108 protein-coding genes, 4 tRNA genes and 1 pseudogene (2 of these 113 cut by a window edge) are annotated in these 115343 nt (G+C 35.8%); 14 read left to right on the top strand and 99 right to left on the bottom strand.

The genetic code is table 11. The features are described 5' to 3' along the window. The 11 genes and pseudogenes from IPN41_03540 to IPN41_03590 all read right to left on the bottom strand — a co-directional run. Window positions 1-340: the 5' portion of a hypothetical protein gene (locus tag IPN41_03540; GenBank protein QQS60170.1), read on the bottom strand. Its footprint begins 230 nt before the window's first position; 340 of the gene's 570 nt are visible here — the first part of the coding sequence; the start codon lies at window positions 338-340; the stop codon falls past the left edge of the window. 127 nt (window positions 341-467) lie between these two features. Next, entirely contained in the window at window positions 468-4391 is a 3924-nt protein-coding gene (rpoC, locus tag IPN41_03545; GenBank protein QQS60171.1) for a DNA-directed RNA polymerase subunit beta', read from the bottom strand. A gap of 21 nt (window positions 4392-4412) precedes the next feature. Beyond that, window positions 4413-7706 (bottom strand): DNA-directed RNA polymerase subunit beta, encoded by a 3294-nt coding sequence (gene rpoB, locus IPN41_03550; GenBank protein QQS60172.1) that lies wholly within the window; start codon window positions 7704-7706, stop codon window positions 4413-4415. Between the two features lie 460 nt (window positions 7707-8166). After that, window positions 8167-9594, bottom strand: a complete 1428-nt coding sequence (gene murE, locus IPN41_03555; protein ID QQS60173.1) for a UDP-N-acetylmuramyl-tripeptide synthetase — start codon at window positions 9592-9594, stop codon at window positions 8167-8169. Window positions 9595-9597: 3 nt separating this feature from the next. Then, window positions 9598-10554, bottom strand: a complete 957-nt coding sequence (locus tag IPN41_03560) for a peptidoglycan bridge formation glycyltransferase FemA/FemB family protein (protein QQS60174.1) — start codon at window positions 10552-10554, stop codon at window positions 9598-9600. Between the two features lie 8 nt (window positions 10555-10562). Further along, window positions 10563-11114, bottom strand: a complete 552-nt coding sequence (gene ruvA / locus IPN41_03565) for a Holliday junction branch migration protein RuvA (protein QQS60175.1) — start codon at window positions 11112-11114, stop codon at window positions 10563-10565. 188 nt (window positions 11115-11302) lie between these two features. Then, window positions 11303-12254: pseudogene (locus IPN41_03570) on the bottom strand (NGG1p interacting factor NIF3). A 3-nt stretch (window positions 12255-12257) separates the two neighbouring features. Continuing rightward, window positions 12258-13118, bottom strand: coding sequence for a M48 family metallopeptidase (locus tag IPN41_03575; protein ID QQS60807.1), 861 nt, complete (start codon window positions 13116-13118; stop codon window positions 12258-12260). A gap of 59 nt (window positions 13119-13177) precedes the next feature. Further along, window positions 13178-13846: a hypothetical protein gene (locus IPN41_03580; protein QQS60176.1), complete on the bottom strand. Its 669-nt coding sequence runs from the start codon at window positions 13844-13846 to the stop codon at window positions 13178-13180. Between the two features lie 17 nt (window positions 13847-13863). Continuing rightward, on the bottom strand, window positions 13864-14421 hold the full coding sequence (locus IPN41_03585) for a LemA family protein (protein QQS60177.1): 558 nt from the start codon (window positions 14419-14421) through the stop codon (window positions 13864-13866). 92 nt (window positions 14422-14513) lie between these two features. Then, on the bottom strand, window positions 14514-17453 hold the full coding sequence (locus IPN41_03590; GenBank protein QQS60178.1) for an isoleucine--tRNA ligase: 2940 nt from the start codon (window positions 17451-17453) through the stop codon (window positions 14514-14516). A 90-nt stretch (window positions 17454-17543) separates the two neighbouring features. Between IPN41_03590 and uvrB the strand changes: the two genes are divergently transcribed. After that, window positions 17544-19364, top strand: a complete 1821-nt coding sequence (gene uvrB, locus IPN41_03595) for an excinuclease ABC subunit UvrB (protein ID QQS60179.1) — start codon at window positions 17544-17546, stop codon at window positions 19362-19364. A 58-nt stretch (window positions 19365-19422) separates the two neighbouring features. Here uvrB and IPN41_03600 read toward each other — a convergent pair whose 3' ends face one another. From IPN41_03600 to IPN41_03610, 3 genes are all read right to left on the bottom strand, one after another. Continuing rightward, window positions 19423-19821 carry an NUDIX domain-containing protein gene (locus IPN41_03600; GenBank protein ID QQS60180.1) on the bottom strand — a complete coding sequence of 133 codons (399 nt, stop codon included), beginning with the start codon at window positions 19819-19821 and terminating at the stop codon, window positions 19423-19425. A gap of 2 nt (window positions 19822-19823) precedes the next feature. Continuing rightward, window positions 19824-20675 (bottom strand): ParB/RepB/Spo0J family partition protein, encoded by an 852-nt coding sequence (locus tag IPN41_03605; GenBank protein QQS60181.1) that lies wholly within the window; start codon window positions 20673-20675, stop codon window positions 19824-19826. 109 nt (window positions 20676-20784) lie between these two features. Then, on the bottom strand, window positions 20785-21561 hold the full coding sequence (locus IPN41_03610; GenBank protein QQS60182.1) for a ParA family protein: 777 nt from the start codon (window positions 21559-21561) through the stop codon (window positions 20785-20787). A gap of 142 nt (window positions 21562-21703) precedes the next feature. On the opposite strand from IPN41_03610, the gene IPN41_03615 reads away from it, so the two are divergent. The 4 genes from IPN41_03615 (at window position 21704) to prmC (ending at window position 24309) form a co-directional block, all read left to right on the top strand. Continuing rightward, window positions 21704-21785 (top strand) — tRNA-Leu (locus tag IPN41_03615). 120 nt (window positions 21786-21905) lie between these two features. Further along, complete coding sequence (rpmE, locus tag IPN41_03620) at window positions 21906-22193, top strand: 50S ribosomal protein L31 (GenBank protein QQS60183.1); 288 nt, start codon at window positions 21906-21908, stop codon at window positions 22191-22193. 111 nt (window positions 22194-22304) lie between these two features. After that, window positions 22305-23360, top strand: coding sequence for a peptide chain release factor 1 (prfA, locus tag IPN41_03625; GenBank protein QQS60184.1), 1056 nt, complete (start codon window positions 22305-22307; stop codon window positions 23358-23360). Further along, window positions 23332-24309 (top strand): peptide chain release factor N(5)-glutamine methyltransferase, encoded by a 978-nt coding sequence (gene prmC / locus IPN41_03630; GenBank protein ID QQS60185.1) that lies wholly within the window; start codon window positions 23332-23334, stop codon window positions 24307-24309. The genes prfA and prmC overlap by 29 nt, the downstream gene beginning before the upstream one ends. On the opposite strand, the gene IPN41_03635 is transcribed toward prmC, so the two are convergent. The 4 genes from IPN41_03635 to IPN41_03650 all read right to left on the bottom strand — a co-directional run bounded on the left by IPN41_03635 (window position 24233) and on the right by IPN41_03650 (window position 29416). Then, entirely contained in the window at window positions 24233-24892 is a 660-nt protein-coding gene (locus IPN41_03635; protein QQS60186.1) for a 50S ribosomal protein L25, read from the bottom strand. The genes prmC and IPN41_03635 overlap by 77 nt on opposite strands. Window positions 24893-25014: 122 nt before the next feature. Then, window positions 25015-26115, bottom strand: coding sequence for a rod shape-determining protein RodA (locus IPN41_03640; GenBank protein ID QQS60187.1), 1101 nt, complete (start codon window positions 26113-26115; stop codon window positions 25015-25017). Window positions 26116-26150: 35 nt separating this feature from the next. Further along, a complete protein-coding gene (locus tag IPN41_03645) occupies window positions 26151-27071 on the bottom strand; it encodes a hypothetical protein (protein ID QQS60188.1) in 921 nt (306 codons plus the stop codon). 8 nt (window positions 27072-27079) lie between these two features. Then, a complete protein-coding gene (locus tag IPN41_03650; protein QQS60189.1) occupies window positions 27080-29416 on the bottom strand; it encodes a DUF3160 domain-containing protein in 2337 nt (778 codons plus the stop codon). 154 nt (window positions 29417-29570) lie between these two features. Here IPN41_03650 and gyrB point away from each other — a divergent pair, with 154 nt between their 5' ends. Beyond that, entirely contained in the window at window positions 29571-31586 is a 2016-nt protein-coding gene (gene gyrB, locus IPN41_03655) for a DNA topoisomerase (ATP-hydrolyzing) subunit B (protein QQS60190.1), read from the top strand. A 64-nt stretch (window positions 31587-31650) separates the two neighbouring features. Here gyrB and IPN41_03660 read toward each other — a convergent pair whose 3' ends face one another. Together IPN41_03660 and eno are read right to left on the bottom strand one after the other, a co-directional pair. Continuing rightward, window positions 31651-32457, bottom strand: coding sequence for a prohibitin family protein (locus tag IPN41_03660; GenBank protein QQS60191.1), 807 nt, complete (start codon window positions 32455-32457; stop codon window positions 31651-31653). An 89-nt stretch (window positions 32458-32546) separates the two neighbouring features. Further along, window positions 32547-33791 carry a phosphopyruvate hydratase gene (gene eno, locus IPN41_03665; GenBank protein QQS60192.1) on the bottom strand — a complete coding sequence of 415 codons (1245 nt, stop codon included), beginning with the start codon at window positions 33789-33791 and terminating at the stop codon, window positions 32547-32549. Between the two features lie 161 nt (window positions 33792-33952). Between eno and IPN41_03670 the strand changes: the two genes are divergently transcribed. Further along, window positions 33953-35698, top strand: a complete 1746-nt coding sequence (locus IPN41_03670) for an ABC transporter ATP-binding protein (protein ID QQS60193.1) — start codon at window positions 33953-33955, stop codon at window positions 35696-35698. A 153-nt stretch (window positions 35699-35851) separates the two neighbouring features. Here IPN41_03670 and IPN41_03675 read toward each other — a convergent pair whose 3' ends face one another. After that, window positions 35852-37249, bottom strand: a complete 1398-nt coding sequence (locus tag IPN41_03675; protein QQS60194.1) for an FAD-binding oxidoreductase — start codon at window positions 37247-37249, stop codon at window positions 35852-35854. A gap of 88 nt (window positions 37250-37337) precedes the next feature. On the opposite strand from IPN41_03675, the gene metG reads away from it, so the two are divergent. Continuing rightward, complete coding sequence (gene metG / locus IPN41_03680) at window positions 37338-39017, top strand: methionine--tRNA ligase (GenBank protein QQS60195.1); 1680 nt, start codon at window positions 37338-37340, stop codon at window positions 39015-39017. A 505-nt stretch (window positions 39018-39522) separates the two neighbouring features. Here the strand turns inward: metG and IPN41_03685 are convergent. The 24 genes from IPN41_03685 to IPN41_03800 all read right to left on the bottom strand — a co-directional run bounded on the left by IPN41_03685 (window position 39523) and on the right by IPN41_03800 (window position 58278). Continuing rightward, complete coding sequence (locus IPN41_03685; protein ID QQS60196.1) at window positions 39523-39672, bottom strand: hypothetical protein; 150 nt, start codon at window positions 39670-39672, stop codon at window positions 39523-39525. Window positions 39673-39683: 11 nt separating this feature from the next. Continuing rightward, window positions 39684-39992, bottom strand: a complete 309-nt coding sequence (locus IPN41_03690) for a hypothetical protein (protein QQS60197.1) — start codon at window positions 39990-39992, stop codon at window positions 39684-39686. 103 nt (window positions 39993-40095) lie between these two features. Next, complete coding sequence (locus IPN41_03695) at window positions 40096-40524, bottom strand: hypothetical protein (protein QQS60198.1); 429 nt, start codon at window positions 40522-40524, stop codon at window positions 40096-40098. Between the two features lie 94 nt (window positions 40525-40618). After that, window positions 40619-41182 (bottom strand): histidine phosphatase family protein, encoded by a 564-nt coding sequence (locus tag IPN41_03700; protein QQS60199.1) that lies wholly within the window; start codon window positions 41180-41182, stop codon window positions 40619-40621. A gap of 8 nt (window positions 41183-41190) precedes the next feature. Then, entirely contained in the window at window positions 41191-42393 is a 1203-nt protein-coding gene (locus tag IPN41_03705; protein QQS60808.1) for a prepilin-type N-terminal cleavage/methylation domain-containing protein, read from the bottom strand. A gap of 76 nt (window positions 42394-42469) precedes the next feature. Beyond that, window positions 42470-43726, bottom strand: a complete 1257-nt coding sequence (locus IPN41_03710; protein QQS60200.1) for an Nramp family divalent metal transporter — start codon at window positions 43724-43726, stop codon at window positions 42470-42472. 201 nt (window positions 43727-43927) lie between these two features. Further along, window positions 43928-45334, bottom strand: coding sequence for an MBL fold metallo-hydrolase (locus tag IPN41_03715; protein QQS60201.1), 1407 nt, complete (start codon window positions 45332-45334; stop codon window positions 43928-43930). A gap of 137 nt (window positions 45335-45471) precedes the next feature. Continuing rightward, entirely contained in the window at window positions 45472-46923 is a 1452-nt protein-coding gene (locus IPN41_03720; protein ID QQS60202.1) for an ABC-F family ATP-binding cassette domain-containing protein, read from the bottom strand. A 398-nt stretch (window positions 46924-47321) separates the two neighbouring features. After that, window positions 47322-48575, bottom strand: coding sequence for a T9SS type A sorting domain-containing protein (locus tag IPN41_03725; protein QQS60203.1), 1254 nt, complete (start codon window positions 48573-48575; stop codon window positions 47322-47324). A gap of 124 nt (window positions 48576-48699) precedes the next feature. Beyond that, window positions 48700-49071, bottom strand: coding sequence for a hypothetical protein (locus IPN41_03730; GenBank protein ID QQS60809.1), 372 nt, complete (start codon window positions 49069-49071; stop codon window positions 48700-48702). Then, on the bottom strand, window positions 49041-50009 hold the full coding sequence (locus IPN41_03735) for a prepilin-type N-terminal cleavage/methylation domain-containing protein (protein ID QQS60204.1): 969 nt from the start codon (window positions 50007-50009) through the stop codon (window positions 49041-49043). The genes IPN41_03730 and IPN41_03735 overlap by 31 nt, the downstream gene beginning before the upstream one ends. A 418-nt stretch (window positions 50010-50427) precedes the next feature. Continuing rightward, window positions 50428-50859 carry a hypothetical protein gene (locus IPN41_03740; protein QQS60205.1) on the bottom strand — a complete coding sequence of 144 codons (432 nt, stop codon included), beginning with the start codon at window positions 50857-50859 and terminating at the stop codon, window positions 50428-50430. A 9-nt stretch (window positions 50860-50868) separates the two neighbouring features. Next, window positions 50869-51423 (bottom strand): NUDIX domain-containing protein, encoded by a 555-nt coding sequence (locus IPN41_03745; GenBank protein ID QQS60206.1) that lies wholly within the window; start codon window positions 51421-51423, stop codon window positions 50869-50871. A gap of 112 nt (window positions 51424-51535) precedes the next feature. Beyond that, window positions 51536-51931 (bottom strand): hypothetical protein, encoded by a 396-nt coding sequence (locus tag IPN41_03750; protein QQS60207.1) that lies wholly within the window; start codon window positions 51929-51931, stop codon window positions 51536-51538. A gap of 164 nt (window positions 51932-52095) precedes the next feature. Beyond that, on the bottom strand, window positions 52096-52608 hold the full coding sequence (locus tag IPN41_03755) for a hypothetical protein (GenBank protein QQS60208.1): 513 nt from the start codon (window positions 52606-52608) through the stop codon (window positions 52096-52098). A 283-nt stretch (window positions 52609-52891) separates the two neighbouring features. Further along, window positions 52892-53272, bottom strand: coding sequence for a hypothetical protein (locus IPN41_03760; GenBank protein QQS60209.1), 381 nt, complete (start codon window positions 53270-53272; stop codon window positions 52892-52894). Window positions 53273-53351: 79 nt separating this feature from the next. Then, window positions 53352-53423, bottom strand: a tRNA-Asn gene (locus tag IPN41_03765). Between the two features lie 81 nt (window positions 53424-53504). Then, window positions 53505-54620, bottom strand: coding sequence for a sigma-70 family RNA polymerase sigma factor (locus IPN41_03770; protein ID QQS60810.1), 1116 nt, complete (start codon window positions 54618-54620; stop codon window positions 53505-53507). Next, the gene (locus IPN41_03775) at window positions 54577-54744 is read right to left on the bottom strand and encodes a hypothetical protein (GenBank protein QQS60210.1); all 168 of its coding nucleotides are present in this window, start codon (window positions 54742-54744) and stop codon (window positions 54577-54579) included. Before IPN41_03775 ends, IPN41_03770 begins: the two co-directional genes overlap by 44 nt. Window positions 54745-54756: 12 nt before the next feature. Next, on the bottom strand, window positions 54757-56148 hold the full coding sequence (locus IPN41_03780) for a toprim domain-containing protein (GenBank protein QQS60211.1): 1392 nt from the start codon (window positions 56146-56148) through the stop codon (window positions 54757-54759). Beyond that, window positions 56088-56612, bottom strand: a complete 525-nt coding sequence (locus IPN41_03785; GenBank protein ID QQS60212.1) for a hypothetical protein — start codon at window positions 56610-56612, stop codon at window positions 56088-56090. The genes IPN41_03780 and IPN41_03785 overlap by 61 nt, the downstream gene beginning before the upstream one ends. 46 nt (window positions 56613-56658) lie before the next feature. Further along, window positions 56659-57048 (bottom strand): hypothetical protein, encoded by a 390-nt coding sequence (locus IPN41_03790; protein QQS60213.1) that lies wholly within the window; start codon window positions 57046-57048, stop codon window positions 56659-56661. Between the two features lie 326 nt (window positions 57049-57374). Further along, a complete protein-coding gene (locus tag IPN41_03795; protein QQS60214.1) occupies window positions 57375-57524 on the bottom strand; it encodes a hypothetical protein in 150 nt (49 codons plus the stop codon). Further along, a complete protein-coding gene (locus IPN41_03800) occupies window positions 57514-58278 on the bottom strand; it encodes a DUF4065 domain-containing protein (GenBank protein ID QQS60811.1) in 765 nt (254 codons plus the stop codon). Before IPN41_03800 ends, IPN41_03795 begins: the two co-directional genes overlap by 11 nt. A gap of 341 nt (window positions 58279-58619) precedes the next feature. Here IPN41_03800 and IPN41_03805 point away from each other — a divergent pair, with 341 nt between their 5' ends. Next, window positions 58620-59321, top strand: coding sequence for a class I SAM-dependent methyltransferase (locus tag IPN41_03805; protein QQS60215.1), 702 nt, complete (start codon window positions 58620-58622; stop codon window positions 59319-59321). Between the two features lie 175 nt (window positions 59322-59496). On the opposite strand, the gene IPN41_03810 is transcribed toward IPN41_03805, so the two are convergent. The 15 genes from IPN41_03810 to IPN41_03880 all read right to left on the bottom strand — a co-directional run bounded on the left by IPN41_03810 (window position 59497) and on the right by IPN41_03880 (window position 71081). Then, window positions 59497-59583: transfer RNA gene (locus IPN41_03810), tRNA-Ser, on the bottom strand. A 91-nt stretch (window positions 59584-59674) separates the two neighbouring features. Next, window positions 59675-60472 (bottom strand): thioredoxin domain-containing protein, encoded by a 798-nt coding sequence (locus tag IPN41_03815; protein QQS60216.1) that lies wholly within the window; start codon window positions 60470-60472, stop codon window positions 59675-59677. Between the two features lie 4 nt (window positions 60473-60476). Then, entirely contained in the window at window positions 60477-61922 is a 1446-nt protein-coding gene (gene gatA, locus IPN41_03820; GenBank protein QQS60217.1) for an Asp-tRNA(Asn)/Glu-tRNA(Gln) amidotransferase subunit GatA, read from the bottom strand. Between the two features lie 7 nt (window positions 61923-61929). After that, window positions 61930-62220: an Asp-tRNA(Asn)/Glu-tRNA(Gln) amidotransferase subunit GatC gene (gene gatC / locus IPN41_03825; protein QQS60218.1), complete on the bottom strand. Its 291-nt coding sequence runs from the start codon at window positions 62218-62220 to the stop codon at window positions 61930-61932. Between the two features lie 81 nt (window positions 62221-62301). Next, complete coding sequence (locus IPN41_03830) at window positions 62302-62478, bottom strand: hypothetical protein (protein ID QQS60219.1); 177 nt, start codon at window positions 62476-62478, stop codon at window positions 62302-62304. Between the two features lie 5 nt (window positions 62479-62483). After that, entirely contained in the window at window positions 62484-63497 is a 1014-nt protein-coding gene (locus IPN41_03835; GenBank protein ID QQS60220.1) for a prepilin-type N-terminal cleavage/methylation domain-containing protein, read from the bottom strand. 1 nt (window position 63498) lies between these two features. After that, window positions 63499-65619 (bottom strand): NAD-dependent DNA ligase LigA, encoded by a 2121-nt coding sequence (gene ligA / locus IPN41_03840; protein QQS60221.1) that lies wholly within the window; start codon window positions 65617-65619, stop codon window positions 63499-63501. Between the two features lie 3 nt (window positions 65620-65622). Next, a complete protein-coding gene (locus IPN41_03845) occupies window positions 65623-66771 on the bottom strand; it encodes a fibrobacter succinogenes major paralogous domain-containing protein (protein QQS60222.1) in 1149 nt (382 codons plus the stop codon). Further along, complete coding sequence (locus tag IPN41_03850; protein ID QQS60223.1) at window positions 66759-67187, bottom strand: hypothetical protein; 429 nt, start codon at window positions 67185-67187, stop codon at window positions 66759-66761. The genes IPN41_03845 and IPN41_03850 overlap by 13 nt, the downstream gene beginning before the upstream one ends. 61 nt (window positions 67188-67248) lie before the next feature. After that, window positions 67249-67662 (bottom strand): hypothetical protein, encoded by a 414-nt coding sequence (locus tag IPN41_03855; GenBank protein ID QQS60224.1) that lies wholly within the window; start codon window positions 67660-67662, stop codon window positions 67249-67251. A gap of 160 nt (window positions 67663-67822) precedes the next feature. Then, window positions 67823-68056: a prepilin-type N-terminal cleavage/methylation domain-containing protein gene (locus IPN41_03860; protein ID QQS60225.1), complete on the bottom strand. Its 234-nt coding sequence runs from the start codon at window positions 68054-68056 to the stop codon at window positions 67823-67825. Between the two features lie 7 nt (window positions 68057-68063). Further along, the gene (locus IPN41_03865; protein ID QQS60226.1) at window positions 68064-68600 is read right to left on the bottom strand and encodes a type II secretion system protein; all 537 of its coding nucleotides are present in this window, start codon (window positions 68598-68600) and stop codon (window positions 68064-68066) included. 359 nt (window positions 68601-68959) lie between these two features. Further along, complete coding sequence (locus IPN41_03870; protein ID QQS60227.1) at window positions 68960-69319, bottom strand: hypothetical protein; 360 nt, start codon at window positions 69317-69319, stop codon at window positions 68960-68962. A 4-nt stretch (window positions 69320-69323) separates the two neighbouring features. Then, window positions 69324-69812 (bottom strand): prepilin-type N-terminal cleavage/methylation domain-containing protein, encoded by a 489-nt coding sequence (locus tag IPN41_03875; protein QQS60228.1) that lies wholly within the window; start codon window positions 69810-69812, stop codon window positions 69324-69326. Window positions 69813-69827: 15 nt separating this feature from the next. Then, a complete protein-coding gene (locus IPN41_03880) occupies window positions 69828-71081 on the bottom strand; it encodes a S41 family peptidase (protein ID QQS60229.1) in 1254 nt (417 codons plus the stop codon). A gap of 85 nt (window positions 71082-71166) precedes the next feature. Here IPN41_03880 and murA point away from each other — a divergent pair, with 85 nt between their 5' ends. Both murA and IPN41_03890 read left to right on the top strand, forming a co-directional pair. Further along, window positions 71167-72429 (top strand): UDP-N-acetylglucosamine 1-carboxyvinyltransferase, encoded by a 1263-nt coding sequence (gene murA, locus IPN41_03885; protein ID QQS60230.1) that lies wholly within the window; start codon window positions 71167-71169, stop codon window positions 72427-72429. A 10-nt stretch (window positions 72430-72439) separates the two neighbouring features. Further along, window positions 72440-73801: a PEGA domain-containing protein gene (locus tag IPN41_03890; protein ID QQS60231.1), complete on the top strand. Its 1362-nt coding sequence runs from the start codon at window positions 72440-72442 to the stop codon at window positions 73799-73801. Window positions 73802-73805: 4 nt separating this feature from the next. Here IPN41_03890 and IPN41_03895 read toward each other — a convergent pair whose 3' ends face one another. The 10 genes from IPN41_03895 to IPN41_03940 are packed head-to-tail and all read right to left on the bottom strand — an operon-like array spanning window position 73806 to window position 81951. After that, entirely contained in the window at window positions 73806-74597 is a 792-nt protein-coding gene (locus IPN41_03895; GenBank protein ID QQS60232.1) for a glycosyltransferase family 2 protein, read from the bottom strand. 48 nt (window positions 74598-74645) lie between these two features. Next, window positions 74646-75698 (bottom strand): glycosyltransferase family 2 protein, encoded by a 1053-nt coding sequence (locus IPN41_03900; protein ID QQS60233.1) that lies wholly within the window; start codon window positions 75696-75698, stop codon window positions 74646-74648. A gap of 14 nt (window positions 75699-75712) precedes the next feature. After that, a complete protein-coding gene (locus tag IPN41_03905; GenBank protein ID QQS60234.1) occupies window positions 75713-76573 on the bottom strand; it encodes a glycosyltransferase family 2 protein in 861 nt (286 codons plus the stop codon). Between the two features lie 8 nt (window positions 76574-76581). After that, complete coding sequence (locus IPN41_03910) at window positions 76582-77538, bottom strand: glycosyltransferase family 2 protein (GenBank protein QQS60235.1); 957 nt, start codon at window positions 77536-77538, stop codon at window positions 76582-76584. A gap of 5 nt (window positions 77539-77543) precedes the next feature. Continuing rightward, complete coding sequence (locus IPN41_03915) at window positions 77544-78269, bottom strand: NTP transferase domain-containing protein (protein QQS60812.1); 726 nt, start codon at window positions 78267-78269, stop codon at window positions 77544-77546. A gap of 37 nt (window positions 78270-78306) precedes the next feature. Beyond that, complete coding sequence (rfbD, locus tag IPN41_03920; GenBank protein ID QQS60236.1) at window positions 78307-79173, bottom strand: dTDP-4-dehydrorhamnose reductase; 867 nt, start codon at window positions 79171-79173, stop codon at window positions 78307-78309. Continuing rightward, entirely contained in the window at window positions 79170-79883 is a 714-nt protein-coding gene (locus IPN41_03925; GenBank protein ID QQS60237.1) for a hypothetical protein, read from the bottom strand. Before IPN41_03925 ends, rfbD begins: the two co-directional genes overlap by 4 nt. Window positions 79884-79890: 7 nt before the next feature. After that, window positions 79891-80310 (bottom strand): HIT family protein, encoded by a 420-nt coding sequence (locus IPN41_03930; GenBank protein QQS60238.1) that lies wholly within the window; start codon window positions 80308-80310, stop codon window positions 79891-79893. 40 nt (window positions 80311-80350) lie between these two features. Next, entirely contained in the window at window positions 80351-80536 is a 186-nt protein-coding gene (locus IPN41_03935) for a hypothetical protein (protein QQS60239.1), read from the bottom strand. Further along, window positions 80533-81951: a hypothetical protein gene (locus IPN41_03940; GenBank protein QQS60240.1), complete on the bottom strand. Its 1419-nt coding sequence runs from the start codon at window positions 81949-81951 to the stop codon at window positions 80533-80535. Before IPN41_03940 ends, IPN41_03935 begins: the two co-directional genes overlap by 4 nt. Before the next feature lie 147 nt (window positions 81952-82098). Here IPN41_03940 and asnS point away from each other — a divergent pair, with 147 nt between their 5' ends. After that, window positions 82099-83391 (top strand): asparagine--tRNA ligase, encoded by a 1293-nt coding sequence (gene asnS / locus IPN41_03945; protein QQS60241.1) that lies wholly within the window; start codon window positions 82099-82101, stop codon window positions 83389-83391. A gap of 138 nt (window positions 83392-83529) precedes the next feature. Here asnS and IPN41_03950 read toward each other — a convergent pair whose 3' ends face one another. From IPN41_03950 to IPN41_04060, 23 genes are all read right to left on the bottom strand, one after another. Beyond that, window positions 83530-83802 carry a DUF167 domain-containing protein gene (locus tag IPN41_03950; GenBank protein ID QQS60242.1) on the bottom strand — a complete coding sequence of 91 codons (273 nt, stop codon included), beginning with the start codon at window positions 83800-83802 and terminating at the stop codon, window positions 83530-83532. A 31-nt stretch (window positions 83803-83833) separates the two neighbouring features. Continuing rightward, window positions 83834-85054: a phosphodiester glycosidase family protein gene (locus IPN41_03955; protein ID QQS60243.1), complete on the bottom strand. Its 1221-nt coding sequence runs from the start codon at window positions 85052-85054 to the stop codon at window positions 83834-83836. A gap of 6 nt (window positions 85055-85060) precedes the next feature. Then, window positions 85061-85402 carry a phage holin family protein gene (locus tag IPN41_03960; GenBank protein ID QQS60244.1) on the bottom strand — a complete coding sequence of 114 codons (342 nt, stop codon included), beginning with the start codon at window positions 85400-85402 and terminating at the stop codon, window positions 85061-85063. Window positions 85403-85416: 14 nt separating this feature from the next. Next, complete coding sequence (locus IPN41_03965; GenBank protein ID QQS60245.1) at window positions 85417-85758, bottom strand: MscL family protein; 342 nt, start codon at window positions 85756-85758, stop codon at window positions 85417-85419. A gap of 168 nt (window positions 85759-85926) precedes the next feature. After that, a tRNA-Ala gene (locus IPN41_03970) sits at window positions 85927-85997 on the bottom strand. Between the two features lie 141 nt (window positions 85998-86138). Beyond that, a complete protein-coding gene (locus tag IPN41_03975; GenBank protein QQS60246.1) occupies window positions 86139-86798 on the bottom strand; it encodes a peptidylprolyl isomerase in 660 nt (219 codons plus the stop codon). A gap of 80 nt (window positions 86799-86878) precedes the next feature. Continuing rightward, entirely contained in the window at window positions 86879-89167 is a 2289-nt protein-coding gene (locus IPN41_03980) for a hypothetical protein (protein QQS60247.1), read from the bottom strand. Between the two features lie 61 nt (window positions 89168-89228). Beyond that, window positions 89229-90674 (bottom strand): HD domain-containing protein, encoded by a 1446-nt coding sequence (locus tag IPN41_03985; protein QQS60248.1) that lies wholly within the window; start codon window positions 90672-90674, stop codon window positions 89229-89231. Beyond that, entirely contained in the window at window positions 90671-90991 is a 321-nt protein-coding gene (locus IPN41_03990) for an MGMT family protein (GenBank protein QQS60249.1), read from the bottom strand. Before IPN41_03990 ends, IPN41_03985 begins: the two co-directional genes overlap by 4 nt. A gap of 2 nt (window positions 90992-90993) precedes the next feature. Further along, window positions 90994-91230, bottom strand: a complete 237-nt coding sequence (locus IPN41_03995) for a hypothetical protein (protein ID QQS60250.1) — start codon at window positions 91228-91230, stop codon at window positions 90994-90996. A 310-nt stretch (window positions 91231-91540) separates the two neighbouring features. Next, window positions 91541-92005: a transcriptional repressor NrdR gene (nrdR, locus tag IPN41_04000; GenBank protein QQS60251.1), complete on the bottom strand. Its 465-nt coding sequence runs from the start codon at window positions 92003-92005 to the stop codon at window positions 91541-91543. Window positions 92006-92323: 318 nt separating this feature from the next. Next, window positions 92324-93292, bottom strand: a complete 969-nt coding sequence (locus IPN41_04005) for an HTH domain-containing protein (protein QQS60252.1) — start codon at window positions 93290-93292, stop codon at window positions 92324-92326. Between the two features lie 171 nt (window positions 93293-93463). After that, on the bottom strand, window positions 93464-94642 hold the full coding sequence (ftsZ, locus tag IPN41_04010; protein QQS60253.1) for a cell division protein FtsZ: 1179 nt from the start codon (window positions 94640-94642) through the stop codon (window positions 93464-93466). A 139-nt stretch (window positions 94643-94781) separates the two neighbouring features. Next, the gene (gene ftsA, locus IPN41_04015) at window positions 94782-96041 is read right to left on the bottom strand and encodes a cell division protein FtsA (GenBank protein QQS60254.1); all 1260 of its coding nucleotides are present in this window, start codon (window positions 96039-96041) and stop codon (window positions 94782-94784) included. A gap of 48 nt (window positions 96042-96089) precedes the next feature. After that, window positions 96090-96467, bottom strand: a complete 378-nt coding sequence (locus IPN41_04020) for a diacylglycerol kinase (GenBank protein ID QQS60255.1) — start codon at window positions 96465-96467, stop codon at window positions 96090-96092. Then, the gene (gene ybeY / locus IPN41_04025; GenBank protein QQS60256.1) at window positions 96464-96883 is read right to left on the bottom strand and encodes an rRNA maturation RNase YbeY; all 420 of its coding nucleotides are present in this window, start codon (window positions 96881-96883) and stop codon (window positions 96464-96466) included. The genes IPN41_04020 and ybeY overlap by 4 nt, the downstream gene beginning before the upstream one ends. Window positions 96884-96887: 4 nt before the next feature. Continuing rightward, window positions 96888-98195 carry a hypothetical protein gene (locus tag IPN41_04030; GenBank protein QQS60257.1) on the bottom strand — a complete coding sequence of 436 codons (1308 nt, stop codon included), beginning with the start codon at window positions 98193-98195 and terminating at the stop codon, window positions 96888-96890. Window positions 98196-98209: 14 nt separating this feature from the next. Further along, window positions 98210-98674, bottom strand: a complete 465-nt coding sequence (locus tag IPN41_04035) for a hypothetical protein (protein ID QQS60258.1) — start codon at window positions 98672-98674, stop codon at window positions 98210-98212. Between the two features lie 26 nt (window positions 98675-98700). After that, window positions 98701-98913: a fibronectin type III domain-containing protein gene (locus IPN41_04040; protein QQS60259.1), complete on the bottom strand. Its 213-nt coding sequence runs from the start codon at window positions 98911-98913 to the stop codon at window positions 98701-98703. A 154-nt stretch (window positions 98914-99067) separates the two neighbouring features. Continuing rightward, window positions 99068-100630, bottom strand: a complete 1563-nt coding sequence (locus tag IPN41_04045) for a hypothetical protein (protein ID QQS60260.1) — start codon at window positions 100628-100630, stop codon at window positions 99068-99070. Next, a complete protein-coding gene (locus tag IPN41_04050; protein ID QQS60261.1) occupies window positions 100596-102086 on the bottom strand; it encodes a hypothetical protein in 1491 nt (496 codons plus the stop codon). Before IPN41_04050 ends, IPN41_04045 begins: the two co-directional genes overlap by 35 nt. A 126-nt stretch (window positions 102087-102212) precedes the next feature. Beyond that, window positions 102213-105200, bottom strand: coding sequence for an IPT/TIG domain-containing protein (locus tag IPN41_04055; GenBank protein QQS60262.1), 2988 nt, complete (start codon window positions 105198-105200; stop codon window positions 102213-102215). Continuing rightward, a complete protein-coding gene (locus IPN41_04060; GenBank protein ID QQS60263.1) occupies window positions 105187-107919 on the bottom strand; it encodes an Ig-like domain-containing protein in 2733 nt (910 codons plus the stop codon). The genes IPN41_04055 and IPN41_04060 overlap by 14 nt, the downstream gene beginning before the upstream one ends. A gap of 75 nt (window positions 107920-107994) precedes the next feature. On the opposite strand from IPN41_04060, the gene IPN41_04065 reads away from it, so the two are divergent. Beyond that, window positions 107995-109464 carry a bifunctional (p)ppGpp synthetase/guanosine-3',5'-bis(diphosphate) 3'-pyrophosphohydrolase gene (locus IPN41_04065; GenBank protein ID QQS60264.1) on the top strand — a complete coding sequence of 490 codons (1470 nt, stop codon included), beginning with the start codon at window positions 107995-107997 and terminating at the stop codon, window positions 109462-109464. A 33-nt stretch (window positions 109465-109497) separates the two neighbouring features. Here IPN41_04065 and IPN41_04070 read toward each other — a convergent pair whose 3' ends face one another. Beyond that, window positions 109498-109734 carry a hypothetical protein gene (locus IPN41_04070; protein ID QQS60265.1) on the bottom strand — a complete coding sequence of 79 codons (237 nt, stop codon included), beginning with the start codon at window positions 109732-109734 and terminating at the stop codon, window positions 109498-109500. A gap of 113 nt (window positions 109735-109847) precedes the next feature. Between IPN41_04070 and IPN41_04075 the strand changes: the two genes are divergently transcribed. Beyond that, complete coding sequence (locus IPN41_04075; protein ID QQS60266.1) at window positions 109848-110354, top strand: hypothetical protein; 507 nt, start codon at window positions 109848-109850, stop codon at window positions 110352-110354. On the opposite strand, the gene hisS is transcribed toward IPN41_04075, so the two are convergent. The 5 genes from hisS to IPN41_04100 all read right to left on the bottom strand — a co-directional run. Further along, window positions 110355-111689: a histidine--tRNA ligase gene (gene hisS, locus IPN41_04080; GenBank protein ID QQS60267.1), complete on the bottom strand. Its 1335-nt coding sequence runs from the start codon at window positions 111687-111689 to the stop codon at window positions 110355-110357. Window positions 111690-111694: 5 nt separating this feature from the next. Beyond that, the gene (gene lepB, locus IPN41_04085) at window positions 111695-112252 is read right to left on the bottom strand and encodes a signal peptidase I (GenBank protein QQS60268.1); all 558 of its coding nucleotides are present in this window, start codon (window positions 112250-112252) and stop codon (window positions 111695-111697) included. 73 nt (window positions 112253-112325) lie between these two features. After that, a complete protein-coding gene (gene ppsA, locus IPN41_04090) occupies window positions 112326-114701 on the bottom strand; it encodes a phosphoenolpyruvate synthase (protein QQS60269.1) in 2376 nt (791 codons plus the stop codon). Between the two features lie 80 nt (window positions 114702-114781). After that, entirely contained in the window at window positions 114782-115105 is a 324-nt protein-coding gene (locus IPN41_04095; GenBank protein ID QQS60270.1) for a hypothetical protein, read from the bottom strand. Window positions 115106-115251: 146 nt separating this feature from the next. Then, on the bottom strand, window positions 115252-115343 hold the 3' end of the coding sequence (locus tag IPN41_04100) for a hypothetical protein (GenBank protein ID QQS60271.1). It continues 1483 nt past the right edge of the window; only the last 92 of its 1575 coding nucleotides appear in the window; its start codon lies off the right edge, out of view; the stop codon is at window positions 115252-115254.

The following is a 115343-nucleotide window of genomic DNA, read 5'->3' on the forward strand; positions in this document are numbered from 1 at the left end:
TGAATTCAGCAAATTTCTCATGAATAGCCTGCATAACTTCGGCAATGGTATGCAGAATTTCATCAAAGCGGTTATCAGACTGAACAAACTTCGCATCAACCTCATTAAATCTTGTGTCAGCTTGCTCAAACCGTATATTTACTTGGTCAAATTTCTTATCAACTTCATCAAATCTTTTATCAATTTGAACAAATTTAGCATCAACTTGATCAAATCTTTCATTAATTTGCTCAAATCGTATATTAACTTGGTCAAATTTCGCATCAATACTATCAAATTTACCATTGATAATATTAAGCTGGTTATAAATATCAACTAACGTAATTTCTGGCAATTTCATATTCATTAAATTAATACCGGAGAGATTTTATTGCTCCATCATATCAGAATATATAGACCTCATCAATACTAAAAAACTGCTCTAATCTGAGCAGTTTTTTATTACTGTTGAAATTATGTGGAAAAAATTATTCCTCAATCGCTTTCTTAAAACCTGTTCCAGCTGGAATTGGTCGACCGATAATAACATTTTCTTTTAGACCCTCAAGATAATCAACTTTGCCCGTAATCGCAGCATCAATCAGAACCTTAGCTGTTTCCTGGAAAGAAGCCGCTGACAAGAAACTATTAGTTGTTAATGAGGCTTTGGTCATACCCATCAAAAGCTGACGGCCAATGGCAATATTCTTACCAGCCTTTGTCGCAATAGCATTTTGGCGGTCAAAGACTGACTTTTCAATAATTTCACCGACCAAAAAGTCTGTTTCAGCACCGTCCTGAATATATATACGAGAAAACATCTGTCGAGCGATTGTCTCAATATGTTTATCATTCAAAGGTTGACCTTGAGAAGAATAAACATACTGAATTTCTTTAACAATATAACGTTGAGTTTCAGAAATACCACGAAGCTCAAATAAATGTTGAAGATCAAGACTACCGTCACTTAATTGTTGACCAGCTTCAACTGTCTCACCATCCTTAACCCAGACATTAAAGGTACGAGGAATAATATATTCTTTGGATTTTTCAACTTGAGCCACTACTTTAACATATTTTTCCTCAGTCTTTACCACACCGGCTCGAGCTGCCTTAACAACTACTTCTCCAGCTCTAAACAAAGGTGCATCTTTTTTAACCTTATCACCATCAGCCACTAAGACTTCAACTTTAGCGCGTTTCTTTTTTGGAGCACCTTTTTCACCTTCAATATTTTTTTCAGCCAAAACCGCTTCAGCAAAATAATATTTATCAGTTTCTTCCCCATCATGCAAAATAGAAACCAGTCGGTTCTGATTATTACCTTCAGCTCGTAATTCTGTAACCTGTACCTTACCACCAACTTCAGCAATAAAAGCCTTACGCTTTGGAGAACGAGCTTCAAAGATTTCTTCAACACGAGGCAAACCTTGAGTGATATCATCTTGGTCAGCTACACCACCAGTGTGGAAGGTACGCATTGTTAACTGGGTTCCTGGCTCACCAATTGACTGAGCGGCAATAATTCCAACAGCAGTACCTACTTTAACTAATTTATTATAAGCCAAGTCATAACCATAACACTTTTGACAAACACCACGGTGAAGGTGACAATGCAAGACTGATCGAACGGTGGCGGTTAATATATCTTCTGAAGCAAGTTCATCACCAATATCTTCAGTAATTAATTCACCTTTTTTTACCAATACTTTACCAGCTGCATTCTTTAATTCATCAACCAAAAATCTACCAACAATTCTCTTAATTAATGGACGACCCATTTCATTACTTTCCTCTCTGGTCATTGTTAAACCTTCATCACTATTGCAATCTTCATCCATAATAACCACATCCTGAGCAACGTCAACCAAACGTCGGGTTAAGTAACCGGCATTCGAAGTTCGTAGCGCGGTATCAGACAAACCTTTACGCACACCGTGAGTAGCAATGAAGTATTCCAAAACATCAAAACCTTTCTTAAAGTTTCCCTTTACCGGCAATTCAATAATCTTACCAGAAGGTGAAGTAACTAAACCTTTCATTCCTAAAATCTGAGTTAACTGAGCCCAAGATCCACGAGCTCCAGACTCAATCATTGAATAAACTGGTCCATCTTTATCAAGTGAGGTTGTACAAATTGCTGTTACTTCTTCTTTCACCTTGGTCCATAGTTCAATTGTTTTACTATAACGTTCACTTTCAGTTAACAAACCTTCGTCATAGTAATTCATAATTTCTTCAGCCTTACCCTCGGCAGTTCTAACTAATTCATGAACATTTTCAAAGTCAGGTAAATCACCCATTCCCCAAGACAAACCACTTCGAGTGATATAGCCGAAACTAACATTTTTCATTTCATCAAGAAGTTGAACAGTTCGATCTTCGCCATATCGTCGGTAACAATCTTTTACCATATTCTTAACCTTGCCCTTACCAACAACTTCATTAACATAGCGCAAATCCTCAGGTAGCAAATCATTAAAAATAATTCTACCAACAGTTGTTTCAACTAAACCTTTTCCTTCCAGCAATACATTAATTGGTTGTCGTAAACGAACACCTCCAAGCTGATAGGCAGCTTTGGCTTCTAATGGAGAATGAAAATGTCGCGTTGCCTTAACACTTCCCTGCTCCAAACTTGTCATATAGAACGTTCCCCAAACAATATCTTTATCTGGAGCCACAACTGGATCTCCGGTCGCTGGTTTTAATAAGTTATGGGAAGCCAACATTAAATCTCTTGCTTCAGCAATTGCCTCTTCAGTTAGTGGAACGTGAACAGCCATTTGGTCTCCATCAAAGTCAGCGTTAAAAGCTGTACAAACTAATGGGTGAATCTGCAGAGCCAAACCTTCAATCAAAATTGGACGAAAAGCTTGGATACCTAAACGGTGTAAGGTTGGAGCTCGGTTGAGTAATACAAAAGCTCCCTTAATAATTTCTTCTAAAATATCCCAGACTTCATCATGTCCAGCTTCAATATATCGTGAAGCACTGCGAACGTTGTGAACAATTTCTCTCTCAATTAATTTTGAAATAATAAATGGCTTAAAGAGTTCAATAGCCATACGCTTTGGGACACCACATTGATCAAGACGCAAGTTTGGATTTACAACGATAACGCTTCGACCTGAATAGTCAATACGTTTTCCAAGTAGGTTTTGACGGAAACGACCTTGCTTACCTTTCAATGAATCAGCCAAAGACTTAAGCATGCGCTTTTGACCAGTTGAAGCCACCACAGTCTTTCCATGTCGAATTGAGTTATCAATCAAAGCATCAACTGCTTCTTGTAACATACGCTTTTCATTACGACAAATAACTTCTGGCGCATTTAATTCTAATAATTGTTTTAGACGATTATTTCGATTAATAATACGTCGATATAAATCGTTTAAGTCAGAAGTAGCAAAGCGACCACCATCCAAAGCAACCATTGGGCGTAAATCAGGAGGAATAACTGGAACAACTTTCATAACCATCCAGGCTGGATTCACATTATTAGCTTTTAAATTCTTAAAGAATTTCAAACGCTTAATAAGTTTTTCTTTCTTTGACTCAACGGCATCTACTAAGACTTTTTCTAATTGTTTTATTTCTTTGGTTAAATCTAAACGTTCTAGCAAAGCCCGAACTGCTTCAGCGCCAATACCGGCACTAAAAATATGTCCATATTTAAGACTTAAATTCTGGTAAATATTTTCGGAAATAATAGTCAAAGGCTTTAAGTCTTTTAATTCTTTTTGTGCTTGACTAAAAGCAGAGTCTAAACCAAGCATTTTTTCATCACGAATTTTTTCTAAACTGGCGATTTCTCGTTCTGCCGTATCTGTGGCTTCAAGTTGACTCTTTCCTTCTTTAGTCATTTTAGCTTTTGCAGATTTTATTTTACCAACTTGTTCTGAAAAATCAGCATCCAAAGATTTTTTCTTGGCTTTATACTCAGCTTTAATCTGATCAATTGTCGCTTGCTTCAATTCTTCATTAACATCAGTAATTACAAAACTGGCAAAGTAGACTACTTTTTCCAAAGATTGCATGGAAAGATCTAAAGCCAAACCAACCTTTGAAGACAAACCACGTAGAAACCAAATATGGGTAACTGGAGTTTCTAATTTAATATGTCCCATGCGTTCACGACGCACCAAACTACGTGTTACTTCCACGCCACATTTATCACAAATAATTCCTTTATAACGAATTTTTTTATACTTACCACAATAACATTCCCAGTCTTTTGATGGACCAAAAATTCTTTCACAGAACAAACCATCTTTTTCTGGCTTTTGTGTTCGATAGTTAATAGTTTCAGGACGTGTTACTTCGCCATGAGACCATTCAAAAATATTTTCAGGTGAAGCCAATTTCAACTTAATGGCCTCAAAATCATTGCTTCTAATCGGGTTGATCATATATGTGTATAAATAATGATTTTAAATAGCCTCAGTTTCTTCAGGCTTTGGCGCCGAGACGAAGGGCGGCCGTGGTGAAGGATCATATTCTTCATTACCTTTTTCAAGGGCAATAGGCTGATTATTTTTATCTAATAACTCAACATCTAGACCCAGACCTTTTAATTCACGGACTAAAACGTTGAATGATTCTGGCACATTTAATTTTCTAATTGTTTCTCCTTTGATAATTGATTCATAAGCTTTTGATCGACCAGAAACATCGTCAGATTTAATTGTTAATATTTCTTGTAAGCTGTGAGCTGCGCCATAGGCTTCCAAAGCCCAGACTTCCATTTCTCCAAAACGTTGTCCACCGAATTGAGCTTTTCCACCAAGCGGCTGCTGAGTAATCAATGAGTATGGACCAATTGAACGTTGGTGAATCTTATCTTCAACCATGTGGTTCAATTTCAACATGTATTTATAACCAACAGTCACTTTATTATCAAAACGTTGACCACTCTTTCCGTTAAAGAGAGTTACTTTTCCATCTTCAGGTAAACCAGCTTCAATCAACTGCTCACGAATTGTTTCTTCGTTAATACCATTTAATGGTGGGGTGGCAACCGTGTAATTTAATTTATGAGCCGCAAAACCTAAGTGAGTTTCTAACAACTGTCCAAGGTTCATACGAGAGACAACTCCCAATGGAGATAAAATAATATCAATTGGGGTTCCATCTTCTAGATAAGGCATATCTTCTGGCGGCACGATTTTTGAAACAACGCCCTTGTTTCCGTGACGACCAGCCATTTTATCACCAGCGCGAATTTTTCGAAGGTTAGCAACAGTAACTTGAATTGATTGAATAACACCGGCAGAAAGTTTATCACCTTGTTCACGGGAGAAAATTTTAACATCAACCACTTTTCCGTGTTCACCATGTTCAAGATATAATGATGAGTCACGAACATCTTTGGCTTTATCACCAAAAATAGCGCGAAGTAATTTTTCTTCAGCTGAAAGCTCTGTTTCACCTTTTGGAGTAATTTTACCAACCAAAATATCACCGCTGGAAACTTCAGCGCCAATTCTGATAATACCGCGTTCATCAAGGTTATTTAATTTTTCTTCTGAAATGTTTGGAATGTCGTTGGTCACAATTTCTGCACCAAGTTTTGTATCACGAACATCAATTGTATAGTGTTCAATATGAATAGAAGAATATAAATCTTCTTTCACTAAACGTTCCGAAATAATTACGGCGTCTTCATAGTTAAATCCTTCCCAAGTCATAAAGGCGACCAAGACGTTATTACCTAAAGCTAACTCTCCATTATCAACCGCTGAGGCATCTGTTAAAATTTGACCTTTCTTCACACTGTCACCACGACTAATAATTGGTCGTTGATTAATACAGGTTGAAGCATTTGAACGTAAAAATTTACTGAGCTTATATGTATAGTCTTTGCCTTTTTTATCACGAATCACAATCTGGGTTCCATCAGCGCGGATCACTTCACCGTCAGCTTCTGCTAAGACAACGTGACCTGAATCAGAAGCGGCACGACCTTCAACACCGGTTCCAACAATTGGAGCTCTGGCAGCAATCAAAGGAACAGCCTGACGTTGCATGTTTGTTCCCATTAAGGCACGAATACCATCATCATGTTCTAAGAAAGGAATTAATGAAGTAGCCACGGAAACAATCTGGTTAGCCGCTACACCCATTAAATTAATTTTTGAAACATCTTCAATGGCCGGTTCACCAAACTTTCTAACTTCAGCTTTTTCAACTGTAAAATGTCCTTCTTTATCAACTGGGGTTGTGAAAGCTGTGGAAATATATTTTTCTTCTTCAAAAGCATCTAAATAAATAATTTCTTCAGTAACATGAGACTTACCAGAAGCATCAACTTCAACTTTTCGGTATGGAGCTTCAATAAAACCATAATTATTTAATCGTGCATAACTAGCAAAGTGACCAACTAAACCAATGTTTGGACCTTCTGGTGTAGCAATCGGACAAATACGACTATAGTGAGTGGTGTGTACGTCTCGAACTTCGAAACCAGCGCGTTCACGAGTTAAGCCACCAGGTCCCATAGCTGACAAACGTCGCTTGTGTTCAAGCTCAGCTAGAGGATTTGTTTGGTCCATGAACTGTGAAAGCTGGGAAGACATAAAGAATTCCTTAACCACACTCATAACCGGACGAGCATTAATCAATTTATTTGGGCTCAATGAGTCAAGCTCCATAATACTCATCTTGTCTTTGATAATACGCTCCATACGAGCCAAACCAATACGAGTTTTATTTTGAATCAATTCACCAATAGCCCGAACACGACGATTGCCTAAGTGGTCAATATCATCTTCTCTTTCTTGAGTAATATTTAAACGAATAATTTCTGAAATAATAGCTACCAAATCTTCACGACGTAAAATACGAGTTGATTTATTGTTTGGAATATCAAAACCAAAACGCTTGTTTAATTTATAACGACCAACACGGTCAAAGTCATAGCGATCAAAACGAAAAAACATTGAGTGAATTAACTGCTTGGCATTATCAGCGGTCGCTAAGTCTCCTGGACGAATTCTCTTGTACACTTCAATCAAACCTTCAGCTTCATCTTTGGCTGTATCTTTACCCAAGGTCGCTTCAATATAATCCATCTCACCTTGGTTTACTTCTTTGAATAATTGACGAATTTCATCATCAGCACCAAAACCAAAAGCCCGTAACAAAGATGTCACTGCTACTTTTCGTTTGCGATCAATTCTGGCCCAAATTACTCCGCCTGCATCAGTTTCCAATTCAATCCAAGCTCCTCGGTTTGGAATAATTTTTGCACCATAATATTTTCGTCCTCGAATCTGTTCGGCTGAGAAAATAACACCCGCTGAACGAATGAGCTGAGAAACAATAGCTCTTTCAATACCGTTAATAATGAAAGTTCCATTTTTCGTCATCAATGGAAAATCACCCAAGAAAACTTCTTGAGTTATTTTTTCTCCAGTCTTTTTATTTAGCAAAGTTGTTTCAACACGCAACGAAGCTTCGTAGGTCACATTCTTAGCCTTACTTTCAGCTTCATCAAACTTTGCTTCATCAAGATAATACTTACCAAAATGCAATTCTAACTCCCGACCAATAAAATCTGTGATCGGAGAAATCTCATCAAATAAATCTGCTAAACCTTCTTTCAAAAACCAAGCATACGAATCCTTTTGAACTTCTATTAAGTCAGGCATTGGAATAACTGCATTCTGACTTGTGAAGTATTTTCGTGGTGTATGGACACGAACGGCGGAGGAAGACTTAGGCATAGATTGGGGGTAATAAGTATAAAGTAAAAAGTAGTAAGTAGAAAAAATATTGCATGGCTTTTCCTGACTCACTAGTTGTTACTTTACACTCGTTACTATTTAATACGACAAACGTCTCAATCAACTCAATTGAGGCGTTATCATGAATAAAATATTTAAATATTGATAGCCGAAGACTGCGTATGCGTAAAAATAAATTTCTGAAAAATGTCAAAAAAAACAAAAAAACGGCCTATATAGTAGAAATCAGTGATTGGCGGACTGAAAACTTCTGGCCGAAGCAAATTGTAAGGTTATAACACAATATAGTATAAAAACGTTTCACAAAATAGCTTCTTTAGATTAACAATTATTATCCAAACTGTCAACAGTTTTACAAAGCCAAAAATAATATTGTCAAGTATGCTATTTTTAATTTAAAATTAGCCATTTTATTAGAATGTATCCAAAAAATGATTTGCTAATTGTCTGACTTATCCACAGTTTGATATCCTAAATGCTCCAATTCCTCACGACAGACCTTTCTATCGTCCCAAGGCTCTTTAACCCCCCTAGATCGACAGATAGCCTGCTCACTTCCCTTCCCCGTAATAAGGACAACATCACCAGCTTGAGCGAGCTTCAACGCCTCATGGATTGCTTGCCGTCGGTCTAGATACGTAAATAAATCTACATTCATACGCTTATCAGTTGTCGCCGTACCGGCAACAACTTCAGCTATAATAGTTTCAGGATTTTCATCATATGGATCCTCGTCCGTTACAATCATAATGTCAGATCGCCTTCCGGCAATCTCTCCAAGAATTGGACGCCGTGATTTATCACGACCACCACCAGTTGAGCCCAATACATGAATAATTCTATTATGCGGTAAAGTTGCGACTGTTTCATACAACTTGCTAACGGCCTGAGGTTCAAAAGCATAATCAACTATAACTGTGAATGGTTGTCCAACGTTAATTCTTTCCAAGCGACCAGCAACGCCAGAAATTTTTTCAATACCAATTTTTAATCTATCTAGAGTCATTGATTGTGCAAGTCCAACACTCAGACTTGCTAAAATATTTTGACGATTAAAATCACCAAGTAAATTAACTGCGACTTTTGTAGTGCCAAAAACTAAGTATGACTGACCATTAGTTTTTGCTGTTGAGGCTACAATTTCTTTTACATCAGCATTGAAGACTGGTTTTGGCTTCCCAACTTCAGCAATTCGGAAAGCCCATTTTTCTTCTGCCCAAAAATCCAAAAAATATTCTGCATGTTCATCGTTACCATTAACTATTATAGTTTTCTTAATCCTCATTAATTCAGTTTTCTGCAAACCACTTTTTGGTTTTTTAATTTTAAAGGTTTCATCAGCATATTTTGTTTTGCCATTTTTCAAATGAGCAAATAACATCCCTTTGGCTTCTTTATAATTTTCAAAACTACCATGGGATTCAATATGCTCAGGGTATAAACACGTAAACAAGACAATATCATAATTAATAAAACGATGACGATATTGAATAATCCCTTCTGATGATGTTTCAATAATTGCGTAATGACAACCATTCTTCACCATTTTTCGTAACATCTGGTGAGTAAATAAACGACCAACCATTGTCATTTTTTTATTATTCAGCCATTCATTTTCTCCATCACCAAACATAGCTGTGGAAGTATAGCCAACTTTATATCCAGCCTCTTGTAACATCTTGGCAATTAAATAGGTGGTAGTAGTTTTTCCAGTCGTTCCCGTAACACCAATTACAATTAATTTTTCACTTGGCCAGCGATAAATAATATTTGCTGCCACGCCCAAAAAAAAGTGATACAAAGGCCACAGTAAGGTAAAAACTTTTTTGGGAATATAGCGTTTTATTGTCAGAAGAATCTTGTCCATAACTTAGAAAAAAAGACGCCTTATGCGACGAAATATAGTATAACCTGCATAGGCAGCGGAAACAAGTGCATAATCAAAAGTTCCCGGAAATAAATATGTTTCTCCGCCAAAGCCTTGTTTAAACCTGGTGACGCCTGGCCATTTTATCTCATCAATCCCCTGCCAGTCATACCAAGAAAACCCATCTACTTTGGCCTGACGAATTGTCTGCCAGTGCAAAAAATATGGAGCCATGAGCTCTCTTTTAAGGGAAGACGAAGCACCATGTACATAGGTAACAGTATCACCTTGTTTTGCAACTAAGCTGCCAGCTAACAAAGTTTCATTATCCCAAACTGTTACTAAATCTACTGTCTCGCTTTCAATCATTGTTTTATAGTATGAGCGAGAGTGAATCCGAAATTGATCTCGTTGTTTTGTTTCTTCAAGTAGATCTAAAAATTGATCACAAAATTCTGCACTAGTTTTTATAATTAAATTTTTCTTTTCAGCTAAGCGGATATTATAGCGAGTTTTTTGATGCATCTGCGCTAACATTTCTGCTTCTGATTGCCCTAGAGAGAGTAATAATGTTTTACTTGGCTGGATATCTATAGTCTTAATCAGATTTTTTGAAACAATAGATTGAAGTGGTTCCAGACGAATAAAAATTGCTTTGGGGTCACTCGTACGAATTGCTTCACATAAACCTTGTAAGAATTCTTGACTGGTTTCTATATTTACAAGATACGGACCTCGAGGAATATAATAATAACAAAAACCAAAAGGCAGTCTTTGTTTAATTGTTAACAAAACTATCTTTTTTTCTTCATCAGAAAAAAGCTTCACTGTTGCGTTTCGCATACTCTGAAAATTCCCCCATTTGGATGATTGGAGGAATTGACTATGAGGCAAGCTATCTTGATAGTGATCTAATAATTCAAGATGCTTTGGAGTACATTGTAATTCTCTAAATTGCATTATAGAAATTAAATATGTTGTAAGGCTTGGCGAATTCTCTCCGAGCTATCAGTAATCGAACTATCAATTCGATTCAAGGCTTCTCGGGCTTGCATACTTGAGTATCCCAAACTAACCAAAGCTTCAATTTCTTCACTTCGCCCACTTCCCTGACTACCAATATGATCAAGCTTTCCACGAAGTTCTAAAATAATTCTTTGTGCAGTTTTTCCACCAATGCCGGAAACTTTTGTCAGCATTCCATCATCACCCTGAGCAATGGCTTGTCGGATTGAATCGCTTGGTGCCAAACTTAGAATTGCTAATCCAGATTTTGGACCAACACCTGAAACTGAAATAAGTTTTTCAAATAATTCTAATTCATCTTCGTTTTTAAAACCATACAGGTCACTGGCATCTTCACGAATATGCTGGTATAAAAATAATTCTATCTTCCCATCTTTCTTAGTTTCAGAAATACACGTTTTTGTTACATAAATTCTATAGCCTAAATCATGCACATCAACCAAGATGTAGTCTTCCGTTTTTTGTAATATTGTTCCACGTAAAAATGAGAGCATATAATATTATCATCCCGGTCCCTGCCTTCGCAGGGATAAACTCCGGCGGGGACCTGCGTTTGTCATCCCGGCTGCTCAGCCTTTGACTGACGAAAGTCGGGACCCGTATTTGTCATCCCCGACAAACGAACGAAGTGAGTGAGTTCGGGGATCTTTTTTTACTAGACACACTTCGTGATAGTGATACCTTATTTTCTCTTTACTCTAATTAATCCTGAGATTGGCACAACTTTAATACCTTTAATCTCCAACTGATCCAAAAATAAATTCATACCAAGGGAATCAGAAGACATATGTCCAGCAATGACTACGCTAATATGATGCTTCTCAGCTTCTTTACGATGTTCTTCACTCATATGCATACCAATAATCGTACCAATTCCAGCTTGTGACATTTTTTCATAAATTTCTTTAGCACCGTTTGTTCCACCGGTAAATTCAGTGACAACCACTTTACCAGCACTAGCCTCTTCATGCCCAACAAATAATCGAGGCGCCATACCATTTTTACTAGCTTCTTTATATTCTGGAATAGTTTTTAATAGTTTTAAAATATCACCGACTCGTTCAATATTTTTTTTATTTTTTTCTAAAAACTTAACCATAAACATAGCCGCCATATTATCCTGAATTGTATGGCAACACATATAATCAATTCCAAGCAAGCGAGCCATATCAACATTGCGGTTATGGTTGATTGGAGCTACTCCTCGACTGACTTCACTAATTCGAGGTTTAATTACAGATTCAGCCACGTTAATTGGCACACCATATTGCGATAATACTTCTGCTTGTAAACTCATAACATCATGAAGATCAGATAAGGCACGGCCTTCAGGGTGATGAGCAATCACTAAATCAATATCTCCAAGCTGCTTGGCTAGCAATAATTCGGCACCACCCATATCAATACCAGCCAAAACTTTTTTGATTGTTTTTCGTCCCGTATCAACTAAAATCCGAGAGTCAGAATATGGATTTGTTAATTTTACAAGATCAAATTCTTCTTTTGCTTCTTTAGACAAAGAAGTATATTTTTCTTTAACACGAGCTAAATTTTTATACACCTTAGCCTCTCCCCGTAAATCATTTTTGATTCCGGAGTTGAATAGCTAATTGTTGAATTTGTTGTAGAGTCATACATTACATTTTAATCCCTCTCAAAGCTGCAATTCTTTCTTCTACTGGTGGGTGCGTCATAAAAGCTTTGGTAAAAAATCCAATCTTTTTTCCACCAACTTCCTTAAAAGGTGAAGCAAAATACAAATGAGCAGTAGCACGATTGGCAACTTCCAATGGTTCTTGATCACGAGAAATTTTTTCTAAAGCACTTGCTAAAGCTTCCGGATAACGAGTAAGCATTGCTCCATCTGCATCAGCTAAAAATTCTCGCTTACGAGAAATTGCCAATTGCAACATTGTAGCAAACAGAGGTGCTAAAATTGCCAGTACTATAGCAACGATAGTAATTATCAACTGCATTTGACCTGATTGATTACTATCACTACTTCGTCGATGTCCAAAAAAACTCCAGCGCATAAACCAATCAGCTAGCAAAACCACAATACCAACCATCACCGTGGCAATAGTGGCTACTAATATATCTCGATTACCAATATGAGAAAGTTCATGAGCAATTACTCCCTCAAGTTCACTTTGATCTAATTTTTGGATTAATCCAGTAGTCATAGCAATGGCAGCATGTTCAGGATTACGGCCAGTTGCAAAGGCATTAGGAGCTGTGTCGTCTATAATATAAATTTTTGGAACAGGCAGACCCGCAGTGATACAAAGATTTTCTACTAATCGATATATCTCTCTATTACTTTCTTGAGTAATGGCATGAGCACTACTCATGGCCAACACTATTTTGTCACTAAACCAATAACTAATAAAACTTGAAATAAAACTAAAACCAACTGCTATGTATAAGATACTTGATTCTTGCATGGCCTGACTAAATACCCAACCAATTAAAATAACCACAATAAAGAATACTGACATTAAGAGCCAGGTTTTTCTTTGGTTAGAATCTATGTGGGTGTAAAGGGTGGGCATATTAATTACACTGGTTCACTTTCTGATTTAAGCTTATCTTTCATATAGTAATGATAAACAGCTTCTAAAATCACACTCATTTCAATCTTTAAATCATCAGCCAATGGTTTAAGTTTTTCAATAGCAAATTGCCAGGCGGCCTCATCATCTTTCCTTAAAACTAAATTCTCAGAATTAGGAATAGTGTCTACAGAATTTTTATAATAACCCAATTCATAAAGCATTATTAATAAACCCTTTTGTGTTAAGGGATCTTCATTTAAGAATATGGCCTTTGTTTCTTGATCATCATCATCCACTAAAGCCGATTCTTTTTCTCTTGAAGTGGTTAAGAAGAAAATCTTTAAATCAGAATCAGTTAGATTTAAAGTAGTATCTGTTTTAATGCTAAATTTATCAACTTTTCTAATATATTTTCTAAGGTCTTCAGAGGAAGACGAGGGTAAAAATTTTTTAATTTCTTCTAATGAAGGACTAGAGTATGAAAAAATAATTTCGGCATTACCGCTTTTTGCTTTGAAATCTCCTCTTTCATCATACGAATGTTCAATAATATTATTATATGCTAAATAATTATTAGCAAATCTTTCTGCCCTGATGAGGTCTTTGTCTGAAATTGACTCTTCCTTAATCATTGCCTCTAAATCTGGGCTAGGAGTAAAATTTTCGATCATATATTTAAATAATAATCTTAAAATCCAACCTTAATATTTTCCTTCTCACCTTCAGTAGCTTCAAAGAATTCTCGTGATTTAAAGCCCAGCATATTGGCAATCATATTTGTTGGAAAAACTTCCAACTTAGTATTAAAGTCACGAACGTTGGTGTTATAAAAACGACGAGAAGCTTGAATTTTATTTTCAGTGTCAGAAAGTTCTCTTTGTAATTCAAGAAAGTTGGTATTTGCTTTTAGATCAGGGTAAGCTTCTGATAAAGCAAAAATTGATTTCAAGGTTGAAGACAACATATTCTCAGTCCTTTCAATTTCTGCACTATTGCCTGTTGACTGTGCTTGCATCGCAGCATTACGAGCATTAACTACTTTATCTAGCGTTTCTTTTTCATGAGAAGCATAACCTTTGACTGTTTCAATCAAATTTGGAATAAGGTCATAACGACGCTTTAATTGAACGTCAATATCAGCCCACGCCTCATCAACTCGATTCTTTAAGCGCACTAAGCTGTTATATAACCCAACAAGAACCAGGGCTAAAACAACCACTACTCCTAAAATTATCCATGTAGTCATATATTTTTTTACATGTCATCCCCGCGTAGGCGGGGACCTGGTTATTCCTAGCTACCAGTTTCCCTCACACTTCTATGGAATGACAATATTAGTTAATGTTTATTAATTAATAAATAAATTATTGAATTGTTAATTGTATATTCTTTGGCTTCATTTTTCTGTTCTCTCGTAACTTCCTCTGCCAAAGTATCAGCCTTGATATCCGCACCATACTCAGCAAAAACTTCCTCTAGCTTTTCTTCATCAGTCCACCAATATACCATAATAGTATCATAAATAGTCAAGCCTTGTTCTTTGCGTATTTGGTTAACTGTTCGAACAATTTCTCGTTTTAAACCTTCTTTTTCAAGAGCTGATGTTATGACTATATCAAGTTCAACCTTGTCTTCATCCCCTGCTTGAAAAACTACTTCTTTAATATTTAATTCATCTTTAATCAATTCTATTAAATCTTGATTTTCAATTAGTAGTGTTTTACTGGTCACTACTATTTTTTGCAAAGGTTGCCGGACTTTAATCTTTTTTATATCTCTTTCAGCTAATCCCATTTCCACAATTTTTCTAACAACGATCATTTCTGCAATTGCTATCTCCTTCACATCCGACATCTTTGGCCATAGCATTAAATGAACACTTTGATCTTCATTACTAAAATTATTACCACTAACTTTTTGCCAAAGTCCTTCTGCTACAAACGGTGTGAATGGTGCCATTACTTTTGATAACTCTAATAAAACATATTTCATTGTTTGCAAGAAGGCAATTTTATCATCATTAATTTCTTTAACACGATCACGGGAACGACGAAGATACCAGGTTGAAAGATCATCAATAAAATCTGTAATCGGACGCATAGCTTTTGGTAAATTATATTTTTCCATTGCCTCAGTCACGGAGCTGATTAATTGTTGTAAACGAGCCAAAATCCATTGGTCCAAAATATTTTTTGATTCATTGCGTGGGTCTTCTTCTCCGCCATACATTTCATAGAATGCATAGACATTCCATAAGATCATAATATTTTTTCGCAAAGCTTCCTGTACTCCTTTTTCAGAAAAATTCATGTTCTCTGCTTGCATAACAGGTGCAGCCAATAAATACGCGCGCAAAGCATCAGCGCCAAACTTATCCATTAACAAATTTGGATCAGGATAATTTTGCAAACGCTTACTCATCTTTTTTCCATCTTCAGCCAAGACTGTTCCATTAACAATCACATTCTGGAAAGCTGCTTTTTTAAATAAGCCTGTGGCAAGAACATGTAAATAATAAAACCAGGTGCGTGTCTGATCAATACCTTCAGCAATAAAGTTGGCTGGAAAATTGTTTTCAAATTTTTCTTTGTTTTCAAAATCATAATGCATCTGGGCATACGGCATTGAACCACTGTCAAACCAGGTATCAAGCACATCAGGTACACGACGCATTGTCTTTCCGCAGGTGCAATTAAAGGTAATTGTATCAACAATATGTTTATGCAGATCAGTAACTTTTTGACCACTTGCTTCTTCAAGTTCTTTTACTGAGCCAAAGACCCTAATTTCATTACATTCCGTGCAACGCCAAATTGGAATCACTGAAGCCCAAAAGCGCTGACGACTAATTGACCAATCGCGAGCCCCTTCAAGCCAATTTCCAAAACGACCTTCTTTAATATAATCCGGAGACCAATTAATAGTTTTAGCAGTATCTAATAATAGATTATCTTCTTTTAATTTTATCACTGAAACAAACCATGACGAAGTTGCATAGTTTATCAACGGAGTTTCACAACGCCAACAATGAGGATAGCTGTGTTCATATTTTTCTTTGAAAAATAAAAGTCCATTAGCAGCTAAATATTTGATGATTGCCACATCAGTAGCAGTTACATCTTCAATCGGCTTTACATGTAATCCTAAAAAATCCGTAACTTCTTTTTTCATTACTCCATCCATTCCAACATGCTGAACAAATGGAAGTTTATTATCTTTGCCTAAATTTAAATCATCTTCACCATATCCCGGAGCAATATGCACAATTCCGGTTCCTTCTTCTTCACTCACAAAATCAGCACTATATATTTTCCAACCGTTCTCATGATTTTCTAAAGTCTGATCTTCAGAGTAATAATTGAAAAGAGGTTTAAAACTTTTTCCAATTAAATCTGAGCCTTTAATTTCTTCTATAATTTCAAATTGTTTACCAATTTTTGTTAAAAATTCTTCGCATCTTTTCTTAGCCAAAATAAAATAATATTGTTTGTTAACTTTTATCTGATCACTAACTGATCCATCAGAAGACCATCCTTCACCGGGGATAAAAACTTTCACATATTCCATTTTCGGATTCACTGCCAACGCCACATTTCCCGGCAATGTCCACGGTGTTGTTGTCCAGGCTAATAAAAAAGTTCCGGGCTGATCAATTAATTCAAACTTCGCCACTACTGATAAATCTTTGATGTCTTTATAACCCTCACTAACCTCTGCTTGTGAAAGAGTTGTTTCACAACGTGGACAAACATACATTGACCGATAGCCTTCGTAAATTAAACCTTGATCATATAATTTTTTAAACACAAACCAGACAGATTCCATGAAAGAAATGTCCATTGTCTTGTAATCATTTTCCATATCAACCCAGCGACCAAGTTTTTCAACTGATTGTTTCCATTCTGGAACATAGCTCAAAACTTTTGAACGACAGAGTTCATTAAATTTATCTATGCCCATTTCGACAATCTGTTGTTTATTAGAAATGCCTAATTCCTTTTCCACTAAATTCTCAATTGGCAAACCATGACAATCCCATCCCCAGCGACGTTCAACGCGGTAGCCATTCATTGTCCAAAAACGTGGAACAACATCTTTCATCACACTGGCAACTATATGCCCATAGTGAGGAGTTCCAGTTGCAAAAGGCGGACCATCATAAAAACTATAGTCACCATCTGGCGCTTCTTTTTGCACAGATTTTTCAAAAGTTTCGGAATCTTTCCAAAATTGCCGAACTTTTTCTTCATTTTCTATATAGTGTGGTTTTTCTGCCATATAAGTCTCCTTATTTTAGGTTATTACAGTCATTCTGTCAAAGATATTTCCCTTGAAATATAAGCCTTTCTGTGCTAATATTAATAGATTATGCTAAATCTCTCCTCCCCCTTCAAACCGACTGGTGATCAACCAATAGCTATCAAAAAGCTCCTAGACGGCCTTAAAAAAGGCTTTGATCAGCAAACCCTACTTGGTGTCACTGGATCTGGTAAAACCTTTACAATGGCAAATATTATTCAAGAAGTGCAGCGACCTACCTTAGTTATTTCTCATAACAAAACCTTGGCTGCCCAATTGTATGGCGAGTTTAAAGCCTTTTTCCCAGAAGCAGCTGTTCACTACTTTGTCTCCTATTACGACTACTACCAACCAGAGGCTTATATTCCTCATAGTGATACCTATATTGAAAAAGAAGCTACTATCAACGAGGAAATAGATAGATTGCGTCACGCCGCCACTCAATCACTAATTAATCGTCGCGATGTTTTAATTGTGGCCTCGGTTTCTTGTATTTATGGTTTAGGTGAAAAGGTTGACTACTTGTCCTTAAGCCAAGCCTTTTCAGCTGGTGAAACAATCAAACGAAATGATATTCTGCGTCGTTTAATTAAAATTCAATATCAACGCAATGATGCTGAGTTACAACGTGGAGAATTTCGTGTCCGTGGTGACCGTATTGATATTCACTTGGCAACCGGTGAAGCGATTGTGCGCTTAAACTTATTTGGTGACACTATTGAAAAAATAATTATTTTTAATATTCGACCTGATAAATCTGCTGCTTGGTTAATGGAACTTGATGATCGCAAAGGACAATCTCTGCAACGTATTAGCATTCTACCGGCTAAACATTTTATGACTACTGAACCAAAGTTGTATGAAGCTGTAGCTTTAATTGAAAAAGAATTAGAAGAACGTTTAAAGCAATTGCGTGAACTTGGAAAAATTTCCGAAGCGGATCGCCTAGAACGAAAAACAAATTATGATTTAGAAATGATTCGTCAGGCTGGGTATTGTAATGGTATTGAAAATTATTCTCGCCATCTGTCTGGTCGCGTACCTGGTTCTCCAGCCGAAACCTTGATTGATTTTTTTCCTGATGATTATTTATTATTTGTTGATGAGTCACATGTTACCCTCCCCCAAATTCGTGGTATGCATGCTGGTGATGCCTCACGCAAAGATACCTTGATTGAGTTTGGTTTTCGCTTGCCTAGCGCTCGCGATAATCGTCCTTTAACTTTTGATGAATTTAAAACCAAAGTTAATCAAGTAATTTATGTCAGTGCTACTCCAGCTGAATACGAAATAAAAAATTCTAAGCAAGTAGTCGAACAGGTTATTCGCCCCACTGGTCTGTTAGATCCCCAAATTGAGATTAGACCAAGAGAAAATCAGATTAAAGATTTAGTTAAAGAAATTGAGATTAGAGTTAGAAAACATCAACGTGTTTTGGTCACTACTCTGACTAAACGTATGGCCGAAGAGTTAACTGAGTATTTAGCCCAAGAAGGAATTAAAGTAACTTATTTACATAGTGAAGTTGATACCCTTGATCGAGTAGAAATATTAAAAGAATTACGAAGTGGTGTTCATGATGTGTTAGTAGGAATTAATTTACTACGTGAAGGTCTTGATCTACCTGAAGTTTCTTTAGTGGCGATTCTAGATGCTGATATGGCCGGCTTTCTACGAACTGAGACTTCATTAATTCAAACGATCGGCCGAGCGGCCAGGCATCAAGAAGGACAGGTTATTTTATATGGAGATAAAATTACACCAGCTATGAAAGCTGCTTTGGACGTAACTAATAAACGAAGAAAAGTACAAGAAGATTACAATACAAAACATGGCGTCACTCCCACAACTGTGACTTCAAAAGAACATGAGAGCATGATTGTAACGTAAATAAAAAAATAGGCCAAAATTAACCTATTTCAAAGTTTCGTCTCTAACTCTATTTATCTTACTCCATATTCTCAAAAATAACCTCCCGATACCCCTCCCACATGGGTAAATTTTTTACATCCTCAACTGATGCCCATTTCCAATCAACATGTTCGTCACTAATCTTAAATTCATTATCAGGCATCATACATCTATAGATAATAAAAACCATATGCAATGGTTCACCAATATCATTGATCCTTGATTTAGCAGCAATAATTTCACCTATTGAAATAGTACCTACATTTAATTCTTCTTGTAACTCACGCCCCAAAGCTTCTTTTGGATCTTCTCCATATTCAATTTTTCCACCGGCTAACTCCCACCAACCTTTAACGCCGCCTTGTAATAATAAAACTTTATTATCTTTGACAATAAAAGCTTTGACAGCAATTTTTTGATATTTCTTTTCCATCAAAGTTAACTAATCTTCTTAATAATCCCCTCTAATTCTTCCTCGCTGGTAAAGTGAACAACCACTTCTCCCCCTTTACGAACTCGTTTTATTTCTGACTTAGCGCCAAAAAATTGTCGGAGTATCATTTCTTTATCTTTATCAGCATAGTTAATTTGAATGCGAGCTTGCTTAGTTCCACCCATCCGACGCGCTTCAAGCAATGTTGTGTCTACATTTAAGTGACGAGTTTTAATACGATTGAATAATTCAAATTGTTTTTGCTCTGAATCAAGACCAACTAATATTTTGGCATGACCTTCGGTAATTTCTCCGTTAATTAAAGCATCTTGAATGGCTTGTGGTAATTGTAAAATACGTAATGTATTTGTTACAACCGGTCGTGACTTACCAAGTTTTTTTGCTAACTGATCTTGGTTTAAATTAAATTCTTCAGCAAGCTTTTTATACCCCAAGGCCAACTCAACCGCATTCAAATCTTCACGTTGAATATTTTCAATCAAAGCGATTTCCAATTTTTCTTGATCATCCGCTTCCCGAATTACTATTGGCACTTCTTTCAAGCCAACAAGTCTCGCAGCCCGTAATCGACGCTCACCAGCAATTAATTCATATCCTCCGGCAGTTTTTGTGACAACGAGCGGTTGGATAATTCCATATTCACGAACTGATTGCACTAATTCATTAAGTTCAGCATCGCTAAAATTATTTCGTGGCTGACGAGGATTGGCAATAATTACATCAGGACTAACACGCATAACCTCACCCTCTATTGTGGAACTCGAAGGAGGCGTTGTTACTGGATCATTTTTTTGTGGAATCAGAGAACCAAGTCCCCGACCTAAACCATTGGACATAAAATTTAAATTTAAAGTTAAAAAGTTCATAAAGTTACATTGTGTATTGTATAACCTTATAAACTATATAACTTTCTACTTTATAACTTCCTCATTATATCATTTCCACTTATCTCTGTCTTTCTTTGGTGGCGTTAATAACTTCCAAAGCTAATTTTTCATAAGCACGTCCACCTTTTGAAGACGGATCATAATGTAAAATTGAGCGACCATAACTTGGTGATTCAGCTAACTTAACTGAACGAGGAATTACTGAACGAAAAATTCTATTAGGAAAATATTGATATAGTTCATTTAAAACCGAAGTTGACAGCCGATTACGTTTATCAAACATTGTAATAACCGCTCCCATAATTCCCAGGCTGGGCTTTAAATTATTCTGAACCAAACTAATGGTATGCAGTAACTGCCCTAATCCTTCCAGGGCATAATATTCACTTTGCACAGGAATTAATATTTCATCAGCAGCCACTAAACTATTAATAGTTAATAATCCCAAAGATGGTGGTCCATCAATAATTATATAATCATAATCATCTCGAACTTTTTCTAAAATCATAGACAACCGAGATTCACGATCAGGCACGCTCACTAATTCAATTCCTGCTCCTGCCAAAGCCATGGTTGATGGTGCAACGGTTAAACGATCTTGCAAGGTTCTTTTTAAAACAGACGATAATTCTTTTGCGCCAATAATTGCTTCATAGACTCCAGCTTCCAGTTGTTTATGGTCAATACCAAGACCTGAGGTAGCATTAGCTTGTGGGTCTATATCAACCAGTAAAACGTGTTTTCCACTTTGTGCTAAATAAGCAGCCAAATTAACAGCGGTAGTAGTTTTACCCACACCGCCCTTTTGATTTACAATAGAAATGATTAATGCCATATTATACTGTCATCCCCGCACAAGCGGGGATCTAGACTTTCAGTATATCGTTTTCTTTGACAATTTTCAATTTTCTAATTACAATTTTCTAATACTGTATAAGTGTCACACTGTCGGATATCAACCTGACACAATCAAATTAGCCTCGATGGCGGAACTGGTATACGCATACGACTCAAAATCGTACGGGGAAACCCATGAGAGTTCGATTCTCTCTCGAGGCACAAAGACCGCCCTTTCCACCAATCCAGTTAAAAATTTTAACACTTAAAGAATCGATTATTTTGTCCAGTTTGACACTATCTAGTTCTTATGTTAAGATTTTGAAACCTTATTTTTAATATATGAAAAAAGAAATTCACCCAACATACTACCCTACAGCCGAGATTAAATGCGCTTGCGGCAATGTTTTAGTTGTTGGCTCAACACTAGCTGAACTTACAACTGAACTTTGTTCAAATTGTCATCCTTTTTATACTGGTAAACAAAAATTGGTTGATACTGCTCGTCGTGTTGAGAAATTCCAAGCTAAAGCTGGTGCTAAAACAGCCCTTAAAGCTGTTCGTGGAAAAACTGCTAAGCGTGCCGCCAAAGCCACTGTAAAAGTTGCCAAGAAAGCTACGAAAAAATAACTACCATAAAACTCAATAAGACTGAGGTTGCTTATACCAACTTCAACCTTATTGGGTTTTTTGTTTTCTAAGAACCTTTATACTTTTAACATTCTACATTATACTGACTATATGTACGAAGAAACAAAACAACAATTTAACGAAGTTGAAGCCGAACTGATGAGTCCGGAGATTCAGGCTGACCGAACAAAATTAACAACCATAGCAAAAAAGCATGCAGAGCTAAAACGAGCAGTTGATTTAATTAATCGACTAGAAAAAGCTCAGGAAGGTTTTGCCAATAATGAAAAAATGATCAATGAAGAAAAAGATGAAGATCTGCGTAGCATGGCTATAGAAGAAAATAAATCTTTAGAAACCGAAATTACAGATATTCAAGCCTTAATTAAAGATGAGCTTTTTCCGGCCAACCCACTTGATAAAAAAAATGCTATTGTGGAAATTCGTGCTGGAACCGGCGGTGATGAATCAACACTATTTGCGGCTGAACTATTTCGTATGTATTCCCGCTATGCTGAAAAACAAGGCTGGAAAATTGAAATATTAGATTCAAGTCGTATTGGACTTGGTGGATATAAAGAAATAATTTTTACCATTGAAGGAAGTAATGTCTATGGCTTAATGAAATATGAAGGAGGAACACACCGCGTTCAACGGGTTCCAGAAACAGAAAAAGCGGGACGTATTCATACTTCAGCCGTCACTGTCGCCGTCTTTCCAGAAGCCGAAGAAGTTGATATTGAAATTAAACCAAGTGATATCAGAATCGATACATTCTGTTCCTCAGGACCTGGTGGTCAAAGTGTTAACACAACCTATTCGGCAATCCGTATACTTCATATTCCAACCGGCATCCTTGTTTCTTGTCAGGATCAAAAATCACAGCATCAAAATAAAGAAAAAGCCTTACAAGTTTTACGCTCTCGTTTGCTCCAAAAAGCCGAAGATGAAAAACGTGCCAAAGAATCAGCTGCCCGAAAAGAACAAGTTGGTTCTGGAGACCGCAGTGATAAAATACGAACCTATAATTTCCCCCAAGACCGTGTAACCGATCATCGCCTTAAAGAAAGTTGGCATTCAATTAACTTAATAATGGATGGTGACTTAGACGAAATAACTCATGCCCTCAAAAACTACTTTGCCGCTCAACGTGAAACAAGCGCTTGAGAAAGCAATTAATCTTTTTAAAAAAAATCATCTAACTTCAAGTTGGCTTGATGCTGAAGTTTTACTAGCATCGGTTTTAAAGACCGATCGGTCATTTATTATAAGTCACGGGGAACGAGAGCTCTCATTGTCTCAAAAAAAACAATTTAATAGATATATAAAACTACGGATTAATCATTACCCACTGGCCTATATTATTGGTCATAAAGAATTCTATAGTCTTGATTATATTGTAACGCCAGTTGTTTTAATCCCCCGCCCTGAAAGTGAATTATTAGTTGATTTAGCCCTTGATTTCTATAGAAAAAAACCTTCTTCAACCATTATTGATCTTGGTACTGGTTCTGGTTGTCTTATTATCGCTCTACAAAAAAACCTATCAAATAACCCAAATGCTTTTGCTTTGGATATTTCTACTTCAGCCCTGACGCTAGCTAAAAAAAATGCTAGCAGACATAATCTAAAAAATATTAATTTTTTAAAAAGTGACTTACTGACGATCTTTATACAAAAGCAAAAATATCTATCAAATTCAAAACATTTGATTATTCTTGCCAACCTTCCCTATGTTCCCCTGGATATTGTAAAGAAAGAGCCATCAATCAGTCGTGAGCCAAAACTAGCATTAGTTGGTGGCATAGATGGCTTAGATATATACCGCCGACTTTCAGAGCAGATCTATACACTCAGTGAATTAACGAAATTACCGATTACTCTTATTTGTGAAATTAATCCAGAACAAAAAAAATCTTTCCAAAAAATCTGGAAAGAAAAAGTTATTTTTAAAACCGACCTAGCAAAAAAAACCCGAGTTGGAATTGTTGAAATAAAAACCGTCCGGTCAAATGACAGGACGGATTTTTATAAAATAATTATTTCTTTTCCTCTGTTTTGGGTGCATCTTTCGTCGCTGGTTCAGAAGATCCAGCTGCATTGGCGTCAGCCGTAGCTTCAATAGCAGCATCAGCAGCTGCATCAGCAACGGATTTCTTTGGTTCAATAACATGAACTACCATTTCATCAAGATCGTGTGTGAATACTACGCCTTCTGGTAGCACAATATCTGCAAGAGTAATCGAGTCACCAATTTCTGCCAAGAGAGAAAGATCAACATTAATATGTTGGATTAAAGCGCTTGGTAAACATTCAATTTCCAGAGTATCAAAATTGTGAACCACAATACCACCAGCTGATTTCACGGCTGGAGATTCTCCAACAAATTCCAAGGCAACTTCGGCAACAACTTTCTCATCCATATTAACCTTAAAAAAATCAACATGAATAATACGTTGCTTGATTGGATCCATTTGAATATCTTTTACAATAACCGGATACTCTTGGCCATTATCAATCTTAAGAGAAATTAAACCTGATTCACCACTTTTAGAAAAAACTGTTTCAAATTCAGGTCGGGCTAGATTTAAAGACATATTTTCAACTCCAGAACCGTAAATTACAGCCGGAATAAAATCTTTTTTATCTGCTAGAATCCCTTGACGAAGAGCAGCTCCTAAATTAATTGCTTGTGTCATAAAAAGTTAAAAGTTAATAAAGCTATACTGTTATAAAGTAAATTCTTTGTTTATTATAAGTGCGGCATTTTATGCTCATCACTGTATAACTTTCTGAACTTTCTAGCTTTATAACTATATAGTTACCGTTTAGCAGCTGAGCGGCTAATAATATTTTGCATAATTCCGGCTAACCCCATATGAGCTAAGAGAGCACTACCTCCATAACTCACAAAGGGCAAAGGAATACCAACAACTGGCAAAATGCCTATATTCATACCAATATTAATAAACATTTCAATAAAAATCAAGCCCACCCCACCAATAATGATTAAAGAACCAAAATAATTACGTATATGAGGTAAATATAAAATTAAACGATACAAGATTAAAGCAAAACATCCAATCACCATCAAGACCCCAATTAAACCTAATTCTTCAGCGATAACAGCAAAAATGAAATCAGTATTTGCTTCTGGCAAAAACTTTAGCTGCGATTGAGAGCCAAAACCAAGTCCGCGACCATACAGCCCACCAGCTCCAACAGCAATAATCGCTTGTCGGACATTATAATGTGTTGAGGTAGCGGAGGGTTGTAAAAAGCTTAATAGGCGATCCCGTTGATAATCTTTAAAGACAAATTGCCAGGCAAGCGCAAAAACTATTACTAAACCAATCCCAATAAATAATAAATACTTTTTTTCAAAACCAACTCCAGCCACAAAAACCAGCCAAATTGCAAACAGCAAAGCAGCTGAACCAAAATCTGGTTGAAGTAAAACTAATACAGCACAAAAAGCCATTGTTGCCGCACTTATAATAAAATGTCGAAGGGGTCTAATAGTAACTGATTCTTTTGAAAAATATCGAGCCAAAGAAATAATTAAAATAATTTTAACTAACTCAACTGGTTGTAATCCAAAGCCAAATATATAAAACCAACCTCTGGTACCGTTTATAGTTTCTCCAAAAATTAAGACCAATACTAGCAGTAGTATTCCTCCGATATATAAATAATTTGAATAGCTAAAAAAATGATGGAAATCAAAAGCCGATAACACTAAGTATAAAATAATCCCCACAATTACAAAGGCAACTTGTTTTCGAAAAAAAACTAAATCAGCACCAGTTTGGCCAAGGCTAATACTATAAATTTCTACTAAACTAAAACAGACCAAGACAATAATTGGTCCCAAGAGGAACCAATCAATCTGTTTAAATAAAAAAAATAACTTTTTGAGCATTATCTATCAATCAATAATTAAAGCTACGTCCGTAGCTACTCTGAGGAATACTGCAAATAAACATTTTCGTCAAGAATATTAATATCAGGAATAATTTCAATCTTACTCATCCCCGCCCAGCTACCAGGCCAACTTATGTGGACTGACTTTTTTTCTCCGGAGCGGAAATTATCAATATAATAACGGGAAGCGGAAACAATCCTATCTCCCAATCGTAATACAATGGCCAGTGGTAGTTGTTTATAACTAAATCCTCCCTGATTAATTATTGTAAAACTCAATTCCCCAAGACTAATCTTTTCTGATAAACCACTGTCTTGTCCGGGTATATAAGTGGCATCTTGTACCTGTAATCGTAATCGATCGGCCCGATATTCTTGCCACAAAGGAATAACCTCTCGAGGCATTGGATTATAACTTATATCAGTAATAATCAATTCGGCGCCAGACGGTGTAGAGGTAAGCTTTTGATTCAAAGCCATTACATATTTTGTATCTCCTGGTAACACAAAAGTATTGCCAGCCCCAATTTGTTCACCATTCACATCAAAATAATAGGAAAAATTTATAACTGAACGATTATGAGCGCTAACTACCTTTCCAACAAAATCCGCTTGGTTATTTTGATTTAATAGTAAGGTTACTTCTGAGATAGATAAATAATTATCAACCACGGGCCTGCTCACTAATTGATTAGCACTTGAGCTAATATCTTTATACAACTGCTCATCCTGGTCACGACCAACAATTAAATAATGAGAAAAATTATAAATTGAATAACCAATTGTGCTTACGGAAATAAGACTCAAAAAAATAATTGCCCCAATAAAAAAATGCTTACGATGGCGAATAAACCATAAGCCAAACTCCAAGCGTCTAGTTGAGACTCCCGACTCATCCCGAAAATTACTAATCTCGGTTAAGGGTAATTCTTTTTTTGAATTTAATTCTGGCATAGAAATTTTTACTCTTCTTTATAACTCATCACCGGTCCAACAACGAGAATCTTTTGACCATTTTCTTCATAGATAACTAACAATAACTTCAAGGGGCCAACTGTTTGTCGTATACTGGTTGTTTCCTTTTTATCAGGACTTGTGAAACGGGTTGAAACTACCCGACTTCCCTGTTTACGTACTGAATACTGACTTACCAAATCAACAATAAACTGATGGTTATTAGTTGATAATTTTTCACCTTTTAATTCTTGACGTGTAATCTCACGAATCATTTTTAATTTATCAAGTAGATCCTTAAATTGAGCATCCGTATCTTGAATAACTCCTAATTCAGATAAGGCTTTCTGAAGCATTGAGGTATTTGCTACTAATTCATCATTAAGACTATTCTGTGCTTCTATGAAATGGAACTTTGAATCACCAGATGTAGTGACCAAATTTTTTCCTGGGCTGACACGATTAATTTCCCATTCATCTGAAGATAACTGTAGTGAACTTAACCCAGCCAGAGCTGAAGTAATCTGACGATCTTTCCAAGGTATAGTTTCTCGATAAGCTAATCTAGGAATTTTTTCATTGACATACTGTTTAATAATACTTAAGTTTGTCCAAAAGTTATTTACATACCACTCTCCTTGATTATACGCTGAAAATTCTTCTATAAGCTTGGCTCGTTGATCATCATATTGACTATAATCAATATTATCTTTTATAAAACCACTAACCGGCGTTTCATTTGTCACCGTTCCTAAAATATCAAAACCAATCCCCTGACATCGATAAAGCAAATTCTTTTTTCCATTATAACAGGATGTAAAATAGGAATTCTGCTTCCCCAGGCTATTTTTAGAACGATTATGCCCCCCAACCGGTTCATACGTAAGCTGTTTATAAATATACTGATCAGGCCAATAGGTTGTTTGTAATAACCGCATACCAATTAATGATCTTTCTTGGCTGTCCTCACTGTTATATGCACCCTCACTTAATTTAAAAGGAATACTTTTTAACTTTGTTTGTAAGGTTACAAGATTAGCAAAAGCTTCTGTAGTAAAAATATCCTCAATTGATTTGTCCTTGAAAGTTTCTTGACGGACCGCTTGATAGTGAAGATACGTTAGCCCACTTCGTAAACCCAAGAAATAACTCATTACTTTATATACTTTAGCCCATTCATTCTTAATACTCTGATTCATTGACATATCCTCACTCATTAAAAATGCAGCTGTCTGATTAATTGTCCAATCATCTTTGTCCAAAAGACAGTTGGGACAATTTTCGTCTTTATAATTCAAAGGGAATAAGGTGGATTGCCAACGGCTAGCTAAGTAAAAATTTCTTAATTTTGCACTGCTACTATATTCCTCTGGTACTTTAAAATCTGTGTAATCCTTAGAGTACAATAAGAGGGGTGATTTAATTGTTTTCTTGCCTTCTTGAATTAAGGCAACTTCACGAGCCACATCTTCAGCAAAATAAGACGGAACAACAAATTCATATTTTTGAGCTTCGCTTGGCTTAAATTTACGAGTATCAACTAAATCTTCATTACTATTAATTTGAATGGGCTTGGGACTTAATAAAACCAAAGAAGTAGCAAAGTAACTTGCCTCCAAACGCTCAGCCTCTAACAAAGAATCAGTCCCAGTACCAAGTTTGCGTTGTCGTTCTTGAAAACGATTATAAGCTACTTCAAACATCTGCTTATTAACTTTCCAGAGATTATCATAAAAATACGACGACTCAATCTCTTTATACATATGCTTAAGCGAGTTCTGATAATAATATAGTAGAAAATCTGAAGTCACGAGTATTGGTAACCCCTGTTGGTTAAGTTGATTATAGACTCCAAAAAAAGAATCGGCTTCTTTAGTATAAGGATTATCAATAATAGCAAAACCATTTTTATTTAAACTAGAAACAGCACTATCAATGTTTATTTTTCGAGCTACTACATAATAATTTGAAACATCAGATTTAACATTAAGGGGTAAATCTATCGTTTTAATTTTTTGATCAAATGGCTCATTAAAACTCTTATAAAAAGAGCCAAAAGCAACAGCTTCATTTTTTAAACTATTATTTCCATTTGGATCATCTTCAGAATTATTTGATGGCAACACTGGGTTTGTTGGCAAGACAACTGGTGGGTTTTCCCCGGAATTTATTTCTGAAGTTTTGCTTGATTCACGATTTGATTGAAACCACCACCAGGCTGCACCACCTATAACCAAAACAAAAATACTAATAATGAGTATTTTCTTAAAATTCTTTGGGGGCGGTGTTGACTCAACAGTTGGAGTTTCTTCAGCCGCTAATGATCTAGTATGATCAATAAACATATCCATTACTATACCATATTTCCACCACTTTTGGCTAAAAAAATACCTTGCCAGGAGACTAAATTTTTGCTATTCTAATAATAGGTTCTACAACCTTTTTTAAATTATTTTTTAAGCAATTTTCTTATATTTCTCTGCCCCTTATTCTTACAATATGACAAAATCTGTACCACCATCAAAATCAAATTACAGCGCTGATTCAATTACCGTCCTAGAAGGACTAGACCCAGTTCGAAAGCGACCGGGTATGTATATTGGTTCAACCTCATCGGCTGGACTACATCACCTTGTCTGGGAAGTGATCGATAACTCAATTGACGAAGCCATGGCGGGCTTTGCCACTGAAATCACCACAATCTTACTGGCTGATGGTATGGTCTCGGTAGCTGATAACGGTCGCGGTATTCCAGTAGATCTTCATAAAGGTACAAAAGTTTCCGCTCTAGAAACAGTCTTAACAAAACTACATGCTGGTGGAAAATTTGGCGGTGGTGGATATAAAGTTTCTGGTGGCTTACACGGAGTTGGTGTCAGCGTCGTCAATGCTTTAAGCTCATATTTACGAGCTGAGATTCATCGTGATGGAAAAATCTGGACCCAAGAATATAAACAAGGAATTCCTCAAAAAAAGGTCGCGGCCACGGGAACAAGTAAACGGACTGGAACAACTATTATTTTTAAAGCAGACGCCACAATTTTTGAAGATCTAGAATATAACTGGGGAAAAATTCTCGACAGACTTCGTCAACAAGCATATTTAACCAAAGCCATTACCCTTCATTTAATTGATCAACGAAACAATCATACACCAAAACATTTTACATTCTATTTTGAAGGCGGTATAAAAACCTATGTTAAATCTCTGCACCGAAATAGCACGGTAAAAAATGAAACGATTTTCTATATTGAGAAAGATATTAATGACTCAAAGGTTGAAATTGCTCTTCAGTATAATGATGGCTTTAATGAAAATGTCTTAGCCTTTGCTAATAACATTATTAACCCCGGAGGCGGAACACACTTAGTCGGCTTTCGAACCGCTTTGACTCGAACTTTAAACACTTATGCTCGCGGTCATAATATTCTAAAAGAAAAAGAAGAAAACCTAACTGGTGATGATGTTCGCGAAGGCTTAACAGGAATTATTAGTGTCAAACTTGCTGACCCTCAATTTGAAGGTCAAACCAAAGACAAACTTGGTAATGCCGAAATGAAAACCTATGTTGAGCAAGTTATGGGTGATGCTTTTACAACCTTCCTTGAGGAACATCCTCGAGAAGCTGAGGCCATTGTGGCTAAATGTGTCTTATCAGCTCAAGCTCGTATTGCTGCCAGAACTGCCCGCGCTACAATTTTACGCAAAGGCGCTTTGGAAGGCATGACCTTGCCAGGAAAATTAGCAGATTGTTCAAGTCGCAAACCAGAAGAATCCGAATTATATATTGTTGAGGGAGATTCAGCTGGTGGTTCTGCTAAGCAAGGCAGAGACCGTGGTTTTCAAGCAATCTTGCCACTTCGTGGAAAAATTCTTAACGTTGAACGAGCTCGTCTTGATAAAATGCTTGCCAATAACGAAATAAAAAATTTAGTTATTGCCCTTGGCACAAATATTGACGACCAATTTGATATTACAAAATTACGCTACCACCGCATTATTATTATGACCGATGCTGACGTTGACGGAGCTCATATCAGAACGTTGTTGTTAACACTCTTCTTCCGTCACTTTAACGAATTAGTTCGTGATGGCTATTTATATATTGCCCAACCACCATTGTATCAAGTTAAGAAAGGCACAACTATAAAATATGCTTTCTCTGATAAAGAGAAATTGGCAATTATTAAAGAGTTAGGTGGAGCTGATGTTGAAATTATTGAAAATCCAGAAGAAGGTAGTGATGCCACTGATACTGAAGAAGAAGCAGAAGTTAAAAAAGTAAAAGGCGCGACGAGAATTAATATTCAACGCTATAAGGGTCTTGGAGAAATGAACCCATCCCAACTTTGGGAAACAACCATGGATCCACAGACTCGCTTAATGAAACAAGTTACGGTTGATGATGCGGCTGCGGCTTCTGAAACTTTTGAAATGTTAATGGGTGGTGATGTTGCTCCACGAAAACACTTTATTCAAACTCATGCTCAGAAGGTAGAAAATTTGGATATATAATAAATTTTACTTTAAACAAAAAAGATGCGTAAGAGCATCTTTTTTATTAATCAATTTAACTTTTCTATTTATTCAAATTAATGAAAGGCAAAGAGGCATTTGGAATCATCTGACTTGGCAAAACTCCGTTCCATTTTTCCACCGCAGCTTTTTGAACTTCCAGAGCTTTTAAGTTTATATACTTATCATTATTAGCAGCTTCAGATTGAACTTTGATAGCTTCGGCTTCGGCTTTTGCTTGAGCAATTCGTTGTTCAGCTTCAGTTTTAATTCTTTGCAAATCATTCTCGGCTTTTAATGCTGATTGTTGGGCGACTTGTTTAGCTTCAACCGCTTTTTCATACTCATCACTAAATGAAAAATCAATGATTGAAAACTCATCAACTACAAAATATTTTCCTAAGCGATTAAATAATTCTGTCTTGATTTCATCTTTTACTCGTGCCCGCTGTTCAATTAACTCTTGAGCCGTGAACCTGGCTGTGGCTGCTTTAACGCTCTCTTGGATTGATGGATCAATTAAACGAGATTCATAGTCGTCACCAACTTCTTGCCAGAGTTTATTAACTTCATCAGCTTTTAAATGATAATTTAAGGCTAATTGACTCTCAACGGTTTGAATATCTTTAGAGTAGGCTAAGGCCTTCACTTCTAATTTTTGAGTTTGAATATCCATTTTTGCGACTTTTTGAACAATTGGTATCCTGAAATGAATACCCTCACCAAGTATTGAATCCTGAACCGCACCAAAATTCATAACAATTCCTCGTTTACCAGCCCCGATTAAAACAAAAGGATTGATTATTGAAAAAATAACAAAAACTGCAATTACAATTGTCGCCCACTTAAAAAACTTTTTATAGTTTTCCATATTTTTTCTATTTTAAATAGATATAAAATTCTAATAAGTTATATTCCACTATACCTAAAGTATAGCATAGGCCAAATTATTTTTGTTTTTTATCCAAGCTCCTTCTCAATTTCCATCAACCGATTATACTTTGCTACTCGCTCACCTCGGGCTGGTGCGCCAGCCTTAATTTGTCCAGAATTTGCTGCCACAGCCAAATCAGCGATAAAATCATCCATTGTTTCACCGCTACGATGAGAAATAATTGTTTTTTGACCATTATTATGAGCTAATTTAATTGCCGCAATTGTTTCCGATAACGTTCCAATCTGATTGGGTTTAATCAAAACAGCTGTTGTAGCTTTTTCCTGGATCCCTCTCTCAATACGATTAACATTAGTAACATATAAATCATCTCCCACAACTTGAATTTTGTTATCAACCTTAGCAGTAAAATCACGAAACGAGCTCCAGTCATCTTCACCAAATGGATCTTCTAAAGAAGTAAGTGGATATTTTTTTATTAAACTCTGGTACCACTCGACCAGTCGAAGACTATCCATATTCCCCTGTTTCTTTAAATGATATTGTCCATTGCGATACCATTCAGAGGCCGCCGCATCAATAGCCAAATAAACATCTTTACCAGCTTCATACCCAGCTGCTTCTATAGCTTCAAGAATTAATGCAAAAGGCTCTTCGTTGTCTTTAACTTCAGGAGCAAAGCCACCTTCATCACCAATGGCATCACTATATCCGGCTTTTTCTATAATTGTTTTTAAAGATTGATATATTTCTTCTCCCATTCTGACTCTCTCAGCCATTGTTTCCGACTGAGGCATAACCATGTATTCCTGTATATCAGTTGTCCAATTTGCATGAGCCCCACCATTCATTATATTCATTAAAGGAATTGGTAATATGTATTCATTTCCTGCCTCTGGAAAAAATTTTCTTAAATGTGTGTATAAAGGAACTTTTTCAGACACAGCTGCTGCCCGAGCTGAAGCCAAAGAAACAGCTAAAATAGCGTTGGCACCTAATTTACTTTTATTATCAGTACCATCAAGTTTTAACATCACAGCATCAAGGCCAGCTTGATCTTGCACATTAAAGCCAACTAAGGCATCAGAAATTGTTGTTTCAATGTTTTTTATAGCCCGCAGAACACCCTTACCATTATATCGATCCGAGCGAGCATCTCGTAATTCCAAGGCTTCATAAGTACCCGTGGAGGCTCCTGAAGGGACAGAGGCAATTCCTTCACTTCCATCAACCAAGCGAACTGTGGCTTCAATGGTTGGATTTCCTCGACTATCCAAAATCTCACGAGCTGTAATTGCAGAAATGTTCATAAAAAGTTATAAGGTTATAAAGTTCTTAAGGTTATAAAGTATGCATGCACACGATCTAAGTTCTTTATAACCTTTTAACCTTATCAACATTATAACCCATTGGCGTTCTTTTTCCTATAATCCTAGACAAAAACTCAATTTATCGCTATCCTATATAAACTATGAAATTAACTCTACAATATCTCAAAAAACATAAGCAAAAATTAGCGCTTATCCTTGGCCTGGCAACAATTAACCAGGTTTTTTCACTTCTTGATCCTCAGATCTTTAGAATGCTGATTGATAATTATATTAATAAGGTGAATGAACTTTCACCTGATGTTTTTATTCGCGGAGTGGGCTACTTGCTTCTTGGATCAATCTCAGTGGCACTTATTTCTCGTATTGCTAAAAACTTTCAGGATTACTATGTAAATTACGTTACTCAAAATATTGGCACAGCCTTATACGCTCGGGCAATTAGTCACTCATTACAGTTGCCATATTTTGTTTTTGAAGATCAAAAATCGGGGGAAATTTTACAAAAAATTCAAAAAGCTCGACTTGATAACCAAGCCATTATCACCAGTGGCGTCAATGTAGTATTTGTTTCATTAATTGGACTCTTATTTGTTTTAGTTTATTCGGCCACTGTTCACTGGCTAATTTTTGTTAGTTATTTCATGCTTTTGCCAACACTTGGAAGTTTAACATTTTTTATTAGCAAAAAAATTAAACAGGCACAGCAAGCGATTGTTAAAAAAATGAGCTCACTTGCTGGCTCAACCACCGAAACCCTTCGTAACGTTGAGTTGGTAAAAAGTCTTGGTCTAGAAAAACAAGAAACAGATCGCTTAAACCAAGTTAATAACGAAATTCTTAATTTAGAATTAACAAAAATAAAACTTGTACGAAAATTAAGTTTTATTCAAGGGACAATGATAAATCTTTGTCGCTCGGCCTTAATGATGTTAATGCTTTGGTTAATTTTTAAACAAGAAATTACCCTTGGACAATTTTTTAGTCTATTATTCTACTCCTTTGCTATTTTTAATCCTCTTAGTGAATTAAGCACTGTTGCAACTCAATATCAAGAAGCCAAAGCATCAAACGAAATATTGGATGGAATTTTAAATATGAAACCAGAAGAGTCTATAAATAGAGTCAATGTCATTGATAAAATTTCTTCATTACATTTTAAAGATGTTACTTTTTCCTATAGCGAAGAAAATCAACCAACCCTAAAAAATATTTCACTTGCTATCCATCCAGGAGAGACCATCGCCTTTGCCGGCCCCTCTGGTTCTGGAAAAACTAGCCTTATTAAATTATTGTTAGGTCTCTATCAACCAACCAGTGGCTCTATAGAAATCAATAACTTGGATTTACAAACAATTACCGCCGATAGCTTTAAACAAAAAATAAGTTATGTTTCTCAAGATACACAGCTATTTGCTGGAACTATCAGGGCAAACTTATTATTCGTAAATCCAAAAGCGACTGATGAGGAATGTCTTGAAGCCCTCAAGCATGCAGCAGCCTTAAGTTTATTAGAACGAAGTGGCGAAGGCTTAGAAACAAAAATTGGTGAAGGGGGCTTAAAAATTTCTGGTGGCGAAAAACAACGCCTTGCTATTGCTCGAGCTCTTTTGCGTAAACCAGATGTAATTATTTTTGATGAAGCAACTTCTAGCCTTGATAGTATTACTGAAAAAGCCATTACAGAAACTATAAAAAATATTACTGTCGTCAAACCAGAATTAATTACTATTCTAATTGCTCATCGTCTTTCAACAATTATGGATGCCAACCATATCTACGTTTTGGAAAAAGGACGTATCACCGAGCAAGGAACCCATGATACCCTCTTAACCAAGCCAGGCTTATATTCTGCTTTGTGGCGACAGCAGAACGGAGAAGAAATATAGCTATGTAGTTATAAAGTTATAAGGTTACAAGGTTGTAAAGTTAAAAAGTTATAAGGTTATAAAGTTTGTCTGTTCTCCGATAATAAACCGACATAAATTCTAATAAGAATCTTATACCTCTCTGCATATTAACATGGTTCTAATTTTATACCTTTAATTATTACCTCCATCATTAGGGATAACCTCACACCGCTTATCCAAAACATCAAACATTGAAGGACGCAACTGAGTCCCATTTAAAAGCTCAGCGATTCTCCATGCCCCATAGATTGATGGCAAGATGCCTATTCCGTTACAACCTAAATTATAATATAAATTTTTATTACAAGGTTCTTGGCCAATCAAGCGAACTCCATTACTCGTATATCCCATCAAACCATGCCATAAAAAATTATATTCTAGATTGTCGTTATCAAGCCGATGATTCTTTTGTAAAAAAGAAGAAATACTTTTTTGAGCTTCTTCTGGATAGACGTGCTCATGTCGATTATAGCTTAACTTATCATCAAGCTCACTTTCAGGCCCACCAATACAAGTTAAATTATGAGTTGAAGTTGTTCTCTGTTCACTAGGTCGACGTGTTAAATACATATATGGATCAAGTCGAGAATTATGCTCTTTCTCAAAATAACTTATAGCTATTGGAGATTTATCTTCAGGGCTAACATAACCAGCCATATAACCAATTGTTCCAGAAACTGTTTCATGAAAACGACCATTTATATCAACTCCCAACTCATTAATTAATGATATATTTTCAAATCCGTTTGTACATAATATTGCCTCATTAGCAACTATCTCCCCTTGATCATTTTCAGCAATAACCTGATTTGCCTGCAAGCGGAGGCAACGAACAGGGCTGTGTTCATATACTGTGAAGCGGTTAGAGTAATACTTTTCCATCCACTCAACTAGCTGTTCACAAAATAAGGCACTGTTAAGACATCCTTTAGTGCTACATTTCACAGCTATATATGAAGTATCCCCTGTTTCAAGTAAGTCCATAATCCTCTGCTCTGAAACAACTACATATAAATGACTAAATTCTTCCGGAATACGTAGAATCAACAAAGGATCATTAGCTACAAAAAAAGTATGAACCGGCAAACCAGATTGTTCTCGAAGTTTCTCTTCTTCCAAGCGAAATATTAATTGTTCTAACGTTGAAAACCCAGCGTAACCGGTAAATTTATATAGAGGCACAGAAATATTTGTAATAGAAATTATTTCATCTAAAAGTTCCCAGGCCCCCTCAATAGCTGCTTGACCAGCTGCGGCCATCTCCAAGCCAAAATCTTCCACCAACTCAACAAAGTGACGTTCAAAATAACTTGTTACTTGACCGGCATTATGTCCAGTTGCTCCATGAGCAATTATATCCGCCTCTAACAAGATAACCGACTGTGAGGTCTTTTGAAGAATATAAAAAGCCGTGGTAATACCAGCAATCCCGCCACCAATCACGAGTGAATTAGTTTTTATGTTTCCAGAAAATTGTCGAGTTGAACGTTCTAACCTCAATTGAGCAATCCAAGGAGAGTTATTTTTCATATATAGATTATATCATATAGATACTGAATTATATTTGAAATTTTAATAAAAACTGCTATAATCAAACCACTTTACTATAATCAACAATATGGAACATTCACCGAAAAAAATATTTATTGGTGTGGCCTGGCCATATGTTAACGGCAATATTCACTTTGGTCATTTAGCTGGTTATTTAATCCCGGCTGATATTTTTGCACGTTTTAACCGTTTTATTGGCAATGAAGTAATGATGGTTTCTGGGTCTGACTGCTTTGGAACTCCTGTAACAGTTGAAGCCGACAAAAGACAAACAACCCCACAAGCAATTGTTAGTGAATATTATCCTCAGCATGAGACTTTATTTAATAAACTCCAGCTGAGCTTTGATCTTTATACCAAGACTGATAATCCGGTTCATAAAGAAGTTGTCCAAGATTTATTTATTACCCTATTACAAAAAGGATTACTCTTTAAAAATCGTTCTGATCAATATTTTTCAGAAACAGAAAAACGTTTTTTACCCGATCGCTATGTTGAAGGAACTTGTCCTCATTGTGGTGACTCTGAAGCCAGAAGTGATCAATGTGATAATTGTGGCAAAGTATTAGCTCAAGGTGAATTAATTAATCCAATTAGTAAACTTACCAAAGCTTCAGTCACAATGAAAGAAACCGAACACTATTTTTTTGATTGGCCAAAACTTGAATCTTTTCTTAATACCTATGTTTCTCAGTATGGTCCAAACTGGCGTCCATGGATTTTTAATGAATCAAAAAATTGGCTGGAGAATGGCTTGAAACCTCGAGCCATTACCCGTGACCTTGACTGGGGGGTTGAAATCCCCGCTGACCGAATTCCGAAAGACCAACTAATTGAAGGCTATGAACATAAACGAATCTATGTTTGGTTTGAGGCCGTAATTGGTTATCTCTCAGCTTCAATAAAACTTTCTCGAGATAATAATAGTCCAGACTACTGGCAAGAATTTTGGCATAACACTGAAGCAAAGCACTATTATTTTATGGGCAAAGATAATTTAGTTTTCCATACAATTTTTTGGCCAGGTCAACTTCATGCTTATGATGAAAAACTTCATCTTCCAGATTTTCCAGCCGTTAATCAATTTTTAACTTTAAATAATCAAGCTTTTTCCAAGAGCTTTGGCGTAACACTTGATCCAAATAAAATTCTAGAAGATTTTGACCTTGATCTTATTAGAATATATCTTTGTTTAATTATGCCAGAAAACCATGACAGTGATTTTTCTTGGGATGATTTTATTACCAAGACCAATAATTTAGTTATTGCCAATCTTGGAAACTTTTTATTTAGAACAATTAAGCTTTCTGAAGGTCTTAATTTTAATTCTACAAAACCTGATGAAAAAGTTGTTGCTGAAGTGGCCGCAGCTGTTACGGAAGCAAAAGATTTATTAGCTGGATGTAACTTTAAAAAATACGCTGAGCGAATAATGGAGCTATCTGCTTTTGGTAATAAATATTTATCTGATACCACACCATGGATTGTCAAAAAAACTGACGAAAATCATTATATTTCTATTATGCATAGTTCTTTATTAATTAGCCTAGCATTAGGGGTATTGTTGACTCCAGTAGCCCCAAACTCTGCATCAAAACTATTTACTATGCTTTCTATAACAGTTGAAACGTGGCCTGAAATTAATACTCTAGAAGAATTGGTAAAGAACATCATTACCAACAACCCCGAACCTTTATTTAAAAAAATTGAAGTCGATCCAACTGACTTTAATGAGAAGTATAAATAGAAAAACACCCGGTCATTTGACTGGGTGTTTTTTCTGTCATCCCCGTTATTTTACTCTGTCATCCCCGACTTGATCGGGGATCAAGTCTTGATATTACAAAAGGATTATCCTTTTCTTTTTATTTAATCCTTCCTTTAATCAAACATTGCCACCTTTTGAAAAAAGGTGGCACCAAAATAACAAGCCTAGAGAAAATGTACTACAGGTATCGTTCATTCAAGAAGCCTCGCTTAAACTCCTCGTCCTCGCTCTACTCGGACTCGTCAAACAGTAAGCTCGGCCACATTCTTGAATTCATTCACCTGTTACGTACATTTTCTAAGACTTGTTACATACAATACAAGTACCCTCTGAAATCCCCGCCTCTCCACTGTCATCCCCGACTTGGTCGGGGATCTTGTGAATACTATGTGTAATATATTTTACCCAGATCCCTGCCTTCGCAGGGATGACAAGTAAGGAGTACAAGATGACAGAAAAAATAATGAGAATGAAAGACTAAAAACTACTCAGAAATCGTTTCATTAAAAGCACTCCTGATATCATTTTCATCTTCAAACAAAGTACCAAGAACCAAAGAAGCTATTAGATGATGTTTACCTTCAAAAAAATTAGTATCTTTGGCTTCAAAATCTGAAAATGATTCATTATTCATATAAAAAAATTTTAATTAGTTTCATTTTTAATTTCAACTAAACGTCGAAGAATCAAACGTCGTAAATCAGGGATTGAATCTCGCAAAAAAATAGATATACGATGCATATCTTCTTCATCAAGTAGATTCTCCATTTCTTCTAACTGACTTGAACTCAGATTATCAAAAATAACCTGACTTATTTCTCGATTAATCCGCTCAATTAAATCTTGCCGAATTGTTTCGTGCCCGGCTTCATCCAAACCAGAAACATATTTTGCTTCAATTAAGCAATCAGCAAAGTATCCAGATAGTTCTTGTTGATCTTCTAAAATATTCATTACTAAATTATAACAAATCTTACAAAGTGTCACAATATTTTCTGTGGATAAAAAAGCAGACTATTAGTTTCCTAATAGCCTGAAATTTTATCAAATCAGTTTTTTACGCCATACTAGCAGCCATGGCGAAACTTCCCCCGCTTTCTCTCTCATCTTGACATTCCTCGTCACGACGTTTCTTGTCGTAAAAAAGAATTTTCTCAAAAATTTTTTGCGATCCATAAGCCCTTGCTTCTTCTTCTTCCTTCGTAAGAATATACAATGAGTTGAGACGTCCCCTGAAATCATTAAAAACTTTGGGGCTGACAATTAATGGGTCAAAAACATTTTTGCTTGATATTGACCCAAACTCACAAAGCTGATCCTTACTTAAGGAAAAACCGTCTTCCTTAGTAATATGGAAGAAAAGTTTTTCTTTAGACTCTTTGTTAATTATTTGGATAGTGTACCGCTCACTAATCCCGACTGTTTTGCGACACAAAACACAAACTTGATCACTTTTCTCTGAGTTGGAGAGGGTTTTCTTTGCCATTTTGTTTTTATTTTTTTGATTTTAAATAAAAAAGAACAAAAATACTGAATTTCAGTATTTTCATAATAATACTCTTTTTTTAAATTTTGTCAAGTTATTTTCTTCTATTAACAGGAGTATTAAACTTCATAATCTTACAATTTGGTATTTCTTTCTCTGTCCAAAGACCGGTTTTTTCGTCTGAAAAACCTTTAAAATAGGCATAAGCAGCAGCTAAGACTGGCAAATGAGAAACAACCAAAACAGTTTTATAGGACTCTTTCTGTATATCTTTAAGAAAGCTAGCCAGCCGTTTTTTTAAATCAGCATACGACTCACCTCCACGAGGCGTTGCAGTCCAAGGGTTTTTTTGTTTTTCTCGCCACTCATAAAAGTAACTAACTGATTTATTCTCAAAGCCGGTACTACGGTCATTTAAGCGACCATCCTCAATAATCGGTTTATGATAAAAACGATTAACAATACGTGCTGTTTGTTTAGTCCGAAGCAGTTCTGAAATAATAATAATATCAATTTTTTCTTTTTTTAATAGTTGAGCAGCTACTTCAGCTTGCTTACGACCTAAAGCAGTCAGCCGAACCTTCGGGTTCGGCTTGCTATTGCATAAAGCTTTCACATTATAGTTTGTTTGTCCATGACGGAGGAAGATAAGCTTCATGTTAATTCTTAATTTTTAATACAACGAACTGAAAATTTAGTAAATTTTGAATAATTATTGTTTCTTACAATCTGCGTAGGAACAGAGGTATTAATATTTCTAAACCAAGCTTTATGAAAATCACTGGTACCCACTGATCCTGAAGTTGTTGATGTCCAAATATCTCCACCTGACCCAAAATGATCATCTGAATTTCCTGTGCAATATGGTAGTGGCCAATTAATTGGGCAGCTAACTCCAGATCTAGCAAAGGAACCACCATAATATCCAAAATCAAAGCCAGCTTCACTTTGTAAGGCGATTCCCTCTCCGTCACCTCTTGGACCTGTAGTCGTTAGATCATAAGGAAAATGAGTATCACAAAAAGCATCATCGCAAAGACTACGCTCTAGAATTGTGAATTCATCGTGCGAAGGAATATGCCAGCCATCAGGACATAGACCTTGAGATTTTTCGAGAGGCATTGTTATATCAAACGGGTCAACGTTCATTGCCGCATACCAGGTATAAACTGCATGTTCACTATAGGGAGGATTGCAATTATTGACCGTTTGCATACAGTATCGCTCAGAAGCGACATAGGTTGGGTCGGGATACGGGCAAGGAGAAGGATAGACACTACACCAGTGACCAACTCTAGTATCAAGTTGCGTGCCATCTGGCTTTGTTATAGTTCTTAAATTTTGTGCCATCCAACATTGCCCACCAATCTCAATTGTTCTATAAGAAAATCCATCCCTATCTGTAACATCTTCACCACAATCATCCTGCACTAAACAATTTCCATTTTTACAAATTACAATACCTTTAGGATAGTCACCATTATTTGAACCAATACAGAAAGTTAATTTATACCCAGTCGTAGTTGTTACATAGGTATAATCTGAACCAACACAACCCCCATCTGTCCGAGGCATAGGGTTTGAAGGAACAGCCTTTAAAAAGGTAATGCCATTTGAAGCGATCGGCTGACCTGGAAAAATCATTGTCGGATACGTCTTTGTAGAATCATAATATGCCTGTAAAGCATTAACGATTGAGCTAATATCAGAAAGACGTTTTGTATCTCTTGTTTTTAAGCGAACATTAGTTGAAGCAATAACACTGAGACTAACTAAAATCCCAATAATCGCTACAGAAACAAGAACCTCCACTAAGGTAAAACCTTTGATTTTTTTCTTTAATATGTTTGGCATTTTAGTAATTATCATAATTTTAGTATAGCATAGTGGCATTATTCCGACATCTTTGTTTTAATCTCATATATTCTTAAAATCTCCGATAAAATTATATAGTAATAATTAAAGCAATAGCTGCTAAACTCATTACCACGGCAATAATCCAACCCATAGTATTACTTAGCCCTGAATTAGTATACTGCCCCATAATTTTTTTATTACGACTAATCAACATAATTAAAATCAACAGAGGCGGTGCACAAATTCCATTTAAAATAGCTGTATAATATAGCATCTGAAACGGTTGTATTGGCGTGAAATTTATCAAAACTCCCACTAAGGTGCTAATTATAATAATTACATAAAATGCTTTGGCTTGATTAAATTTCTTTCCAAGTCCAGCTTTCCAATTAAATGTTTCGGCCAAAGCATATGAAGCTGAGCCAGCCAAAATTGGCACAGCTAACAATCCGGTACCAATTATTCCGGCTGCAAAAAGAAGAAAAGCAAAATCACCAGCTAATGGACGTAAAGCAGCGGCCGCTTGATCAGCCGTGGTAATAGTAGTCAATCCGTGCACACCTAAAGTTGAGGCAGTTGTTACAATGATAAAAAACATCACAAGATTTGAAAAAAGCATGCCGATAAAAGTATCAACACGCATTCGCCGAATATCCCGATAGTTAATACGAGGTTTGGCATTACTGTTTTCCGTCAGTTTATGATTAGCAATTTCTTCTTCAACTTCCTCGTCAGCCTGCCAAAAGAATAGATAGGGAGAAATAGTTGTTCCTAAAATGGCCACGATATTTAAAAGATATAACCTAGAAAAAGAAAAACTTGGGACCAAGGTTGAAAAAATAATCTCACTCCAATCTTGTTTGATAACAAAAGCTGTCACTACATAGGCAAACAATGACAAGGTCAAATATTTTAAAAATCTTGCATATGTTGCATAGGAAACAAAAATTTCAAGGGCCAAAGTTATACCAGTTATTACTAATAGCCAAACTAAAAAGGGAAAGCCGATCAAAAGTTGTCCGGCCGCTGCCATAGCGCCTAAATCAGCACCAATGTTTATTGTATTAGCAATACAGAGTATAGCCACGGCTCCAAATAAAACTGTCCGTCCATAATGTTCTTTTACAACTTTGGCTAATCCTTTTCCAGTCACCATACCAATTCGACCACATATCTCTTGAATAATGGTCATAAAAGGAAATGAAAAAAGAGCAGTCCATAATTGACTATACCCAAACTGACTACCTGTTTGTGAGTAAGTAGCAATACCAGAAGGATCATCATCAGAAGCACCGGTGATAAAGCCTGGTCCTAGTTTCTTTAAAAATGCTTTTATTTTTTTCATACATTTAGTATAGCAAAAGCTAGGTTAAACAAGGAACATTTGATATCAAACTACTATTTTTCATATAAAAAAGCCTCCATTAAATTATCATCAATTGACCTCATTACATTATTTAATACAATAAATTACCTAATATTAGGTAATTTCTAATGATAATATTACTTTTCTAACAACATCATATTTATCCACAGTCTGTATATATTAAACTTCAAACTCTTCACCTGGTTGCGGAATATGAATAGATAGATGAGGTAATTTTTCCTGTAACAAAGCCCGTAGAGCTTCTGCAGCCGGTGGTTCACCGTGCACTAAAAATACTTTTTTTAAACCTTTTAATTTTTCAATATAGGTATATAATCCGTTTTGATCAGCATGAGCACTAAATTCATTAATCATACAAACTTGAGCTTTTAGTTCATGCATTCTACCAAAAATTGGGACATGTGCATGACCTTCTTGAATTTTTCGACCAAGGGTCTGTGCTGCTTGATAGCCAGTTAAAATAATCACTGCTTGCGGATCCCAAACTGTATGTTCAAGATGATGAAGGATTCTTCCACCTTCAGCCATACCGGATGAGGCAATTACCATAAATGGACCTTCAGCAGTATTAAGGGCTTTTGATTCTTCTTTAGTTGAAACATAATGCAAATTTTCAAAAGCAAAAGGTGACTCATGATTGTTCATAAAATCAGTCCAAGCTTGTTGATCAAAATCTTTTAAGTGCTTGGAAAATACTTGAGTAATGCGATTAGACAGTGGGCTGTCAATGTAAATTGGCAAAACTGGAATACGACCCTCGTTATGTAAACGATGTAAAATATAGATTAATTCTTGGGTTCTACCTAAAGCAAAAGCTGGAACAATAATTTTTTGTTTCTGTTCCACAGCTTGAGTAATGATTTTTACAAGAAAATCATCAACCTCAGAAATTGGTCGATGAAGACGATCACCATACGTGCATTCAATAATAAGAGTATCAATTGTTTCTTTAATATCCTCCGGATCGTGAAGGATTGGCACTCCCCCATTACCTAAATCACCAGTAAATAAAATTCGTTTAGTCTCTTGATTATTTTGACACTCAATGACCGTTACCGCTGAGCCTAAAATATGACCAGCATCATAAAACTTAAAACGGTTATGCTGATCAAGCACATTCCAATCTTGGTGTATTCGTTGATAATTGGCTATCTGAAAATGTGTGCTTGTTTCTTCAACCTCTTCTGAAGTATATAAAGGTGTCAATAAATCTTCGGCCACAAACCCCTGACCAAGTAAATGCTCATAATCACTTCTTTGTACATTGGCTGAATCAAGCATAATCAAGTGAGCAATTTGCGCCGTGGCATCTGTTGCGTTGATTACTCCGGTATAGCCACTCTTATACAATAATGGCAAGGTTCCGCAGTGATCAGCGTGAGCATGAGACAAAATAACCGAATTAAGAGATTTTGCATCAAAAGGCAAGCTTTTATTAAGCTCATAGGCCTGTTTCCTTCTCCCTTGGTGTAAACCACAATCAAGTAGAATTTTATAGCCATTATTATCAAGAATATGCTTTGAACCGGTTACCTCGGAAGCTGCTCCAAAAAAATGTAATTTCATATATTTTTAGTATACAAGATTTCCCAAGTAATAAAAATAGAACGACCCTCTATGGCCGTTCTATTTATATACTCTATTTCTTACCTTCTAAAAAATAAATGCAAAACTTCAGTTCTCCTCTTTTAGTATTCTTAATTTTAAATTTTTCTTAAGTCAAGTTCATCAGGAATTTTTATTTCTTTTACAAAATCAGGCATGTGGCTAACTAGCATTATGGCTCCTTGGTAATTATTTATAGCCTCGGCGATAACTGGAAGGTGTCGGAAATTGATATGATTGGTTGGCTCATCTAAGATTAATAATCCTGGTTTCATCAATACTAAACGTGCAAATGATAATAAACCCTTTTGACCCTCAGATAATTCAGCAACAGTTCGTCCCATTAAATCACCGGTAATTAAAAAACCAGCTGCAATAGAACGCAGTTCTTGAGTATCATAGCCATCAGCCATACTACTGTGTAATGAATCAAAAACAGTTTGACTATAATCCAAAGTAGAAAAATCTTGGCTGTAATAGCCAACTCGTGTGCCTTCCATAATTATTGCTCCCTTACTTTCTCCTGAGGCCAAAGCTCTAAGCAAGGTGCTTTTACCCATACCATTTGGTCCGGAAACCAATAAACGACTCCGTTGACGTAAAGTAATATCAACTGGCTTATCTATTGCCTTATGATCAATAATAACTTTGACTGAAGTAATTTTTACAATATCACCAACAATTTCTTGCTCTGGAATTTCAAACTCACGAATAGTTTTATCTTCTTTTCTAACATCCACTTTATTTTCTTCCAACTCTTCGGTTTCATCTTTTAATTTCTTTGCTAATTTACGCATCTTTCCACCTTTGTTGGCAAAAAAGTTAACTTTCTCTTTGCGGTCCTGAATGGTTTTTTCAAGTTGGGCATTTTTTCTTTGTTCACGTTCAATTCGTTTATTTATTTCTTCAACCACTGAATAATAGTCACCCACATAATTTTCTATGGTATGTGTATGAACATCTAAATATAAAACACCTTCAGTAAAGCAATTTAAAAAATCTGCATCATGGGAAATTACAATAACAGTTTTTTCATACATTATTAAAAATTCAACAAGGTGATCAATTCCCGCTTGATCCAAATTGTTTGTTGGTTCATCTAATAAAAGAATGTCGGGATTTTGTAGTAAAGCAAAAGCTAATAATAATCTGGCTTGTTGGCCACCAGATAAATCACCAACTTTTCTATCAGTCGGTATTGAGAAGTTTACCGCGTCCATGGCCTTTGCCATCTTGCTCGCTAAATTTGGTGGCACAATTTCAAAAGCCTTGGCAAAATATTGTTCAACGGTTAATTCAAAGTCGGATCGTTCAACTGTTTGTTTAGCTGCCCCAATCGTAGCTCCATTAGTAACAGAAATTCTACCACTTTTTGGCTTTAATTCGCCTTGAAGTAAGTCAAATAAGGTACTTTTTCCAGCTCCATTTTGACCCATTAAGGTCAATTTTGCTTTTCGACGAATGCTAAAACTAGCACCCTCTAAAACCGGGCGCTTATCAACATATTCAAATGTTACATCATCAAAACGGACGATTACTTCTTCAGCCATATATTTATAATAAGATTCAGAGATAGGATAGCAGATATATTAAAAAATTGGTAGATGGGGATCATATGTCATCCCCGACTCTTCGCTGTCATCCCTGTCCCGGGTCAAGCCCGGGATAAACTCCAGCGGGGATCCGGGTAAAATTTATTGCACATAGTATTCACAAGATCCCCGTCTACACCTGCCTGCCGGTAGGCAAGTGGGGATGACAGGAAGGAAACAGGAATGGCATAGGAAAAAAAAATGATTGAGAAAATAAAAATCCCTCCCATACGATGTTACTGTGTATGGAAGGGATCGGTCAAAGAACAAATTGGAACAATATGAAAGAACGTCTCCATACTTTACAGTATGGAATATGGAAGGTAGAGCGATGGTGCAATTTTTTTGAATGTGTCTTATTTTACAAGTACCATCCTTTTTGAATCTTTGAAACTTTCTGACTGCAGTGTATAGAAGTACACACCACTCGTCAGATTTGATGCATCAAAGTCTGCTGTGTAATTTCCTGCAGACAGGCTTTGATCTATTAAGACTGCAACCTCTTTTCCCGCTGTATTATATACAGCTAATCTCACCTCCCCAGGTTCTGGGATAGAGAAATTAATCTTTGTAGATGGGTTAAAGGGGTTCGGATAGTTTTGAGAGAGTGCAAAACCTTTTGGAATTTCTGAGTTGACTGGAGAAATTCCTGTTACTACATCCATCCGGACTATTGTACCGGAATCAGATGTAGCATACAATTGATTTCCTTTAATTCCCAATGAATAATATTTCCTATTCATCTGAGAAACTCCTGAGAACCACTGCAATCCAGCGTTGCTGGTTCTCCAGATATCTCCCATACTCTTGTTCATTGAAATTCCTCCCTTCCCATTCTTCATTGCAACTCCGGTTAAATGAAACGATTCAGGGATTGGCACTGCCATCCAGTCATCGAAGTCTTCAGAATTGATTATGAGAAGCAAAGATGAAACTTGAGATTGAAAGATCGCAGTATCAATATAGGCCTTCCCAGTAACATAAAGGAAGTTTTGATCAATGCAGATCATCTCTCCATCTGCACCTTGCGGAAGACTTCTTGCCGCCCAATTTGCACCACCATTTCGGGAAATCCAAAGTGATGGATTTTGATCCGAAATTAAAAATCCAGTTGATGGTGAAATGAAAGCTACATCCATACAACTTCCTATTGTAGCCAGGGAGTTATCTATGAATGTTTGACCCATATCTTGGCTACGGAAACATGTTCCGCCTTCTCCAAGAATATAGACCTTCTGATTTGTAAATTTCACTTTCGTGAAATCTACTATTGGTAAACCAATAATCTCATTCCAGTTTTCACCTCCATCAGTTGTTCTAATCGCCAAGCCATCCTCTCCGACTGCTATTAAATATCTATCGGAGATAATTTCGATATCCGTTATGTCCTTAGTTAATCCAACTGTTAGGGCATCAACCCAAGAGATCTGGTCAGTGGAGATAAAAATTCTATTATCACCACTAAGAACGATCGAATACCTTTCATCCTGGGTAAATTTTATTACCTCGAGTGCTTCAGAGCACCCATGGATCTTTTTATCTTCAGCTTTTGATGTATTAAAAACCATCAAAATGGCGATAAGAACCAAAAAACTTGTTTTTATTTTCATATTTGTCCTCTCCTTTTGAGGACCTTATTGATTTGTTAAAGAAAAATTTTAGTAATAAATATATAGCACATTTTCATCAAAAAGTCAAGAAAATCACCTTTTTGCTCAATTATTTGCTTTTTTCTTAGTAATCTCGGATACAGCGAACGGCAAAGGCACCTAATTTATCTTTTGAAACCCTGTATGTTCCAGAAGCATCTGCCGCAATAATTCTGGTTGTTGCACTTGAAGTAGAAGTTTCATTAGCAGTCCAAAAATATACTTTCGTATCAAGTCCCTGAAATTCAGAACCCCAACTCAAATAAGCAGAATTTTCTGATGTTCTTGCCCCTAATAATATAGCATCAAAATCACTTGTTCCATTAATTTTCATACTAGTGCCAGCCCCTATGCAACTATCTGTTCCAAACATCTCGCTATTTCGAGTTGAAACACAAGATTGACCACTATCTTTTAAAGTATTTTCTAAAGTATGAAATTCTTGATCAGTTGGAATATGCCAATCACGTGGGCAAACCCCCTATGAAATGGTATTGTTACTTGATGAGCACAAGACGTATCCACACAATTATTATCTAAATTCATTGCCCCTGCCCAAGTATATAAAGCTCCTCGATTATTACAAGCCGAATCCGTTAAGTCTGGAGGATAATCATAAGCTGAATTTAAAGTATCATAACCTCGATCAAGCCAACCAAGCCCAGCTCCTGGTCCTAAAATAGGTGGATTAATTTTCACACAGTCCCTTCGTGATCCCAACGTACATTCCGACGGACAACCTCCATATCCACCAAAAAATTCACCAGGGTACAAATCATATGTAATAACACAGTCAGTTAAATCAATATGCAAGTCCTCATTTTCATCACTTTCTAAATTTATACACGTTCCATCTGGTCTTTTCTTAGACTTTAAATGTGCCGCCATCCAACACTGTTCACCAATTCTGACAATCGGATAACGAATACCTTCTTCATCTTCCACCTCACCACTGCAATCCTCTTTAATTCCACAGTTTCCATTTTTACAAATTACAACTCCTTGGGCAAAACGAGAATTATCTGAACCAATACAGAATGTTAGCTTATAGCCTGTAGTAGTTGTTATATAAGTATAATCACTATCAGCACAACCTCCATCAGTTCGAGGAGAAGGGTTTGATGGCACAGCTCTTAAATACTCCCTTCCATTTGATTCAATGGGTTGTCCGGGAAAGATCATCGTTGGATATGATTGGTTGGCTGCATAATAGGCTTCAAGGGCACTAACAATTTCAGTAGCGTTAGAAATTCGTTTAATATCTCGAGATTTAATTCGAACTCTGGTTGTAGCAATAATAGAAATACTGGCTAATATGGCAACAATAGCCACAGAAACCATAATTTCTAAAAAAGTAAACCCAAGAATTTTTTTCTTAAATTTAGAGAAAAACATATAGTCAAATCAAAGCACAATGAATTAATTCTGTTTCTATTATAGCATAAAATAAGAACTAATTTCAAAAAGTTAACTAATCAAATTAAGCTATATTTTTCGGCTATCATAAGCCCAATTTTTTTCAATATATGGCTTAAGGACAGGAATTTCCGCCCTCGTTTCGCTCGCGAGGGCGCTCGCAAAACTCGCTTGTGCAGGGTCAGCCCAAATGTTTCTTTGAAACATTTGTGATCGCTCGTTACACTCTCGCACGATAGTGCTCGAGCTAGCTCGCTTCTGACCTGTTCGAATCCCTCCCGAAGTTGAAATAAATAATCGCCCTGATGGACGATTATTTATTTTAATGCTCCCACTGTTGACCGAGTTTTGAACTACGGACTGGGGGAAAATTAAAGCCGACCTTCTATTAAAGTTATCAAGCAATCTTACTCAAATCACCATTTAAACAAATAGGATCCATGGCGATAATCTCATCATCATAAGAAAGACCGGACGGGATAGCATTAAAAAGAAATATTTTTTTATCATGAACATATGCTTGACCCATTTCTATAAGAACATTTCCTCCAATATAGTTTTTAATACCATTCTTTTCTAAATTAACACAAAGAATAGCATCACTTTCCAAGATATGTTTATAATGAACTTTATAATAATTATTCTCTCGTTTAATTGCGGCGCGTTCTTCTATTTTCGCCAGACGATCTAAATACTCCGGCATATCCCCTCTCACCAAGGCTTCATAAGTGGGATGTATCCAACCATCATGACCAAGTTCACAAAGCTTATCCTTGCACTCAACCATCTCTTTCATAAAGGCATTACTGCCTAAAACATATATTTTCATATCAAATATTTATACTGAGAAGTAATTTCTTGCTTTATTATATAGCTCAATCATATCATCTTTCAGAAGAAGGTCTATGAACTTGACTTTATCATTTTCCGAAAGATTATGTAAATCGTCAATTTTCCAAGCTTCAAATCCCTCGGCTTTTCCTTCTTCAACTTGCAAGTTAGCTAAAGCGTCTTCATAAAAATAGGCATACTGACTACGAATAGTATTGTTAGTTTTCCCAGTTAATTTATCAAAAGTTTTTTTTCGCATTTTTGTAAGGAAAAATAGTTTACTTGGATCTATATCTATACCAGTCTCTTCCTTACATTCTTTAACAGCAGTTTCTTCGTATGACATATTTGGCTCAACGTGCCCCCCCACAGTCGCATCTAATTTGTCTGGATATGTATCCTTATCTTTTGCTCTATGCTGAAAAATAATTTCACCGTTAGGGGTAATAAAAAAGATGTGTATTTCGCGATGAAGAAGTCCTTGTTCGTGGACTTTAGTACGAGTTTCAAGGCCGATTACATTATCATTCTCATCTACGACTTCTAGCATTTCTAATGGCATAATAATCTTGTTATTTATATTTTATTATAGATCTAATGAAAGAATGACCATATTTAAATTTAGTTTATGATTAATCTAAACTTGAGAATATACACAAACAAAAAAACTAAAATTAATCATCCTTGATATCATCAGGGTTGCTTTCTTTTTTCAAGACATGTTTTGCTATTTCTCCAAGCACAGAAGAAAAATATTCTTCGCTCTTACCATCACCGAGAACCAATGTTCCCTTATGCCATTTAATCTCTATTCTCATAGAGGGCTCCTTTGTATATAATTCGTTATGTTTTTCTGGATAATAAATATAGATTGAACCCTTTAGTTTATTATTCTCACCTATTGGGCTAGGGTAAAATAAATCTAATTCAATAACTTCAGATCTGTAGCCATTATGTATCGGGTCATCTTCCGTCTTTTTTGAAACAAATTTAATTTCACAGTTATCAGAAGTAATATCATCAATAATACTTGGTATTTCTTCACTTTTACTATTATAAAATTCTTTCATATATTAATTATACTCTAGGTTCTAACTTTTACAAATGTAGCAAAAATAGACTTAAGAATCTACTTCGACAGCTTAAGCTTGTTAGAACCTACTTAATTTAATTTTAATCTACCTTAATCCAGGACAACTCACTATAGTTTAAGGAAATTAAAAGCAGACTGTTTTTAGCCTGCTCTTTTAAATGATTTAAATAGTTTTGAATTTCTATTTTTTTTAATCTCTTCCAATAGAGATACTGTTACAAGAAACATAAACAGTAACATTAATATTGAAAGCCATATAGCAATTACCCTCAGCTCTTCATCGTATTCATCTAAAATAATTTCATCTTTAAGAAGATAAACTTTAAAATATGAAGTGTGAGTCTGAGGAGCAACTGATGAATAATGGAAAACACCAGTGGTGGTGCTATCTGGTTTCCAGATTTGCACGCCATTATCACCATAAGAAAGTATGGCGTTTTTTCCAAAATGTAGAGCTTCCGACATTGGAACTTCGATTGTAAAAGTTCCCGGTTTTATTTGATCCTCAGGAATAATCCTGCCTGAAAATCCACTTACGTTCAGCCGATGAGTGCTTATCACATTCTCACTAACCAATATGGAAACCTGCCATATTAAAATCCCAAGCAAACAAAGATCAATAATCAACAATGATACTTTTTTAAATCTTTTCATTTTTTATTCTCCCTTTTTTATTTTAGGTTATTTGATTTATTGAATTATCTCAACCTCCATAAAGAAGCTCAAAAAATTCAATAAACTACTAACTATAAATTTTTAAGGAAGTTAGTGATTAACTAAAGCATAAATATAAAAATATGTCAAGGAAATAACAAAAAATAGGCTTATTTTGCCTATTTTTCCTTGCTCGGGGTCGCGGATGTTGTTCGAACTAAAATTATTTTAAGTAATAAAAAAGGAGATTAAAAAATCTCCCTCGATGGAATTAGATGCCGAATTAGATTAAAAATGATACTTCTGGCATCTTAGTAAAAATTTCTTTAAAACAAGTCGTTAAACCCACTTTAGCGAGTAAAGGGTTATCAGATTTTTCAGAAAGATAATGAATGATATTTTTGCATATAGAGGCAAGCTCTTTATCTTCAAAAGCTCCACCTATTCTCATCATTTCTTTATACTCAGAATGTTTTTGAAACCATTCCTCGTTTGTGAGATCAAGTCTTTTACTGAGAATTTCATCTTCATAAAAGTTATCAGCTTTCTTAAAAATCATACTAGCTAATTTTCGGTGATAAGCCGGATCGCTTGGTCCAGTATAAACGACCACCTTTTCGGAAATGTCATTACCCTTCAAATCAAGAACTATAAATTTTTCCATTTTATTACATTTTTTAATGAGAAAATATTTTGAAAGTTCAATAAAAAAATATAGCATAATACTATACTTTTGTCAATTGCTCCCAGGGTCGGATTCGAACCGACGACCAATTGGTTAACAGCCAACTGCTCTACCGCTGAGCTACCTGGGAATATAGAGCGTCTAATAAGGACGCTCAAACACTCAATTAGAGTAATAAAAAAACTGCTAAATGTCAACAAAAACCTAATTCCTAATAATCCTTCAACTTCTTAATCAAGGAGTGCTTTTGAATCTTTTCAAGAGTCTTATACTCAATCTGACGAATACGTTCACGAGTGACATCAAATTCAGCCCCCACTTCTTCAAGAGTGTGGGAAACACCATCAAGCAAACCAAAACGCATTTCTAAAATCTTCTGCTCTCGAGGAGTTAATTGGGTAATTATTTCATGAACGTAATCTTTTAGTAACTGCAATGCTGCGGCTCGATCTGGGGTAACATTTTTGACATCTTCAATAAAGTCTTCAAGAGTTGAATCTTCATCATCTTCACCAACACTCGTTTCCAAAGAAATTGTGTCTTGAGAAATTTTAATAATATAGCGAACCTTATCAATCGTCTCTCCCATTTCTGAAGCAATTTCTTCTGGCAATGGTTCACGACCAAGATCTTGAATTAACTGACGTTGAATATGCTGAAACTTATTAATGGTTTCTACCATGTGCACAGGAATACGAATGGTACGCGATTGATCGGCCAAAGAACGAGTAATCGCCTGACGAATCCACCAGGTAGCATACGTAGAAAATTTATAGCCCTTGCGATATTCAAATTTTTCAACGGCACGAAACAAACCAATATTTCCTTCTTGGATAAGGTCAAGCAAACTCAAACCTTTTGAGCCGGCAAATTTCTTGGCAATTGAAACCACTAACCGAAGGTTGGCTTCAATCAATTTTCGTTCCGCATCTTTGTCACCCCGTTCTTTTCGTTTGGCTAATTCAATTTCTTCTTCAGTGGTCAACAATGGCACCTTTCCAATTTCACGCAAATACATCTGAATTGAATCAGCAGACAATTCTGATATATCAAACTTCAAGCGATCTTTATCGCTACCTAAAATAGAAGTTAACTGACCAGCTTTTTTTACATTAGCATCAACATCTAAAAATCCACCTGAATCTTCAATGATTCTAATACTGTTACGTTGCAAACGTTCCAGTGTTAGTTCATAGTCATAAATATAATTTTCAACTTGAGGAAAAACTTGTAGTAATTCAGTTTCGGTTACAAATCCACGAGGACGAACTTTCGCAACTAAATCATCCAAAGCCTTTAGTGTCTGGTTTTGGTATAAATTTAGAATCTGGTTCCTTAAAAGCAATAGATTTTTTCTCTTTCTTAAGTCTTGCAACAGGCGGTTTTTTCACGATTGCTTTTTTTATTTTTTTAGGACTTTTTTTCACAGGCTTCTTAAAAGTTTTAGGCATAGACAACGTATATTACAAAGATACCTGGCGAATTTCTTCGGCCAGTCCTTTAAATTCTTTGAGTAATTCTAGAAGCCGTTCTTCATCTGCTGAAGAGCGGTCTCTACGTGATTCAAGTTCAAATATCAGACGAGTCACGACCTTAAGACGGCTATTTAAATAATAATGCCGTAATTCTTTAATAGAAGTGCCGATGAGCGTCTGAGCCTGTTCAAAGGTTGTTTCAAAAAAATTTCTCTCAACCAACAAAGCCAATCGATCTAATACCTGTATATCATTAGCAGTATCTTGACTATAGTCTATTAACCATTTTCTAAATTCAGCAAAGTTAAGAGATTCTTGTTTTTGGTCAATTTGATCTGATCCAGAAACAGTAACTTTATTATAATATATAACTAATAACCTGTAAAGAGTCTGAAACGATGATCCAACCACTTGATCAATTGGCAATCTACTTACCACCGAGTCAATATAGGAAGGAAAACGCAAAAGCAAACCAAGTAATTGTTCGGATAAAAGCTCAGGTCGACTTCGTGAAATTTCTTCTACTGGCCTAGCTGTCTCCTCTTGTCTATTTTGCACTGATTTTGGTTGGCTTAATATTGCCTGCTTGACTGACACTTCATCAATATCAATAATCTGACTAATTTTTTTTACCCAAAAATCTCTTTCAATACTATTGGCAATTTTTTGTAAGTGAGGTAATAATTTTTTTAAGGCTAAACGTTTATCACTGACAGTCGCGAGGTCAAGTGGTGAAATAATTTCTTCAACAAAATATTCCATAATTGGTTTAGCTTCTGTTAAAGCAGTCTTCCAACCCTCTAGATTTTTTCTAATACATTCATCAGGGTCTTTGCCCTCTGGCAAAGCAATCATTGACGTTTCCATCTCGGCTGCTAACGTTTGTTCACTTGCCCGCTCAGCTGCTAATCGTCCAGCTGAATCCATATCATACGCCAGCGCTATTTTATTGGTATAACGTTGTAATAATTTAACTTGCTCAAAAGTTAATGCTGTTCCAGATGAAGCAATTACATTGGAAAACCCAGCTTCATGAGCTGTGATGCAATCCATTTGTCCTTCAACTAATATTGCAATGCCGATATTACGAATAGCTTGTTTAGCTTTATCTAAACCAAATACTAGTTTGCTTTTGTCATAGACAATACTTTGTGGACTATTCACATATTTTCCCTGTTTATCTTGACTTTCAAATTGTGGCAAAATTCTTCCTGTAAATCCGACAATATTTCCATTTACTTCACGAAGTGGAAACATAACCCGTCCACGAAAACGGTTATAAAAACGTCCTGTCTCAACTTTTCGTGCGGAAAGACCAGCTAACAAAATATCTTCATCACTAAATTTTTTGTTTTCAAATATAGAATTACACCATCCCAAGAGTCAGGTGCATACCCTATTTGCCATTCTTTAAGTGTTTCCAATTTTAGTCTACGTTGTGAAAGATAATTTCGGGCTGGCTCGCCAGCTGGTTGTGTTAACAAAAGATTATGATAATATCGAGCGGCTTGATCAAGGGTGTCTAAGACTCGATTACGTTGAGAGGCCAAAGGTCCTGTTTCTCGTTTCAAGATAACACCGGCTCGAGGAGCAAGTAATCGCAAAGCCTCAGGAAAAGAAAGTTTTTCAATTTCCATGATAAAAGAAAAAAGATCACCACCCTTTCCACAACCAAAACAATGCCAGACTTGTTTGGTCGGACTAACTGTAAAAGAAGGTGTTTTTTCATTATGAAAAGGACAGCGTCCAGTAAAATTGGTACCAGCTGCTTTAAGAGGAAGGTATTGTCGAATAACCTCAACAATATCTAGGCGAGCTTTTATTTCGTCTGAAGGGTTAAGCATAGTTGTATCAATACTACTCCAAATACAGGCTTTGGCAAGTTATACATTACGAATTACGGAGAATATCTGAAAAACGACGGCTTCGTGCATCATTACTCGAAGGGTCAGAAATATGAGTTTTTTTTGATACGCCACTGGGTCGAAGTAGGCCTTTTAGTCTTTGCACTTCTTGAGCAACTACTTCGCCATCATATTCTCCGCTATGGGCAGAGGTTCCTTCATAACTGGCTTGTTTTTGATCAAGGTGAATATTAAACGTAATGCTATTTTCTTCTTCGTTTACATAAATATGAAACCGAGGATAATGTCCATTTCCAAGTGGGCGTGAAAAACTCCCCTGTCCTGTTTGTCTTGATTCAATATAAATATAGCCAGCTGAACGTAGGAAGTTAAAAGGAGTTGAATCAATGTCTGAAGTTTTGATTGTTAGTTTCATAATAAGATAAAAATATTTTACCAATTTAATTTTTAGTTTATTCTTTGTTCTATATATTCATTAGCTATTTATGCAGATCTTACATGTAGCAATAAACTAATTATTTAAATACTTTTTAGAAATTCCTTAATTCTATCCCTATCCTCATTTTCTTTCTCACCTTTATAATACATCTCAATAAAATCTACTGTATAACGTTCACAATTAAAAGCATAAATAATCCTTACGCCACTTTTTGAACCTCGTCCTTCAGAGACCTACAAGCGAATTTTTTAATTTTACATATTTGTATTTTTCTGTACAAAGACCAGGAATCAGAAAAGTACTTAGATTATTTTTTTTTGAATATGGAAAAATTCAATCACTGTCACTTTGGCTAATTCAAAATCTTCCTCAAGCGATTTGAACTTTTTAAGTAATCTTTTAAAGTCTTTTTTAAATTCCGGCGTTTCGCCATAGATAATCTTATTCGTCATAATTTCTCACGGAAGTTTTAGGAGTGCGGTAGAAGACAGCCTCGTAATCAAGGGGCTGATTATCTTTTGCGACAAGCCAGGGGGTATCCTCGTGAGAATATTCACTTAATTCTGTGGCGTTTTTATCACCTAATCGTGCAATTACTTCGTCAATATGACGGAGCTCACGTGCATCTTTTAACTTTGTTAAATCCGGGTCCCGAATCGGTAAATATTTTCTTTGTGGATAATTAAAATATTTTCCCTCTACTCTAACAATCTCACCGTTTTCAATCATATCATCCACTATAACTTTGAATTCAATTGGAGTTGGTCCATAATGATTTTTAATATATGTGGCTCCAATAAGCTGTTCTTCAAATTTTTCATAAAAATCAAAATCAATAAAATAAAGTAGTTTATATACTACTGCTTCACCGATATTTGGTTTGCCACCAACCTTTGACAAAACGTAGAGCAAAACTTCTTTAAATTTTTCTAGATTTTTCTGTGGAATACTTATTCTCATTTCCTGCTTTTCTTCTTTTATTTTTTTGGCACTCTTTTTAACTTCTACGGTGGCGGAAGTATCTTTACCTTGAACAAAATCGTCAAAAACAATACCAAAAATATCCGTTAGCTTTCTTGCCTCGGTGATAGTTAGATCTCTCTCTCCTTGTTCTATCTGAACATAGGTCGGGCGAGAAACTCCAATCTTTGACGCCAAAAAATCCTGCGTTAGATTGTGCTTTTTTTTCGCTGTTTTAATATAAATTTTCCAAGCATATTAGTATCTTAAGTATAATCCTTGTAAAATTATTTGTCAATAGTAATGTTAAAAAGTTTAACAAATATAGTAAATAAGATTGAATTTATAATAAATCACTATTAAGTCTTTATATTCCCCGGCTTAAGGTTGATGCATAAAAATAAGATAAACTAGATTCTACTAATTTTTAAGAGATATTATAATAATTTATGGGATTTCTTAAAACGTTTAGATCATAATATAAAAAATTTAAAGAGTCATTTTATTGACTAATAAAGGATTACGTGTAATACTCTAGGATAAATGTTTTTTAAAATAACTAAACAATAAACAGAAAGGTAAACATAATGGGAATAAAAAGAGTACCAATCAAAGCGATCCAACTTGCCTCTAAAATAGATGGATGGCTCACTAATAATGAAGCTGAACTACTTTATTCGTTAGCAAAACGGACACCTTGCGTAATTGTAGAAATTGGCAGTTGGAAAGGTCGCTCCACCGTTTGTTTAGGTTGTGGGGCTAGAGATGGTGAAAAAGCACTAGTATATGCAGTTGATCCACACTCTGGATCTCCAGAACTCAAAAAAATGTTTGGTCCATCAATTAATACTTTTGATGTATTTCAGGAAAATATTGAAAATGCCGGTCTAGAGGAATCAATAATACCCATTAAAAAAACATCTGTAGAAGCGGCTAAATCATTTCATGAACAAATTGGTTTCATTTTTATAGACGGCGCCCATGAATTTACATATGTAAAGAATGATGTAAAATCTTGGTTCCCGAAAGTCATTGAAGGAGGTGTGCTTGCTTTTCATGATTCCTGGCATTTTTTAGGACCAAATCTTATTACCGCCTGGATGTTAGCTTCCTCCTCTAGAATAAGACATCCAAAATTGATAGATACCATAACGGTTTTTGAAAAAGTAAATAAAAATAATTTCAAAGATCGTTGTATCAATATTGGATTCCTTGTCTTTCGAACTTTATTTGGTTTTATCGGAATATTAAAGTTGAAATTTAACAACTTAGGAAAATCATTAGGATGAAAATGATTTTCCATTCAAACCAAAACTTCCCCGTCTCTTTATGTGAAGTTTTTTATTTACAAAAAACATCTCATAAAAATAAGGTGTTCAAGTATATAAAACTGCGGAAGGACGGGTATGTTTGTCTGGCTATGCCAGCCAAAACTGCTGCGTGCTCAGATTAAATATAAAACTGCGGAAGGACGGGGATTCGAACCCCGGAGACCCGTTAAGGTCTACTTGCTTTCCAAGCAAGCGCACTCGACCACTATGCGATCCTTCCTTTAGTTAAAACAATCTTTTCAAAATTTACTTGCTTTCCAATCCGCCTACTGGCGGAAATCGATCACTATGCGATCCTTCCAGGGATTGATCTACTTCCCTAATTTTTTCTTAATTAAAGATCTTAAACCTAAGGCTTGTGACCCATCAGGATGAGTAAAATCTTCATACGGAAGTGCTCCGGCAAAATATTCATCATTAATGAAACTGGCTGGCGTTCCACCAACACCAAGCTTCCTAACTTCTTCTTTTTGAGTCAGTATCTTATCTTGATACTTATTTTTAGTCAAACAATCAACATATGTCACTTCATCAAGTTTTAATTTTTTGCCACTATTTTTTATTGTTTCAGCTGACAACGACCCCGTTTGATTAATAGCAAAAAGCTCATGATACATTTCCCAAAACTTTCCTTGGTCAGCGGCACATTCAGATGCCACAGCAGCCGGCAACGCTTGATCATGATTTAATAAAGGAAAATGCCGAACAGCTACAACTATATCTGATCCAAACTCTGCCTTTGCTTGCTCAACACTATTATACAATTGACCACAAAACGGGCATTGGAAATCCAAATATATAATTATTTTCACTGGCGCACTGATATTTCCTGAAAGATGATCATCAACACTAATTGGACTAACTTTCATATTCTCATTCACAACCGCTGCTCCATTAATTCCCGCCTCATTTTGTTTTTCAACTTTGGAATTTTTGACGGTTACTCCAAATGAGTCGCCACGAAACCAACCCATAATCTTCTGACGATTGGATGGAAGGGTTATCAATAATAGCATGGCTCCAATGACAACCACCAAGCAGAAAACTGCCAATATTCTCATTGCATTATTCATCTGCGTGGCCCGAAAAATATTATTATTTTTTTTCATAAAATTATAGTGATAGTCTTTCTTGTAAGTTTACTATGCGCTCTAAACTATTGCCAGCGGCTAGAATTGTTTGATCTGATAAAGATGGTCCAATAATTTGTAAACCAACAGGCAAAGGTTTTTTTGCCATCGGAATTGAAATGGCTGGCAAACCGGCGAGTGAAGCTGGTACTGAAAAGATATCTTCTAAATACATTGCCAAAGGATTTTTTTTGGCACCAAATTTAAAAGCTGGGGTTGGGGTTGTTGGAGTGATAATCACATCACACTTTTTAAACGCTTGATTAAAATTTTCTATAATCCCCTCTCTAACTTTTTGTGCTTGATGATAATAGGCATCAGCATAACCCGCGCTTAAGGCAAAGGTTCCAAGAATTATTCTTCGTTTTACTTCCACTCCAAATCCCTCTTCGCGTGTTGTTACATATGACTCTAATAAATTTTTAGATTTTTTTGCACTATGACCAAAACGTATACCATCAAAACGAGCCAAATTAGAACTGATCTCACTTGGTGTAATAACATAATACGCAGCCACAGCAAAGGGTGCTAAGGGCAAAGAAACTTCAATAACCTTTCCACCTTCTTTTTTTATGAGAGCAATCATAGAATCAAAATGCTTACGCACCGTTGAATCAAGTTTCACTGACCTAAATTCTTTTGGGATGCCAATCTTTTTTCCTTTCCATAAAAAATTATCTTCCATCTTCATTTGGTTTTTTGTGGTAGCTAGTGTTGTAGCATCATGGTCGTCCTTGCCCATAATGACATTTAAAACTAAGGCAGTATCTTCTGAATTTTTTGCCAAAATACCAGGAACATCAGTTGAGCTAGTCATAGCAATTAATCCAAATCGAGAACAAAGACCATAGGTTGGTTTTAGGCCAGTCACTCCACAAAAGGCCGCTGGGTGACGAACAGAGCCTCCAGTATCAGTACCTAAGGCAAATAAGCACATATCTGCTGCCACAGCCACCGCAGAGCCACCAGATGAACCACCGGGCACACGACTTGTGTCCCAGGGATTTTTACTTGGACCAAAAGCACTGTATTCTGTTGATGATCCATGAGCAAATTCATCAAGATTTGTTTTTCCAAGCAAGACTGCCCCGGCTTCTTTTAGTCGAGAAATAACCGTGGCATCAAAGGGTGCAACATAATTTTTTAACATTTTTGAGCCAGCGGTTGTGACTAGATTTTTGGTCATGATATTGTCTTTAGCCAAAAATGGAATTCCAAGTAACATTGATTTCTCTCCATTTTTTAATCGTTGATCAGCTTCTTTAGCTGCTTGCAGTGCTCCTTTTTCATCAACCAATAAACAAGCATGTAATTTTCTATTAACTTGTTTAATTCGTTTTAAACACGCCGAGGTTAAATCAAAACTCGATATTTCACCAATATCTAATTTTTCTCGTGCACTGGTAATTGTCAGTTCGTTCAATCGCATAGAAACATTATTCTAAAATTCTTTTCACTTTAATCTGATGGTTCTTTTGGTCAGGTGCTTGTCGTAATGCCACTTCAACCTCAGCTTGATCCCAGGGCATTACTTGATCAAGACGTTCAGATGTATTTTTTATATTTACTGTGCCAAATATTTTTTTCTTAAGCGAAAGCGCTTGTAGTTGATCCACATAGCGCAAAATACCGCCAAGTTCTGTGCGGTATTGTTTAATTTCCTTATCAGTTAATTGCAGGCGAGCCAAATGAGCAATATGCCTGATTTCTTTTTCAGAAAGAGTCATGAATAATTAATTATTTTACACAACGGAAACCGTATAGAAATGTGCTACCATTTCCTTCTTGATAAATATCTTTCATGAGATTTAAACTATAAATACCAACTTCACCTGTTTCATCACTAGACCCTCCACGCAAAAAGCATTGCCTTCAAGTGCACATTCTGTATATTGTCCAATTCCCTGAGCAGATGTATAGGTTGAAACAGAAGGTCCAGAAACAATTCTTTCATAGTCACTGAAATTTGATGAATTCCAATCCAAAGTTGCTATTGATTATCACCATGAACATGATAATACATACCAACTCCATCCCCCTGCACACATACATCATCAACCCATTCAGCAAGATTTCCTGAAAAATCAATAATTGTATCACCACTTAGTAAAGTTAAAGTCCGTTGATGTGCATGATCATTGACACCACCTCCATAAAGAACACTTCCATCTGGCATAGCTGTTGTAGAGCCACCATAATGACCACGACTAATGTAGCCAATTCCAGGAGAGCCACCAAACCAATTACTTTCAACTTGTTCAATATTTCTGGCAATCGTCATCCATTGTGCGTTCGTACTTAAACTACCACCAATTGCTTGACACCTAGCTTTGGCATCCACTTGACTTATATTCCCAATCGACATACCTAATGAAAAAGAACCAACAACCTTATTATTAGCTGATATACATGGAGTAATCGCATCATTATATGTACCACTTGTTAGCGTCGCAGGAGTATAGTCCCTCTGTGGGGTTGCAGTGTTTGCACACTTAGCTTCATATTTCATCACGCAAAAATCATTGGTTTCTAATTCAGCACTACCAGGTACTGGTATATATCCAGTTGGACAATTTAAAATACCATTTGAAGTTGCAATATGAGATCCCTTTGATAAATCATCTGTTGTATCACCTAAACAAAAAGTTAGCATATAACGCTTACCGCCTTCTAATGGCATATATTGATAATCTTGATCAGGGCAACCGTTATCAGGCCATGGCTTTGGATTTGAAGGAACGCGTAACATATAGTTAGCACCTCCCTTAGAAATACTAGAGCCTGGAGTTATTGAAGATGGAAATGTTCCTGTATCGTTATAATACATTTTCAAGGCTAACTGAATTTGTTTAATATCTGCCAATCTCCTTGTATTACGAGCTGTCATCTTTGTATTATCTAAAGAAACCATAATCAAGGTCGTTAAAACACCAATAATGACAATTACAATCATTAATTCAACCAACGTAAATCCATTTTTTAGGCTAGAAATTTTTTTGAACATATTATGTAATCATCTTTAAAAATGTTTCCTCATCAATTATAGCGACACCTAATTTATCTGCTTTCCCCTTCTTACTACCAGCATCATCACCAGCCACCACATAATCTGTTTTCTTACTAACTGCTTTATGCACTATACCTCCTTTTGCTCTTATTATAGTATGTGCCTCATCTCGGGTCAATTGATGAAGCGTACCAGTCAAAACAAAAGATTGACCAGCTAATTGTCCAGATCCCTTCAATGATTGTTTTGGCAGATCTAGGGTGACACCAACCTTTGTTAAATGCTTAAGAAAATTCAGATGTCGAGTGTCTTTAAACCACTCAAAAATACTCTTACTAACCACTTCTCCAACATCAGATAACTGTACAAGATCATCAAGAGTTAATGTACTAATTATCAAACCTAGATCTTTTGGTGTAATTATTTTAATTCCTTGTTTTTTTGCCCAGACAGGTATAATAGCTGCTAGCGTCCGTGCACTTTCCTCACCAATATGATTAATTCCCAGTGCATAGATAAAACGATCTAATTGAATATGTGAATGCTCGGCAATCGCGGAAATTAAATTCGTCACCGATTTTTCAGCAAAGCGATCAAGAAGTAGTAGATCATCTTTTTTCAGACTATATAAATCAGCGGGATCAGAAATGAGGTTTGCCTGAATTAATTGTTCTATAATTTTTGGACCAAGACCAGGAATATCCAAGGCATTTTTTGAAGCCCAGTGAATTAATCTTCTTAGATTAACCGCATAACAATTTCGGTTTAGGCAGCGAATCGCCACCTCTCCAGGTTGCTGACTAACAGCTGACCCACACATTGGACAATGTTTCGGAGGTTTGATAATTTTTTGTGAACCATCTCGGAGTTTTGGTAAAACAGAAATAATTTTTGGAATCACATCTCCTGCTCGTTCAATAATAACAGTGTCACCAATTCTGACATCTAATCGTTTTATTTCATCCATGTTATGGAGCGTCGTATTACTAATTACTACTCCTTTCACACGGACGGGCTCTAACTTGGCGGTTGGTGTTAAGACACCAGTTCGTCCAATCTGCCAGACGATATCTTTCACAACTGTAGTTCCCTGTTCAGCAGCAAATTTATAGGCCATCATATAGCGAGGACCTTTTCCAACCACACCTAACACTGGCCACATTTCAGTATGATCAACTACAGCCACAACACCATCACATTCAAAGGGTAATTCATGACGCTTTTTTTCCCAGTTATGATGAAAAGTCAACATTTCTTCTAAATTTTGACAGAGAACATTTTTACGTAAAATTTTAAAACCCATGATCGCAGCTAATTCATGTTCAAGATGATGTGCACCTAACTCAAAATCACTAGCAATCCCATAGACATAAAAATCTAACTGACGCTCCGCAGTCACGGCAGGATCAAGTTGCCGAACTGAACCAGCGGCCGCATTCCGCGCATTCGCTAATTGCGCTTTTCCACTTTTTGCATACTGTTGATTTAATTTTTTCAATACTGCTTCAGTCATAATCACTTCACCCCGAATCTCAACTTCCCCGCTCGAAATAGCCTGAAGTATATTACTTGCTTTTTTAGCATTAATACCAAGTTTTGTTAATTCAGTATTTGATGGAATGCGTAAGCGCAAAGGTATAGCAGCAATTGTTTTTATATTGGCAGTAACATTTTCACCAACATTCCCATCACCTCGGGTGGCAGCTCGCCAAAGCACACCTTGTTTATAGACTAAACTTAAAGCTAAACCATCCATTTTTAACTCAGCATAATATTTTATTTTATGAATCGAATAATTTTGCTTTTCTAAAATTTTTCTATTACGTTCCTCCCACTCAGCCATATCAGCTTCGCTAAAAGCATCATACAAAGAAATCATTGGAGAAGAATGTTGAACTTTCTCAAACTTTTCTAAACTTTTACCGGAAACACGTTGACTTGGTGAATCAGGAGTTATTAAAGACGGGAACTGTTGTTCTATTTTTACAAGTTCGTTCTTTAAACTATCCAAAGCTCCATCACTAATTTCTGGACGATCAAGAACATGATATAAATAATTATGTCGGTTAATTTCTTCTCGTAATATTTTTAAGCGTTTTGCTGCTTCTGCTTGTTTCATAGATTATAAATCCTTTATACAGCGAATAGCAAAAGAGTATTGTATTTTATTATCACTTACATCAACTACATCACGTCCAAAATTCGGTAAGTTACCTTTATCAATAGTTCTCATTGCAACTGGATTATTACCTTTTTTTGTTGAGGACCAGTATTTACTAAGATTTTTTTGATCAACAAAAGTTACCCCATCAGAATCACGATATCCAGTACCGACTCCATTAAAACCACCAACTATTCCACCACCATTAGGTGGAGGTGGAGACATTTTTAACCCAGCGCTAGCACATTGAAACTCATTATCATCTGCACTGGAGCGAGATTCATCACAAGGATCCTCATCACTATCTTTTAGAAAATTTTCTAAATTACTCCACTCGGAATCGGTTGGAATATGCCAACCAACCGGACATAGCCCCTGAGCACCATCAGTTTCGCTTCCATCCATGGCAGCTTCCCAAGTATACAAAGCTCCCGGAAATTCTGGACCAGAACTACAATTTGCCTCATCATTATCAAAACAAGAACGGCCTTTTTCGAAATCAGTCTCTGATGCGTCATTACAAGGTGAAGCATCTTCACCATTAATACAAGTTCCATCAGCTTTTTTTTGCTTTGTTCGTAATGATGTTGCCATCCAACACCGACCATTAATCTCAGTAGTTGGATATTCATTTCCTTCATCATCATCATCAGTTATTATTCCTAAATAATCATCTCCACAAGTAAAGCCTGCATACTTTATCCCAGCACTGATTGTTCGATTGTATGGCCCTTTATATCCAGTGGCCTCTATGCTAACACCACTAGCATTTTTATTCGTAATCACAACTTTATAACGACGATTGCCATCAGTATACTTAGACATAGCTTCAGAGTTATCACAGCTATCACAACTATTCTCAGTAAAATTAATACAATCATTCACTGAGCAACCATTAAAAAATTCACTATTATTTTTATAATACCCACGAACTTTTTCAATTGCCGATTGAGCGGAAACAAAAGCAATATTAGCCTCCTCTTGTCCTTTATTAGCATCAAGATTATTAAGTAGCACGGTAGCACCAATACTAACTGTTGTTAAAACAACAACAATAACCGTCATAACCAGTAATAGCGCCATTCCTTTTTTTGGTTTTACTCGAGGCATATAGTTAAAAAATTAATCTTTAAGACAACGGATAGAGAAATTCCAAGTAAAATGGTCAAACGAATCAGCAATAGGTTCATTATCATTATTAGGAATCCAAATATGATAAGCTTGAACATTAGAATTATGTTTATTTGAAGACCAATAATTTCCATAAGAACCAAGATTTCAAAAAACATTTCCCCAGCTTGTTCTCGGGCTCCCGCTAAAATATCATTAAAACCTGATGAACCAGTAGATTTAAGTATAGGTCCAGCTGTTGATCTATCGCCAAAAACAGAAATTAAGGTATCAAATTCTGGGAGTGAAGGAATATGCCAACCAACCGGACAAATTCCTTGAACTTTATTTTCACCATCAAAACTTGCAGATCCATTCATCGCAGCATCCCACTCATACAAGGCATATCCTGCCAAACAATCTGCCTCTGTCCCACGAGTATTATCAGACTTAATACAATCTCTTCCTGAACCATTTTCACCACACTTCGTATACTATATTACTCACAGTTTTGGTACATTGAGGGGCAATAAAACTAGCGCCCGAATTTATACAAGCTCCATTTGGCTTGGTTTTTGTTTTTAAATTCTCCGCCATCCAACACTGATTACCAATCTGAACTGTTTTATAAGAAAAACTATCACGATCATAAATCGTTTGTCCACAAACAAAGGGAGTCAAGGCCACAGTTGTTTGTAAGCGTAGGATTTCATTTGATGAGCCATCAACAGGCTCAGCGGCTAGAAACATTGTTAATTTAGCTGACTTATACTTATTAGTAGCTCCATCTAAGGCAATGACATCAACATCAAAATCAAGCATTGTTGAATCACTAGCATTAAGGTAAACAGAGTATGGAAAAACAGGTAATCCATTACGAGTAACTGCCAAGCGAGTTACACCATTATTATCAACTTGTAAAAAATAACGAACACACTGTTCATTTTTATTTATAAAATATAAATCCTTAACAGTACTTCCTAAAAAATTTCTGGACGGTGTATAAAAAAATAGATCACCACTACTCGCTCCGCCACAATAAGTTAAACTGTCACCAATTCTTTAACGATTGTTTGGCTCCCGCGACTTCAGTTTTTAAAAAATTTAATGAATAACTTAAACTTTCATGCAAATTTTTTTGTGAAGTGGTTGTTCGTTGATTATCAACCGCTTGCCCGAATAAACCCGTGGCTACTACCATCATTGTCACAAACAAAGCCATAGCAATCATTAATTCAATGAGTGTAAATCCTTTATTACCGATTATTTTATTATATAAAGTCATATTATAACTAAGGACGCCAATCAGTTAATTCATCCTGAATGGTAATTGTATTTTGTTTATTATCAGACTGCCAATACACTTCTGATTTTACTGCTAAATGAGGCGGTGTGGCTCCGGCATTATAGGTTGTGGTAATCACTCTACGAAAGGGAGTATTTATAGCAGTCAAATCTGCTGTATATATATATCGATGATTAAAAATTTTTAATGCATCAGAATTCTTTACACTACCATCAGAAAAAGCATCAATAGTAATCAAGCCACCAGGATCAGTCATAATAGTAAAACTATAGGGTTTGTCATCATTCGTATAGATACCTAAAAAAACATCCTCTTCTTTATTATCATAATTCTGATCACGAATAAACCGAACTAAATCAATTCCCTCTTGAGCTAGATTATTAGCAATCAAATTATTTTTTGTACTAATTTTAGTTTCTTGGCTTAAAATCATTACCCCAATCAGACCACCAAAAACCAAGATTAAAAGAGCCATTGAAACTACCACCTCAATTAATGTAAAACCATTTTTATTTTTTTTCATACACTAATAACTAAGAGGGATATTATACTTAAACGAAAGATATTCCTCCACAGCTTGACGATCAGATGAACTGAGAAGAGTATTATACACAATCACTTCGGCATAATCAGCTTGAGTAGAATAATTAGATTAGCGCTTTTTCCAATATTATTGAAAACATAGCATATGTGCTGGCATTATGGGTAATAATTTGAAAATTTGCTTTATCTCTCATCAAGGTAGATGTAGTTAATTAGCGTTCCATTATTAAAGATTCCTCCGGTTCTTACCTAGTACTCCAAGCCCAATCACTGACTAATCTTGACTTGCAGTTTGATTAGGTATCACAATAAAAGGCGTGTTAGCACCATCAGTATCTCCTAAAATATGGGCCTGTAATTTGTAGGATCTGCCCATTTCATAACAACAAATACTGTCTTCAATGTTGATATTATAGATAGATTTAAATTATCGTTCACCCCATCAAACCTCACCACCGGTAGAGAATTAACTTCATTTGTAATAAAGGTTGGGCGAAAATCGTCATTATTTTGTGTAGCATTCCTCCCAGACGTACTTGAATCAGTCCAAGAGCTAACTCGAACTCCATTATTTAAAGTCAGAGCATCAGCCTTCCACCAAGCTATTAATCCAGTTATAGAATCTGGCAAAATAGATGTTTTAAGTGCTGGTGCAATCGAAACCGTACCTGCCGGGAGTAATCTCCAAAGATTTACCACTGCATTATTTTTTATTTAATAAGTTAATTAATAAATAAGTTGTTGAAGTAATTCCTAATTCAGTATTATTAAAATAGGTTTTTCCGGTTCCAGCATTAAACAAAACTGAGCCTGTCGTCACGCCACCATAGGAAGGATATACTTTTAAATCAGAGTTAAGTTCAACAAATTTATATCTTTCATTTGAATCATAGGTTCTATCGCCATCCAAATCTGCAAATATTGTATAGGTATTGTATCCACCAACAAATTGCACCCCCCAACCAATTGGATCTTTTCCCTGAAACCGCTCACCATTCAAAGCTTTATCAGCTGCTAATCGTAAATCACTTGCAAGTAAATCTCGGCTAGATGAGAAGGCCGTTGAAGAATCATTAGATGCCCGAAAATTTACCAAACCCAAACCAATAATAATAGCAACAATTCCTAAAACAACTATTATTTCTACCAAGGTAAAGCCCGGAAGTTTTTTTTGTGATTGCCTTAGTATCATATACTAATACATTTTTTATTTTTGTAACTCTTCAATAGCCCGGTCAAGTTGCGGATCTTTATTAGCTGCCCGATCTTCGGAAGTTCGTTCAATTATAATTTCTGGTTCAATGCCTGTTTCATGAATATATGAACCTTTAGGAGTTAACCATTTGGCTGTAGTAACTTTGATAACTGAACCGTCACTTAAATCTCGCAAAACTTGCACCGAGCCTTTACCAAAAGTTTTTTCACCAATCAAAATTGCTTTGCCATAATCCTTAAGAGCTCCGGCAACAATTTCTGAAGCTGAAGCACTACCTTGATTTACTAAAACAGCTGTTGGCATATCAACCAAAGGAGCATTGCCGGTAGCTGAATGTTCAATGTTTCTGTTATCACCAAACTGTTCAATGACAATACTGCCCTCAGGTATCCAAGCACTAGCCATGGCCACTGCAGTATCAAGATATCCACCTGGGTTATTTCGCAAATCAAGCACTAAACCTTTTGATTTCTTTCGCAAAGCCTCACTGACTGCCTGGTTAAACAAGTTCGTTGTATCATCATTAAAATTATACACTTTTATAACAAAGATCTGCTCTTTCTCAAGCCAGGTTGTTTTAATACTTTTTACTATTACTGTGTCGCGGACAATTGAAATATCAATTGGCTTTGATTCTTTGGCTCGCAACAAAGTTAAAGTTACAGTTGTACCTTTTGGTCCTCTAATTTTCTTTATTGCTTCCTCTAAAGAAAAATTTGTGGTGGTCTCACCATTAATTTTATATATTTGATCACCGGCTCTAACACCGGCTTTCATCGCTGGCATATCTTCAATCGGTGCCATGATAGTTAAAATTTCATTCCGATATCCAATCTCAGCTCCAATACCTTCAAAAGTGCCGGCTAAATCTTGATCAAATTCTTTAGCTTCCTCTGGATTAAGAAAAACTGAGTAAGGATCATCAGTGGACTGGACCAAACCTTGTAAAGCTCCATAAAATAATTTTTTCTCAGTTAAGGCATCAGCGTCAACATATTCTTTTTTAACAATGTCCCAGACCTCCCAGAAAAGTTTAAAATCAATATCCTTACCACTACTATTACGCTCTAGTTTCCCGGTTACTAAACCAGAAAAAACATTTTCTCCAGAAGCTATTGATGAGCGACCACCAAGAAAAAAGCCACCCCCAAAAGCCAGACCAGCTATGGCAAGACAAATAAGAAACCAAGTGATTTTTGAAGAACGCCTTACCGGCGCTCCATGATGTGAATAGTCAATTTCCATAATATAGAGTATATCATATTTATGTGGGGTCTAACAAAGTTACTAGTTGAAAAATATCAATTCTTAAGCTACAATAACAAGCAATATGTCTATATTTATCATTAAAGGACAGCGCCCATTAGGTGGTGAAATCAAGGTTGGTGGGGCAAAAAATGCCGCCTTGAAAATAATTCCAGCAGCAATTCTTTCTGACGAACCTTTAGTTATTTCAAATCTTCCGGATATTGAAGATACAAAGCGCTCACTTGAAGTTTTTGCATCTCTGGGTGGAGAAATTCAACTTAATGGCGATCAAGCAACTCTGCAATTAAAAACAATCTCAAAACAGTCACTTGACCCACATCTAGCAAATAAATTCCGAGCATCAATCATGTTCGTTGGACCATTGCTGGCTCGAACAGGAGAAGTTGTCTTCCCTCACCCAGGTGGTTGTGTTATTGGGGCTGGCACACGTCCAATTGATTTATTTCTTGAAGGATATAAATGTCTCGGCGCCGAAGTGTCCATCGAAGATGACGGGTATCATTTGAAAGCTCAACGCTTACAAGGCAACACATATTTCTTTACAAAAATTTCTGTAACTGGAACTGAAAGTTTAATGATGACCGCTGTCTTAGCTAAAGGAACAACCGTCTTAAAAAACTGTGCCTGCGAACCAGAAATTTTTGAATTAGCTAACCATCTTAACCGTTGTGGTGCAAAAATTTCTGGAGCTGGGACATCAACCATTACCATTGAGGGTGTTAAAAAAATTCAAGGAGGTAATTTTGAAATTATGCCCGATAGAATTGAAACAGGAACCTTTGCAATCTTGGCCGCAGCTGCCCGCTCACCACTCAGTATTACACATTGCTGTCCTAACCACATAGAAATTTTATTGACGATTTTTAAACAAATGGGGATTGGCTTTACTCAAGGCAAAGATTGGCTTTCAATTAATTCTTTCCCCAAAGAACTGCCAGCCTATAGCATTAAAACTCACGAATACCCTGGTTTTCCAACCGACCTACAATCCCCCTTCACGGTTCTGATGACACAAGCACACGGCTCTTCACTTATTCATGAAACAATTTATGATCGACGCCTCTTATTTACCGACATGTTAACTCAAATGGGAGCCAATATAACCATGTGTGATCCACATCGTGTAGTTATTCAAGGACCGACAGAGCTTCATGGAAAATCCTTAACCTCTCCAGATCTTCGTGCAGGAATTTCAATGATTATTGCGGGCATTATTGCTCAAGGAACAACAAAAATTGATAATATTTATCAAATTGAGCGTGGATATCAAGATATTGAAAAAAGATTACAATCAATTGGTGTAGACATTGAACGAGCTGACTAAAATATTTGTTATGTCATTAAAACAAAGACGTCTTCTTTTCTATTCATTTATTTTTTTATTTTTATTAATTGCCCCCTTTGCTCTATTATTTGCAACTGGACGGACCATTAACTGGAGTCGATTTGAAATACAAAAAACCGGATCCATGATCATTGAAAGCGAACCAAGTAACGCCAGTATTTTATTAAATAACAAACGCCCAACTCTTTTCGTTAACCAACTAATCAACAAAAACGCGGTTCCAAAAACCAATACTCGCTTAACCAATTTAGCCCCAGCTAATTATGTAGTCCGACTAGACTTGGAAGGCTATATACCTTGGGAGAAAAAAGCCACTGTCAGAGCCAACGAAGTTACTAATATTGGTCCAATCCGACTTTTTAAACAGGCAACCCCAGAGCTACAAACAAACCTAGATCAAAAACAACAATTATTAATTTCGCCAGATGGAAGAACCGTCATAAGCCTTAGAAGCCCCTCGATAACTATCATCCAAGTCCCCGAGAGAAAGCAATTTAATTTGAATATTGAGAGCACAAACAACACTTCAATTTTTTGGTCTAATGACCAAGAAGTTTTTGTTTTCAATGATACGTATGTTATTAACCGTCAAGGTGAATTAATCGCAAATCTAACGGAAAGTTTAAGTTTCCAACCAAATTTTGTTCGATGGGATAGTGATAGTCACGACCAAATTTATTATGTTCAAAAAAATCAAATTTACAAATTTTCATTTTTTAATAAAAAAAATGAATTAATAATTAATATTAATTCTCTCCTTAAATCCGGAGACTTATATGATTATAAGGTTGATGGTAATCATATCTACTTTGTTATTAAGAAAAAACTAGGAGCTGAAATTGTAGTTTTATATCCTGGATCTCCAAAAAAAGAAACAACCGCTACTCTTCCTGAAGGAACCTATCATTTTATTAATGATGCCAAAAATAAAATTCTACTTCTTGAAACCCAGAAAAAAGACCTCTATTTACTTGAACAACCATTGCCTTTATTTTTTTCACCCCGAGTCACCTTAGTAGCCAAAAATTATACCGTTGGTTGGTGGAATAAAAATAAGGTGTTGTATGCAACACCCTTTGAAATACGAGAATGGAATAATAACCAAGAAAATCTGATTTCACGATTTGGTGAAGTTGTAATTGGTCTGGGACAATTATCAAAAAATAACGAAATTCTTTTTGCGACAAAAGACAGTCTAAAAATTATCCCAACCACTGACCAAATATTTAGTCAAACAGTTACCTTATTATCAAACATAGAAATCTCAAACTTATTACTTGTTAATGAAAGTGATCTTTACTTCGTCGGTAACAATACTAATCAATTTGGAATTTTTAAACTTGAGTTCTAAGTCTTTATTGTAAACGCCATTTTTTTAAATAGGCTAACCAAGATAGTAAGTGTTGACGACTGGCACGCTTGAGAAAAAATGCATACCATGGATTTTCAGCACTAGCGCGATTATGATTATGAATAATATTAGCCTCCGGGTAATACATAACTTGCCAATTCTTTTCCCAAAACCGGCGACATAGATCAGTGTCTTCAAAGTAAAGGAAAAACCGTTCATCAAAATAGCCGACTTCTTTTAAAGCTTTAGCTCGAATAAACAAACAAGATCCAAGTAACCATTCAGCCTCATGGTGGTGATCTTTACTGACGTCGTCCATCATAAAATGAGCAATCGACTTTTTTGCAAAAGGTAGTCTACCCAAAAAAGTCCGTCTATACAGTAAGGTAAAAATTTTTGGAAATCGATATCGTGAATTCTGAACACTACGATCGGGATTAAATTGTTTTGGACCGGCCATACCAACCTTTGGATGCGCCTCCATAAAATTATATAACTGTATAAAAGTATCCTTAAAAGCTAATGTATCCGGATTCATCACAACTACATATTTTCCTTGTGCTCGACTAAGACCAATATTATTCCCACCCCCCATGCCTGTGTTAATAGGGCTCTGAATAAAAATAACTCCTGGGTGCTGCCAGGCTAAGATTTCTCCTAAACGATCACCAGAATTATTATCTATTACCAGAGTTTCATGCCGGAGATTACCAAAATCAGCCTCTTCAATTGATTTAACACAATTAAGAGTTAGCCCCTTACTTTTATAATTAACAATGATTATACTAATATCCATGTGAGTTATAATAGGCAATATCTATAAGCCTGTCTATGGTAATAATTTCTACCAAATAATCACTTTTTTGACAAACCACCAATACAACTGAAAAAATGGATTGGCTACTCGTAATTTCCAACTCCCAATTTCTTGATACCAAATTTTCCCCGTAACAAGGGAAGCAATTTTTCTTTCACTAATTATTCTTGATGATTGAATTTGGCGTCGCTTTTGTAATAATAGTTTCCAGTTTTGTTTTGATAGAAAATATTTCCAAACTTTTAATTTGTCTTTAAACCATCCTGACTCAAGAGAAAATACAGTTAACCCAATCTCCATTACCATAAATGCCGGAAGAATTAACAATAAGGTTAACCAATGATAATTTTTTATAATCGTTATAATTCTATTTCGATCCATCCAATAATATTTTTGTATTGAACGATTAAATTCATACTTATGATAAACAATTGCATCCAAAACAACTAAGCATCTATACCCAGCCAGCCATATTCGCCAACCAAGATCCTGGTCCTCATTATACATCCACATTTCTTCATCAAATAAACCAACCTTTCGTAAGACATCAGTTCGAAGCAACACAGCGGCCCCGGATGGATAGGCTATTTGTGACGTATTATTTTCTAGACCAGTATATTTTTCTAAGTATCCCTTGGCATACCCAAAACCAAGAAAGTGGGTCTCGTTACCAAGACTATTCACCAACTCAGTTTGAGGATGCAACATCAATCGCGCCTGCAGAGCACCAGCCTGTGTATTTAAATCAGCCGCCTTGAGTAATAAATGCAAACAATCAGGATCAATAACTGTATCCATATTAACTAAAAAAACAAACTGATAATCAGCTTTCAAAATTTCTTTTAGAGCCAGATTATTTCCGCCAGCAAAACCTTTATTATCAGCACAACGAATAATCTGAGCCCTTGGCGCTAAGGTTTGTAATAATGAATAACTTTCATCACTCGTTTCATTATCAATTAAAAAAATATCAAAATCCTGGAAAGTTTGTTTTTCTAAGCTCTGCAAACAATCTGCCAAAAACATCTTGGCATAATCTTGATAATTTGGACTAATAATAACTGCTAAAGATTTTGTCATAGCCTTGATATATTTTAAGTTCTGGTTTTAGACTTAAGATGCAATCTATCCCCTATCTTAACAATAACTTCCGCCAGTAACCAAGAGGCAGACAGGACTTTGGTTTGCCAAGGTGATTTCCATTTTTTAAAATAGGCAATCATGCTATTACGAAAATATATTTGTTTTTTGGCACGAGGTAGCTGTATAAAACTTTGACCAATATAATCAATGGCTTTAGCTGCTGGTGTATACCACACCTGGCCTCCTTGTTGTTTAACTGTTTGGCAATAATCAACTTCCTCAAACCACAAAAAATATCGCTCATCAAGAAGGCCAAATTTTTTTAGTGATAATTTTCTAATCACAAAAAAGGCTCCCCTCACTGAGTCTACTTGAGAGGCTTTGGAATAATTAAAATCTGTTTGTAAATACGAGTGAAGCAGAGATGGGAAAATATGTGGTAACTTTAATATGATAGCCACTTGATCCTTAATTGATGGAAAGTGACGAACATGAGGCACTGTTTTACCTTGCTCATCAATTAAACTAATGCCAGTGACATCAGCTTGCGGATTTGTTTGGAGCCACAGCTTAAGATTTTCTAAGGTGTCCGGGAAAATCTTCATATCAGGATTAAGCAAAATCAGAAAGTCCCCTTTAGCTATTTTAAGACCTTGATTACAAGCTTTAGCAAAACCAAGGTTCTCTTGATTAACAATCAAATGAACATTTGGAAAATCCGATTGTAGCATACTCACAGTTCCATCTTTTGAACCATTATCAATAACAATAATTTCAAAAGTACTATGTTGGCTACTGCCTAAAATAGTTTTTATATTTTCTCGTAAAGTTTCTTTTACATTCCAAGAAACAATGATGATTGAAAAGTCCATATAAAACATTAATATTTTTTGACCTGAGGCGCACCTTTGAAAATATAACGATAACTACCTAACAAATATTGCTCAAGTAATAAAGCTTCTAAAAATCTCATAATTATAGCAACAATAATACGAAGTTTACTACTTAAAACTTGTCGTTGCCAATATTTAATATAGAGAAAATGTTGATTAACAAAAGAATATCGGTTAGCTGCCTTAGATCTTTGTCTACGACTAAAAAATCTTTGAAAAATTGTGCCACCGCTCACAGTTCGGTCATGATACATGATGGCGCTACTTACTAATTGAGAACTATACCCAGCTAAAGACAACCGATAAGCTAAGTCACAATCCTCTTTGTACATAAATAAAAACTCATCAAAAAAATTATCTTTAACTTGAATTGTCTGCAGTGCAGATAAACGAAATAAACCAGCTGCCCCTGATGGACCAAGGATTGGTGATTGATCATATTGTTCTTTATCTTCTTCCCCTTGTCCAAGATCTTTAAAGACCAGACCCGGCTTTAAAACTAAACCACAACTGTCAATAATTGAAGTTTTAATATGAGCCTTAAAGTTCCATTTTAAAATTTTTGGACTAACAGATGCACAATGATTATTTCTTTCTAAGGTTATTACCAATCTATCAATCACGTCCGGCTCAAGTAGTGTGTCAGGATTTACCACAAAAAAATACTCTGCACCTCTGGCAATTGCTTCGGCAATTAATATATTGTAAGCAGCGCTAAAGCCAATATTGTCACCACGTCGGTAGAGTTGTATCGCGGGATAATTTTTTAAATATCTTGAATTTTCGTTATCAGCTTCTGGACTATTATCAAAACAAACAATCTGGATTGAGGTATGCGTTTGTCTTTGCAGACTTTGTAAAAAATATGGTAAATAGACAGCGGTATCATTACCATAGGCCAAAAAACCGACCCAAACTTTTGGAACTTCAGAAGCTGTATTCATATAATTTAAATAATCATTGTGTCTTGCAACCTATCGCGACCCAACTTCTGAGCAGCATATAAACTTTCAAAGGTGCCAGCGTCAATCCATTCGTTCTGAATCATTCGTACCTCTAACTCACCCTTATCCAGATACCATCGTTGCAAGTCAGTAACTTCTAATTCTCCTCGACTGCTTGGCGTTACCTGTTTAGCTATTTCAATCACTCGGAAATCAAAAATATATAAACCAGTAATACATAAATTACTTTTTGGTTGCTTTGGTTTTTCTTCAATAGAAATTGCTTTGCCATCTCCATCCATTTCAACAACCCCAAAACGTTCTGGATCGGGAACAGTTTTTGCAAAAATTTTTGCCCCATGTTTAAAATTTTTAATTTCCGCCGATACATCGTCAACAAAAAGATTATCTCCTAAGATCATAGTAATATCATTGGTTCCAATAAATGTTTCACCAATGATAAAAGCTTCGGCAACACCTCGAGGTGGGTCTTGAATCTCATAACTAAAAGAAGCATTAAATTTGCTTCCATCCCCAAGTAATTCATGAAAATCTTCTGCGTGATCAGGACTAATAATAAATAATATATCCCGTATCCCCGCCTTCAGTAACGTATTAAGAGGGTAATAAACCATCGGCCGATTATAGACCGGCAGTAGGGTTTTACTAGTAACATTAGTGCACGGCTGGAGACGTGTTCCACGTCCGCCCGCTAAAATCATGCCCTTCATCATACACTTTATTTATTTACAAACTATTCGGTAAAGCTTACAACTTTTTACAGTATTCGTCCACTGCTTCTTGCCATGGCCGGAGTTTTGGTAATTTTGTATTTAAAAGGCCTGAATAAGCAGGTCGCTTGGCTGGTCGTAAAAATACTTGACCAGACACTGGCTGTAGATTAACAGCAATTTTAAGTTGATTAAAAAAATATTGTGCTGCTTGATACCAACTAGAAGTGCCCTCATTAGTTACATGATATATTCCATACCCACTACCACTTGTCAAAAGATCTAATGAAGCTACTACTAGATCAGGTGTATAAGTAAAACAACCATACTCGTCAGTAACTACTGAGATAGTTGTTTCTCGTTTTGAAATTTGGAGCATTTGTTCAAAAAAAGTTGGCTTGGCATTTTCACCACTGCCTTTTGTTCCAAATAAACGAGCGGTTCTAATTACATACCACTGCAAACCTTTACCACTTAAGGAAATAAGTTCTTTTTCACCCTTTAATTTACTTTGACCATATATATTAATAGGACTTGGTTCAGAGGTTTCACTATAGCCAGTCTCAACGTCACCGGAAAAAACATAGTCGCTTGAGAAGTGAAGCAACATACAATTATGCTCAATAGCAACTTCAGCTAAAGAACGAACTAATTGAACATTAAGAGCTTCGGCTAAAGCTGCGGACTCTTCATTGGTTTCACATTTATCAACATCATTATAGGCAACGGTATTTATAATAACGTTTGGCTTTATTTCAGAAATTTTTTTATTTAATAAACTGGTATCAGTAACATCAATATCCTCCTTATCCCAACCAATAAAAGAATGCTCTGGGTAATCAAGAGCACTGTTTAAAAAAACTGTTCCTAAATTTCCTTTAGCACCAAGGAGAAGAATTTTCATACGCTACCTCCAAAAACTGAGGTTAGGTATAATTTAACTTCTAACTGTTCAGCAAAAGAATTATCTAATTGCAACACCATCATAGTTGAAAAATATTTAGGTGGAAAATGTTTTAGATATCGTAAATCACTTAAGGATTGCAAACGGTTTGGTTTAGCAAGTAAACGACCAATTGTTGAATGTGGAATTGGTGAAACTAAAACACAACTAACTGTTTGATGATCAAGAACAGCAATGTCAATTTGATATAGTTTAGGCTGACGTAAACGCTTTGTTTCTAAAGCACCAATATTTAAACAAACTCCCTTAACTGCAGGACGACTCATTGTCTCCATCGTAAAAATTGAATCTTTAATCTCTAAAGAAGCATTTTCTAATAAGCAAGGGATGGTCGGCAATGGCCAATGATCAATAATCGGAAGTGATGTTGGCACAGCCGGTAAACTAAAAACTGAAGTTGAAAATTTTTCTACAAAAAATTTAATTTCCCACTCCTGAGTGTCAGATGCTAATTGCACATAGGGAATTTTTTTTATTGAACTAGCTTCAAATAATCGATAAATTTCCTTGCGATCTTCAAGGCCCATCCCCTGTAAAAATAACCCAAGCTGGTTATCTAATGTTGCAGGAATTGTAGTCAGCAAAGAACGCCACTGGGGGTTCTTACTAAACAAAATTCCTATAATAATCATGGGCGATGAAGTATTCATATTACGCTTAGGTCAAGGCATTCTTAATTTTAACAAGATAGTCCTCAGCTTGACCATCGTCATAAGCGCCCTGTGGTCGACTATCCAAAGCATCACTTTTCCGTCTTGGAATAACATGAAAATGAACATGTTGAATATGAGGGCTAATACCACTTTTGCTATCAGTATTATCAAGCATTAAACTATAACCAACAACTCCAAGCCCGCTTAAAATAGCTGCCCCAATTTTTTGAACAATAGCAAAAAAATTACCAAGCAATGCAACTGGCATTGATTCTAAATCAGGGTAAGCTTCTTTTGGAATAACAATTACATGTCCAGGTTCAATTGGCAAAATATCTAAAAAGGCCATGAATACATCATCCTCATAAATAATATGAGCCGGAATTTCATGATCTGAAATTTTTGAAAAAATAGTTTTTTCCATAAAAACATTAGCAGTTAAATAATAAAGTCTATAAAATACCTTACGTATTTTTTTTAGAATATACTATCAGTATACCACTGATAATCCACCCTATCAACCAATAGTTAAGCTGTATATATGAACTAACAATTCCTGGTCGGATAAACTCAAGTATTACAAAAACTAATAAACTAATAGTAATTGCAAGGTGAATTTCTTTAAGTACAATATATTGCATATCCTTCATAAACGATTCCATAGCCTTTCTAGAATTTGAATAATATTTTTACCCTCAAGACTTATTTCGATATTTCTTATTTCAACTGGTTTTTGATTTTCTATATCTGGCAGGGAAATTAAAAAGGGATAACGATCTTTATCCAGACAAGTTTGATTTAATTCAAATAAAATTGTTCGCTTTCCGGTGCTATTTTGACCAACAGGCTCATACTTAGCCAGAACATACTCTAATCCCGAAGCTTCTAAGTTTATAGTGTTCGTAAATTGACGAGGAAACGGATTAATAATCTCAGTTGATGTAAGGGCAAAAACTCCATTTCCAGCCAACTGAACATCATCTTTTTCAAGTTTTATTTCTTTGATATTTCTAGTCTGGTCTTCCAGCTTAAGCGAAAATTGTTTATAGGTTTCACGTAAATCCACATCTTGCTCATTTACTTTTATTTTCTGAACATTTTTAGGGTTAATTGTTTGAAAGGTAATATTTGTGGCATCAGTAAAAATAGAAAAATTAGATCTTGAAAAATCTGAGAGTTGAAGATTACCTACTACTGACAAAACACTCTGTTTAGTTATGATACCTTCAGTTTCAACTTCATTATCAGTTTTAAATTCAATTCGATATGCCCCAGGCGAGATAGCCTCCAGGTTAAAAATAATTTCCTTATATTCAAGATCTGATGTCATTGAAGAAGCTTGCCAATCTATAGTGTCTGTTTGAATAATCCGACCTTCAAAATTATAAGCTGAGACTGTTATTTTTGAGTCAGTCCTTTCTTTATTTTTTTTCCTTACCACAAATGTTAAATTGATCGGCTCACCCTTACTATAGGTCACAAGTGAGTAACTACCCTTAGCTCCGAGTAAAAAATTTTGTGACACCGGAAGCACATTATAATTATTTAAAGTAAAAGCTAAAGGGAGATTATAATTATAAACTCCAATTTTTTCTATTGAAGGAGGGTTATTTATAAAATCATTTATTGATCCATACTTTTTCTCCTTTTGCCATAATAATAATCCGTTCTCTTTTAATGTCTGATCAGAGGTGGCCAATTCTTCAAGTTTTTCAAAATAAATTGGCTGGCGTTCAAAATTCCATTGAGCCTTATCACGACAGATTCCTAACTCCATTAATGATGCGGGATTTGAATAATGAAGAGTAACTTTAGCTGTGTCAAAAGGACGAAGAGTTTTCAAATAAAAATAAACTGGCTCAGCCTGTATTACATTATTAACTTGGCTATCCCCTTCAACTAATCTATCCTTTGGTGTTAGCTCACTGATAAAATAATTATATTTAGAAAAATCAGTACTATAATCTATTTTTCCAAAAGGGGCGACAAATTTCCATAGTAAAAACCCTATAGTGACAAGCAAAATACTGACCCACATTATTCTAATTTTTTTCTCTATTTTCATACTAGTATCATATCAAGGAAGGTTAAAAATAAGAAGTCATATACCCCTTTCTTAACCAGAGCCTCTACTGACTCTTTTATCAAAAAAAGCATATTTTATCTTGATTTTTTAACCTTTATCTGGTAAGATAATCAAGAAATTCAATCTATGGAAAATACATTTCTTATAAAAAATCTAAGTCAGCTTGTTGGTCAGGAAGTCACTATCAATGGCTGGGTGCATAATTTTCGATCGTCTGGAAAAATTGCTTTTTGGCAAATTAGAGACGGGTCTGGTTTTTGTCAGGCAATTTTATCTTCCGATGAACTCTCGGTTGAGCAATGGGCATTGGTAGAAAAAGTGACTCAAGAATCTTCTGTCTGTCTAACAGGGAAAGTTTCAAAACATCCAAAAAAAGAAGAATATGAACTTCAGGTTACAGATCTACACTATTACCAAATTGCTGAAGAGTATCCAATCTCAAACAAAGATCATGGAATTGATTTTCTTTTGGATAACCGTCACTTGTGGCTCCGATCACAAAAACAATGGGCAATTCAACGTGTCCGCAATACCTTAATCCAGGCAACCTATGAATTTTTGGAAAAAAATAATTTTATTAAAATTGACTCTCCAATCATCACAGCCAATGCCGGTGAAAATACCACCGACCTTTTTAAAGTTTCTTATTTTGATCAAATAACGTATCTATCACAAACAGGTCAGTTATATATTGAAGCCGCAATTTATGCCCATGGTCGCGTCTTTGATTTTGGACCAACTTTTAGAGCAGAAAAATCTAAAACCCGTCGTCACTTAACAGAATTTTGGATGATGGATGCGGAAATGGCATTTACTGATTTAAATGACAACCTAACAACCCAAGAAGGCTTGATTAGATACATGGTACAGGCAGTATTAGAAAAAAATATATACGAATTAGAAATTCTAGAACGAGATATTAAACCATTACAAAATATTATAAAACCTTTTTATCGTATAACTCATAGCGAGGCGGTGGCAAAATTAAAAGAATTAGGTTCAGATATTGGTGAGCGCGATGATCTTGGAGCTGATGATGAAACAATGCTCACTAAATTATATGATAATCCTCTCTTCATTACTCACTACCCAGCAGAAGTAAAAGCTTTTTATATGAAACGAGATCCACAAGACGAAGGACGTGTTTTGGGTGCTGATCTTTTAGCTCCAGAAGGTTATGGTGAAATTATTGGTGGCTCACAAAGAGAAGATGATTACGAAACATTGAAAAAAAGAATTATTGAGTTTGGCTTAAAAGTTGAAGATTATCAATGGTATCTGGATCTACGAAAATACGGCTCCATTCCTCATGGTGGCTTTGGTTTTGGTTTAGAAAGAATTACCGCTTGGGTTTGTGGCCTCCAACATATTCGTGAAGCTATTCCTTTTCCAAGGACAATTTATAGAATTACTCCTTAATTCCCATAGTAAAATAGTCATTAATGATATAAAAAAACGTCTGGTCATTTAACCGGACGATTTTTTTATAACTCTGGAATAATGAAACTCCCCGCCTTCAGAGCGATTTTTTTAGTGCTAATAAATCTTAAAAAATTATCAATCTACTTTTAAAATTTTTATGGTTTTATCAGCCGAAAATTTACCTACTAAAATTTGAATATGCGATACTGGTACAGCAAACTCCTCTGACAAAAAAGTAAATAGAGCATCATTACCCTTACCATTCTCAGGTGTAACTTGCAGGTCAATCTTTATAACTCCATCAGCTAAGACTGATTTAATCCGTGTATCATGTGCCTTGGCATGAACTTTTACTTTGATGATCACTTCTCCAGTGGTAGCTAATTGTTCTTTATATTGTTCTAACATAATAGTTTATTCATTCTCTGGTTAATAAAAATTACTCTTCGCTAAAAATAATTGCATTTGGAATATTACGACCTGGACCAAGAATATATTCTCCATCATACATCAATGCACTTGAACCACCACCATCAAGATTAATTGCATACTCAACTCCAAGTGAGATCATTATTTCCCCCAAATCTGCGACGGTTGCTTTGTGGGCTACTACTAAGTATAGTTTATTATTGGCATAACCAATAGCATTACGTAAAGTCTTGACGGTTCGTTGTTTTTCATCAACCTCCCAATCAATTAAATAATTAAGCGATTGTTCAATTAAACGAGGTTTATTGCCAAAGGCTGCTTGCAATGTTGAATGTGTATTTTGCTCAAAATCTGCAACACTCTTAAACTCTCGACTATCTTTAAAATAATAAAATTTATTATTTGTATCAAAGGCCATAATTGGTCCAGTGGTTGGATATTTTAATTGATCGGCGTTAATAAAAACTTTTTTCACAGAATCATAAATCGGAAAAAAATAATAATTACGCTTTGAGACACTGGTATCAAAGTAGGTTCCATTGATACCAGCAAATCCTTTTACACCAAAATAGTATGAGGCTAAAGATTTTGCCGGACAATTACTCGGACAATTTGTATCCGAGGCAGCTAAAGTTTTTATTTTTAATCTTGGATTACTAAGATCAATGGTAATTATATCAACTGTGAATACTCCCAATGATGAATTAACGCTTCTTCGCTGATATGTACTGTAGGTATTAATACTTGGAGTTGGTTCTAAACGACGGATAAGCGCCAAGTCTTGCTGAGTTATACCTAAACCTAATTGGCGCATTATTCTAAAAGCATCATCAGGTCTTCCAAGATAATATTTCTTTAAATCTACTGGATTGATATACCAGGCTTCGCCATTTTTTTCAACTTGAAGAATAATTTTTCCTGACAATCGCTTGGTTAATTCTAGATCACCACTAACTGGCATATCTGATGAAGCAATTTTTTGAAAATCAACTTCAGTAATTCCAACCCCCAACTGCCGCATAACCGCGAAAGCGTCACCCGGCCGACCCAAAAAATATCGTCTTAAATTTGCGGGATTTATATACCAAGCTTCACCATTTTCTTCAACACTTAAAACTATTCTACCAGATAGCTGAGAGGCAAGCGATGCTGCTTTGGTTGTGGGAGTTTGTGACCAAAACAAAAAAACAATAATTATTAACAATAAAAACCGTAATTTAGTTTTAGTCATACTGAACTAATCTTTGGCAAACAATGTATTAGCAAAGTAGTTAAATACAGAGAGGATAATACTAAATAATAGAGCCACCCAAAAACCTTCGACTGAGAAACCCTTAACCACTGTAGAGGCCAGAAGAATTAAAGCGGCGTTTATAACGAATGTAAATAACCCTAAAGTTACAATGTTTATTGGTAGAGTTAAAAGTATGAGTAAAGGTTTAATAACCGAGTTTACTAGTCCCAAAAACAAAGCTGTCCAGAGAGCTGCCCAAAATCCAGTCAAAGAAACCCCTGGCAATAAATAACTTGTTAACATTATTGCAACTGTTGAAATAAACCATTTTAAAATTAAATTCATATAATTATTTTAAATTATTTTTTATCAAGTAACTCATCATTTTTAAGAAGAGTTTTAATTATAAAATATAAGAAAGCCATAATAATCAAAAATGTTAATCCGGCATTTAAAATCCGTCCAATATCAAAAGATACCCCATGAAATACAAACACTAAGTTGGTAAAATCTCCAGGCACCAACAGTTTAATTAAAGGAGTAAAAACACCAATAACAAAAGCATCAACAACATCTTTTGAAGCTTGAGCAGTTATCACACCAATAGCCAAGCCAATTACGGAATACTTCCTTAAAAAGCTCATTAAACCCTGACTAAAGGTTATACTTTTATCACTTATAGCATGAAGTTTTTTACGCATAACAAGTACTAGTAGTATAACGCACAAAACACTTTGTTTCAAATGAAAAACAATAGCTTGTGATAGCTATTGCTTATTCTCCTTTTTTTGAATTGTATATTATAATCTCATTAAAATTTTCTGATAACACCTCACTCACGTAGTGACATATAACATACACTATCAAAGTGGACTTAGCGAGAATCGAACTCGCGTCTCCGCAATGCGAATGCGGTGTGTTACCACTGTACCATAAGCCCACAAAAGTTATAAAGTTAAAAGTAATAATGTTATAAAACAAATACAATATTCTTAAATAGTATACTTTACTAATAACCTTATAAATTTTGGATACATCTTACCTACCTTCCAAAAAGTAAACTGTATTTAACAACAACTCACTATTTCATCTTTAACTCAATCTTTTCAATCTTTATATCATCAACTGGATGATCATTAGCATCGACTGCAACTTTCTCAATTGCTTCAACAACATCTATACCAGAAACTACATAACCAAAGTTAGTGTGCTTGCCATCAAGCCAAGGAGTTGACTCGGCTGTGACAATAAAAAACTGTGAGCCATTAGTATCTGGTCCAGAGTTAGCCATCGCCAAAGAACCGCGTACTAATTTTTTGTCATTAAATTCATCACCAAACTTATAATCTGGACCACCCATGCCATGTGTTGAACGATCAGCATTTCTTGAATTTGGATCACCTCCCTGAATCATAAAATCTTTAATTACTCGGTGAAATGAAGTTCCATCATAAAAACCAGCTTTGACTAAGGTCAAAAAATTATTAACCGTGATTGGTGATTCTTCATAAAAAGCCAACTCAATATTTCCTTTAGTAGTGACTAGAGTTGCACCAGAATAAATTTTCGTTAAGTCTTCAGTTTGATTTGATGGGGCCATAGGGGTTTGTTTTGTAACTTCAGGTACAACTGGCTCTGTGACAGTATTATTACCTGAAGAATCATAATAAGTTGTTTTATTAGCACTGGTACATCCTGACAAAGTTAGGATGAAAAGTAAAGCAAAAATTGTTTTTTTCATATTTTAAAAATTTATAAGTTACATTTAGTTAACCTTATTTTAAAAAAATTAGCAAATTTAAAAAATGGATCAATTACTTCTTATAAGCCAAGATTGATATTTCGTATCATCATTGCCTTGGTAGATTTATCAACATAGACGAGCCATACACTTTTTTTGTCTGGAGAAGGAGTTAAATAGAAAAGGGGCTTTTCAGGATCAACATTTAAACTTTGGGGATCAATTAACTCTATCAATATAGAATTCATCCTAACTTCAATTTTCTCATCCTCAAGATAATTAGTATATACAATATGTTGACTATCTGGAGTAAAGAATGGTCTAAGTGGACTAAATGTCCAATATACTGCATCTAATGGAGTTCTTAAACCAACATATTCACCATTTAGAAAAAGCTTGTTATCTTGAGTATATGCAACTTTGTTGCCATCAGGACTAATAATAGGAATTTGATAATCAAACTGCTGTTTTTCATAAGGCCCATAAGTAGTCGTATTGAAGATAACATTAATTTTACCTAAATGTTTTTGGATGTAAGCAACACTACTGCCCTCAAAAACGAAATTGCTAAAGTTACCTTTTTGACAATTTAGTTTTTCACCATTTATATACAAACATCCAGTATCTTCTACCACCGATTCATTAGAATAATCGTTAGAAAAAAAATAGAGTTTATTATCAGATCCAAAGGCAAAAAACCATGTTTCTGAACTACCTAGCTTGGCAAAATCGGAGAACGGTCCAAATTTTTTATCATCCAAAATAACATAATATGTATCTTTTTTGGAAGATGCTATATATGCAATATGCTTACTATCGGGACTAAAAATAACATTACCCGAAGGCTCAAATGTAGAACTACCAACATTTTTACCATTCACAACTCCAAAATAAACTTTGTTAGCTGTGCTTTCATCGCCTTCTTCTTTGAGTAAGTATTCGAGAGAATTATTAATTTCTTCTAAGTTTAAATCAACAGGAGACTCTGAATCTGCGTAACTATACATATATTTCTGACCATCAGGACTAGATTTAAAATTACTATACACTTTTCTAACTGGAACTTCAGGAACAACTGACTCAATTTTTTGTAAGCTATTATTAATAAAAAGATAATCTCCATCCGACTTACGAGCAATATATCGAAGTTCTCCCTTATTAGTAAAATGAAAATCATTAATGATCTGAAAAGGTTCTGTTGGCTGTCCATCAACTAACAAAAATTTTCTTTCCACCCAAGAGGTTTTTTCAAACTCTTTCTTTAATTTTTCTTCATTCGACATTTGATCTAATTGTATATTTAAAAATTCTTCTGACGACCAAGTCTGAAGCGAGTCTTGGAATGCCAGATCGTCAATTTTTTTCAAATACTGTCTCTTTTGATCTTCAAAACTTAAATTTTTATCTATAGTAAACCCTGGAATCTCAGGCAAAGTTGATGCATATCTAGTTTGTAAAAACTCTATATACTCTGGATTAAATTCATTAATTTTTAATGCATAATGAAGGCCATCAGTCGAAAATTTTAGGGAGCTTGGGTCTAGTTCTGTAAAATACGACAAATAAGGCCCAAACTTCTGTTCATCTATCCAAATATATGCCTTTCCCCCATCAGTTTCTTTATAAAAAATTTTCTTTGTCTTTGGTTCAAATGCGAAATCTGAGTATCTCTGCATATCAATACCAGTAGTATTTATTTGCTGCCCGTTTTTATATATATATGTAAGGCCATCCTCTTTCTGCGCAGCGAAGGCTATTGTTGTGCAATCATCACTAAAATTGATACCAGATTCAAATCCTTTATCCAATACTAATCTAATAGGACCAACAATCTGTTTATTAAACCAAATATACTGTTTAAACAATGTATCGGAGGTTTCGAAGTCAGAATAATCTAGCTGATCAATATTTATTTTCTCCGTGAAAATAATAGCAAAACATCGACCATCTGGACTAGGAAGCATATAATAATTCCCTTGATCAAATTTTTCTTCAAAATCAAATAATTTTAATGTACCATCAATAAAAAGAAAAGGAGCTGGCTCAACTTGGGATGTTTCCACTGCTTGTTTTTCCTCCTTAATATTTATATTTAATAATTTATCTTTAAAAAACCAAGCCGCTACGCCAATAATAATTAAGCAACCAAAACCTATCAAACCCCATTTAATAAAATGAGGAAACTTGGATACTGAAAAAACTAAACCTGAACCACTATTCAAAGTCTTTAGCCCGTCAATACTCTTAAATGCCTCTTCCACCAAAGTTGAGTCCCACCCAACTTTTAATAACTCTTGCCGGATCTTGTCTCGTGGAATTCCTTCTGCTAAGGTTTGTCTAATATAAGTAACCAAATTAGGATCAAGCATATAAATATATCTCAATTATATCACACCAGCTGTTAGAAGAATGATTACTATGAAAAATTTACTATTTAACATAAAATTCTTTTTTTAAATTATCATCTTCCTCAATCCGTTTTTCAGTAATAACTTCTTTAGCTTTTGCCCGTAAACTTTCTAATTCTAGTGAATTCAATTCCTGACTTCTTTTTGACAAATAATCGCTGGTATTTAAATTTGGATCTTCTATAACTTCAGACAGCAAAACATCCAAAATCATACCAATTTTTGGTCCTGGTTCAACACCTAAAACCGTCATCAAATCATGACCATTAATTTTTAACATTTTAACAGACACTGGATCATGACGAACTTTATCCATCATGTATTGCAAATGTCGAAGTTTATAGGGCATAGCCTTAGCCACTCCAGAGCCCAAACGATCAGCAACACGCAAGTCAATTAAGTCAGATAAATTAGCTTCACCAACCTTCCTAATCAATCGTCGAACTGAAGCAGCTGTGACTTCATCAACATTATAATAGAACATATGATTTCTGACTAGATTAACTATTCTCTCACTATCATCTGTTGAAAATCGTAATCTCTTAACAATCTTGGAAACAATTTTAGCACCAACAATTTCATGATTATAAAAAGTTACACCACCATTAATAATTTTTCTGGTTCTGGCTTTTCCTATATCATGTAGCAAACTGGCAAAACGAACCTGCCATTCTGGGTTTGGGCAATGTTTTAAAGACAAAAGATTATGATCATAGACGGTATGTATATGGTGATGATTTTGCGCCATGCCAATTCCCTCTTCTAACTCAGGGATAATATAGTTAAGCAACTTTAATTCTTGAAGTTTTTCAATCCCTTCTGCTGGATGATCTGAACTTAAAATATAAATTAATTCATCACGAATTCTTTCATTGGCCACAAATTTAATTATACCTGCACATTTTTGAATTGCTCGTTCGGTTTTTGGTTCAATTGCAAAACCAAGTTGAGCTCTAAATCTAACCGCACGTAACATTCGCAAAGCATCTTCTTTAAAACGATCAACTGGCTCACCAACTGTACGAATAATTCTTTTGTGTATATCTTTTTCTCCACCAAATAAATCAACTACTGTTCCATCAGAAGCCATTGCTAAAGCATTGATAGTAAAATCTCGTCGTGCTAAATCATTTTCTAACTTTTCTTCAAATACCACAGAATCAGGACGCCGGTGATCACTGTAATTTTGTTCACTGCGATAGGTTGTTACTTCAACAACTGCTTCTGCTTCTTTAGCATCATTTCGAATCGCCACCATCACCGTTCCAAAAGTATTCTCATATTTACTATCCGGTAGCACGTTCATAATCTGCTCCGGCTTGGCATTGGTCGTGATATCCCAATCTTTTGGCGTTGCACCAAGTAACCAGTCTCGCACAGAACCACCAACTACATAAGCCTCAAAACCCGCCTTTTCTAAGCGGGTTAAAATATCAGAAATATAATTTGGAAAATTAAGTTTATTCATTTTATAAATAAATATTTTTGCAAAGAAGCTACTTTGCCATTCACTATTTGTATACCTTCACTTCTTAATAAAGCAATTTTCTTTTTTGAACCTAAGGCAAATCCACCAATACTACCATCTGCTCTAACTACCCGATGGCAAGGCACGACCGGAGCAAACGGATTTGCGTTAAGGGCATTTCCCACTGCACGAGCGCTATGTGGATTTTTAATCATTCTAGCAATGATTGCATACGTTGCAATTTTTCCTTGAGGAATCTTTTTTGTTGCAGACCAAACTTTTTCTCTAAAACTCAAAGAAGACTTTCTGGCACTCATAGTTATTTGATCATTAGACCTTGAGGAATAATACTCCCATAACCAGCCGTAAAAGACTGTATAATATCCGGTAAGTAAATCCAAGCAGCAATTAAAGGCAAAATAATTAATAACAACTTAAGGACATCACTAACTCGTAACCACTTAATATAAGACTCAGTTTTGGCTGTTAAAGCCCGTATTTCTTTGGTCAAAGCTAAATTTTCCTCAAGTATTTTTTGTAGTTCCTCGTCTGTCATAGGGCTAATATTAGTTAAAATTCATTATATTTTTATGATACACCAAGTAATCATGAATTACAAGATTAAGACCATATTCTTTATTCAATTATAGTTACTTATTCTGTCCCCAAGCTTCATAAGAAAAAAATAAATATTTATATAATATTTTTTAAGTATAAAATAAATAAAACCCTTTACTTTAAATTACCAAAATTTAAAAACCACTCTGGTTTTACAAAGTGGCTCTTAACCTAGCCAAAACCCATTTAAACTTAAGAAAGAACAGGCTAGACAAGCATTGGGGTAATTTTAAGGACTCACCGCTAGTTCAGTTTTTCTTGCCAGATTTTATCAATTTATTTAATTCCTTTTTAAAACTTTGAGCATCTTTAAAAGATTCATACACTGAAGCAAAACGAATATAAGCCACCTGATCAATCTTTTTTAATTGCTTCATTACGATCTGGCCAATCTGATCAGAAAGAATCTCATTCTTACGCATTACCTGTAAATCTCTTTCAATTAAACTAACTAATTTTTTAAACTTCTCCTCTGTAATTGGTCTCTTTTCCAAAGCGCGTCGTAAACCTTTAATGAGCTTTTCACGAACATAGGTTTCTTTACGACCATCGCGTTTGACAATGGTTAAATCAAGAATTTCCACTTCTTCATAGGTAGAAAAACGATACCCACATTTCAAACACTCACGACGTCGACGAATTGAAAGACCATCAACCGCTACTCGTGAATCAACTACTTTAGTATCCTGGAAATAACAGACTGGACATCTCATAAAATAACAAAAAACATCCCGTTCAGGTGATTAAACCTGTATAAGGATGTTTTATTTTAGCCAATTTCTGTATCAACACAATTTTTGAATACAATAGCTAGTAGTTAATGGACTTATTCTAGCACAACCCGTAGGGATGTCAAGAAAAATCTACCTGCTCATTTGTAAAGTTTCTACCAGAAAGCCACAGCGGAGAGCTGGTGCTTTTAATCAGGCACTTTTTCCTGAGCTCAGCCAGATAATCCTGGCTCAACTTTGCATTTGACCGATGAATTTTAATATTTTTATTTTTCATAAAGCATTATAAAGCTACATTTTTTAAACCTCGCTAATCACATCAAATCCCTTAAAGCTTCCTGTTATAGCTAGTCCGATAACTTTCTTAGCGATTCTTTTATCCTTAATTTTCTTGGCAATTTCATTCATTGTCGCACCTGAACCTACGGCATCGTCAACCAAGAGGATATTATTAAAATGTCCTGATTCTTCCAAGGCAAAAGTCTTCTGAGCGTTTTCGATTCTGTCATTAAGCTTGTTCAAAGTCTTTTGTGGGATTATAATATCTGTCTTGATTTTAGTAATTGTTATCTCTTTAACTGGCAGATTCAACTTTTTTTTCAGCTCATTCATGAACTGAACTTCTCTTTTTACAGTCGGTTGTACAAATCCAACGCCATCAATGTTAAATTTTTTTATCATCTTCTCGATTGCCGGTCTGACATCCTCAATCAATTCTTTCATTAGTCTCCTATTCTGGCTTTGCTTGGCATATAATAGCATCTGACCAAGCTTCGTTTTGCCAAATCTCTCAATACTGTAAAAATCAAGATAATATACATCGTCTAGATATAAATCTTTAAACGTACCCTTTATCTTTTGCATTCCGTCAATAAGATCATCCTTCCTAAAACCGGAATACTTTTTCAAAGTAACCAAATATTCTTTAGCGGTTTTTTCAATCGGCAATTTCTGTTTTTCACACCAATAAACAAACCCGGCAAATCCTTCCAGCTTTTCCCCACTTGGAGTAATGGTAAAATAATTCTTATTGATTATATTTTTAGTTTCGTTATCAACTTCATGACTAGTTTTTTCTGACTCCTTTTCTTTAAGGGTATAAAAAACTTTCGGCGGTCTTCCGATCTTAATTATTTGTTTTCCGGACAGCATGTCTGGCAGATGTTTATATAAAGCTTGTCTGGAAATATCTAAATATTCAGCTATTTCATTAGCTGTTATTTGACCTTTATCTTTAATTAGTTTAATTATTTTTTCCCGCGTATCCATAATTTTTTAATTACTCTTATTCTAATATTTTATCAGGTTGACAGTTGACTGTCAACTGTCAACATGATTACTACAATTATGCAAAAACGAGGCATTTTCAGCCTCGTTTTACAATAAAATGCTATATTTTTTGCTAATATTACTTCGTGAAGCCGTAGCTTTATCAGAGGCTCACATCATCTTCTTCCGAATAAAGGTTGGGATAGACAATTCGTCATCTTCTTCCTCATCAGAATTAACTTTCTTGGTAGCTGGTTCAGCCTGAGCCATTTTCAAGGCTGAGGGCTTTGATTTAGAAGAAGGCATATGTCGTTCCTGATCTTCTTCAATAAACGGGGTTGGGCTATAGCTACGCTCTATATTTGGAGCAATTGAAGAGGGTGTTCCAACAGGACGCTTGCCATTAAAGCCGGTTGCCACCACGGTAATCTTAATTTCATCTTTATACTTTGGATCAATAACAGCACCGAAAATAATCTTAGCATCTTCATCAGCCGAAGAGGTAATAATTTTAGCTGCTTCATTAACTTCATGCATACTTAAATTTGAACCACCAACAATCGTAAAGAGAATCCCCCGAGCCCCTTCAATAGACATTTCAAGTAATGGAGAGTTAATTGCCATCTTGGCAGCTTCAATTGCTTTATTCTCGCCAGATGCCTGACCAATACCCATTAAGGCACTACCGGCACCAGACATAACTGCTTTGACATCGTTAAAGTCAACATTGATTAAACCTGGAATGGTAATTAATTCTGAAATACCTTGAACACCTTGGCGTAAGACTTCATCAACCACCATAAAGGCATCAAGAATTGAAGTCTTTTTTTCAATAACCTGGAGAATCTTGTCGTTTGGTATTGTGATAATTGTATCAACCTTATCTGTTAATTCAGCAAGGCCTCGTTCCGAAATTTGCTTTCTTTGAGCACCTTCAAAAGAAAAAGGTTTTGTTACAACAGCCACAGTTAAGGCGCCAATGTCACGTGCTAACTCAGCCACAACTGGTGAAGCACCAGTACCTGTACCCCCACCTAAACCACAAGTTACGAAAACCATATTGGCATCTTTCAGTGAATCACGAATTTCATTCTGAGCTTCTTCAGCAGCTTGTCTGCCTAATTCCGGATTCATCCCAGCTCCCAAACCACGGGTAATATTTTTACCAATATGAATTTTTTTTGTAGCTTTGTTGTAATGCAGAGCTTGAACATCAGTATTAACTGCCACAAACTCTACTCCCTTAATACCACTATCAATCATCCGATTTAAAGCACTGCCACCAGATCCGCCAACACCAACGACAATGATTTTAGCAAAACTTTCAATTAAGGGTTTGACTTCAGCCATATAATAAATTTAAATGCGGTCTCGTCTTTTATGTAGACGAAATAAATAAATATCAATAAATAAAAAAACCGCTGTTCTTTTTATTATAGAACGAGCGATTACAAATTGCAAGCAACATGAACACTTTTTGTGTTCACTCCTAGGGACGAAGTGAGGAAAACAAACCACGTACTTTATCAAACATTTTTTGAAACGGTAGATTTGCTAAAGGACCCTTTCCAGAAACTTCTTTGGTCATTTGATTTCCCCAAACAACTAAACCAAGAGCAGTCATATATTCAAGGTCATTTACCTTATCAACTACTGTGGCAACACTACGATTTACACCAAGGGCAACTGGCAAGCGGAGTTTCTTTTTAGCAATTTCAACAATATCAGAAAGTTTAGCTCCGCCACCAACCAAACAAATACCAGATGGTAGCATTCCTGAGCGATCAACTTTTTTTAACTCACCATCAACTTTTTCAAAAATCTCTTCAACGCGAGCTTCAATAATCTCAGCCACATAGCGTGGAGAAATAACTGTAATCTCATCAGTTAAATTTTCTTCTTGAACAATATCACTAATATCAATTTCGTCTTTCTTATTATATTTCTCAGCCTTGGCTGATCCATAACGAATCTTTATTTTCTCAGCCAGGTTAATTGGACAGCGCAATCCAATAGCAATATCAGATGTAATATGGGACGAGCCGATTGGCAGAACTGAGGCATACAATAACTCCCCTTCTTCAAAAATAGCGATACTGGTTGTAGCTGCGCCAATATTAACAACAGCGGTTCCAATTTCTTTTTGTTTTGAGGATGTAACAACCGTTCCGGCGGCTAAAGGTGAAAATACCAAGTCATCAATATTCAAACCTGTATGATAAATAGCCTTGGTAAGGTTTTTTATCTGACTTGTTAAATTCTGAATAATCAATGTAATAACTTCTAAACGAATACCAGTCATACCAACCGGATTTTTTATATCTTCCTGACTATCAACAATAAATTTTGAAGGAATAACATGAAGTATTTCATAGTTCGGTGGAACAGCTAAAGCCTGGGCGGCTTCAATTACCCGGTTAATATCTTCGGTATTGATTTCGCTATCAGAACGGCTAACAGCCACCACACCACGGCTTGTTTGACACTTAAGATTTGGACCATTAATTCCCACCCAGGCTGAGTTAATTGGTGCACCTAACAATCTTTCAGCCTTTTCTAATACGGCCGAAATTGAAGCGGTTGTATCTTCAATGCTATTTATTATACCTTTATTTACCCCCTCTGAAGGGACTGAAACAGCACCAATAATTTGTAGTTTACTACCACCCTCGGTTTCAACTCGTTGGCCAATTACCAAACGAGTCTCTAACGAGCCAATATCTAAACCAGCAATAAGATTTTCTTTCATAGGAGGAAAATTTGACACTAGACAATAGATCTATTATACCAGAGACTCTTAAGCTTGCCAACTTAAAAGCTGCCACAAAGGCGGTAATAATAGACAAATTCCAATTATAATAGCAGTAACAGCGGCCACCAAAACAGCTGCCGAACTTAAGTCTTTAATTTGACGAACATAATGATCAAGACGAGGCTTTAAAACATCACTAATATGTTCAATCATTGTATTAACTAATTCTAGGGCCAAAACAAAACCGCAAGTCAGAACCAAAATACTAATTTTAATAATTCCAAGATTAAGCCACGAAGCAAGCAATAAAATAATTATGGCAGTTGATACTTCAATTCGGAAATTTTGCTCTTCTTTCCAAGCTTGGTGAATACCTCTTCCCGCATACTGAAAACTTTTTATTAATCTCTGGAATATTGTCATAGAATTTTCTTAATTATAGAGTAACCCATCTTTTCCATTTTTTCTGCACCGGCAAGAGTCACATCGTCATAGCCAAGAAGATGAAGCGTACCATGAATTACAATAAAAGCTAGCTCAAAACGGATTGATGGTGAAAATTTTTTGGCCTGTTTTTTTATAACTTGATAATCAATGAATATTTCCCCTAAAAAATTTTTCTCGGGAACCATTGACTCGGTTTCAGTAAACGACAAAACATCTGTGGTTGAATTTTTTCCTCGATAATAAGCATTAAGTTGCTTCATTTTACTGTCACCAATAATTACCACTGAAACACTGCCTTTTTTACGACAAAAAGCCAATGTCGCTTCAACTGCTTGCTCAATCACAGCTTGATTAAGACGCTGACGCGTCTTATTAGTCACTACAACAGACATATGCCTATGAAGTGATTTTTAGACTTCGCAGAACCAACTCAAAAATATTCTTATAATTCAAAACTCGGTTATTACCAAGATTATACGTCACAATAAAAATATAGGATTTATCTTTATTTGTGATATAAGCGGTTAATCCATCTGGGGTACGAACACCATCCCATTCTTGGTTAGTTACTAGCTGAGAAATTGGAATATTCTCAACATTAAAAGTTTTTTTATACCAGCTAATAATATCCTCTTGATCAGTATTTGGTTGTACTAATAATTGAATAAATTGTTGGTCTGAGGCAGTCATAATCACAGAATCTTCAGTTGAGGCGATTTTTGTATCCCAGCTACCTGGGTATAAAATATTTAAATTAAAAGTAGAATTACGATACTCTTTTAAACTTTCATTTTCAGAAATCTTTCCCTCACCAGTAGGGTTATAACCATTATTAACTTCTGATAAATCTTCATAACTGTCTCCATCACTATCTGAAGCTTTACTATTGGTTCCCAAAGCAACTTCTTCTTGATTAGTTAAACCGTCCTGATCGTCATCAGTACCTGGTAAAAATTCTCCGGAAACTTCCTCGGGGGAAATAGCATTTGACCAGATTTCTTCTGAAACTTTCCATTGTCCTTCCTGCAATACAAACTCTACTTTTCCACTTTCTCTTTTATTTGTTCTTTGAACAGATAGAGTTGCCGTATTGGCGGTGCTTGTCTCAGTAATATCCTCGGTACCATCAAGAGCCGGGGAGTTTTTTTCTTTTAACATCATTAAAAGATTAGAAGTTTCATTGGCTAACTCAAGCTGTTCTTTTTCATTCTTCACAGTTTCATATTTCGTACCAGTGGCATACTTAGAATAGATTGCCAAATAATTATCTGCTGAAGTAGCTGAAGCTAGTTCAGTTCTAAATGTAATATACACTTGTTTAGCGGAACTTATTGGAACTGAATCAGTATCTTGATCTGTTGGAGTCATATTTTCTGAATCAACCTTTGGCAGTAAATCTTGAGGAATTTCCGCTGGCACAACTTGTTTACTTCCAAAAATGCCATTTAGAAAATTAGGTCTAAGCCAGTACATATATAAACCACCTCCCAGGAGAATTAAAAGAAGAATACTCACTCCCAAAACCCAAGTTCCAGGAATAGAGGTTTGTTTACGAACTGTATGATTGCTTTTACGAAAATTATCTGGCATGTAATAAATTTCCGTATTATTAACATTAGCCTCAGCGGTTTCTTTTGGTAAAGGAGGGGGTGTAGAAGGAGGAGTATTTTCTTCAACAGCGTGTAATTGATTTTCATTAAACATACATCAAGATTAAATTATTTATTAGGAGATAAATTAGTAGGGGTAGGTGGCCATGGTGCTTTTGGAGATGGGTCAAGAGGATTAGTACGATTTTTTATTTCCTCACCATCAATAACACTATCTCCATCTGAATCAGCTTCTAAAGGTTTTGTCTGATATACCTTAGCCTCCTCACCATCAGTTAAACCATCAGAATCCGAATCAATATTGTTATCAATGGAGTTTATGGTTTTTTCTTCTTGGTTATTTAAACCATCTCCATCAACATCATCAAGTGGGGTAGTTGTATTATCTGTATCTTTGGAAAACAAATTACTGAAAAATCCACCTTTGCTTGTACCAGAAGTTGTATCTGAAAGTCGGTAATTATACCAAATAAAAAAACCAATCAAAATTACTAAAAATATACTCAAAACAATAATCCCTTTACGGGTTACTGAATCTTGATCATTTTGAAAGTTACTATTTGGAAAAGGCATAATGGATACAATATTATTTAATAATTTTATCTAACTATAGTACTAATTGAATTAGACTCATTACTCATTTGATTATTTGCCTTTTTAGCAATGATCTTAAATTGGTAGTTTTCACCAATAATCAAATTCTGAACTTTATAATTTAAAAGCGAACTTCCAACTTCAATCGTCTGTGGAGGCAAATTAGATCCTTCATAATTATATTTTATAGTATAGCCTTGAGCGCCAATAAAGGGCAACCATTTAAGTCTAACACCAGTTCTTCCATCCCCCCGTTCAACTACAGCTGAGATTAAATAAGGGTCATTTGGTTTAACAGTAACTGACGAAGAGTAAGGGCTGGCATTTCCATATAAATCAACAGATTTAACAACTAGATAATATGTTCCATTATTATCTAATCCAGTGAAAGTAGTATTCGGCTGATTTGGACCAGGGAACAGTTCTCACTGGCTGACTAATTGGATAATTTGTGCTTGGTGGGGCTTCCACGCCTAGATACGCCATATAGCTTGTTGCTTCAGGCACCTGATCCCAGAACAAAGTGATTCTTTGGTCTGCACCGCTACCAAGGATTCGTGGAGGAATTGGTGGCGTTGTATCGGTTGGTCGTAATCTTAACTCATTTGATAAAACAGTTTCTTGATTTTTATCAGTTAAAGCAGTGACCGCAAAATAATAACTCAAACCATTAACTAATCCAGAAATTGTCTTTGTAACTGTAGTACCTGTGCCCGTCGCCTCAACATTAGATGTGTAATGACCTGGTCTTAAACCATAGTAGACTTTATATTTAGCAGCTAACCGAGTAGCATTCCAGCTTAATGTTACTTGACCACCAATGGCGTCTACGGTTCCAGTGATTGTTGGTACATCAGCAACTTGTTCTCTAAAGAAGAAAAATTCCTTTAAGACTTCGGGCAAGCAACTACCAACAATGTTTGTACAATCACGATCAGTTCGACAGCTCTTTCCAGAATTTGCACCAGACATACAAATTCGACGACTTGTTGGTCCAATTAATGGATCTTCTTGCAAAGCTGGTAAGTCATCACTGGTACCAATACCTTGTTTATCGCGACAATAATAAAATTCTATTCCCGTAGTATCATCTTTCCATGGCCATGGATATCCAGGAAGAGCAAAATATACCGGCCATGGATTCTCACACAAGAATAAGCGAAGTCGAGACACACCTGCTACAACTTTCCCAGTAGTAGAACCGATTGTATCAACTGTAATAGTAGAGCTGGCCTTACCAAGGGTCTGAGCATCTTTAGCATTTCCAGCAGTTGCCAAGGCAATTGTTGGATCACCTTGTTCAACTACTTGAGCAATATTATTATTTTCTGAATTCCAACCCCAATCCCAATTATAAACTATAGGAATTGGTTGGATTGTTTGTCCATTACGATTCTTAGGAGCAGCATTTAAATATATTTCCTGACCAGTTTTTTGGAATAAGTGAAAATTTGGAGAAACTTGAACCGAGTCAAGTGAACAAATTTCGGTACTGGCTGTAAATTTCCAAATTTCTGCATTCTTAAACTGAGTATTATTAAAAATATTTGGAACTCTCGTACCCCGCACTACCCCAACCATACCAACGTTACTTATACTGGTGATATGTTCATTATAAAAATCTTTTGGTCTAATATTACCAACCCCTAAAGCTGGATCACCCTTTAGGACCACATAATATGTAATTCCAGAATCTAGTGGTCGTGTTAAACGAAAACTCATTTTAGATTTCATGTTAGCAACTTCTGATCCTATTGGACTACCATTAACAATACAAAAATTACTAAAATCAGCAAAAGCCGGACGTGATAATAAGAAAGGGGCAATCTTAACTAATACTTTTTTAATAGGATGAAGGAAATTTGCTAAACGACCAGTTGGAGGTGATGAAGCAACAAGGTCATGGGTAACCACTTGGACAAGAGTCATTCCCATAGTCACCAATAATTTGAACATTTCGATCTTCACTAAAGCTCGCAATATCCATTTTTTGATCAAAGACAGCCTCAATAGCAGCATTACGACAAACATTAGTCGCACCAATTGCTGGCAAATGTTGTTCAACAGTTGGTCGAGCACTGCAACAACGAGCACCAGTTGTGCCACAACCTACCGTAAGCTGATCACCACACTCGCTATCCTTACTACAACCACAACATAATCCGCGTTCGCCTCCACTACATAATCCTTGGTTAGCAAGACAGCTTAAATTCGGATTAATATCTTTACATGAATCTGGCTCATTTCCGGTTGGTGGCTTGCAACAACAACGGCAAACAGGATCATTAGGAGTATCATCTAAACAGTTATATCCAGTTCTGCAACCTCCAATTAATAAACAAGATGGATCGTCAGCAGAAACAGCACAAGACTGACCAGCCTCACCTTCTGACTCTCTTACGCAAGTACAACTTGTATCAGAGCAGATAAAACCTTCAGCACAAGCTGGACTTGAATTATTACAACTTCCACTATTACTACAAGGGATCGGAGCTTCTACACAAGACAAGTCACAAGTATCTCGTGTTTGATAGGCACCAATCTTGTATATCTGGTCATCACAACTATTCGGATAAACACCGGTACATTTATAAAATCCACAGAAATTTACTGGTTCCCCGCCGATAGTCTCAGTAACTATTTCTTGAGATTCCGCTAAACCAACACATTTATTTGCAGAAGTTCTACCATCAACACAACAGGCACCATGTTTTGAACACTCCGCCGGATCAGTGATTGATTCACAATCAACACATCGACCACGTGGATCAACACTGGCATCACAAATCTTTCCCTGAGATTTTGCACAATTACATTTTGCATCATTCACTTCTTGATCTTCGCCAACCACACAACCAGAACAGAAACCAAGTCGTGGTCCAGATCCACAAGAACCATCACATAATAATCCATCACAACAATCTTCTTGAGCATTATCAATACGACAACAACATTCACAGGTTCCAGTATCTAGTTTTTTGCATTGATTATCTGGATAGCAGGTTGATCCGGTTGAACAAACAGCATTACCAACCGCACAAACTCCCCGATCGCCATTCATTTTACAAGTCTGATTATTTCCACAAATTGAACAAGGTCCATTAATAGAATATTTATCTATACAGAAATCACCACTACCTTGCACCCAGCCAGCCGGACAAGAAATCTGCCAACTAATATGCCAGCGTGGTTCATCATTAAATAATGCACAATAGCCTTCAACTGGATCACCGTCTGGATTGTTATTTATACGAATTATTTTTGGAGTCTCTGGAGGTCGTGGATTATCTTTCAAATCTTTGGCCTTACAAGAACTGGTTAAGGTTGCAGTTTTAACACATCGATTTAATGTTTGATTATATTCACAAGTATTATTTTCACAACCAGGCAAGTCATCACAGTAAGCATTACCACATATTTGTCCGGTCGCAATCGGCTCCCCAGTCCCACCAGAAGGAGAACACTTTCCAGGTGAATTTGGACAAAAATAACCTTCAATACATTGGTTATATGTATATCAGGAACATGAGGCTACACAAGTGGTATTGCCATTATTATCAGGAATACAAGGGTTGGTACAACATTTACCATCTCCACATCTATGTTGACCAGCGACACGACATAAGGCACATTTATTTGGCTCAAGTTCATCACAACCACCACCAGCACAGCAGATCGAACCACATTGTACTTGACCAGTGCCACAAGACAAAGTTGCATAACCGGTAGAGAACTGCCATTCATACACGCTGGTGGCTACTGACCCATAACATTCAGAAGCATTAGCTTTACATCTTCCAGCTTCTGGCAAACCAGCAGCACAGCAAGTTTCTGTTCCACCGCAGTCTTCATTTCTTGTACAAAGACCAACAGAAAAATTTAAACTATTACTTACTTGTGTAGGTGAGCCTGCTTCAATACGAACAGGACCAGAATTTGCGTTTTGCGGTACAGTGGTTACTACTTTCCAAGTGCCAGATCGATCAATCTCCCAAAATGTTATGTTATCTTCACTTTGAACTTGATTATTATAAAATCTCACAGCACTGTTTCTATCCTTTGTTTTAAAATATTCTCCCCAAAAAGTAACTGTGCTATTTTTCTGACCAAGTGAAGGGTCAATTCGACAAACACCAGGATTAGGTGATCCGGCAGTTACTTCAAATGTTTGCGTTCCACTATTTACTGGCGCAGAGCCAGCTTTTTCTAAGGTAATTACATAATCCCCAAGAGGAATTGGGTTTGGGACTTTTACAATTATTTGTCTATCTGACCAAACACTCTCGGCACAGACTTGAGGAAAATCATAGTCCGCTTCTGGTCCCGTAACATCACCAAACCGAATTTTACTATTTCCTTTTGATGAACCAAAACCAGAACCACGAATTGTTACATACTGACCAATTGGTCCTCGGGCTGGCTCAATTGAACCAATTTCAGGACCAACAAATGGTTCAGCTTTTTTTGTAAAATCTAAAAAGTTACTATATACTCCGGATTCTAATACATACGTCGTTGTTTTTCCAGTTTGCAAATTTGGCACCTTAGCGGTTCCTCTTTTTGGTTCAATGAAAGTTGAATCAGTGGCTGCAACATGTGATAGAAGGTTTCCAAAATAAGCTTCTGATAAATTCAACTTTACACCGAAATAATTAATTACATCGCCTTGCTTTCCCAAATCTGGATCAATCTCACACAAACCTGGTCGATCAATGGAGTTTTTCTTGAAAAGATTAATCATAGGTCCATACAAGTCATCACTTCGATCTCGGGTCTGACTCGCAGACTCAACGGTGATCCCGCCGTCAATGGCACCAGCGGGGACAACGGCAATAATTTGTTTGTTTGTCCAAACATTGGTATCACACCGAGTATTTCCAAGAATGGTGTCATCAGCTAAAACAGCTTGAACTTCAGTATCATCGCTACCAGTAAAAAATACTTTACCGCGATCTGTCCCAAATCCGCTTCCGGAAATAGTAATAAAATTACCTGCACTTCCATTTGGTGTTCCAACATCACAGAAATTTCCCTCACCACAATCATCATTTACAGTCTCAACGGTACAGGAAATATCAAAATCATTTGAGCAAAAGCCACCTAAAGGAGTAATTGAATCTATTCTTGGCTTACTTTGACATAAGCAACAACTTGAAGTTCCCGGATCAAAGCCAGCATCTTCACAAGACAGTTGTGTCGATCCCGTAGCAGAGCAGGAATTTGAAGAGCAGAGTTCATCACTACATTGTCCATCAGGATCATTTCTATCCATCGCACAAGCTTGTCCATTACAAGCTAAACAACTTCCACCGCAGTCAGTAGCTTCCTCGTCACCATCCTGTCTTCCATTACAACAATGACCAGCTGAGACACGAACCCGTTTTTGAGCAGAAGCTTGGTTTGAAGCAAAGTCATAAACAGTTGCTTTTAATTCAATATTTTGACCAACGGTAAAAGCTTCGCCATTCCAAATTGCTGAAGCATTAAACGGAGATAAAGGCGGAGGTTCATTTAATTCACTTCTAACCAATGAGCCTTCAACATAAAAATCCATTAATCGAAGCCCATAATCATCAATCGCACTGCCACTTAAAGTATTATTTGGGGCGACACACACTTGCTCACTTACGATATTAATACGTGGCTTATCTATATCTACATAATTTCCAGTGGTAAATGAAATGGAACAAGGCGCTCCCGTACAATCTAGATTTTTACCACTATTACTTATAATATTTCCATTAACAGCTTTAACAGAAATATTGGTCGTCGATGGCAAACAATGCAAAGTTGCATGTGGTGGAGGACAAAGAGCATCAGGTACAAATTCAATATATTTACCATTAATAGTTCGAGTACCAGGAATTGGTGTATTCGTCGTATCTTGAACGGTAAAAGTTGCATCAGTAACCGAGGCAGCGCGAATTGGCTCGTTAAATTTATAAGTAATAACTGTATTACGAGGCAAGTTAGTCATCCGATTAACCGGGATCGTATTCCTTACCGTAAAAGGTGTGCTACCAAAAATACTACATGAAGTTCCGAAAACACAAACACCACTACAACAAACTTCACCAGCAATACAAGAAGGGTTACAAACTCCCCCGCCGCCTCCGCCTCCACTACCACCGGTTGCGCTTAAGAGTCGAGTTATTATAAAACTCGCAATACCAAAAGCTGATAAAATAATAGCTAAACCAATAGTGGCATTAATAAGAAGTTTTTTGGCTGTAGCGATTTTCTCTTCATTGCCACCTGAATTCATCCAAAGGAAACCAGCATAAAGCAACAAACAAACAGCAATAATTCCTAGAAACCCAAGACCAATTCGAATTACTTTAGCGACAGTAACTCGTGGGTCTTGATCCGACAGACCAATTTGACCTGCAAAATTTAGTCCAAGATCTACTTGCGCTTTAACAACCGGGGCTTTTGCAAACCAAAGACCAACTACTAATACAGTAGCCAGAAAAATCTTGGTTGATGTAGTTTTATTCAAGATCATAACAATTTCCCCGAGGGTTTAAGGTAGAAGTTGGATACAAGACTCCTCCACTATTTCGGCAACAAGAAGGATTTGAAGAATTTGGAGTGCAGGTTGGTCCAGCTGAAGGCTTATAACAATTTTGGTAAATATCTTTTACACCAGAGCCAACCTGGGCTCGGTAAAGAGTTGAATCATTAAATGTTCCATGATACAAGATTGCCTTTGTTTGGTCTGGCACACCATCCAGAGGATCAATATCTCTATTCTCTTTCTGAATCCAGTAACCAATCGGATCGCTGGCCATACTCCATAGATTAATTAAATGATGATTAATTGTTTCTATGCCATTATTTATGTTCACACTACCCGTTGACAAACTAGAAGAAAGCATTAATTTTGAAAATATAATACTAATAGCTGTAGAAACTCCAACCCCTCTCTGATTATTGACAACATCAAGCCCGTCAACCGGTATAATTTCTGGGGTAGTTAAGTCAAGACGTTCGCTGATCCAAAATGACCATTCATAATTATCACCTCGGTTATCATTATCTTCAATAGAGAGATTTTCATTCCAAGTACTGGCTTTACCTTGAGGATTATCATTACGGTTACCATCTAACGAGTTATTAGAGGCATCAACAATTCCGTTCAAAGCACTTGCCACCGGGGAATTTTTATTTTCAGCATTTTGACAGACATTACTGATACAAGAAGTATAGCCAGGCATTATACAATCTGTATTAGAAGCACAAGGAGTCAAAGAAGCTGCCTCAACTTGAACTTTTAAGTGGCTATTTTTTGGTAAACAGTAGATACTTTCACCACAACCGTTGACACCACATTTAAAATCAGAAATAAATTCAGCTGTTTTATATTGATTTGAGACTAAAAACGTTCCAGCCAGTTGATCACCAACACATAGTCTATTACTACATTTATATGAAAGACAATTTTTATCTTCTGTACAACTGCCTCCATTTGGCAGAGCTCCGGTAGCCGCATTAATAATTCGTAACTTGTCAGCGACATCTGTACTTGAACCACTAATTGTCAAAGGATTAATTGCTTCATTAAAATTAATTTGAATAACAGTATTCATTGGATGATCTTTTTTACCATTAATCGTATAAATATTTGTTAAATCTGCGCCACCACTAAATGCCGTGACGTTTAAAGCTAATTGATTAGATGCTGAAAGACCTAAAAGATTGCCTGCTGTGCCAGCTACTTTTGCTTTGAAGGTTACAACATTTCCATCTGAGGTAGCAGTTACTTCAGGATGAGAACTATCAATTGAATTAATTGAATTTTTAATTGAAGTAGCAGTCGCTACATTATTTAAGCCAACAGCGATTTGATTAACGTTTGGATTTGAAGCAACAAATGTGTATATTTTACTACCAATTGTTAATGTATCCGCCTTTATTCTTGAACGTGTTTCAACTTTCCAGCTATGACCCGCAGAATACTCAGGTTCTAGAATTACACGTAAATTACATGAAGATAAATCAAAATAATTATTAATAATGGGCAAAGGATTAGGAGGATCGACAATTTCTTCCTGGCCATAATCTACACTAGCTTTTAAAATTCCACCTTCATCAACCAAACTAATTGTGACTGTTCCATCAGCGCATCGGTTAGTGCCTTCAACCCGGGCTTTAAGAGGTGTACTTGGAGGTGATAATCTTGTAATAGCAGCTGAGGCCGCTCGATAGACAGAGGGCTTTTCGTTAACAATAATTCTTCCTTCAGCAGCAATTGCAGGCGTGGTACTAGAGAGTGTATCAGCATCATCATCAGGTAGAGGGAAAATTCCTCCATTATTAATCTCAAGTATTTTTGGAGAACGTAAATCTAGAACATCATCCTTGACTGTAAATGTCCAACGAAAACCATCAAGAGACGTAAAGGCTCGAGTGCCATTAGCTCTTTTTATGTCAACTGTTAAGTTTACTGTGTAGTTAGTATCATTATTCCCTTCACCTAAGTACCTTGGACCAGCTGGTTTAAAAATAAAAGTTTTATTATCAACTGAAGTAACAGTGACATCTTCAACAAACGGACCATTCAATTCAGAAGACTTAAAAATTTTAACACTACGTGGAATAATTTTAGCAACCAGCGGTTCGCAAATTTCCAAATCACCAGAAGTAACCACTCTATCACAAATAGTTGCAGCTTTCATAGCTTCTCTAAAAGTCACAATTATTGTAGTGTTACGAGGAACATCTCTTTGAAAAGGTTCTGGATATACGCTCTTAATTATTCCATTGCCAATACCACTAATACCACCCCCAGATCCCCCACCACCGCCACCGCCACCGCCACCGGTGGTTGCGCCAATGAGTTGACGTATAATAAAGGCAACAATACCAAATGATGCTAAAATGATAATAAGGCCAATAACTCCATTTTTCAATAAAGCTTTAGCCTTACTAATTTTCTCTTCATTGCCTCCAGAGGTCATCCAGATAAAGCCTGCGTATATTATTATAGTAACAGCAATGATGCCAAGAAAACCCAGAAGTAATCGAATTACTTTGGCAATAGTTACACGTGGATCTTGCTCACCAAGACCAACAATACTTTGAAATCTGGATTGGCTATAATTTGTTCCCCAAAGAAGATTTGGATCAACATTATTTCCTTGAGCCAAAACATCAGGAACCAACCCTACAATTAAGAAGAGGGATAGAAGAAAAAGGAGCCAGCGTTTTTTTGAAGTTGACATGAAGTATAATTATGACTTGCCAAAATCTATCTTTTATAATCATAATAGCATATCAATACATCCATAGGCAATAATATGACGATTGAACAAATCATCTCTCAAGTTGAAAATACACATCCAAAGGCTGATCTTGAATTAGTACGCCGAGCGTATGATTTTGCGTGCCAAGCTCATGGCGATCAAATGAGAAAAACCGGAGAGCCGTATATTCAACACCCACTTCATACAGCCTTTATTCTTGCCCAAATACGTTCTGATATTCCAACAATAATTGCCGGGTTGCTTCATGATGTTCCCGAAGATACAAGCACAACTCTTCAAGATATACAAAAAGAATTTGGTGAGGAAGTTGCCCATCTTGTTGAGGGCATTACTAAGTTAAGTAAAATAAAATATCGTGGGATTGCTCGCTACCGAGAAAGTCTACGTAAAATGTTCTTAGCAATGGCCGAAGATTTACGAGTCATATTAATAAAATTTGCCGATAGATTACATAACCTCAGAACCCTTGATGCCTTACCTCCAGAAAAACAAAAACGTATTACTCAAGAAACCCTAGAAATCTACGCACCAATTGCCGGGCTCCTTGGTATCTGGAGTATGAAATGGCAGATGGAAGATATTTGTTTTAAGTATTTATATCCCGAAGAGTATAAACAGCTTGAATATAGGTATGAAATAGAAAAGAAAACTGAATTAAATCAATATATTGAAAAGGTAAAAAAAATAGTTACAGAAAAACTCAATAAAGAAAAAATTCCGCATGAAATAAGTGGACGTTTTAAACACCTCTATAGTATTTGGCAAAAAATGCAGGCTAAAGACCGGGCTTTTAATGAAATTTATGATGTATTTGCCCTTCGTATTATTGTGCCAACCGTAGCGGATTGTTATAAAGCCTTGGGTATTGTCCATGCAACCTGGCGACCAAGTTATAATCGTTTTAAAGATTATATTGCCGTGCCAAAACCAAATGGCTACCGGAGTATTCATACCACTGTTTTTGGACCTGATAGCCAACCAACGGAGTTTCAAATTCGGACCGCTGAAATGCAAGAAGAGTCGGTCTATGGAATCTCTGCCCACTGGTATTACAAACAATTACGCGGTGATGAAAAAGAGAAAATGCCAAAATGGGTTCAAGAAATTTTAGAAATTCAACGAAAAGCTACCTCCAGTCGTGCCTTTATCAATGAAGTAAAATTACATATTTTCCAAGATAGAATTTTTGTCTTTACGCCAAGGGGTGATGTTCATGATCTACCGTCCGGGGCTACACCCGTAGATTTTGCCTATGCGGTTCATAGTGATATTGGTAATAAATGCGTTTCGGCTCGAATCAATCATTCAATGGGGGCATTAGATCAAAAATTAAAGAATGGTGATATGGTAGAAATTATTACTGATCAGAATCGAGCTGGACCAAATTATGATTGGCTCGGCTTTGTAAAAACTCGTCGTGCTCAAGAAAAAATTAAACAGTATTCTAAGCAATCACGACTCGGATCTCTCAAGAGATTTTTTCCTGGATTTAATAAGAAGTAAAAAAGAATCTCCTATTACAGAGATTCTTTTTTATTACCAACGTCCCATCATTTCATCTTTAAACTTACCGGTACGTCGTAAATATTCTTTTTTATCGCGAAGTTCAAGACCGATCAAAGCACTCTTTTTCTTCTGGTGTTCGTTCTTTTCTTTGCGGTGATAACGATTTTTTCTGGCCTGCAATAAACGACCGCTTTGTTGTAAGCGTTTGTTAAAGCGACGAAGGAAACTTTCAAAGGTTTCGCCTTTTTTTCGTTTGAATTCTACCATTGGGCCACCTGCCTTTCTAGAAATTAAATTAATCTACTTGGGCAATATATAGTATTTTTGGAGTGATGTCAACTTAACTTTTATTCAATCTAATAGGGTTTATAGACTATTTATTGACAAAGAATCAATATATTACTAAGGTAAACTTAACAATTTACCAAACATCTACTTTAAAAAAGGAGCTTGAAATGAAAAAAGATAGAGCCAAACAAGTAGCGCACTTCTTTTTAATCACCTTAATAGTAATAAATTATGCTCATGGTTTTTTACCAGAATTTAAAAACCCTGAAAAATCAAATTTATCATTTTCTGAAAATTCTGGCATTTTTGATAATGAATACTATTTAGCAATCCCAAACAAAACATACCTTATACTCATATCCCCCGGCATGTTTATTGGCAAGATATTACGCTACATAATCTATGACCAAGAGACAAAGCCTTGGCCAAGATTTCCAATAAAAAAAAGAGAGGGGGAAAAGGAAGAGATGATAGTTCAAAACCCTGGCAAAAGTTACCAGGGTTTTTATATATATTCAAACAAAAACTTACAAGCTAGCCCAATCATTTATACCAAAAGATATAAGACAAAGTTACAAGTTATGCGTAAGCCACTATAGTTACTTTAACCTCTTTTCTAACTCATGAATAATCTTTTTACTATCAACAACTTCCTGAGCGCCTGACTCCATATCTCGAATAATAATTGTTCCATCCATTAATTCTTTTTGTCCTATCACAAGCGTAAAACGAACATTTAATTTCTGAGCCTCTTCAAGCTGTCGCTTTAAACCATTATGCAAGAAACCCTGAGCAATTTTAAAACCTGACTTACGGAGTTCTTCAAACAAATTCATGGCTTTCTGACGAGCAATATCGCCTAATTGAGCCAAATAAATATCTGCCCCAGAACCATCTTCTAATGGTAAATTTAAAGCCCGAATTCTATTAACAGTTCGATCTAAACCAACAGATAAACCAACAGCTGGTAATACTTTACCATATAATCTTTCAAATAACTCCGAGTAACGACCACCAGTCGCCAAAGTTAATTCTTTTCTGCCATCTTCTTCTGGCATCACAAATTCAAAAACTGTCCGGTTATAAAAATCAAAATTACCAAATAAACGTGGATTTAAATTATAGTTTATTCCTAAAGCATCAAGATATTCAATCACCGAGAAGAAATCATTTTTTGCCTCTTCAGATAAGTAATCAATAATCTGAGGAGCCTCTTCATTAATCTCAGTTAATCGTTCATCATCGGATAATAAAACACTAATTGGATTTTTTGCCATCTGCTTTTTCAACTCAACAGGCAATTTTAATTTCTTGGTTCGATCACGATAGTATTCTGTTAATTTAGCATTATATTGTGATTGGCAATCAGCATCACCAATACTATTAATTTGAACTTGAGTTTCCAATTGAAGCTCTTTAAAAAAATTCCCACCAATTTGGATAAGTTGAACATCGGCAATTGGACCAGTTTCGCCAATAACATCCAAGTTCCATTGGGTATGCTGACGATAGTAGTTTGATTGCAATTTTCCAAATCTAAAAACCGGACCAAGCTGGCAAGTTTTTAACAATAATTTTGTTTCATCAATTAAGCTATGCTCTATAACCGCTCTAACCAAAGAAGTTTTCATCTGTGGTCGCAATGCAACTCGTTCACCTCCTTTATCAACAAAACTATACAACTCTTTAGTAGGTATTTCACCAGTTTTACCATGTGTTTTCTCATATAATCCCACTGCTTCTAATATAGGAGTCTCTATTCTATCAAAATCATAGACACGAGAAAGCTGTAGGGCTTTATCAATAACTAAACGCCAAAATCGCCATTCATCTGGCAATACATCTTTCATACTTTTCAAACGAGGTGGTGGATCAGTCTTTTTTATCACTCGTGGAATAGGAACAACTGATTTTTTTGGAAGTGGTCTCATCATAAAATTTATTTATTATATGAAGGGTTTTTTACTAACTCAACTCGTGATAGAGGCAAACCTCGGAAAAAGCTTCTACCAATAATAAAATCTATATTAACTGGGCCAAAACTACGGGAATCTTTTGATCCATTTCGGTTATCTCCAAGAACATAATACTCATCACTTTTTAAAGTTACCTTCTCACTAACCTGAGAAACTGTTTCAGTTAGCGGAGGAATATATGACTCTAATAATTCAACTGCCTCTTCACCAGCCCGAGCAATATACACATTTCCATCTTTAATTTCTATTGTTTCGCCAGGTAAACCAATCACTCGTTTAATAAAATATTCTTGAGGGTTTTTTGGATAACGAAAAACTACTACATCCCCTCGTTTCGGTGAATTAAATCTATAGCTAATTTCATCAACCAATAAATAATCATGCTCATGAAAATTTGGCTCCATAGAGGCCCCTTTAACATAAAAAGGCTGAGCTATAAAATAACGTATTGGCAAAATAATAGCCAAACAAATTAAAATTGTTTTAAATATTTCCCAAACAGATTCAAAAAATCGCCTCATACTATAGTCGTTAATCAATAAAGGTTTCAATAGAAGGTGAGAGAATTATACTCTATGTTGTACTAACAAGCAACTACCTTCTTTTTAGCTTTTTTTCAGTCTTTAGAATATCTATTGTTGTCTTAATAACAGTATCAGGATTGAGAGAAATACTGTCAATACCACACTCAACTAAAAATCGGGCAAATTCCGGAAAGTCGCTTGGTCCTTGGCCACAAATTCCTACTTTAGTTTTTGTTGCTTTTCCTGTTTCAATGAGATAACGGATCAAAGATTTAACAGCATCATTTTTCTCATTGGACATACCCGCAACTTTCAAAGAACCGGCATCGCGATCAATACCAAGCGTGAGTTGAGTTAAGTCGTTAGAACCGATTGAAAATCCATCAAAGACTTTGGCAAACTGTTCAGCCAAAATAATGTTAGCCGGAATTTCAGCCATCACATAAACTTCTAAATCATTCTTTCCTTGCTTTAAACCATATTTTGCCAAAAGCTCCAAAACCTTTTTCCCTTCTTCAACTGTTCGACAAATCGGAATCATCAATTTCATATTAGTTAACCCCATCTCATCTCTAACTTTTTTCAGTGCCTTACACTCCAAAGCAAAAGCTGGTTCATACGAAGGATCATAATAACGACTCGCCCCACGCCAGCCAATCATTGGATTAGCTTCAATTGGTTCATAAGCCTTTCCACCAATAAGGTTGGCATATTCATTGGACTTAAAATCAGTCAACCGAACAATCACCGGCTTTGGATAAAAAGCAGCTGCAATCAAGGCCACGCCTTGCGATAAACGATCAATAAAAAATTGTTTTTTATCAGCATACCCAACTGTTAAATCATCAATTTGTTTTTTTACTTTCTTGTCAGTAATTTTGTCATAATTAATTAAAGCCAAAGGATGAATTTTTATATAGGTATTAATGATAAATTCTTCTCGAGCCAAACCAACACCGTCGTTAGGAATAAATGAAGACGTAAAGGCTAATTCCGGCGAACCAATATTCATCATGATCTGAGTTTTTGGACGAGGCAAACTTTTTACATTGGTTTTCTTAACTGTATATTTTACAATTCCTGGATATACATACCCATCATCACCTTCAGCACAACTAATGGTAATATTTTCTCCGGCCTTAATTAAATTACTGCCATTTTCTGTTCCAACCACACAAGGAATTCCAAGCTCTCGGGAGACAATGGCCGCATGACAGGTTCGTCCGCCCTTGTCAGTAACAATTGCTGAAGCAATTTTCATAATCGGCTCCCAATCAGGATCCGTCATATCAGTCACCAACACCTGGCCTTTTTTAAACTTTGAAATATCTTTAATATCCATGATCCGATTAGCTTGTCCAGCACCAATTTTATTACCGACGCTCTTACCTTTTACAATCGGTGATGGATGTGAGGCAATTTTATACTCTTCAACAATACTGTAATCTCGAACACTGTGAATCGTCTCCGGACGAGCTTGAACAATGTAAACCTTATTTTCTACACCATCAACCGCCCATTCCATATCCATTGGACGATCATAATGCTCTTCAATTATCATGGCCGCCTGAGCTAATTCTTTGACCTGGGCATCGGTGATAGAGTATTCCAACTGATCTTTTGGAGCAACTGGAATATCTTTAACTGGTTTTGAACCCTTGTGATCATACACCATTTTAATTCGCTTGCGACCACGGGCTCGAAAAATAATCTTGCCTGTTGGTTTAAAAACCATAAACTCATCGGGGTTAACTTTACCTTGGACAATATTTTCACCTAAACCATAAATTGAATTAATCAATACAACATTTTTAAAACCTGATTCAGTATCTATAGAAAACATAACACCGCTTGAGCCAACATCTGAGCGCACCATTTTCTGAACACCTACTGATAAAGCAATTTTAAAGTGATCAAAACCTTTATCTTGTCGGTAGGATATAGCTCGATTAGTAAATAATGAAGCAATACATTCTTTCACGGCGACTAAAAGTGCTTCATGGCCAGAGATATTAAGATAGGTATCTTGTTGACCGGCAAAAGAAGCATCCGGCAAATCTTCAGCCGTAGCTGAAGAACGGACGGCAACATGAACATTTTTTGTTTTATAGATCTTTGACAACTTATCATAAGCAGTAATAATTTCTTTTTTAAGTTTATCTGGAAATTCTGCTTTGACAATTAATTCTCTAATCTTTTGTCCACGACGAGCTAAATCATTTACATTATTAGTATCTAAACCTTTTAAAATTTTTCGTATTTCTTGCATCAAACCAGTTTCTGAAAAAAAATGTCTATAGGCTTCGGAAGTTGTGGCAAAACCATTTGGGACTCGGATATTTTTTGCTGTTAAGGTGCGAAACATTTCACCCAAGGAAGCATTTTTTCCACCAACGGTTGGGACATCTTTAATACCAAGATCTTTATAGAATTTTATGAGAATCATAGAAAAATAATTGAATTAAATAAATTTTAAAACATATTCTCACCTATCAACAAGTGATTAGTGAGGGCGAGAATCTAATATTATAATTTGATTTTGAGGCTCCAAGGATAAATATAAGGAGCTTCCCACCATTCTCCATTATAGGCTTTTATAAAGCCAATAGCAGCAATAATAATCGCCGCTAGGAATAAGATCTGACCAATCACCGGGACCCACATTAATAAACTAATAGCTACTTCCACAAGAAATAATACAAAGCCTTGTTTGGCATGAAACTGAGCAAATTTTGATTGACGTTTAAATAATAATGGAACTAAACAAAGGATCCAAAGATAGGAAACTGAAGCCAAAGCTTTATTCTCTTGAACATCAGATTCGTAAACTTTTTTTTCTGTTTGAGGCATATAAAAAAATAGTATGGAATTAATACTATTAGTATAGCATGAATACTATAAACAGCTATAAATCGGCACTGATATCAGACTGCAACTTGCAATTGATATCAGCCAATAAAAATATATTATATTTCAAAGATTTACACTAAAAAAGCTTAGCGTCGTGATTTCTTTTTAATAATTTTTTCTTTTGTCTCAAGCCTTGGCTGTTCAACGTTGATCAACCTTACTATTCGATGCCAAATAC

Source organism: Candidatus Falkowbacteria bacterium (assembly GCA_016699775.1).
Classification (GTDB): Bacteria; Patescibacteriota; Patescibacteriia; order Patescibacteriales; family Patescibacteriaceae; genus Patescibacterium; species Patescibacterium danicum.

Bases quoted from the DNA above. Each gene is read 5' to 3' on its own strand.
- IPN41_03635 (QQS60186.1), bottom strand. From the start codon at position 24,892: ATGACACAAGCAATTAATTTAGGAGCTGCTCTTCGTCAAGGGATTCTA.
- rpmE (QQS60183.1), top strand. From the start codon at position 21,906: ATGAAAAAAGAAATTCACCCAACATACTACCCTACAGCCGAGATTAAA.
- IPN41_03975 (QQS60246.1), bottom strand. From the start codon at position 86,798: ATGAAAAAAACAATTTTTGCTTTACTTTTCATCCTAACTTTGTCAGGA.
- metG (QQS60195.1), top strand. From the start codon at position 37,338: ATGGAACATTCACCGAAAAAAATATTTATTGGTGTGGCCTGGCCATAT.
- IPN41_03990 (QQS60249.1), bottom strand. From the start codon at position 90,991: ATGAGTGCCAGAAAGTCTTCTTTGAGTTTTAGAGAAAAAGTTTGGTCT.
- IPN41_03675 (QQS60194.1), bottom strand. From the start codon at position 37,249: ATGAAAAATAACTCTCCTTGGATTGCTCAATTGAGGTTAGAACGTTCA.
- IPN41_03805 (QQS60215.1), top strand. From the start codon at position 58,620: ATGGGAATAAAAAGAGTACCAATCAAAGCGATCCAACTTGCCTCTAAA.
- IPN41_03790 (QQS60213.1), bottom strand. From the start codon at position 57,048: ATGAAACTAACAATCAAAACTTCAGACATTGATTCAACTCCTTTTAAC.
- IPN41_04070 (QQS60265.1), bottom strand. From the start codon at position 109,734: ATGGTAGAATTCAAACGAAAAAAAGGCGAAACCTTTGAAAGTTTCCTT.
- IPN41_03605 (QQS60181.1), bottom strand. From the start codon at position 20,675: ATGTCCAATGGTTTAGGTCGGGGACTTGGTTCTCTGATTCCACAAAAA.
- asnS (QQS60241.1), top strand. From the start codon at position 82,099: ATGGAAAATACATTTCTTATAAAAAATCTAAGTCAGCTTGTTGGTCAG.
- IPN41_04065 (QQS60264.1), top strand. From the start codon at position 107,995: ATGACGATTGAACAAATCATCTCTCAAGTTGAAAATACACATCCAAAG.
- rpoC (QQS60171.1), bottom strand. From the start codon at position 4,391: ATGATCAACCCGATTAGAAGCAATGATTTTGAGGCCATTAAGTTGAAA.
- IPN41_04060 (QQS60263.1), bottom strand. From the start codon at position 107,919: ATGTCAACTTCAAAAAAACGCTGGCTCCTTTTTCTTCTATCCCTCTTC.
- IPN41_03720 (QQS60202.1), bottom strand. From the start codon at position 46,923: ATGGCTGAAGAAGTAATCGTCCGTTTTGATGATGTAACATTTGAATAT.
- rfbD (QQS60236.1), bottom strand. From the start codon at position 79,173: ATGAAAATTCTTCTCCTTGGTGCTAAAGGAAATTTAGGAACAGTTTTT.
- IPN41_03715 (QQS60201.1), bottom strand. From the start codon at position 45,334: ATGAAATTACATTTTTTTGGAGCAGCTTCCGAGGTAACCGGTTCAAAG.
- IPN41_03890 (QQS60231.1), top strand. From the start codon at position 72,440: ATGTCATTAAAACAAAGACGTCTTCTTTTCTATTCATTTATTTTTTTA.
- hisS (QQS60267.1), bottom strand. From the start codon at position 111,689: ATGATGAGACCACTTCCAAAAAAATCAGTTGTTCCTATTCCACGAGTG.
- IPN41_04055 (QQS60262.1), bottom strand. From the start codon at position 105,200: ATGATCTTGAATAAAACTACATCAACCAAGATTTTTCTGGCTACTGTA.
- IPN41_03580 (QQS60176.1), bottom strand. From the start codon at position 13,846: ATGATCGAAAATTTTACTCCTAGCCCAGATTTAGAGGCAATGATTAAG.
- IPN41_03745 (QQS60206.1), bottom strand. From the start codon at position 51,423: ATGCCATTAGAAATGCTAGAAGTCGTAGATGAGAATGATAATGTAATC.
- IPN41_03735 (QQS60204.1), bottom strand. From the start codon at position 50,009: ATGTTTTTCTCTAAATTTAAGAAAAAAATTCTTGGGTTTACTTTTTTA.
- IPN41_03670 (QQS60193.1), top strand. From the start codon at position 33,953: ATGAAATTAACTCTACAATATCTCAAAAAACATAAGCAAAAATTAGCG.
- ftsZ (QQS60253.1), bottom strand. From the start codon at position 94,642: ATGGCTGAAGTCAAACCCTTAATTGAAAGTTTTGCTAAAATCATTGTC.
- ruvA (QQS60175.1), bottom strand. From the start codon at position 11,114: ATGCTCTCATTTTTACGTGGAACAATATTACAAAAAACGGAAGACTAC.
- IPN41_03940 (QQS60240.1), bottom strand. From the start codon at position 81,951: ATGAAAATAGAGAAAAAAATTAGAATAATGTGGGTCAGTATTTTGCTT.
- IPN41_03995 (QQS60250.1), bottom strand. From the start codon at position 91,230: ATGACAGACGAGGAACTACAAAAAATACTTGAGGAAAATTTAGCTTTG.
- IPN41_03895 (QQS60232.1), bottom strand. From the start codon at position 74,597: ATGGATATTAGTATAATCATTGTTAATTATAAAAGTAAGGGGCTAACT.
- gyrB (QQS60190.1), top strand. From the start codon at position 29,571: ATGACAAAATCTGTACCACCATCAAAATCAAATTACAGCGCTGATTCA.
- IPN41_04035 (QQS60258.1), bottom strand. From the start codon at position 98,674: ATGCCTTTTCCAAATAGTAACTTTCAAAATGATCAAGATTCAGTAACC.
- murE (QQS60173.1), bottom strand. From the start codon at position 9,594: ATGGACAAGATTCTTCTGACAATAAAACGCTATATTCCCAAAAAAGTT.
- IPN41_04005 (QQS60252.1), bottom strand. From the start codon at position 93,292: ATGGATACGCGGGAAAAAATAATTAAACTAATTAAAGATAAAGGTCAA.
- gatC (QQS60218.1), bottom strand. From the start codon at position 62,220: ATGACTCTTTCTGAAAAAGAAATCAGGCATATTGCTCATTTGGCTCGC.
- gatA (QQS60217.1), bottom strand. From the start codon at position 61,922: ATGCGATTGAACGAACTGACAATTACCAGTGCACGAGAAAAATTAGAT.
- eno (QQS60192.1), bottom strand. From the start codon at position 33,791: ATGAACATTTCTGCAATTACAGCTCGTGAGATTTTGGATAGTCGAGGA.
- ybeY (QQS60256.1), bottom strand. From the start codon at position 96,883: ATGTCTGTTGTAGTGACTAATAAGACGCGTCAGCGTCTTAATCAAGCT.
- IPN41_03690 (QQS60197.1), bottom strand. From the start codon at position 39,992: ATGAATATTTTAGAAGATCAACAAGAACTATCTGGATACTTTGCTGAT.
- IPN41_04095 (QQS60270.1), bottom strand. From the start codon at position 115,105: ATGCCTCAAACAGAAAAAAAAGTTTACGAATCTGATGTTCAAGAGAAT.
- ligA (QQS60221.1), bottom strand. From the start codon at position 65,619: ATGAAACAAGCAGAAGCAGCAAAACGCTTAAAAATATTACGAGAAGAA.
- IPN41_03935 (QQS60239.1), bottom strand. From the start codon at position 80,536: ATGAAGGATATGCAATATATTGTACTTAAAGAAATTCACCTTGCAATT.
- IPN41_03845 (QQS60222.1), bottom strand. From the start codon at position 66,771: ATGCCTCGAGTAAAACCAAAAAAAGGAATGGCGCTATTACTGGTTATG.
- IPN41_03960 (QQS60244.1), bottom strand. From the start codon at position 85,402: ATGAATTTAATTTTAAAATGGTTTATTTCAACAGTTGCAATAATGTTA.
- murA (QQS60230.1), top strand. From the start codon at position 71,167: ATGTCTATATTTATCATTAAAGGACAGCGCCCATTAGGTGGTGAAATC.
- IPN41_03980 (QQS60247.1), bottom strand. From the start codon at position 89,167: ATGCTTGATCCTAATTTGGTTACTTATATTAGACAAACCTTAGCAGAA.
- IPN41_04045 (QQS60260.1), bottom strand. From the start codon at position 100,630: ATGGGAATGACTCTTGTCCAAGTGGTTACCCATGACCTTGTTGCTTCA.
- IPN41_03915 (QQS60812.1), bottom strand. From the start codon at position 78,269: ATGAAGGGCATGATTTTAGCGGGCGGACGTGGAACACGTCTCCAGCCG.
- IPN41_03865 (QQS60226.1), bottom strand. From the start codon at position 68,600: ATGAAAAAAAATAAAAATGGTTTTACATTAATTGAGGTGGTAGTTTCA.
- IPN41_03925 (QQS60237.1), bottom strand. From the start codon at position 79,883: ATGAATACTTCATCGCCCATGATTATTATAGGAATTTTGTTTAGTAAG.
- rpoB (QQS60172.1), bottom strand. From the start codon at position 7,706: ATGCCTAAGTCTTCCTCCGCCGTTCGTGTCCATACACCACGAAAATAC.
- IPN41_03645 (QQS60188.1), bottom strand. From the start codon at position 27,071: ATGCCAGAATTAAATTCAAAAAAAGAATTACCCTTAACCGAGATTAGT.
- IPN41_03955 (QQS60243.1), bottom strand. From the start codon at position 85,054: ATGACTAAAACTAAATTACGGTTTTTATTGTTAATAATTATTGTTTTT.
- IPN41_03725 (QQS60203.1), bottom strand. From the start codon at position 48,575: ATGAAAATAAAAACAAGTTTTTTGGTTCTTATCGCCATTTTGATGGTT.
- IPN41_03560 (QQS60174.1), bottom strand. From the start codon at position 10,554: ATGCAATTTAGAGAATTACAATGTACTCCAAAGCATCTTGAATTATTA.
- IPN41_03965 (QQS60245.1), bottom strand. From the start codon at position 85,758: ATGCGTAAAAAACTTCATGCTATAAGTGATAAAAGTATAACCTTTAGT.
- IPN41_03650 (QQS60189.1), bottom strand. From the start codon at position 29,416: ATGTTTATTGATCATACTAGATCATTAGCGGCTGAAGAAACTCCAACT.
- IPN41_03775 (QQS60210.1), bottom strand. From the start codon at position 54,744: ATGCCTAAAACTTTTAAGAAGCCTGTGAAAAAAAGTCCTAAAAAAATA.
- IPN41_03880 (QQS60229.1), bottom strand. From the start codon at position 71,081: ATGGAAATTGACTATTCACATCATGGAGCGCCGGTAAGGCGTTCTTCA.
- IPN41_04030 (QQS60257.1), bottom strand. From the start codon at position 98,195: ATGTTTAATGAAAATCAATTACACGCTGTTGAAGAAAATACTCCTCCT.
- IPN41_03930 (QQS60238.1), bottom strand. From the start codon at position 80,310: ATGGAAAAAACTATTTTTTCAAAAATTTCAGATCATGAAATTCCGGCT.
- IPN41_03860 (QQS60225.1), bottom strand. From the start codon at position 68,056: ATGACTTTATATAATAAAATAATCGGTAATAAAGGATTTACACTCATT.
- IPN41_03740 (QQS60205.1), bottom strand. From the start codon at position 50,859: ATGAAAATATATGTTTTAGGCAGTAATGCCTTTATGAAAGAGATGGTT.
- IPN41_03685 (QQS60196.1), bottom strand. From the start codon at position 39,672: ATGAATAATGAATCATTTTCAGATTTTGAAGCCAAAGATACTAATTTT.
- nrdR (QQS60251.1), bottom strand. From the start codon at position 92,005: ATGAGATGTCCAGTCTGTTATTTCCAGGATACTAAAGTAGTTGATTCA.
- ppsA (QQS60269.1), bottom strand. From the start codon at position 114,701: ATGATTCTCATAAAATTCTATAAAGATCTTGGTATTAAAGATGTCCCA.
- prfA (QQS60184.1), top strand. From the start codon at position 22,305: ATGTACGAAGAAACAAAACAACAATTTAACGAAGTTGAAGCCGAACTG.
- IPN41_03900 (QQS60233.1), bottom strand. From the start codon at position 75,698: ATGACAAAATCTTTAGCAGTTATTATTAGTCCAAATTATCAAGATTAT.
- IPN41_03785 (QQS60212.1), bottom strand. From the start codon at position 56,612: ATGCTTAACCCTTCAGACGAAATAAAAGCTCGCCTAGATATTGTTGAG.
- IPN41_03750 (QQS60207.1), bottom strand. From the start codon at position 51,931: ATGAAAGAATTTTATAATAGTAAAAGTGAAGAAATACCAAGTATTATT.
- IPN41_03710 (QQS60200.1), bottom strand. From the start codon at position 43,726: ATGAAAAAAATAAAAGCATTTTTAAAGAAACTAGGACCAGGCTTTATC.
- IPN41_03835 (QQS60220.1), bottom strand. From the start codon at position 63,497: ATGTTCAAAAAAATTTCTAGCCTAAAAAATGGATTTACGTTGGTTGAA.
- IPN41_03875 (QQS60228.1), bottom strand. From the start codon at position 69,812: ATGATACTAAGGCAATCACAAAAAAAACTTCCGGGCTTTACCTTGGTA.
- IPN41_03815 (QQS60216.1), bottom strand. From the start codon at position 60,472: ATGAAAAAAAATAATAATATTTTTCGGGCCACGCAGATGAATAATGCA.
- IPN41_03590 (QQS60178.1), bottom strand. From the start codon at position 17,453: ATGGCAGAAAAACCACACTATATAGAAAATGAAGAAAAAGTTCGGCAA.
- IPN41_03640 (QQS60187.1), bottom strand. From the start codon at position 26,115: ATGCTCAAAAAGTTATTTTTTTTATTTAAACAGATTGATTGGTTCCTC.
- IPN41_04020 (QQS60255.1), bottom strand. From the start codon at position 96,467: ATGACAATATTCCAGAGATTAATAAAAAGTTTTCAGTATGCGGGAAGA.
- IPN41_03985 (QQS60248.1), bottom strand. From the start codon at position 90,674: ATGAATAAACTTAATTTTCCAAATTATATTTCTGATATTTTAACCCGC.
- IPN41_03950 (QQS60242.1), bottom strand. From the start codon at position 83,802: ATGTTAGAACAATATAAAGAACAATTAGCTACCACTGGAGAAGTGATC.
- IPN41_03585 (QQS60177.1), bottom strand. From the start codon at position 14,421: ATGACTACATGGATAATTTTAGGAGTAGTGGTTGTTTTAGCCCTGGTT.
- uvrB (QQS60179.1), top strand. From the start codon at position 17,544: ATGCTAAATCTCTCCTCCCCCTTCAAACCGACTGGTGATCAACCAATA.
- IPN41_03760 (QQS60209.1), bottom strand. From the start codon at position 53,272: ATGGAAAAATTTATAGTTCTTGATTTGAAGGGTAATGACATTTCCGAA.
- IPN41_03795 (QQS60214.1), bottom strand. From the start codon at position 57,524: ATGACGAATAAGATTATCTATGGCGAAACGCCGGAATTTAAAAAAGAC.
- IPN41_03755 (QQS60208.1), bottom strand. From the start codon at position 52,608: ATGAAAAGATTTAAAAAAGTATCATTGTTGATTATTGATCTTTGTTTG.
- lepB (QQS60268.1), bottom strand. From the start codon at position 112,252: ATGAGGCGATTTTTTGAATCTGTTTGGGAAATATTTAAAACAATTTTA.
- IPN41_03610 (QQS60182.1), bottom strand. From the start codon at position 21,561: ATGGCATTAATCATTTCTATTGTAAATCAAAAGGGCGGTGTGGGTAAA.
- IPN41_03660 (QQS60191.1), bottom strand. From the start codon at position 32,457: ATGGAAAACTATAAAAAGTTTTTTAAGTGGGCGACAATTGTAATTGCA.
- IPN41_03910 (QQS60235.1), bottom strand. From the start codon at position 77,538: ATGAATACAGCTTCTGAAGTTCCAAAAGTTTGGGTCGGTTTTTTGGCC.
- ftsA (QQS60254.1), bottom strand. From the start codon at position 96,041: ATGAAAGAAAATCTTATTGCTGGTTTAGATATTGGCTCGTTAGAGACT.
- IPN41_03905 (QQS60234.1), bottom strand. From the start codon at position 76,573: ATGGACTTTTCAATCATCATTGTTTCTTGGAATGTAAAAGAAACTTTA.
- IPN41_03695 (QQS60198.1), bottom strand. From the start codon at position 40,524: ATGGCAAAGAAAACCCTCTCCAACTCAGAGAAAAGTGATCAAGTTTGT.
- IPN41_03575 (QQS60807.1), bottom strand. From the start codon at position 13,118: ATGTCAGTATTCTTTATTGTGGTTATTTTAATTGGTTGGGTATTTAGT.
- IPN41_03705 (QQS60808.1), bottom strand. From the start codon at position 42,393: ATGATAATTACTAAAATGCCAAACATATTAAAGAAAAAAATCAAAGGT.
- IPN41_03700 (QQS60199.1), bottom strand. From the start codon at position 41,182: ATGAAGCTTATCTTCCTCCGTCATGGACAAACAAACTATAATGTGAAA.